We start from the raw sequence: 115,343 nt of genomic DNA, 5'->3' as shown, positions 1-115,343 counted from the left end.
TCTGGGGATTAAAATCAAACGCCAGGGTGATAACCTCGAAATCGATGCTCGCACCCCTGACGATTCACAAGCACCCTATGAGTTAGTCAGCCAGCTAAGAGCCAGCTTTTTTGTGATTGGTCCATTGCTGACACGATTGGGAGTGGCGAGAGTACCTCTACCAGGTGGTTGTGCTATAGGTGCCAGACCTGTTGACCTCCATGTCCGAGGCTTACAAGCCATGGGTGCCGAAGTGCAAATCGACCATGGTGTTGTCCACGCCTATGTGAGCGGTAGTGGTGGCAGAAAATTAAAAGGGGCAAAAATTTACCTAGACTTTCCCAGTGTCGGTGCGACAGAAACCCTAATCATGGCAGCGACCTTAGCTGAGGGAGAAACCACCATTGAAAATGCTGCCCAAGAGCCAGAAGTTGTAGATTTGGCTAATTTTTGTAGAGCCATGGGAGCCAAAATTCGTGGTGCTGGCACAAATACCATCATTATTTCCGGCGTCCCCAGCTTGCACTCAGTGGACTATTCAATCATTCCTGACCGAATAGAAACAGGAACATTTTTGGTGGCTGGGGCAATCACCAACTCGGAAATTACTCTTTCGCCAGTAGTGCCATACCATCTTACTGCTGTGATTGCTAAGCTGCGAGAGATTGGTACTCAGGTGATTGTCGAGGAACCTAACTGCTTACGCATTGTTCCTGATACCCTACGGGCAACAGATATTGAAACCTCTCCTTATCCGGGTTTCCCTACAGATATGCAGGCCCCGTTTATGGCCTTGTTAGCGCAGAGTGAAGGAGACTGCATTATCACTGAAACGGTGTTTGAAAATCGCCTACGTCACGTCGCCGAATTGAATCGTATGGGCGCAGATATTCGTGTTAAAGGCAATAATGCCGTAATTCGGGGAGTCCCTATTCTATCCGGTGCCCCTGTCTTAGCAACAGACTTACGGGCATCTGCGGCGCTAGTACTGGCAGGACTGGCAGCAGAGGGAAAAACAGCAATTCGCGGACTACATCATTTAGACAGGGGTTACGAAAATCTGGAAGCGAAACTACAGCAGTTGGGAGCAAAATTACAAAGAGTACAGGATGAGGAAGAAGTAGAGGAAACTGTCCAGGTTCAAGACCACGACCAAGTTTTACCTAAGTAATTTTCAGCGCTCCCCTCTTTTAGGCAAAAAAGATGTCTGCCGAGTAATGAGTACCGCTCACTTAGAGCGGTTGATTGTCTTCTCGGCCAGTATAAGTATATTTGTGCAGTGGAGCGCTTTAGTTACGGTTTAGACCTAGTTAAGCTAACTAGAAACCAGGATTTCTGAGAGAGCTTTTCTCACAGTTGGATATTGGTAGTCAAACTTGTAGCTTGTAGTCCTTTTAGGTATTACTTGCTGACCTTCTAAGACTACCTTGGCTCCTTCTCCCAGTAGGGTTTCTAAAGCAAAACTAGGAACCGGTAACCAAGAGGGGCGATGGAGAATTTCCCCAAGAGTTTGACACATTTCTGACATCAGAACCGGGTTCGGTGCTGTGGCATTAAGTACGCCCTCAATCTCTTGGCGAGTAAGGGCTTCAATAATCAAGTTTACCAGGTCATCCCGGTGAATCCAGGAGAACCATTGACGACCAGTGCCAATCGGACCACCGGCAAACAACTTGAATGGAGGTATCATTTTCGCTAGTGCGCCTCCATCCCCCAACACAATACCGAAACGTAGAATTACCAGCCTAACACCAGCATTTTTGACTTGCTCGGCTTCAGCTTCCCAGGTCTGACAAACTTCTGCAAGAAAATCATCACCAGCAGGACTGGTTTCATCAAAAGTGGCAGTTTCGCTAGTGCCGTAGTAACCAATAGCCGAAGCATTAACCAACACCCTTGGCTTAGGGTTAGCTTGAGTAATAGCTTCGACAATTTTTTGCGTACCCACCTGGCGACTTTCAAAAATTTCTTGCTTGCGTTCTGGTGTCCAGCGACTCTCTGCAATGGGAGCTCCCGCGAGATTGACGACACTATCGCAACCCGCGATCGCTTTTTGCCAGTCACCCGATTCTTTGGGAGAATAAGTCACAATCTCCACGTTGGGGAAGATACGAGCAGCCGTAGCCCGGTTACGAGTAAAAATCAGTGGCTGATGTCCTTGTGAGAGTAGTTTTTGCACAAGACGGCTACCAACAAATCCCGTTGCACCAGTAATTGCTACTTTCATCTTTAATCTTTGCTACTCCCTGTGGGTTTTTCTATTTTGCTGTCAGCTATACCCTTAGCTTCAGCATAGCTATTCATCTAAAAATGCCCCAAGAACGCTCCTGTGATAATCCTTGGCTTCGCTCTAGGACAAGCCTTTGACTTAACAGCGAGAGTCGTCAAAATAAAGCTCCCTCTCCCTGAGGATGAGGTTTGCTCAATTTAATTATCCCTGCCAGAGCCATAGCGCCATGCTTCGAGCCAACGATGGTAATAGTATTGTGGTACTACTGGCAGTGTTTTCAATGGTTCAGTTGTCAGTTGCCCCAAAGAAGACAAGCCAGTGTAGATACCTAAGTTGAAATAGTGAACCATCCAATCTAAAAGGGTTGTCAGCCCGACTTGAGGAATCACTGGTATCACAGTTCCAGGTTTAGTCAACGAAGTCAACAAAAGTGTTTTTGAAAGTCCAGAAAACTGTACAACGTCCTGTAAAAAGGGGCGTAGTACGTCATCCCCTAACTTTGCCATTGCCTCGAAGACAGCAGTCAGTAAATCATTGATTTGATTGGGGGCTAGCTGTTGTTGTCTACCTACGCTCATCGCTCGTTGAAACATCCAGGTAACAGCAATATTCGGCTGATAGGGTTGCAACTGTGCTAGAGATTTTTGTGTGAGAAGATCACAGGCGAGAGCTTCATGAGTTCCTTCCGTAAGACGCTTCAGGTGCCGCACCATTGAGCCAAATCCACCAAAGCTGACTGGCGATTGAGAGCCACTGCTATCGCCTACTGGTAAGATACGGTTCCAGGGCATTCTCAGGGGACTGTGGCGGTAAGAGGGAAAGAAGCCAAAGAGTACTCGCTGGAAATCAATTTGAGACAATTCCACACCCTGGTATTCTGGCAAGAGGCGTAGGTACTCCTCCAAGAAAAATTCTAAGCTGGGACGTTCTGGATGGGCGTCTAGGTAGGTAAAGAGATAAGTAGTTCTACCATCTCTAGCAGGAAAAGCCTCCCAGAAGTACTGGCATTGATTTTGTATTGGGGTGAAAGAAACAATGAGGTCACCCGCTTGATTGTGGGGATAGCCTTGAGCGCAACTACCGACTACGATACAGACACCTTCTGGTTTTTCTCCCTGTCGTGCTTGCCTAACAATCGGAGAAAAATGGCCCATGGCGTCAATGAGCAATCTTGTCTTGATTGAGCTGGTAGGTGGCAGCTTTGCAGATAAATTTGAGCCTTGGGTCTGCAACTCTACTGAAACACCGTTAGGATGGACAGTAGCCCCCTCGAAGGATGTTTTTTCTAGCAACTTGCCACCAGCTTGCAGAAATTTTGATTTGAGGGTGGAAAGAAGGAAAACTGGGTCAACACCAATATTGAGAACATCCTTGATCCAGAAATCCGACCCCTGGCAAAAGCTGACTCTACCGGGGTTATATTCAGTAGCGATCGCTTCCTGTAGTTCAGTTAGGGTGAGCAAATTTAGCTCTAAAAACACCTCTAACTCTTGGCGGGAAATATTCCATTCTTGGTCTCTACCCCGCAAGATGCCCCGCTCAATTAGTGCAACTTGCCAGCCTCGTGTTTGCAAAGCAGCACCGAGGAAAATGCCCAAGGTGCCACCGCAGATGATAACATCCCAATCAACGGTGCCTAAAGGCTCTTTGCTTTCTTTGACAACAAGGGGAACTGGTAATGTGTTTTCTTTGAAGGCTTGCCACATTTTATCTGCACTGCGCAGGCGGCCGAGGATATCACCCGGAAGTTGGGAGAGAATTTTTTCGGTTTGGGTCATCGACTTCTCTTGATGGTGAGATGCTCCCTTTCCATCCTAACTGGCTTACCTGGAACGTAGTTGTGTGATCGTTATCATTGAGTTATCAGGTTGTTACTTACTATAAAGCTTCTGGTACTGTGGAATTTGGGTTGATGAAACTGAGAGTGCTACTTGGGTTAACGGTAAGCTTAGCAATTTTTGGGGCTGGCTTTTTACCAGCTTGTGCGCAATCTCCATCGTCTGAGATTGCCCAACTGACAGACGTATCCTATGAGATTTGCGGCGAATCTAATACTTGGAGGCGTCCCACGGAGACAGAACAAATAAGAGAGCTTCAGACGATACCGCGTTATGGTGCTGACTTGACGAGAGAACCCCTTAAAAGTACGCTACAAACTTTTCGAGGGCAAAATATTTTCTCTTTTACTAGTTATGGTCTAAGTTCTCGTATTGAACCTATCTACTTTTCCGGTCTTTGGACAATCGAAGATACGCTCTTTGGTTGCTACGATTCGTCCTCTCGCGTTGCTCAAATTAATACTGGTGAGATAGCAGAAGTCTGGCTAATACTTCACAGAGTAGTAAACCTGAAGTGGCTGGATAATCACTATGTTTTGGTAGTTGAGCCGACACAGCAAGGTGTCCAATTTATTCAATTTTCCCGAAAAGAAAATCAACCTCTACTGCCACTAGAGGTTGTGACGGAAAATGGCAGGGAACTGGAAGTGATTGATGCCGGTTAATTCCTGGGCAGTTTTTTCGTGGCTAACTACCTAGGTTCTTATTTTAAAAGTTGCCAAGCTTTTGCAGAGGCTATCTAACTGCTGACTAGGGGGAGAATGATGCAAAATACGGTTCCTTTTTGGCAACTGGACTCAAAAGAAATATCTCCACCGTGAGCATCGATAATCGACTTAGCGATCGCTGTTCCTAGTCCAGTACCGCCTCGCTTGCCGTGAGTAACAAAAGGTTCAAAGAATTGCTCTTGAATTTCTTCTGGGATACCAGGCCCGTTATCAGTAATCTTGATTCTCCCCCATCTCCCGTTCGCTCCAACAGTAATCTCGACACGACCGCCAGGATGGTTGAAAGCCTCAACAGCGTTACTTACCAAATTTTGTACAACCCGCAGTAGTTTGTTTTCATCTGCATTGACCACTACATCTACTGCTTTGATAACCAGTTCAACCTGTGCTTCTTGAAGATAAATATGGTTGAGTTTTTCAAAACGTTCCAATACTTTAGCCAAGTTTACTGGCTTTTTACGTAAAACAGTATTGCCTCGAGAAAATTCTAACAGTTCCTCTGCCATTGCTGACATGCGCTGAGCTTGAGCCTGAATGAGTTCACACCACTCAACTGTTTCTAGATCTGGGTGCAGCTCTTTGACCATGCTGCTAGATAGATTAATACCGCTCAAAGGGCTTTTGAAATCATGAATGACTGTGTTGAGCATCTCTCCCACTAGCACCATTTTTTCTTTGTAAATCAACTGCTTCACGTATTGGTCTGTAGAGTCTCTGAGGCGTTGAGTCGTGTAGCCAAAAACTTTAAGTACAGTACTACCTTTGGCATTTAGTAAAATTTCCATCAGGCTTTGACGCTCAAGTTTAGCTAAGGTCGAACCCTCACAAACTATAGCTTGAGCACTACGCGGTTGCCCATCCAAAATGCCCAACTCCCCAAAATAAGCATTGGGTAAAGCCTGAGCTAGAGTCTGATATTGGTTATGAGCTATGTGTTTTTTAAACACCACTTTGCCAACTAAAATCAGATATAAAAAATCTGGTTTTTCACCTTCTTCAAAAAGAATTTTTTGATTAGGAAAATTCTCTGTGATGGCGATTTGACAAAGCTGTTCTGCTTGCTCCGCTTCAAAAAATGAAATAAATTGATGGTATTTCAGATCCATATAAGTACACCTGTATTTTAATCATACAGTTGCAGATAGGCGTACTTGATCTGCCGAACTGCTTCTTCTTTCATTACTTCTACAATATTCGCTAGTTTCCGGAAAGTGTTATAAATCCTGAGTTATTAGCAAATAACAAATAAGACTTAAAGTTTAGATTGACTGGTTGGTTTTCGCCAAAGCTGCCACTGCATTTTGCCCCCCAAACCCAAAACTGAAACAAAGCATATGCTCGAATTTCCCCGGACGCGGTGAATGCAAAAAATCTAGGCTGTACTCTGGGGTCTTTAGTCCTACACAAGGAGGTAGTAGCTGATACTTTAATGCTATCAAGCAAATAGCTGCACCTATGGCTCCAGAGGCTCCAAGTGTATGACCTGTTGCTCCTTTAGTAGAACTGACGGGTACACCTTGGGGAAATAGAGATTGAATTAGTTGAGCTTCATTTTGGTCATTTAGTTGAGTGCTGGTACCATGAGCGTGAATATAGTCAATTTCAGCCGAACAGAGGTGGCTGCGATGCAAACATTGCTTGACTGCTGTAGTTGCACTGCGCCTATCTGGAGCTAAAGCACTGAGGTGATAGGCATCACAGCTTAAGCCAAAACCCAACAACTGACCGTAAATTGGCACCCCTCGCCTCAAGGCATTCTCAGCCGACTCCAAGACTAACACAGCACCTCCCTCTCCTAATACTAAGCCTTCACGATGCTTGTCAAAAGGATAAGCACCAGTTTTTGCCAAAGCCCCCATTTTGTTGAAGCCAGTCAGAGTCAGCCGAGTGATTGGTGCTTCCAGAGCACCGGCAATAACTTGCTGACATTGACCAGTTTGAATCAATTCAAAACCTTGGGCAAGAGCCCAAATTCCTGTTGCACATGCTGCCATTGGTGCTAGAACGGGTCCTTGTGAACCAATCTGACGAGCCGCACAGAGCGCAGCACGATCTGGAAGAGTATCTAACCAACCTTCTAAGCTAATCTTAGACAATTTACAATCAGAAGCAGTAAGGAAGGAAGGTAGAGGTGAAGGATGAAGGTTTAAAGGCGTTGTATTTTTGTCTGTGTACCTCTGTTGGGCAAGTTTTTGCTTAGTTATACCTTCCCCTTCTCCCTCTGTGTCCCCATGCTCCTGTTTTCTCCGTTCTAGTGCCAAATGCTCCCAAGCTGCTTGACAGCCGCGACTTGACCCAATCACAACCCCACATTCGTGCATTGGTGTTGTTAGAGCGGCATCCTCTAGAGCATCTGCTACGACAAGCTGGGTAAGCTTGTCTAGGTAAGTTGCTGTCTTTCCCATCATTGCTATGGGTAGAGCAGGTAAATCGGGAAAAGGTTTATGCTCTCGGATCGCGGATTCACCATTAAGAAGACTCCTCCAGCTAGATTGGAGCTGACCTAAAGCCGAGATAAGACCGATGCCTGTAACTACTACCTCCACCACTTACCTACTCAGTCAATCGCTTTTATCCCTTGCCAGTTTGCTAACTATTTCTTCAGGTTTTCGATGCCTTGGGTCACCTCTGCTGACTCTATGCGATCGCCTTGCTGAATTTTGTCTACGACATCCATTCCTTCTGTAACATAGCCAAAGACAGCATAGTCACCATCCAAAAAAGGCTGTGCTGCCAGAGTAATATAAAACTGCGAAGAAGCTGAGTCGGGAGCTTGGGAGCGAGCCATGGCAACAGCACCTCGCTCGTGCCTTAATTCAGGAGGATTAGATACACCTGCTGTTTTCAGAGTTTTGCTATAGATTGGGGTTTTTGCTCCCTGGGGCTTAATTTCTAGAGGAATGTAGCGAGGTTGTGAGGTTTCTGGGTCAACAAAACTACCTGTTCCTAAACGCTCTACCGGAAAGTTAGGATTTTTGCTTTGGGGGTCACCACCCTGAGCTACAAAATCCGGTACTACCCTGTGAAACACCAGACCGTTGTAGAAATCTTGCTCAACAAGATCGACAAAATTTCCTGCTGTAATTGGGGCGTCTGTCCCATTAACTTCAATTGTTATTGGTGAGCCTTTAACTGTCAATACCACAGTCGCTTTTCCTTCAAGTCTAGGTAAATCGGTGACTTGTGGGGAGCCACTGGTATTCACAGGAGAAGATACTGTTTCCGTGGTTGAGGGGTCGCCAGAGGAGTCAAGGGAAGCTGCCTGTTGAGCAGCACCACATCCCCCCAGATTCAAGCCCATAATTACCAAAAGCAATAGTAACCAGTGCCGGATTGTTACCTGCATGTTTTAATTCAACCTTCTTGTAGCATCAGCTACTGAATTATCTTAAGCAGATATCAGGGCGCTCGACCAAATTAGTTACAAGCCTTCAAGGGGAACTTGCAGAAAACGAGCTAGCTCAGCTCCCTGATTTTCCAGTTCTGACAAGGACAATGGCTCTCCTACACGAGTTAGGGGAACTTCCCGACGGTCTTTTATTCTTAGATACAGCGCTCTACGAGGGTTGAGACCTTCTTTGATTTCCACTCGGATCGACTGAACATCTTTAAGGGGACAGCCAAACTCGATTTGACGATTTTTACCAGGAAAGCCCCAACGAAAAATTTTCATCATGGCTGTATCTTTGTTGAACTCGTTGTAGCCGCCTCCAACATCCCATAAAATAATCAACCATAGATAAAGGGCTAACAGCACACCAGCGACGCCATAGAAGCCCATCGCCGCCCCTTGGGGAATAAATATCAGTCCGGTGGTATCACCTATGGGGAGTAAATCTACCTTAAGGTAACTGGAAAGCGCTGCTAATAAAAAACCTGTACCTCCCAAAGAAACTACAATTGCCCACCAGTAGTTACTAAAACGGCGGGAGCCTAAAACAGTTTGGTGAATTACACTGCTCTCTCTTTGGGTTGTCGATGCTGTCATGGATAAATTCCTGCCCTCTCAATCTCAAGATTTAAAGTGACCTCTCCCAACGCCAAACCCTAAGGTTATGGTGTGCATTTTCCTTTGAATCCTGCTCTGGCAGAGGATATTTTCCGAGCTTTAATTGTATCTCTTCTGGTTCCTCCTCAAACCAACAAACGATTGACTTCAAGCAATCGTCACTCCAGATGACTAAAGCCGATCCGAGTATGACTTAGTGTGCTAGACCCTACTTCCAGCAGAGGGACTAAGGTGCTGATACCACTTCATCCTCCCCCAAAAAGATTACTGTTGCTCATTTTTTTAGGAAGCTTATTTTTTTAGGCAGTAAGCTCAATGCCCTTCCCTGGGGGATTTTGCTACGATAAGAGCCGCTGAAAAAATTCTGAGTGTGTATATGTCAATTTGTAAAATATCTGATATTAATTATTATTGTATGTAGGCATCGAAAGCCTTACCCTACTTGGAAAAGATCGGTATAAAATAGCCGAAGCATGATAGTTTAAGAAAAATTAAGCAACCACTAGCTGGTCATCCGGCAGGTGGTTGAGGGGTGCTTGACACATCCCTTGAGAATAGGCTCACTAGGGTGGTTGATTTCTCAAAAATTCCACAGCTTTTCAGCATGGAAAGTGTCAAAAAAGACGCGAGAGCGTCAACAATAGAATCCTTGAAGATAGTTAAGGTAAGAGGATTTGACACTATGACTATAGCTGTAGGACGCGCGCCCAGTAGCCGAGGATGGTTTGATGCCCTCGACGACTGGCTCAAGCGTGACCGTTTTGTTTTCGTCGGTTGGTCAGGTATACTGCTGTTCCCCTGCGCTTACCTGGCAATTGGCGGCTGGCTGACCGGCACCACCTTCGTGAGTTCTTGGTACACTCACGGATTAGCCTCATCCTACTTGGAAGGCTGCAACTTCCTAACCGTTGCCGTCTCAACCCCTCCCGACAGCTTGGGACACTCACTGCTGTTTTTGTGGGGACCAGAAGCCCAGGGAGACTTCACCCGCTGGTGCCAACTCGGTGGTCTGTGGGCCTTTGTTGCCCTCCACGGTGCCTTCGCACTGATCGGCTTCATGCTACGTCAGTTTGAAATCGCCCGCCTGGTAGGCATCCGCCCTTACAACGCCATTGCCTTCTCCGGCCCGATTGCGGTGTTTGTCAGCGTCTTCTTGATGTACCCCTTGGGTCAATCTAGCTGGTTCTTTGCTCCCAGCTTCGGAGTAGCGGCAATTTTCCGCTTCCTGCTGTTTTTGCAAGGCTTCCACAACTGGACACTCAACCCCTTCCACATGATGGGAGTTGCCGGAATTTTGGGAGGAGCGCTACTGTGCGCCATTCATGGTGCCACGGTGGAAAACACCCTGTTTGAAGACGGCGACAAAGCCAACACCTTCCGGGCGTTTAACCCGACCCAAGCCGAAGAAACCTACTCGATGGTAACTGCCAACCGTTTTTGGTCACAAATCTTCGGTATTGCCTTCTCCAACAAGCGCTGGTTGCACTTCTTCATGTTGTTTGTGCCAGTAACCGGCTTGTGGATGAGTTCGGTGGGCATCGTTGGTTTAGCGCTCAATTTGAGGGCTTACGACTTTGTCTCCCAGGAAATCCGTGCGGCGGAAGACCCAGAATTTGAGACCTTCTACACCAAGAACATTCTGCTCAATGAGGGCATCCGAGCTTGGATGGCACCTCAAGACCAACCCCATCAACGTTTTGAGTTCCCTGAGGAAGTTCTACCTCGCGGTAACGCTCTGTAAAAACTCTTCCAGGTGAATGTGGAAGACTCTACTTGGACATTCACCAAGATTACATCGTTAGTCTTTTTGAAAAGGTAATAGCTTGTGGTAACACTCTCTAGTAATGCAGTGGTTGCGGGTAATCGCGACCTAGAATCATCAGGCTTTGCCTGGTGGGCTGGCAACGCCCGCTTAATTAACCTTTCCGGTAAGTTGCTGGGGGCTCACGTTGCCCATGCTGGACTGATTGTCTTTTGGGCTGGAGCAATGACCTTGTTTGAGGTCGCTCACTTCGTGCCGGAGAAGCCCATCTACGAACAAGGCTTCATCCTGATTCCCCACCTTGCTACTCTTGGTTGGGGCGTTGGCCCTGGTGGCGAAATTATCGACACCTTCCCTTACTTCGTCGTCGGTGTACTGCACCTAATTTCCTCCGCTGTTCTTGGTCTAGGCGGTATTTACCACGCGGTTCGTGGTCCAGAAACCTTAGAAGACTACTCCGCCTTCTTCGGTTACGACTGGAAAGACAAGAACAAGATGACCACAATCATCGGCTTCCACCTAATTATCTTAGGTCTTGGAGCTTTTCTGCTGGTGATTAAGGCAATGTTCGTCGGTGGCGTATACGATACCTGGGCACCAGGCGGTGGTGATGTCCGTATCATTAATAACCCAACGCTGAACCCTCTGGTAATCTTCGGTTACCTACTGAGGTCTCCCTTCGGTGGCGAAGGCTGGATCGTCAGCGTCAACAACATGGAAGACATCATCGGTGGTCACATCTGGATTGGTCTGATCTGCATTTTTGGCGGCATCTGGCACATCCTCACCAAACCCTTTGGCTGGGCTCGTCGCGCTTTTATCTGGTCTGGAGAAGCCTATCTCTCCTACAGTCTGGGCGCTCTTTCCCTAATGGGCTTTATTGCCTCTTGCTACGTTTGGTTTAATAACACCGCTTACCCCAGCGAATTTTACGGCCCAACAAACGCCGAAGCTTCCCAAGCTCAATCTTTCGTCTTCTTGGCGCGTGACCAGAAACTGGGTGCTAACATCGCTTCTGCTCAAGGTCCTACAGGTCTAGGTAAATACCTGATGCGCTCTCCCACTGGCGAAATCATCTTCGGTGGTGAAACCATGCGCTTCTGGGATTTCCAAGGTCCTTGGTTGGAGCCTCTACGGGGACCCAATGGTCTTGACATCGACAAACTAAATAATGATATTCAGCCTTGGCAACTTCGCCGTGCAGCTGAATACATGACCCATGCTCCCAACGGTTCAATCAACTCGGTGGGTGGCATTATTACAGAGCCTAACGCCTTTAACTACGTTAACCCCCGTGCTTGGCTTTCCACTTCTCACTTTGTCTTAGGTTTCTTCTTCCTAATTGGTCACCTCTGGCACGCTGGTCGTGCTCGTGCGGCCGCTGCTGGATTTGAGAAAGGTATTGACCGTGAGACTGAGCCAGTTCTGTCTATGCCTAACCTTGACTAAGGTTGGATAGATGCAGTTTTGAACTAAAAGCTTAATATTTGGAAGGCTCCTGCATGTTAGCGGGAGCCTTTTTTTTGCCTGAAGTGCCGAAATTACCTCAACACTGATGCGACATCTGCTGCTCAGGCTTGATCTTCAGCTAAGTTTTGTAGTGCAGTTTCTAGGTCATTTGTCAGTTGTTGGGCACTTTTTTTAGCTGACTTGCTGCCATAGGAAGCTACGACTAAAGGAGACCCAATGTTAACTTTAACCTCAGACCCTCTGTGGGGTACTGGTTGGCTGTAACAAATGCTGATAGGTACAATTTTTAGCTCTATTCCAGGTTGACTTGATGCTACTTGCAAAGCAATACGAGCTATACCGGGTTTGAGAGGATTAACTTTACCATCCCGAAAGATATTACCTTCAGGGAACATGACCAGCGCTTCGCCACTGCGCAGAAGTTCGACACTATGACGTATACTGCCAATTTTGGGATGGTTAGTGTCCACAGGAAATCCTCCCATGTGCCTAATGAACCAGCCTTGTAGACCTTCGCATTCATTCGCTGTAACCATAAACCTCAAGTCGCGACCAGTGACTGGTTTCCCGGCAGCATAAGGAATTACCAACGCATCCCAACGAGAGCGATGAGTAGGAGCCAAAATTACTGGGCCAGTCCTAGGTATATTTTCTTGACCCGTCACTTGCAATTGGCGGAAGTAAAACGGCATGACAACACGACGCCCCAAAAAGTAGAGAATGGGTTTTAACCATTGGCTCACACTAGAAGTGAGCGAAGTTTCTCTTGCCGCAGTTGAGGTTTCCCTACTCTGCGTAGTCGGTTGTGTCTTTGCTTGGGTCTGTTCACGGGGGTCGAGCTGAATCATCGAGGATTAAGTATTGTGACTGCATCCTGGTCTCACTTATACCTTATGTTTTCTAGCGCTTTCTGTCTGCAATCTTAGGGACAGTTTCACTGGTGTCATGGTTGAGATTGGCTCAATAGCAATAGATACGTGGTCACCTACAGCGCTGTTTAAACCAGGATTGTAGCTGCACTCGGCAAGCAGACTCCATGATTCCAGCGAGGACCGGCAATCGATGATTAGAGCAAGCGCTCTCAGGGATATTGGCGACAGTACGAATTGCGCCAGTTTTTGGATCATCCGCTCCATAAACCAGCAGACCAAGCCGCGCCAGTACGATTGCACCGGCGCACATTGGGCAAGGTTCCAAGGTGACGTAAAGGGTGCAGTTATTGAGGTGCCAGTTTTGCAAAGCTTGACCAGCAGCTCTGATGGCAATAATTTCTGCATGGGCTGTAGGGTCTTTGTCGCGCTCTCGGCGATTTTCTCCTGCTGCTATCAATTTACCAACAGCATCAACAACCACTGCACCCACAGGCACCTCACCAGCATCACCCGCTGCTTGGGCAAGTTCTAAAGCGCTTCTCATCCATCGACGATGATTTAAATATACAGGGTCATTAATTGCCGGAGGCGGGATTTGCCAAGCCATGAAGTTTCAAGGGTCGTATCTGTTGATCGTACAGATTCGGTATAATCTGACCAGAGTTAACACTTGCCAAACTATAGCCATTTTGGGGCAGGTTTTTTAGGTCGAAAGTCTCGCCGCTACCCAGTTGCCAAATCTTATAGTCAGAAAAGGTTAGGGGTACTCCTGGCTCACATTCCTCTGGCTTGTGGTCACCCAGGACAAAGTAAGTCTTGCCCTCTCCTTGAACCTGAGCCAGACCTTTGCTGTCTACAACCACCGAAGTTCCCTCATCTATACCTATACCCAAAACACTGGCAGCTTGATCTTCTTTCAGCTTACGAGCAATGAACGTCATCAGGCGACCCATTCTGTGACTAGTGTCAAAGTGAGTGTCGATGATTACTGGTTCTAGGTATTGCCAATTGAAGAAGTTAGAAGTAAAGCTGATATCACTGTTATAGGGGTCGTTGAGGGCTTCACGAGATTTCACAGACCCATCACAAGCATTGTAAATAAAATTGCCTTGGATCATCGCGCCAGCACTAGTTCCGCCCACACCACCTCCCTTAGCCACAAGAGATTCTACGGCAGTTTCTAAACCTGTCCCTTGAAAATTTTTAATGTAGGTACACTGATCACCGCCAGCAAAGAAAATCACCTCAGCGTTTTTAATAGTAGCGACAACATCGGGTCGCTGGGCATCCTCACGGGTGGTGAGAATCAGGGTTTCTACAGAGTTAACTCCCCTCATTTGATAGATCGGTTCATTGTAACCATCTCCACCAGAAGAGCGGATTACGACAACATCTACCTCGGTCGGACAGTTAGTGCAATCCCTAACCTGGTCAATTATCGATTGGATGGCAGAGTCCACGTCAAAACCACCGCCGCCTAGATCATAAGAAGGGCCAGCTAGGGGGGGATTAACATTTGGGGCGTCACTGATTAAATAGCTTTTGATATTGGCATTAGCAGGAAATGCCAACCCGGCAATCAACAAAAATACTACTGCGCTGATTAATAAACGTCCTACCCTCATATTGGTAAGTTAAGTATTGATGATGTCTTTAGTTATAGTCAAACATTCTGATCAAATGACTAATGCTCTTTTAATTTTTTTTAACATTTCATTCTTTAAATACCGCTTCTGTAAAAGCCATTGCCTACTGGACTTTAATAAAACCAAGGCATTGCGATCAGAGTAACTAAATGAGAATCTTCTCCCAAGAAGAATTTCTAGGGTTCGGGGGCTGGTTGGCTCAGATAAGCGTCCAATTGTCCCTTAGTATCTAAGCTATGAAGGTCATCACAGCCACCTATATGTTGGTCATTAACAAAAATTTGTGGAACTGTGCGACGCCCGTTGGCACGTTTGGCCATTTTGTTTCTGGCTTCTTCATTGCCGTCTATTTTATATTCTGTGTAATTAACACCCTTCCACCAGAGTAAGAGTTTGGCTCTGATGCAGAAAGGGCAAGTTTGCCAGGTGTAGATTTCCACATTGGCTTGGCTCTGTTCTGGGTTACGTCCTAGGAGGGAATTGAGAAAATTAAGCATTTTTGAAAGCCGTCAATTTTTAGTAAATTTATCTTCTTGATCTAGATCTATAAGTTTAAAACAGTTTTTTCTATCTCAAGGCAAGATGTATTGAAAATATATTCTCTAATCTCCGAAATTACTCAAGAAGTTTTTTATCTCTGAAAACTGAGATTTTTTTAGTCAAAACACCATCGGCATTTTGCCCCAATTTGTTGATTATTAATCTTCTATCGTGACCTAAATCAGCATGACTTGCCAATGGACAATGATGGGAAATTAGTGACTTTTCCTCCTAAAGATGCACCATAATCAGTCAATCAGGAACTGATTTAAGTAAATTTGTCCTCAAATTTAGCGATCGCCATTAGGTGATTACCCCAAAATCAATTAACTGACCTGCCACTAGCTGATGCTTAGTAAGTCGGGACTACAACGGAAGTGTCAATTTCAGGAAGCAGAAGAGTTTCGCTAAACTGATTTCCTCGGTCGCATAAAAACTTAACACAAACGAGGGATACTTGATTTAGTGTGGATCCCAGCGTCTGATAGACTTTTACACTGGAGTGGGGATTAACACAATCAAGTTTAAATATTTACAGTTGAGAGGAAAAGCTTCGTGATTGAAACTGCCGTAGGCCTAGAAATTATTGAGGTAGTGGAACAAGCCGCAATTGCCTCAGCCAAATGGATGGGCAAAGGTGAGAAAAACATAGCCGACCAAGTGGCGGTAGAAGCCATGCGGGAGCGGATGAACAGAATTCACATGCGGGGTCGCATTGTCATCGGTGAAGGAGAACGAGATGATGCTCCTATGCTCTATATCGGCGAAGCAGTTGGTATTTGTACTCGTGAGGATGCCAAGGAATACTGTAACCCAGACGAATTGATCGAAATTGACATCGCTGTTGACCCTTGCGAAGGGACTAACCTAGTAGCGTACGGGCAACCAGGATCAATGGCTGTGCTGGCAATTTCCGAGAAAGGTGGTCTGTTTGCTGCTCCCGACTTTTACATGAAGAAGCTAGCAGCACCACCCCAAGCAAAGGGTCGTGTCGATATCAACAAGTCGGCGACAGAAAACCTGAAAATACTCTCTGAGTGCCTTGATCGCGCAATCGAGGAACTGGTAGTTGTTGTTATGAAACGCGATCGCCACAACGAACTAATCAAAGAGATCCGTGAAGCTGGTGCGAGAGTGCGATTGATTAGCGACGGTGATGTCTCAGCAGCGATCTCCTGTGCTTTTGCTGGTACTAATATCCACGCTTTAATGGGAATTGGTGCAGCACCAGAAGGCGTGATTTCGGCAGCAGCGATGCGCTGTTTAGGGGGACATTTTCAAGGTCAACTGATCTATGACCCTGCTGTTGTCAAAACTGGTCTGATTGGAGAGAGCAAAGAAAGCAATGTTGAGCGGCTCACAGAAATGGGTATTAAAGACCCCGATAAGGTCTATAATGACAGCGAGCTAGCCTCTGGTGAAACAGTATTGTTTGCTGCTTGTGGTATCACCCCAGGAACCCTAATGGAAGGCGTACGGCTATTTCATGGTGGGGCAAGGACTCAAAGCTTAGTAATTTCTTCTCAGTCAAAGACAGCTCGGTTTGTAGATACAATCCACATGTTGGATAATCCAAAATATATACAACTGTAGTTACACCAATTTGCTTTCGGTGTAACAACTGATTCGGCAAGCGAACCTTAGTTAATTGAAAATCAAAGTAGGGGCGATGGCTGCAAGATAAATGTTGCCATTGCGCCCTACTTGGTTCAAAAAAAACACTAGGATGGTTGTGGAAGCTAAGCTGAAAGCCGTTTGGCAGCAAAGAGCTTTGAAAAGAAAGTGATTCTTACCAATTGGTTAGTCGTAAAAAAAATGCTCAAGAGCTAGTCCAAAAAGTCCGGGCGATAACACATCTCGCTTTTGAGCAGACTGTAATCAAGAATGTCTTCCGGCAAAAAAATTATCCAAAATTTAAGAAGTAAGCTCACTTTTAAGGCTAAAATTTGCAGATTGGACAGGTTGTAACTGTGCCTAATTGTCTTAGCAAACTACGTGATAACTGACTGACAATAAAACAAAAATTGGGAGATAACATGAATATCGCAGTGGTAGGTCTAAGCCACAAGACAGCGCCAGTAGAGGTTAGGGAGAAACTGAGTATTCAAGAAGCCAAAATGGAAGGTGTGATAGCTCAGCTTTGTAGCTATCCCCACATCGAGGAAGTAGCAATACTGAGTACCTGTAATCGGCTGGAAATTTATATAGTTGCGACAGAAACTGAGCAAGGAATCCGAGAATTGAGCCAGTTTCTCTCAGAGAATAGCCAAATTCCCTTAGATCAGCTGCGGCAACATCTATTTATTTTGTTACATCAGGATGCAGTTATGCATCTTATGCGAGTTGCTGCTGGCCTCGATAGCCTAGTACTCGGAGAGGGGCAAATTTTGGCGCAGGTCAAAAACACTCACAAAATTGGTCAGCAACACAAAGGTATCGGACGCCTGCTCAACCGCCTCTTCAAACAGGCAATTACCGCAGGTAAGCGAGTGCGAACCGAAACTAGCATTGGTACAGGTGCTGTTTCTATCAGCTCAGCCGCCGTGGAGTTAGCTCAACTGAAAGTCCAGAGCCTAGCACCCTATCGCTTCACCATTATCGGTGCTGGTAAAATGTCGCGCTTACTAGTGCAACACCTTCTGGCAAAAGGGGCTGTTAATATTTCGATTTTAAACCGCTCCACTAGAAGATCTGAGGAATTAGCTAACCAGTTTGCTAATGCCCAGTTACAACTGCATTTGCTTTCTGACATGATGAGGGTGATTGGCACTTCTGATATTGTCTTTACCAGTACCTCTGCTACTGAACCCCTGTTGAACCGCTCGCAACTTGAAGCTATTCTCGAGCCCAGCCGGTCTTTAATGCTGTTTGATATTTCTGTGCCCCGTAATGTTGCTGCAGATGTTAACGATCTAGATAACGTACAAGCTTTTAATGTTGATGATTTAAAAGCTGTGGTTGCACAAAACCAAGAAAGCCGCCGTCAGATGGCCATGGAAGCCGAAGCTTTGTTGGAAGAAGAAGTAGAAGCTTTTGAGGTGTGGTGGCGATCGCTAGAAACAGTAAGTACTATTAGTTGCTTACGAGACAAGGTAGAAACCATCCGTGAGCAAGAGCTGGAAAAAGCTTTATCCCGTTTGGGAGCAGAATTTGCAGACAAGCATCAAGAAGTTATCGAAGCCTTAACACGAGGAATTGTCAACAAAATTCTTCACGATCCCATGGTTCAGTTAAGGGCCCAACAAGATATTGAAACCCGACGGCGAGCCATGCAATCTTTACAAATGCTCTTTAACTTAGATAAGGGTGAGCAATTTAGCTAGGCTATTTTGAGAGGTGAGAGGTGACGAAGAGTAACCCGTCTCGTCACCCCTTGGTGTAACCAGCCACTTTCTCCTCCAGGCATTTTGTGATTTTTTTTTACAAGAAAACACAAGAAAAGCATTGTTTTCGCCATCACAAAAACTTAATATGAAATTTGTATGGGGTTAACCCCTTGCGAAGCAAAGTGTTTAGAGCTGATTAGAGAAGAGATTTAACTATTGAGACAACTTTGCCCATGCTTGGAGCCTCTGTCGCCAGTGACGGAGGTTCTTTTCTTGGGAAAGCTGCTTCCATGGTTGCCAGTTTGCCACTCAGGCTTTGGCTTGCGTTTCCCATCACAGACTCCTCCCTAATGGTAATAGCTGTTTCCTGTAATTCTGTTTTACGATACGAGTGCATTAGCCATCGCAGCACTCATGTCTAGAAGGTTAGAAAAACAAATTTTTCGATTGATCACCTTACTACTGGGGCTTTGGCTAACCTGGGACTTTTTGTCTTACTTGGTAGCAGAAATTCTCTGGTTCAACGAAGTCGGCTATCTACCAGTATTCCGATTGCGTTTGCAAACCCAGATAGGTACTTGGACAGTCGTTTTCATCTTATCGGCTGGGTTTTTGCTGAGTAACCTATTCCTTGCCAACCGCCTCAAGTATCCTAAAGACATTTCTGCATCCTTAGAGACACGATCAAATGCCTCTTTACATAAGCCAGATTCGGCACTCCGCAGTCCAGGTGTTGGCGTTTTAGAATCAACAGTTTCGCAGGTTAAAACCAGACCCCAAGCCAACCCAAGCCATCATACCTGGGCAGCCTTTAACTTGCCGTCACTGTTGCCTTTAGTACTTTGCCTGTGTGTGCTGGTAGGGATAATGCTGTTGCACTACGGCGAAATGAGCCTAGAACTGTGGCATCCTGATTGGAACTTGCCGAACATAACGCCTACAGTACCACCCCCTCTGGGTTGGGCAACCCTGCAGCAACTATTATTCCAGCAGTTACCAGAACAAATTTGGCAATTAGGTTTTTTATTGCTAGTTGTTATCGCGCTGATGCTCAATCCTCAGTTTTGGTTAGCTGCGGCCGCAGTGTCTTTAAGCTTGGTGTGGTCGTTGATACTATCTGGACAATGGGGACGTATTCTGCGCTATTTTTATCCCACTGCCTTTAATGCCGAAGATCCACTGTTTGGTAATGATATTAGCTTTTATATATTTAGCTTTCCCCTGTGGCGGCTGTTAGATGTTTGGCTAGGTGGACTGTTTGTCTTTGGTTTACTAGCAGTACTACTGACTTATTTAGTGTCCGGAGATAGCCTCTCTCAGGGCAAATTTCCAGGACTTTCTCAAAACCAGCTGCGCCACTTGTACGGACTCACTGCTGCAGCCTTCTTCTCAATAGCCCTACGTTATTGGCTATCGCGCTACGAACTGCTCTATTCCCCTCGTGGCGTTGCCTACGGTGCCAGCTACACTGACGTACAATTTCAGTTACCAGTCAATACAGGTCTGAGTATTTTGGCTGTAGCGATCGCTATTTTCCTGCTATTGAGGATGATTTTCTGGTTAGGGAATTTCCAAGTAACCGGTAAAGCAGTAGTGGTGATCAGCGCGCTGTATTTCACGGTAGTAGTAGTTACCAGCGTTATTCTACCCGCCACAGTGCAGCGCTTGAGCGTGCAGCCCAATGAACTAGACAGAGAACAACCTTATATTGAACGCAGTATTGCCCTGACAAGAACAGCATTTGACCTCGATAGTATTGACGCGAGAATCTTTAACCCTGAAGGCAAACTTAGTAGGGCAGACTTGGATGAAAATATCCTCACGATCCGCAATATCCGTCTCTGGGATAGTCGTCCAATACTACAAACCAATCGCCAGCTACAAAGAATCAGACTTTACTACGAATTTCCCGATGCCGATATTGACCGCTATATTTTGCCCATAGAAACCCGTGGTATTTCTCCCTCTAGTCAACTGGGGGAAGGAAATGGAGGGAATTTCTCGATACCCGATTCTCCAGCTTTAATAAATAGGGAAAAGCAACAGGTGATTATTTCACCTAGGGAGTTACAGTACCAAGCTGTTCCTCAATCGGCTCAAACCTGGGTCAACAAACATCTAGTTTATACCCACGGCTATGGCTTTACCCTCAGTCCGGTGAACCGGGTGGGCGATGGGGGATTACCTAACTACTACGTTAAGGATATTGGCACGGGTGCAAATTCCGGTGTTGGGGGAGATTTATCCACCTCAAGCGAATTGATTGACGAGAGTATTCCCATCGGTACACCCCGAATTTATTACGGAGAACTGACGGATAACTATGTCATGACTCCGACGAAAGTTAGGGAATTAGACTATCCCAGTGGTCAAGATAACGTTTACAACACTTATGACGGCACTGGCGGCGTTACTCTTGGCTCAATTTGGCGAAGGCTTTTATTTGCTCAGTATCTCAAAGACTGGCAGATGCTATTTACCCGCAACTTTATTCCCCAAACTAAGGTGCTGTTGCGCCGTGATATCAACCAAAGGATTCGGGCAATTGCTCCTTTCTTACGCTACGACGGTGATCCTTACATCGTTACAGCCAATGCAGAAGAAGCTGAAGCTGGTGCTGCTCAGAACTATCTTTATTGGATTGTTGACGCTTACACTACCAGCGAAAGCTATCCCTATTCCGATCCCGGCGAATACGAATTTAACTATATCCGTAACTCTGTTAAAGTTGTCATCGATGCCTATAATGGCAATGTCAGTTTTTACGTCGCAGCTCCAGAAGACCCAATTATTCAAACTTGGGATAAGATTTTCCCTGGCATGTTCAAGCCTCTCTCAGATATGCCAGCAGAGCTGTTGAGACATATTCGCTATCCGGTAGACATATTTAGCATCCAATCGGAGCGTTTGCTAACTTATCACATGACTGACCCGAATGTATTTTACAATCGGGAAGACCAGTGGCGGATTCCCCAAGAGATTTATGGCACCGAACCACAATCGGTGAAACCATACTACCTGATCATGAAACTGCCAACTGCTGCATCAGAGGAGTTTATTTTGCTCCATCCCTTTACCCCTGTAGCACGTAACAACCTGATTGCTTGGTTGGCAGGTCGCTCAGATGGCATTAACTACGGCAAATTGCTACTCTACCAGTTTCCTAAGCAAGAACTGATTTACGGTCCAGAGCAGATTGAAGCTTTAATTAATCAAGATCCGGCAATATCAGAGCAAATTTCTCTATGGAATCGTCAAGGTTCACGAGCGGTTCAGGGTAATCTATTGGTAATTCCCATTGAGCGATCGCTACTCTATGTTGAACCGCTATACTTAGAAGCCGAACGTAATAGCCTACCGACATTAGTTAGGGTGATTGTAGTCTACGAAAACCGGATTGTTATGGCTCCAACTTTAGAGGAAGCGCTCAACGCCATCTTCGAGCCAGAGCCAACTTCGGCACCGACAATTATTAGACCACTAGATGAACTCCCTTTACCCTAACCCTGGTCAAATTTTTGAAAGTTTACACTTGCTCACAAAATTTTCCGATATTTTTAAACTTAAATTACAAATCCCTAAGAGTGTCAAAGAACCGTGATAACTTCTACTGGTGTTGGAAGACAACAAAAAGCCAGGGAAGGAGAACACTTTGAATTCGCATTCTACTCAAGCCCCGCAAGATCTTTTTCATGAAGATATTAGTGAGTACGTTGCTCAGCTTCAGCTTCACATGGCGTTGCAAGCTCGTAATTTAGTTCCCACACTGACTAAGGCTGTGGACTCTCGGGAGGAGTTACTACAACAAACCCAAGCGAACATAGAAAAGTTAGTCTCGCGGCAAGTAATCTAGAACAGCCAGAGAAGATTGAGAGGACAAAGAGACGCGGAGATACTCCAACATCTACGGAGAATTTACCACTACCAAGCTCCGCGTTAGGCCCTCTCAAGAAGCGTCGAGAGCGTCAGTTGCTCTTGGCTCTATATTTTGTTGTTGATCTTGATTTACCGCCATCACGGCTTCAGCGTATTGCAGCGCTCTTTGCCAAACTTGATAGCCGCGAGGTGTTAAGTGTATACCGTCAGTAGTTAAATCTTGCCGTAGCTGATCTTGATCGTCGGTAAATAAAGTATAGAGATTAAGATAGCCAGCCCCTTCTTGTTGAGCAATAATAGCAATCTGTTGATTAAGGTTGTGAACCCGCTGATTGGGAATTTCTGGTGAGCGTGTGGGTAGAATTGACTGTAAAATTATTTGAGATTGGGGGTGCTTCCGGCGCAAACGAAGCACTATCTGGCGCAAGTTATTGAGAATGATTTGGTCAGTTACGCCCTGACGCAAATCATTAGTACCAGCCATCACATAAATAGTACTGGGTCGAGTTTGCGAAAAGGCGGGTAACCTTTGCAGAATTTGACTAGTATTCTCCCCAGAAATTGCTTGATTAAGCCAAATTTGACCATGAGGAAGTCGCGCTGAGGGAAACCACATAGTCAGCGAATCTCCCACTAAAATAGCCAGCTTATTAGCACCCTGTCCAACACTTATTGCTCTAGCTTCTTCTTCCAGAAGATGTTTCCACTGTCCGTAGTTAGGTTTTTGTGATGGTAGTGCCTCAGAGAACACATCACTTGCCCAGGATGACTGAAAACTATTACTAGATAGGCGCGTATAAATTTTTCCGGCTTGCAGAGCAGCTAACCGTTGGTGATAGAACTGAGTTCCAGAGACTGGTGAAGGAAAAGCTAAATTGGGTTGGGAGAAAGTTTGCTGTTCGGCAGCTAATTCTATTAAGGCTGGTTCTGCTTTTGGTGTTAAATCCAAGGTTATCGCTTCTGAGCTATCCTGAGTTAGCTGCTTGGTTGTGTTAGAGGAGTAGGAACTAAATTCCGGGTAAAAGCCTAATTCAGGAAAAATTCCCACAGCAGGTAAGTCAATGCTGTCATTGGCAATAGGCTGCAACATACGAGCGGCAGATGCCGTCAATAAGTTAGAGAGATTATTAGGTAAATTTGGGGGTAGTCCTAAGGAAGGCGGGACTGAGGCCAGCCCGACTGTCCCCACTGTTAAGAGGCTTGTTGTCAACAAGTAAGAATCGGTCATTATACAAAGCCACAACGCTTTCTTTTTCTGTTGACAACAAGTGTTTCTAACCGTCAGGAAGTTTTTCGCTAAAGTAGAGACTACTTTCCTCTCAGAGAGCCTCTGCCCTTAAATTAAACATCACTTTTTATCTAAGGCCATCATTGTTTCCTTTTTTCTCGAAAGCTTCTGTTGAGATGAATTATTGAAGAATTAAAAAAATTTTAGCCAAAGTAGAGCTTGCTCAATTCCTCTAAAGAAACCTCATTTTCCGGTTTGGGATCAAGAAAATAGGGATGGATGGGTAGTAACTCATGCCGAGAGCAAGCTTTGGGAGAGGAGACAATCTGCTCAATCTGGTTCAGGTATTCTTGAGCAGTACTTTCCCAGGTATGATACTTGAGTACGTACTGCTGTGCAGACTGAGCAAAATTTTCCCACTTTTGAGGGTCACACAATAAGCTTTCTAAGCCCCGCCCTATGTCAGCAGGATCGTCTGGGTCAACTAGCACGCCGTATACTCCGTCATCGTTGCATAAGCTCTCAGTGATCCCGCCATTTTTCGTTACCACTAAGGGTAGACCAGCAGCCGCTGCTTCTAAGGGAGCTAGGCCGAAGGGTTCAAACAGCGAGGTTAGGGCGAACACCGAGCGACGTTGAGCTAGAAAGCGATAGGTTGCCGCTAAGGCTGGTTGATCCGGTACACTAAAAGCACTAATTTTTCCCCACAAATTGTTTTCTTCGACCACCTTGCGGATGGGAGCTAGCACCTGCTTTTCAGTCACCTCGTCTTTGGCTTGCTCCTTCAGGGGATTGTCTAGTCCGCCGGTAATCATCACCAGGTTGGCTCGTTCTTGGAGTTCCTGGCTATCAGCAAAGGCTTGCACTAGCCCGAGGAGATTCTTCTTGGGATCTAAGCGGCTCGATGCCAGGATAGTAGGTAAATCTCTCCGTGACTCAGTGATATCCCGTGCAAATCGCTCTAAAATGAGCTGGTAGGTGGCTTCTTCATTATGAGCCTTCACTTGAGCACTGAAGGTGGAGGGGTCTACTCCCGGTGGAATCGCGGCAAAACGAGCATCATCCTTTATCTCTACTGCCCCTCGATAAGCTCGATGAGCGTATTGGTAGAAGCGTTCTTGCTGTGTATTGGTGATGTTGATCGCTGAGCGATTCATGCTCAGCCGTTCTACTAAAATACGGTATCTGAAGTTGTAGTATTCATCGATTTCTGCTAGATTTTCTGGGCTGACTGCCAGTTTGTCCATCTTCTGCGCACCCAGAGAATGGGCGGAGAAGGTGAAAGGCAAGCCTGTTTTTTCCTCTAGCAGCAAACCGCAGAGTCCACCATCGCTGTAGTGGGCAGTCATGATATCTGGTAAGCTGCCCTCCCCTTGATAAAATTTCAGTAGATTAGGCACCCAGTCAATGACCAGATGGGGCCAGAGTAGTTCTTTGCGCAGAAATTCTTTGGGTCCTGCTGGTAGCCGGATGATGCGGACGTTGTCTACACCTGGATAAGCATCAAAGGGCTCAGCAAACTCTGGCCAGTCTGGATCGATAATTTGCCGAGTAATAATATCGACTTTGTGACCTTGTTGAGCGATCGCTAAAGCAACTTGTTTAACGTAGACTAGTTGACCGCCGAAATCAGGATGTTCGGTTATGTAACTATCGCCCGAATCAAAATTGCCCTGGGGGTTAAGAAATCCAATGTGCATCGTCGGATTATAATAATGTTCCGTTGTTTTCCTGGCTTTTCATAGAAAGCACTAAAACCATCTAATGGTCAGGTCTTTCCCGAAATCTGATTCTCAATCGTTCCGAATTAATGAAAATAGTTTTGAGGTAAGGCTTGGGAGTACTCACAGAAGCTAGACAGGGTAAGTACAAAGTCAGGTTATTGTCAGGTAGTTTACACTTTTTTGCCGATAAGGGAGCAAAACTGACTTCAAACTCAGAAGTAGATGCAAATCGCTGGAAAAATCCGAGATTATCTTCAGCATCAACGCCTTGGTCGCATCTTTGTTATAAATCTTCACTCTAAACTAACTTACCGTTGTTTGTCAGTCCCACTGCTTAACACCACAAGGGTTGTCCTAGAAAGGAAAAACGTAGCTGTTGCCGAAGTCAATCTGCGGCGAGTAAACTGTCGTCTGGGAGTACTAATCTAGTACATACACACAGTTTCTGAACTGACCCATTGGTATGAGATTAATTGGCTAGTTGACATACTCCCCGCGCTGAAGCGACGGGGATTATTTACGCTTCATTGACTAATGCTACCGAAGTAGTCTTACTCTGTCTGGACGTACATTTAGAGTCGTGCCGATGCCCCGTGCCGACTTTTTCTATATTTGCAGATGCGTTTTCGTCTCTATCATGTTCGCTGCCACAACCTAAACAGAGTATTGAACGCACCGATAAATCAATCTTGCCCCATTTATAGCCACAATCAGAGCAGGCTTGGCTAGTTGGTTCCCAACGGTTGATGGCTACAAACTTGCCTCCGTACTTTTCAGATTTTGCCTCAACCAAGACCCGGAATTCTCGCCAGCCTTGCTGACTAATTGCTCTAGAGAGTTTGCGGTTTTTGACCATTCCTGATACATTTAAATCTTCTAAGACGATAGTTTGGTTTTCACTAACGACCTTGGTAGACAATTTGTGCAGGAAGTCTTGGCGAGTGTCTGCAATTTGATTGTGCAGTTTTGCTATCTGAATTCTGGTCTTATGTCTTCTGTTTGAGTCTCTCTGTTGTCGCGCCAACTTCCGTTGAAATTTACGCATTTTACGGTCTAAACGTTTGTAGCAAGGACTGAAAGCTTTTTCACCGTTACTCATCACAGCCAAGGTTTTGATACCCAAATCAATGCCAATGCTTTGGTTTTTAGCATTAGCCTGAACAGGCTCTACTTCTACTACAAAACTTAAGAAGTAACGGTTGGCACAGTCCTTAATAAGGGTTACGGAACTAGGACTCGTAGGTAAATCCCTTGACCAGACAGGCTTGACAACACCTATCTTTGCAAGATAAACACCATCTTTCTTGATGGAGAAACCCCCAATCCTGAACCGTGCCGATTGGCTATTATTCCTCTTTTTGAACTTTGGATAACCAACCTTTCTACCTTTTCTCTTGCCTTTACAGGAATCGAAAAAGTTCTTGAAAGCTATCTCTAAATCAGCTACAGACTGTTGTAGCGGTATGTTCGACACCTCGCTTAACCAAGCTCTTTCCTCAGTCTTTTTCGCCTGAGTAATAACAATCTTTTGAAGTTCAGCCGACTTGGGCTTCTTTGCCCTTGCGGTACGCTCGCCCGCTAGACCTAACGGTCTCGCTTCGCTAACGCTAACACTAACAGATTGCTTACAGATTGCAAGCGCATCGTTATACACAACACGGACGCAACCGAACAACCGAGCTAGACTCTGCTGTTGTTGGTCTGTTGGGTAAAAACGATACTGGTATCTTGCTTTCATGCTCCGTGATAGGATTGGTCTGTGTTTGGATTATACATTGGTCTACAGGAAATGACTACTCAATTCCGGAGCGAAAGACATAGCGTTACAGACCTCAAGATTCACTTGGTCTGCGTGACTAAATATAGGGATGAGATTTTTAGTGGTGAACAGTTGAAATTAATCGAAGAAGTATTTCGCCACGTAGCAACACAGATGAACTTTCAAATTCTAGAAATCAGTGGTGAGAACGAACACGTACACGCATTGATTGAGTATCCACCAAAGCTCTCTGTATCGAAAATTGTGAATGCTCTAAAAGGTGTCTCAAGTCGTCGTTATGGACAGGCTGGCTTTAAAAAACCGCACGGCAAAACAGCTTTGTGGAGTCCCAGCTATTTTGCCGTGTCTGTTGGTGGCGCTCCTATTGAAGTGCTTATCCAGTACATCAAGAATCAAGAAAAGCCGTCCTGGAAGGACGGGGCTTGAATCCCATATTTTTGGTCAAATCATCCTCACTCTCTAATTGTTTAAAAATTAAGAACTGTAATAATTATCCATCGTAAGCGCTACAAAATCGTGATATTTGAGTCACTAGAGCACTTTTTTGGTAATTTAACCGTAAAATTGGCGACAAATAATTTACTGTTCAGTTAGAATTTAGGTAGGTTGGGAAACTGACCTTTTTCTCAAAATTGCCAATATTAAGAAGATCAATCGTATCTTCTTGATGTGTGACAGCAAGAGTCAATTAAACCAAATATAGAGTTTATAGGGGATTAACCATGAATAGTACACTGCCAGTTTTGAACTTAGGTGATACTGGTGAAGCTGTTAGATTATTACAGCAGCTTTTACTGAGTCTTTTCAACGCTGGTTTCATTGGCACCAAAGTTACTTTTAATGCAACCTATGATGTGTTAACAGAAGACGCGGTAACAGATTTTCAACAAGCGTACAACACAAAAAGGGGAACTAGCGAGTTAGCTGTGGACGGATTCGTTGGTAAGTTGACTTGGCGTGCTTTAGGGGATGCCTTATATAACAAGTACAATTGCTAATTAGTGCTTCGCTCCGGCTTGACAACTTCTTGCTAGTAACTAAATAGATCGGTATAAGGAAGGAAAGTTTTGGTGTGAGAAAGTGTATTCTGTTGAAGAATTTTATGCTTTTTCATACCAAATCTAATCTGCCTGTTTAACTAGTTGATAATGGACTTAATTTTTGGTAACTCGACAAACTAAAAAAGGAGGAGTAATATTCTCCTCCTCTTGAGCTTTAGTTTTGAAAGTAACTTCCTAAGATCACTCTTGAGATTAAGGAAGTTTTCTGGTTGTGTATGTAGGAAGAGTAAACTTTTTCAGAGATCTAGATTGGGAAACTAGCAACTTCCTACTCAGCTTGAATCCAAGCCTGGATCGTCTCAATAGAAAGATCGACAGCAGGATGATTAAATATTGCCCTCAAGGCTTCAATTCCACCTACTTGGAGGGCAGCGCGTAGGCGTTTTTTAAGAAGCAGATTGCTATTAATTTCTTGCTCAATAGTCTCTCCCACAACAATCTGTTTTTGGACTTGAGCTGTAGTGAGGTTTGTCCGCTTTAGTTGTTCGAGCAGTTGATGAACTGCAATCGCGGCTTCAGCGATATTGTTGGCTGGTCTTTTGTAGTAATCAATATCACTTGCTCTTTGAATTTCCTCAAAGTTTCCAGTAACACGGCCCTCAAATTCGGCACCACGGAGATTATAGGTAGGCATTTCTGAGATATGCATGAGAGTCTGAGCAAATCCATCTAAGTTATGTTTCAAAGGCTTGGTAAGCTTCTCCGGATCAGATAGAAGAGATTTGGCAGTGGCATAGTCGTAGGACTATGAAAACTTTCGCTTTGACAAAATACAACAATCTGGGTGTAAACAGAAGTGCGATGAGTTACAACAAAACCCTCCTAGCACCTCCTTCAAGTTCCCAAACCGTGATTGATTGCAGGAAAGTATTCGACACCAAGGTAGAAACAGTTGAGCGAAGGGAAGGCGAAATTACTCTCGAAGGGTACTGTATAACCTCACAAAGCCTTGACACAATGATTAAGAATTCTTGCCTGAGGGATTAACTTAATAATTTAGAGGCAAGATTTGAAACTGACAAGCTTGTCTATATTCAAGAATCAAGCTATTTTACTCACTCCCGTAAAACCTTGAGAGGTAACATCAGTAAAGACTCCAGAGTCTCACAACTTGCTAACTTACCTGTTTATTGTTACCTTCTCAAGAAGGGATTACACTGAACGGAGCTTTGGGCAAAACACTCAATCAAATAACTTCAACGTGTACCCTGCTTACCAACTTGCATTTCAAGGTCATCTCTTCGAGTTGGGTAGCATGCACCAGAATCGAAAAAGTGCGATTCCATTGGTCTGCGGCGCATTCTTCTGTTCACTCCCTACAACATTCTACCGCTATTTTCTAGAGAAGCTATTCGATGCAGCCTAAATAATTATTATCCTACTCTTTAAATTCTCCCTTAACCATAGGTCAGTTGCCATCGGTCTTTTGGCAGAAAGTGCCGCAAAGCCTCCTTTGTTGATAGAACCTGTAAAGAACTATATTGCCTAATTTTCAATCAACTTATGACCTTAATCATCACCAACGACGACGGGATAGACGCCCCCGGTATCCGGGCACTTCAGAAAGCTATCAACGGTGAAGGCGTAATTGTCGCACCTCAAGAGCAGTTATCGGGATGTGGTCATCAAGTAACTACTAGTCACCCGATTCAAGTCCACCGGCGCTCGGATAATGAATATGCGATCGCAGGCACCCCAGCTGATTGTACTCGTCTGGCAATAACACATTTACCTTATGATGTCAAGTATGTCCTTTCAGGAATCAATGCTGGTGGCAATCTCGGTGTTGATGTTTATATCTCTGGGACAGTTGCTGCTGTGCGGGAAGCTGCGATGCACGGTATTCCAGGAATTGCCATCTCCCACTGGATCAGAAGACCCTTAGTGATAGATTGGGATGTTGCCGCACGTTGGACGGCTGGTGTCTTAGCCGATTTACTTAATCGTCCGCTAACTCCTGCAAGTTTCTGGAACGTCAATTTGCCTCATCTAGAAGCTGGTTCCCCGGATCCAGAAATAGTCTTTTGTGAAGCGAGTACTCAACCTTTGCAAGTCAAGTACCGAGTGGAAGGCAATGAATATTACTATGAGGGAGAATATGCCAAGCGCGATCGCGCTCCCGGAACTGATGTTGATCTTTGCTTCTCCGGCAAGATTGCTGTTACTCAAATTCAACTGTAAAGAGAAAAGAGCGCTAATCATCTAGGAACTCCCCGCTATCGTGATACCGAATAGCGGGGGAGGAAATCAAGCAGAGGGTTGTATATCTTGATTTTTCAGGGGCGATTGACAGTAATTGTTGATGTCTTCAACTAACTGACTTTCGCCACTGGTAGCTGCTTGCAATGCTTGAATCGCCAATTCAGCCTCAGTGCGATCTTGGCGATTAAAAGCAACAACAAAATCACGAGCCGCCTTACCAGTATCCTGATACATTTTCACAAATTGCGATTGGTAACCTTGTAAAACTGGATCGGTGAGGTAAACTCTTTCGAGTTCGTGAGCATGATGATCCATGTAATTAGCTGCGATCAGCATTAACTCAGTCTCGGAAGCCTGTTTTCCACCATGGGCCTTGTTAGTGTCACTAACTGCATCATTAGCAATATTAATGATTTGATGGCATTGAAACAGTTTTGATTGATGATCTGGTTCAGCTGCTTGGGCAACAATCTGTAAACTGTAAGCAGGAATGCTCAGTAGCACTGTTGTTGACACCACTAGCCATTTATTCGTCATTATTGGAAGATTGGGCGACAAAGAATATTTTTCTGGAAATGTGTTTATTGTGGCACTAACTTTATAAAGTATTTATGTGCAACAGAAGAAAAATTTAAAAAATGCATGAATATTTCCAATTAGCAAGGTCTTAATAACTGACAAACAGCTATCAAGATAATTTTTACTGGAAAAGCTATTGACAAATCGCTGGTCTTTAATGGAGTCAGACAAGTATTGATTAACAATACTCGGATCTGTAATCTAGCTCTAGAGACAATACTCAGCACTTGATTAAACAATCACTCTTGTACAATGCCTAAAGGGTGAGTGGAACTAAAGGATATATATGCGGATTTTAATTATGGGTGGCACCCGGTTTATCGGGGTCTATCTCACGAAAATTCTCGTGGAACAAGGTCATGAAGTGGTGTTGTTCAATCGCGGCAATAAACCGATGACTGTGCAGGGGGTCAATCAAATTCATGGCGATCGGCAAAATGCCTCTCAACTCAAAGATAGATTATCACCAGAAAAGTTTGATGCCATCTTTGATAATAACGGTCGTGAACTCAGTGACACTCAGCCTTTAGTGGAGATTTTCCGAGATAGAGTGCAGCATTTTGTTTACATGAGTTCCGCCGGGGTGTATTTAAAGTCAGACCAAATGCCCCATCGAGAAGCTGATCCCGTGGATCCTAAAAGTCGCCACAAAGGTAAGCATGAAACGGAAGCTTACTTGAGGGCGCAGGCTGTTCCGTTTACAGCAATTCGACCTACTTACATCTATGGTCCTCATAACTATAACGATTTAGAAGCCTGGTTTTTTGACCGTATGGTGCGCGATCGCCCGATCCCCATTCCTGGCAATGGTATGCACATCACCCAGTTCGGACATTGTCAAGACTTAGCAATCGCCATGGCGGCAGTTTTGGGCAATCAGCAAGCAATAGGGCAAATTTATAACGTTTCAGGCGATCGCTACGTTACTTTTGATGGCATTGCTCGCGCTTGTGCTACTGCTGTTGGTAAATCGGCTGATCAGTTGCAGATTGTACACTACGACCCGAAAAAATTTGATTTTGGTAAACGCAAAGCCTTCCCGATGCGGATGCAGCACTTCTTTGCCGATGTTCACCAAGCAATGAACCAACTAAATTGGCAACCAAAATATGATCTTATTTCTGGGCTCAAAGACTCATTCCAAAATGATTACTTAGCATCTAATCGTCAGGAAGCCGAGGTAGATTTCTCTTTGGATGACGAGATATTGGCAGCAACTTGAGGCCAAACGTAAATTACACCAGAGATCAAAGTTAGGGCAACAGATGCCCAAAAGATAGCTAGAGAGGGACTTTTCCAAGCGTTGGGGGTTGGCGCAATTAAAAGAGCGATCGCAGCAATCTGACTCACGGTTTTCAGTTTACCCCAGATATTAGCTCCGCTAATGCCACTCTTGCCTGTCAAGTTAGGATTAACACGCCAACCAGCAATTGCTAACTCCCTCACCAAAATCAGAAAAACACCCCAAGCTGGTATTTGACCCAACTCAATCAAGGCTAGTAGTGGAGCCAGAACTAGGAGTTTATCAACTAATGGGTCAAGAAATTTGCCTAAATCTGTAACTTGGTTAAGTTTTCGAGCTAAATAACCGTCTAACCAATCTGTGCCAGCGGCAATCAAAAATATTACCAAGCAGATCCAGCGTCCCTGAATCGTTGGGTTATGCAAGCCGTATAAAATGAATGGCAAACCTAGTAGACGAGAAAAGGTAATCCAATTGGGTAGATTCATTGACTAGAGGAGTTGCGATGACAACGGAAAATTAAAATTGAGAGACTAATCAATTTTTAATTTTTCTTGCTTAATTGCCCACTCCCTAAAGGGATAGTTAATGGCTCCTGAAATTTTTGACGGGTTCTGGATAAGAGGATCTCTAAATACCAACGCATTCGTTCTTGCTGTTGACCATTTGGGCGATATAACTGATTAGCTTCCTGAGAAAATAGTGGCTTAGCGGTAAGTTCCGAATAATGCCGATTTTGCTTTGACTCTTGAGATAACCAAATGGATTCCTTGAGAGGCGGCACCAAGCCATCTGGTAGTTGACCTTCTAGCAAGCTAACCAAACGCTCGTAACAAGATTCTGTGTTCAGACCGCGACGCTCTAGTTGTTGCATAATTTCTTCAATGCTGTAAGCCGTAGGTTCCATCTTCCCTGGGGTTGCGCCGAAAGCCCGTAGAATTTCCGCCAGCAGAAAATAGTCGCTATACTGTTGCCGAGAGCGATTTAAAACTTGAGGATAGAAAGGTAAACTTGCCAGTCCAGCGGCAACCCAACTACCGGTGGGTGAATCAGCGTTCTGGATGATGCTAGCTTTAGGTAATTTTTGCTGTAGCCACTTCTCCAATCTTCCTAAAACAGCAGTACCACCAACACATAAGACTTGAGAAATTCTTTTGTCTGATATTCCGGTGATTACTATCAGGGCATTCAGTTCTCGATTGAGTTGCTGGATGAAAGGTAGGACAACATGAGATTCTACCTCTTTGCGTTTGACTCGTAACTGGTCAGTACCTAACTCAAGGGTGAATTCTTCTTGAGTTTGTAGTGTCAGCTTAAGCTGTTCACAAGCTTGGAGCAGCGCTTGCCCTAAGGAAGAACTTTGCAACAGTAATGCTAGGCGATCGCGTTTTTGCTGATCCGGTTGACCTGGTAGCGGCAATTGTAGCTCACGGCTGAGTGAGAGTCGTTGGCGCTGCTGCTCAGACAGTCGGGGATATAGCAACTGACAGAAGATATCTTGGTCTAGGGCGTTGCCTCCATAAGCCAAACTACTGAGGCTAAAGTCGCTGTGGGTTAAGTTTTGCAGATTATCAGGCAAATCGACCAAAGCCAGTTCTGTTGTAGTTGCACCAGCATTGATCACCAAAGTACCACCCCGCCGCAGAGTCAGAGCTGAAGGAATTGGAGACTGGAGAGGGGAGAGGGAGAATTCTTCTGAGGAAACGGAGTGATTTTGTGGTTGATTAGTCGGTAAATTTGCTGCATCAGTTGTTGGTCTCTGCTGAGCTGCTGCTGTTGGTTGCTGTATGCTGTGTATCCCCAGTCCCCAGTTCTGATTTGCGGCTCCTAAACCAGCCAAAACAGTGGCGATCGCATCCTCTAAAAAGAATACCTGCTCTGGACGCCTGACCAATTCAATTGCCAGCAAGGCTTCTCGTAAGTTGAGGCGGTAGGTATCCCCCCAAGATGCTGGAGAGCCAACAACCACTCCTTCAAGTTGCTCTAAGGCAAACCGAAGGGTTTCTAACTTCAGACCAACTGCTCCCAGCTTTAGTTCTGCATCGTGCAAGGCATTAGCGGGGGTAAGCGTTGCCAGTAATGCCTGCAAAGCTTGTTGCAACCAGTAAAGGGAAACTAACTCTCCAGTATGCACCTGCAATTTTGGTTCCCATTGATCGTGCTTGGGAAGATAGTAGGGAATGCCAAGATTTAAGTAGGGTTTAAAGTTTTTTAGGCAGATGCCCGAAGGGTCATTTTTCTGGGAGGCAGCCAAGAAACCCAGGGAAACGGGTGCTAAAGACATCGTACTGGTACAGACACGAAATCTGACTTTGGGGCGATTGGCGACTAGTGTTCTCTCCTTGCTAGATGCTGAGCGCGAACCCATTGCTAATGGCTCTTTACTATGAGCTAGTTCCGAGCAAATCAATGTCGGCAAACGGAAGAGTACCTCGCCAGAATTTTTAGCTGCTCCTGGTGAATTCAGAGTTGTTAATTGATCCCCAGTTATCCCTACTTCTTGTGACCAATAGATGGGGTATCTCTGACCAGTGGAGTAGTTCAACAGAACAGCCGAGATACCTGTAGTACCTAAGTCAATTCCTAAGTACCAAACAGCGTTATTGGTATCCACCTGTGGTTTTTGTGATTGTGCAGGCATTAACTATTTATCTGGTAGATGCTGATTTTGGATATATTAAGCCTTTTTCTTGACATTTGTGTTTTAAAGGCAAGCTATATCTGGACAACTGAAGATTTACGAATTCGCTTCTGAGTCTGAATTATAAGTTTTCTGGTCTGGTTGCTCTGAGTTTAAGGATTCAGCTTGAGGTAAGTCCTGCTCACCGTTAGATGGCTCTGACGGCTGTAGCTCCTGTTTTGAGCTGCTTGAGCCTTCTTGGAGCGACATTTCCGTAAAACTTTCGTCATCAAGAGCAATTTCTTCCTGTGGCGTGGTTAAATCTCCTCCCTCGGAGGGGTCTAGCTTTAGTATTTCTGAGGGGAATAAATCTGGCTCAAAATCTGACTCAACTGATTCGTGTGACATCGCGGCAAAATTGTCTGAGTTCTCTTCTTCCGTTGTTGCTCCGGTTAGTTCTCCGGAAGAAGACGAATCTGTTGAGGTTGCTTTTTGGGAACTATGCTCTTCATCCGACCAATCTAAGGGAGAGAATTCGTCATAGTCTTCCGCCAGTAACTCTTGTAAATAAGATTGCTGAGCCTGAGTTTCTGAGGGTTGAGGGGTAGATAGTTGGCTATGATGTCTCGGTAATTCCTCTGCTGTAAAACGCTGAGATTGAGGTTCTCCGAATCTATCGAGGTCTTCGGTAAGTTGCTGTAGTGTGTTTTGAGCAAACTGTATTTCTCTATTGGGCTTACTACCTAGCTGATCTTCTGGCAGCAAGTCTACCTCCGGTGGGACTATTTCATATTGCTCTTCCATCAAACTTTCTTGAAGTCCATTCTCTGAGATTGGGTACTGTATTCCTTGCTCGGTTGTCGTCGCTAGTGATTCGGCAACTGGCGCTGAAGTGCTGCCAGTTAAGCCCATTTCCTCAAATAAGTCTGTCAAAGCTGTAATCTTTTCAACCCCTTCAGGTTCTCTAGCAGTTTCGCTAGGGGATTGCCCGTTGGTTTTGGGTTCGTCTACTTGGTCAATTTTAGATAAGTCTGTATTTCTAGCTGAGGTAGGTTTTGAATCTGTTAACAACTCGGACTTAGTCAATTCTGCCACTGAATAATCGGGAAGCTGTTCAGGGTTAACCGAATCGTCTGATGCTGAGATTCCCGTCAACAAAACCTCTGCAACTGGAGAGGAGGGGAAATTTACTGAGTCTAAATTAGATACTTGCTCTTGAGTTAGTTCAGCAAGATTCGCTGTTTCCTCGATAGGTGCTGAGGTATCTAAGTCAGCTTCAACTGGAGCAGTTTCCCTAGAGTGAGTAAATTCTGATGCATCTAGATCTGCTGCATCCCTGAAAGACTCTTGACCGAAAAGACTCTCGTACAAGTCATCGATTTCTTGAGAGTTTTCTTCAGGAGTTTCTCTTCCTTGACTCTGTTCTAATTCAAGATTGAGATCTTGATTAAGATCTTCAAAATCTAGCCTTTCAAGGATTTCCCCTTCTGAGTTCGGGCTTTCTGGAAAACTGTCTTCTGCCGTTGGGTCAAATGGGGCTGTTGTCTCCTGTTCTTTTGTACCAAGGACGGTGTTTTCCAGTTCGGCAAAAAGTTGCTCCGTTGTTAGGATTGGTTCCTCTGTCGGGATGAAGGTTTCGTTTTCGGGGAAGGTGTCAGGTATTGTTGTTTGGCGATTAGCTATCGGATTGGTTGGAAGATCTAGGGCAAATGGTGGCAGTGAGGAGGGTGTTGAGGTTTCTTGTCCCAAATGCTGTGCCAGATGATCTACCAAGGCCTGGATCAGTATCTCCCCATGAGAACCCAAGCTATACATCTTGGCGATACCCTGGGATAAAGATTGCTGATAAGCTTCTAGATTACCTTGTAGGGTTTCAAAGATGAGCCTTTGGTTGGTGTCCAGGGTTCTCAAGAGTTGATCCGAGTGTGCTTGCATCTGCTGTAGCTGCTCTAGGCGCTCTTGTGGTGACATCACAGAGCTGCTGTTACCCGGATGAGTCGCTGGTGTGATCGCTCCCCTTGTGGCGTCGTTGCTCGCCAAATTAGCTTGCCAACTCAAGAAAAGTTCTTTTAGTTGTTGCTTCAAACTTTCAGCACAATGGCTGATTAATCTTTGGGAAAAGTCTGAAACAATCTGTTCTTGTACTCTTGGCAGTCGGGATGAAGACTCAATTGGCTGCCTTGTACTCTCTAATTGCTGAATTTCTTTGAGCAGAGCGTCTCTTTGTTGGCGTAAATCTGCCAATTCTGCCTGTAAGGGTTCTCTCAGTTCAGCGCGCAGAAAGTTAATTTCTTGAGTAACCTCTTGCACAATCTGTTGTGCTTCTGTTGATAGAGTTCTTGGCTCTAAGTTTTCTATCTCTAATGGTGGAGTTTTTAGAGAAGCCAAGAAGCTGCGTACTCTCTCCAGGATACGGCGATACTCCCCAAGATCAAGAGGTTTAGACCAAGGGAGGCGGGGGCCAGTCTTGGGGAGAATGGTGTCAATATCAGCAATGAGAGATTGAATATCCTGTTGAGAAGCCACTTTGGAACCCTTGACTAGAACAAGTGCAGCGATAAAGGAGTAAATGTGATTCCCCTGCCTTCAATGTTAAATTGCTAGAGCGTCTAAGCCCAATAATATTCCTAGATATTATTGTGAACACACCTGAATCTAATCCAGTTACTGGTGGAATATTGTCCGTATTTTTAGCAGAATATTCTAGTACCCAGACTCTAGCAAAGTATTGGTAGCAACCTATAGCCTAGGGATATAGGCAAAGAGTGCTAACGAGCAAACTATTGCCTAAAATTGTATTGAACCCCAAGAAGCAGCTTCACTTTTCATCTCTGTAGCTAACAAATGCCACAGAAGTGCGTCTAGCCGGGCGCTGTTTTCCCCGTGTTTAGTGGTATGCTCCAATACCCTGGCTATTTTACGAGTTGTCTACATTCAGCTACAATTATCTCACGTATTTGATACATTTAGGTCACGATTGCCTCAAGTTATACAAGGATTAATATTGTTAGCTATTGCAGGTATTGCCGATGTGGTGGAGTTTTTCAAGGCAGCAAACAAGGGCGAATTCTGCCATTCTGGCTTCTGGGGAAAACTTAGTGAGGTGTCCGTGACAGAAATATTTAGTTGTTTAGACTGTGGCTTTTCTCGGTGGAAAGGGGAAACAGCCAGCTTCCTCAACTTCTTATTGGACAGTTGATCATCTATCTGTCCACGGCGTTTACAATTTGCTTTGGCTTGATGGAAGATCGATACAGTTCACAAGAAATGAACTCTAATTTTAATGAGTTGATTTGGCAGTCTCCTTTATTTGCTGGCTTACCAGAAGCTACGGTGAAGCAAGCAACTTGTCATGTTGTCACCCGTAGCCACCCTAAAGATCGAGTAATTTTGCTGGAGAATGATTGGGGTGGTTCTGTGTACTTTATTTTGGAAGGTTGGGCAAAGATTCGCACCTACAACCTAGAGGGCAAAGAGGTAACTCTCAATATTTTGGGCAAAGGAGAAATCTTTGGTGAGATGGCGGCGCTGGACGAGGTTCCTCGTTCAACGGATGTGATTACCCTAACTCCAACAACAATTGGCAGTATACCAGCCCAAGATTTTGTCCAGTTAATTCATAACGAACCCCTGGCGGGTGTCCATTTGTGTCAACTGATGGCAAAGCGCTTGCGTCAAGTCAATCGACGCCTTCGTTTGCGCGAGTCAGATAGTATGTCGCGTGTTGCAGACACTTTGTTATTTTTGGCAGAGGGACAAGGCAAATTAAAACAACAGGGAACTGAGATTCCCAACTTAGCCCATAGAGAATTGAGTGCCCTCAGCGGATTGGCGCGGGAGACAGTAACAAGAGTACTTACCAAATTGGAGAAAAAAGGGCTGATTAAAAGGGACAATGACATCATGTTTATCCCTGACGTGCTGGCTTTGGAACGAAGTATTGCTTAGGCTTTGAATGCATAGCTTCAGCCACAATATAAGAGCGACTATCACCGAGCAATACTGCCCTGGGGAGTCTCGCTTCAGCATCTAACTGCACGGGCTGTTATGTTGAAGATCACTCCATATCTGACTAAATCTGCATGAGCGATTCTTTTGAGGAGACCCCAAATTCTCGTCGTGATCCTTCTGAGGAAACTAAAAATCAGCCGATAGAATCAGCATCTGAGCTAGATAGTAGCAATTCTGGTTCAGCTAATGAGGTTGATTCTAAAACTCAAGAGCCAATTTCAACCTCAGACAGTGACCAGTCTTTTCAGCCACAAGGGAGAAAGCTGCCGACTAGCCAAGCCGAACTCAGGGATAAATCCAATAGTTCTACCAACGAGTCTCTTCTCCCCAAAGGGGTAAAGCCAAAGCCGGAACCTCCCTTAGCGATGGTGGAAACAGCTTTTCTTGCCAGTACCGCTAGCTTAATTTATCTGATCAATTATTACTTTCCTATCGGGCCAGTGTTGCGGATGTTTTTCCCACTACCCATTGCCTTAGTTTACTTACGGTGGGGAAACCGGGCATCTTGGATGGCGGCACTAGTTTCGGGATTACTGCTATCAGTACTTATGGGACCAACCCGCAGCATCCTCTTTTTTGTACCCTATGCTCTCATTGGTGTGCAACTGGGAGCTTTATGGAAACGTCAAGCTGGCTGGGTACTCTCCATTACTACTGGCACCCTAATTGGTACATTGGGATTCTTTTTTAAGTATTGGTTGCTCTCAATTTTGGTGGGTGAAGACCTCTGGGTTTACGGGCTGAGTGTAATTACACAGTGGCTAGATTGGCTATTTGTAAAGCTAGGATTTTTGGTAGTACCGAACTTACTAATGATTCAGGCCCTCGCTCTACTGATGGTTATTGTTAACAACATAGTGTATTTATTTGTGGTGCACTTAGTAGCTTTACTGATGCTCGACCGCTTAGGTAACCCGATTCCCCGACCACCCCATTGGGTGCAAGTTTTACTAGATTACTAAGTTAATCCACCTTTAACTTGCATATTCTTCAAGCATGATTACGATCTCTACCCAGCTGAGACAAGGACACCAATGGTTGCAGCAGTATCAGGGATGCTCACCAGTATTCGCTTGCATTTTAGGATTTACCGCCACCGGTTTAATACCTGGCATTTCTGCTGCTGGTGCTCAGCCCAGTGATCGCCAATATACAGCGATCGCCGATGCGGAATTTTTGCTCAACGGCGTCGGTTCTCAGCCCCGATATCCTTTACCACCTTTACAAGTTGGGGTATCGCCTGTGATCATTTCCCGTGCAGTTCTTGAGGCGTTCAACCTTCCCATCTATCTTTTTAATGCTGGTTTACCTCAACCCCCAGCAGTACCAGCAATTGACTTAGGTGGTGTCCCAGCCGGGTGCCTCAGTTCCGGAAAAGCTCTGCCTCTTGAGACGGTGAGGCATTTGTTTGAGCAGGGCTTAAACTGGGGAGAACAGCTAGCTAGTGCGGCAGATGGTAGGTATCTAATTATCAGTGAGTGCGTTGTGGGGGGTACAACAACCGCCCTTAGTGTTCTCACAGGTCTAGGTATTGCCGCTACTGGCAAGGTTAATAGCTCTCACCCAAGCTGCAATCACGCTCAAAAGTGGCAAATTGTGCAAGCCGGATTACAACAGTCAGGATTGGGGATCGGTTCCCTCGTTGAACCCGACCAACAACCACTAAGTTCAATATCCGGATTAAGCCCTGCGACAACCCCAGGTAAATTTCCGGCTATGCCAGCACCTTTGCAACTTCTTCAAGAATCCCCCACCTCTGCCATTGACCCTTTAGAACTAGTAGCAGCAGTCGGCGACCCAATGCAAATTGCGGCGGCAGGTATGCTGATTGCTGCCAGTCGTAGCTGTGGTGTCTTGCTGGCAGGTGGCACGCAAATGTTAGCCGTTTATGCCTTAGCAAGGGCGTTGGTGTTAACTATGAAGCAGTGTTGCTCTGCTACTCAGGGAAAACGCCCTCCCTTCGACCCGAGTGAGAGTAAGACATTAATCCAGCCTGGTAATTCAGCAACCAAGTTACCACTAAACCTAGCTCAGAAGTACTCTCTAGAATGGCGACCAACACAAGTTGTTGTGGGAACGACTCGTTGGGTGGCTGAGGATCCTAGTGGTGATACGGTAGGATTAGCCCAGGCTGTGGGTAACGTGCCTTTATTGGCAACAGATTTAAGTTTTACCGCCTCTCGCTATCCACAACTAAGGGCCTACGAGCAGGGATTTGTCAAAGAAGGTGTTGGTGCTGGCGGATGTGCGATCGCAGCTCATCTTTACCAGAGCTGGGATCAATTTGAGTTACTTAGTGCTATTGAAACTTTGGTAGACCGATATTATCAAGATTGAGGCTAATTGCTATAAAGTTGCCCAGGTATTTGAGGAGTTTGCTGAGAATTTCTGAAGCATTACCTCCAGATTCTGAAAATCTTTAACAAAGGTGAATTGTCATCAAAAAGCAGCCTTGACTACGACTAGCTGCTAAGACTTCTATTAACACAATTACTTCCGTTAGTCTCCTATCTCGTGCCTAAGTGAGCGAAACGCCAAAGGGAGATCCGCTCACTGAAAGAAAGCCATCACCATAGTCTTTATTTGGCGCTGGTAGAGTTATCAATATCCATTGCACAAGTCACACAGTCTGTTCTTCTTCTAGTATCAAGTATGCTTCAGCTTTGTTTAGCAGGTGTTTAGCGATACCAAGTCTCAATACAGGGGAAAATTTTGTAGCAGTATTCTTACAAACCCTTGGCTAACTTTAGGAAAACTCCCTCTAAAAAGGTAGAGTTGCTCCTTTATTTCCAGATATCTAAGACTGTTCTGAGTACTTAATATATGAGGAAACTTAAGAGTGGATTCTCCGAGCTAGCAACTGTTCTTCCAAAGCAGCAATCCGATTGTAAGCCGCTGTAAGTTGGGCAGTAAGACGTTGGACTTGAATCTCAGGAGACAAGGAATTTTCCCCACTGTGATAAGAACCGTTAATTTCACTGTTGTTATCACTCAGGATGTCTTTATGTTCCATCACTGATTTCAAAAAGCTTTGGTTCTGATAATAGTGAGGCCTCGAGTTTGTAGCAGAGATACAGTGATCCGAGTTGGGAGAGGAAGTCTGTTCGCTGTGTGAGGCAACTTCTGAGATTTGGCGACTGAGTGGCTCAACTAATTGGTAGAGCGCATCGACTTTATGACTGAGAGCAACGATTTGCTGTTGAACTGCATCCATGGGATTTCTAGTTACCATAAATAACTTATTTCATTGTTATGCTAATCAATTTGAAGTGAAATTAACGTTGATTGCGGATTCATTTAACTATTTGAGCAAATGAGGAGATAAGCAAACCGTTAACTCGTCTGTTGTCTAGCCAATTAGACGTCATAGATTTAGTAATTGAGATTCTTTCTTAATCCTTGCTAAGAAAATGACTGGTCATGGGGTACTGCCAACTCAACTTAATGGTTCTCTTGAGAACACCTGGTGCACTTTGGTAGAAAGAACTCAGCAAACGACAAGATCTGTCTTCGTACCTTTTTCTTCTCCCTGATCTGGGATTAAAAACAAAGACACACTACTGAGAAAGATCATCTTTCCTAAGTAATGAATCGCAGTTTAACACTTAAATGTTTGTCAAGCATGCCTGTGTGTAGATATGCTAAGATTATCCTCTAGATTATTATCGCAAAAACCTTATGTAGGTTCTGGCAGCTCGTGCTGAGAATTTTCGGGTGAGTAATTACTCAGCTTTTGCCTCAAGAATTGATCAACTACCTAGTGGATCCTCTACACAAAGACTTTAGTTTTAAGGCACTCTACACCAAAAGGAAACCCCCTAAAAATCTCAATGAAGGCAGAATCTCCAAGTACTTGCAATATCTCTACTGTCCGTCTTTAGAACTGGGAGTATAGATCTCGATGATCAAACGAAGATCATTCCTCTTGGGTGCTAGCGCCCTAACTCTGGCTCAACTAGCTTCAGGCTGTAGCCCTGGTTCACAAGTATCCTTAAGGGTGCTGGTTTTGCAAGATTCGCTCCCAGTTCAACTATTGGATGAATTTCGTAAACAATCCAAGCAAAAGATCACACTCGATTTTGCTCCAGAAAAGCAATTACAAGATTTATTCTCAAGGCTGGAAATCTGGAAAGAGCAAGGGCACGAACCAGGTGTTAAGCCACGTTTCTCATTACCTTGGGCTAGATCTAAAACACCAGTGATTGCTGACTTAGTGACATTAGGAGACTACTGGTTAGCAAAGGCAATTAGAGAGCAACTAATTGAACCCTTGAATCCAGACAAACTTACCCAGTGGAAGCATCTACCGCCTCTCTGGAAAAATTTGGTGAAACGGAATTCAGAAGGTGAACTAAAACCAGACAAAGAGGGTGTTATCTGGGGTGCACCTTACCGTTGGGGTAGCACTGTGATTGCCTACCGTCGCGATCAATTTGAAGCTGAAGGCTGGAAACTCCCCTCAGACTGGAGTGATTTGTGGAATCCGGAGCTACGCAGGCGTATTTCTCTGCTAGATCAACCGCGAGAAGTCATCGGTTTGACTTTGAAAACACTGAAAGAATCCTATAATACTCAGGACTTAGATCAGGTAGCTTCTCTGGAAGAAAAGCTGCTGGCACTGCATAAACAAGTCAAATTCTACAGTTCTGATAATTATCTAGAACCCCTACTGTTGGGAGATACTTCAGTTGCTGTTGGTTGGTCTACTGACATTGCCCCCTTTTTACCCCATGATCGCCGTATTAGCGCCGTAGTTCCTCGCTCAGGAACGGCTCTCTGGGCAGATTTATGGGTGAAACCAGCAGAGGCTGCTAACTCCAGTGCTGCCGAGATCGAGCATCAATGGATCGATTTTTGCTGGAAGCCTCAGCAGGCTAGAGAAATTTCTTTATTGAGTATGGCAGCTTCGCCAATGTTCCCAGAATTCAATCCAGGGGAAATAGAGAGGCTGCTTGTACCAAGGGGAGACGTTCTTGAAAATAGTGAATTTCTTGAACCTTTGCCTCCGTCAACAGTTGAGCAGTACCAGCAACTTTGGCTTAAAATCCGCCATTGCACTAGCTATTCGCCAGGTACATGTAAATTATCTTGACCAAGAAGATTGGCAGATTCTAATTGTGCAGTCAGTTGGAGTTTGACTATAGTCACAGGTGTAGCTTGCTAGGGGTAGTCCCTCTTGATTGAATAGCCCAACATCGTACTGATAATCTCTAGCGACGGTGCCAAACTTATTGACGAAGCTATACCTTCCCAAATAATCCATCAGAGTCCAGAGTTGACGATTGACAAACAAATACAGCCTTTTTTGTTCTTTATTGGCTACCCAAGAGTTAATCAGTTTGCCATCAAATTGATTAAATTGCTCTTGTGCCCACCAAAAACTAGGGTCTGTTAGTCCTTTTTGGGAAATCTCCTGAGGTGTTACCAGAGCGTCTTCCTGGGGGGGTTCAGCCTGATCAATCGGGGGTTCTATCTCTGATATTTGTCTACAAGTATCTGCCGCCGATGGCTCTTGTGCCAATGCTAGTCGAGATACTAGAAGAAACAACACACTTGCCAACAGAACGGATCCTGATACCCATGGGGTAAATTTTGACCCAAGGCTCATATTTTTCAGCCTTGCCTACAGGTTAGTTATATTTTATCAATTTTGCTGGGAAATTCCTGAGAGCTTCTGGACAAGACAACCAGTAATAGTTCTTGGATTAGGCAAAACATGGTTCTTTGGCTAGAAGTTTTAATTCCAAAGCCGACGCTTGGGAGGGCCTTCCAGGCGCTTGTGGGTGTCACTCAGTAGTGCTGGAATATCTAACTGTTCAGGGCAACGAGGTAGGCACTCACCACAGCTAGTACAGCTATCACCCTTGATACCAGGAAACCAGTGACCAGCATTGCCGAACATGGCATAGCGGTATTTACTAAAATCAGTCATGTCGTAAGCAACAACCAGATTGCGCAGCCGCAAAACTTCTGGAATATTGATCTTTTCTGGGCAAGGCAGACAAGCGTAGCACTGGCTACAGTGGTCAGTTCCCAAGGCATCAATCGCTTGTGTCTCCAAACGATTTAGTGCCTGTACTTCCTGAGGTGTCAAAGGTTCATCGTGGTCAGCAACCCTTAGAGGTGCCTTTAGTTCTGTGGGATTAGCCGGCCCAACGCTAAGAGTGTTAATGCGGCGATCGCTCAACAAAAAGCGATAGTTAAGTTCCAGTGGGGAAAAGGGATGACAAAGCATCTCCAGCTTTGGGGGTGGGGTGTATAAACGTCCTCCCTTATCGGCTGGCGAGATAATGAAGATGCCCAGATCCTGTTTCTGGGCTAAGTCAATTGCTACGCTGTTACGCTGGAAGAAGTAATAGTAATGCAGGTTGACAAATTCAAATAAATCGCTGTTGATTGCCGCTAAAATTACATCCAACTGAGCGTGAGTAGAAAAACCAACGTGTTTGACACGACCATCAGCGATCGCTTCTGTTACAGCTTGCATACAGCCACTGGGGGACTCGATCCACGCGAGATGCTCCCAGCTATTAATGCCATGAATTGCTAAACAATCTAGATAGTCGAGCTGTAGGCGTTCTAGGGACTCCTCTATCCACTGACGCATTAACTCAGCACTGGGTGTTGGTGGTAGCTTGGTTGTAACGTATAGCTGCTCTCGTGGTATCGGTAACTCTGTTTTGAGGATATTACCCAGATATTGCTCACTTTTACCGTAACCCCTGGCAGTTTCCAGATGGTTGATGCCTTTGGCTATCCCCTGCAGCACTGTCTTTCTAGCATCTGACTCAGAAGTCAAGCAGCGCATAGTGCCTAGGGAAAATACCGAAAGTAACAGATTAGTTTTCCCAAATCTGCGGTAACGCATTTTTACTTATTGACTTCAGGTTCTCAGCCTTCAGCTTCCAATTCTTCGACTCAATATTTAGAGGTTACCAGATAAGATTGGTGCTACCTGGAGGGTCAAAATTCTGAAAAAACTCCATTTTTTGACACCATCTCTAGTATCACTTTCCTCTTTGAAAACTGGCTTCTGGTGAAGACCTTAGAGAATAGCTATTGGGAATTACCCCGATCAGCTAAAACCCAAAAGCTATGCTCTACAATCTCTATCCGGAAACTCTTTGTTGCAAAACCCAGTTGTTCGGGTGCTAGGCCTCGCCGCTTTTGTATCCCCGACTCTGAACGAAATCTTCGGGTCGGATGTTGGCGACAAACTCTTTGAAGGCACGCCTTTCTTCTTCATCTGCGTCTCGGTCAACTGGGATAGAGGCATCGGCCACTACTTCTTCCATCACCCAAATTGGGCTACCAGTACGCAAGGCGATTGCGATCGCATCACTGGGTCTGGCATCAATTCTTTTCTGAACTTCACCCTGACGAACCGACAGGATAGCGTAGAAAGTATTGTCCTGAAGCGAGTGAATAATAATTCGCTCCAGATTCATGTTCCATTCTTCGAGAAGGTTCACGAAGAGGTCATGGGTTAATGGTCGGGGTGGTTTTTGTTTTTCTAAAGCACTGATAATTGCTTTCGCCTGATCGTGTCCAATATAAATTGGTAATGCCCTACGGTCTAAGGCATCTTTGAGCAACACAATCGGGTTGCGCGTTACCGCGTCTAATGCAATTCCAGCAACTCTCATTTCAATCATCAGCTTAGCCTCTAGAACAGGATAGGCATCGGGGAATCCAAGCGAAAGCGGTAAACTACTAATATAAAGATTGCGACTAGAACTTGCCATGCAAGAGCCTTTCTAATCACTTTAATTGTTTAACCGTCAAATCAATCCTTGGGGAACCTGAGCAAGTCGGGATCAACAAGGCTATATTCTCCCAGTATGCCCCAGTCTCAGGAGGTTTAATCTGGGACTTTACGAAAAAAACATACACCAGTGCTGGATCTTTTGCTACCAGCCGCCCATTGCCAAGGCAAGAGGAGTTGAATAAAAACAGTGTTTACAGGACTAATTCAGGCTCTGGGAACGATTCAATCACTAGGAAACGACCGTTTTGACATATCCTGCTGCGCTGGTTCCTCAGATGAGATTTTACAGGATTTAGCGATTGGTGACAGCGTAGCAGTTGATGGCATCTGTTTGACGATAGAAGAAGTCTTACCCCAAGGTTTTGTGGCAACAGCTTCTGATGAGACTCTGCACCGCACAACCCTGGGACAGCGGCAAAATTCTGCTGCCTACGTCAATTTAGAAGCCTCTGTACGTGTTGGCAGTAAGCTAGGTGGTCACTTCGTCACTGGTCATATTGACGGCATTGGCTGTTTAAGTGAATCGTTACAAACCCCTAATTCTTGGGAGATGTACTTTCAAGCACCAGCATCTTTTGCTGACCTCTGGAAGCAGCAAGTTTCCCGCTATCTGATCCCCAAAGGCAGCATCGCCGTCAACGGCGTAAGCCTCACGATTGCCGATTGTGATTCTCAAGGCCAGTGGTTCAAAGTGGCAGTAATTCCCCACAGTTATTCCCAGACGAATCTGAGCCACTTACCAATTGGTAGCTGGGTAAATCTAGAGAGCGATATTTTGGGTAAGTATGTCGAGAAGTTGCTGGGTAATCAAGTAGCAACATCTGGCTCCCTAGATGAGATTTCCCCCTCATTTTTAGTTGAGCACGGCTATCTTTAAAAGTTGCAGGTTAATCTGCTCAAAGTCCAGAAAAATGGTCTGAATTCCTAAGCTTCTAACCTGCAACCTGTTAAGGTTATAGCCTTTAACCTCTAGCTCAAGATTCTGGTTGCGTATTGTTCTGCACCAGCTTGAGAGCTTCAATAAATTGAGCCATAGAATACTCTAAATGAGCTCCTGCATCGACCGCTACCCAGCCTTCAGAGGTGCGGTGACGCCATTCAAAGTGCAGATGGGGGCCGGTAGAGTTTCCGGTGCTGCCGACGCGACCAATTACAGTTCCTTGTTCTACCCACTCGCCTGGTTGGACAAAGACTTCTGAAAGATGTCCGTATAGACTTTCTTGCGTCTCTTGCTCATGGCGCAAGATGACTGCAAGACCATAACCACCTAAGAAGTTGGCAGTTTCTACCTTACCAGGAGCCACGGCAATAACCGCTGTACCCTGTGCAGCCGCCATATCGGTACCGCTATGGAAGTGGTAATAACCGAACATAGGATGCAACCGCCAACCAAAGCTAGAGGTGATAGAAGCTGGAATTACCAGAGGGAAGATAAAGCTAGGTTTTTGATCACCAAAAATCCCTAGTGGTCGGCGTGCGAACTGTAAATAAGCCAAATCCGCTGGCTTGAGTGTACCCCTGACAGAATAGGCTTTAGATTGAGAGCGAGCTGCCGTCAACTGTCTAGTAGGTCTAGCCTTTTTCAGTGCTCTTAGGGGAGCTGACTTGACTGAGGTTGGGGCTGATGCCTGGGCTTTCGTAAGCCGTGCCAAGGCAACCTGCCGAGGTTTGCTCGACGAGCCAGTTCTAGAGTTAGCCGTTTGGTGACTAGGTGCAGCCGAACCACAAACTCCACTGGCAAGTTGTCCATTGCTGGAGACGGTGCTACAGCCAGTTGAGCGTTCACTCAGTACTACAGTCGGTTTGCTGTTACGGGTATTATTGCCAGCAGCGTAATTGGTACGGTCGATGAAGTTGCCCCTGGGAGCAACTGGAGTTTTAGCCGTCTCCTGGATTTGATCAGGATTAAGAATAACTTTTGGAGGTTGTGCAATAGTCGAGGTACTAGGTGCAGATATATTGGGTGCTATCACTGGTTTTTTGCCAACAGCGTTTGAGGGAGGTGGCCCTGCTACACGCACTGGGATGTTAACAGAGGGCTTCTTGGCTGCTGGTGAGTGTACTGGGGCCGCAGCTGTGCGACTTCCGGGAGTACTGGCAGAGGGTTTCTTGGCTGCCGGGGAATGAACCGGGGCTGATACTACTGGTACTGCTGGGGCGGTTTTTTTTGCCACTGGAGGGGCTACTACTCGGGCTGGTAGAGGTACCGAGGTTTCGGGTACCACAAACGACTGTGGAGCAGCAGGGGGTTTGGGAGTGGCTAAGGGTGCTGTTGCTGTTGCCGAGGTTGTTGGTGGGGCTACTTTGTCTGTAGATGACTCAGTTTGTGCAACAACTATACCGTTGCTTAGGAAACTGAGACTGCAAATTGCCCCTACTCCCAGGAACAGCCGAGGATTTCGGTAAAAGATGCCTAAAAGGGTGCCACCAGACGAGGTTTCTTTTCTAATTTCTGACTCACTACTCATCACTCACCTTGATAGGGTTTTTTGGAAAGTCGAAGAATTTTGCTCAATAACAGTACTCAATCAATACCAAATTAACTTTGGTTAGGTCGTGGCAAGGATTACCATTAATAACCAAGATTGATTGTACCGGGCTTAAGAAAAATTTCCTTTAACGGAACGGGCGCTGATACTTGATCATCAGCGGAAGTTGCTTGTGAGTGCAAGCGCACTTGCAACTCCCCGGTAGGTTTAACACCTGTTATAACTCCAGGTTTTCCGTTCACACTGACCTGACGCCCCTGGCTATCTAGTAGCTTGAGGTAAGAAGGAAGCAAGATGCCTATTCCTTCTTCTGACCAATGTTGATATCCGGATATTAGTCCTTGTATAACAATTGCAGCTAATATTTCCAAGGAAAACACTGGTGAATATAATTTTTCGTTAAAAAAGGACTGCAAATTAATACCAGGTTCAGGCACTCGGTTGCAGAAGTTGATGCCAACACCAACGACTGCTTTGGTAATTTTACCTTGCCGCACACGGGTTTCGGTCAAGATACCCCCTAGTTTACGCCCACCCAAAAGAAGGTCATTAGGCCACTTCAACAGAACAGGAATGTTGTAAGCTCTTAAAGCTGTAGCGATTCCCCAAGCACTACACATAGTTAGCTGAGCGCTATTGGTAACCTGGAGATTGGGAGTTAGAGCCACAGACAAGTATAATCCACCAGGTTCTGATTGCCATTGCCGTCCCCACTGCCCTCGTCCCGCTGTTTGCTTTTCGGCAATGACGACACTTCCGGCTGTTGCACCCTGGTTAAGTAATGACCACAGAGTTTGGTTAGTCGAAGCAAGGGTTTCAAAGCAATGCAAAACCACTCCCTGGGGTGGTTCTCTACCAAGGAGTGGGGTTTGAAGAGGTAAGTTTTCTTTAACCGAGCGTTGAGCAGATTTAAACTTTTGGTGGTTAAATTTCACTACCCTGACTTAAGCTAACCGTTGACTTTCGTTAGCTTAGATCAATTCGTACAAATTATTTACCTGGATTCGACGTCTAGCTAGAGGTCTTGATTTTGGCTGCTTCCTGAGAAGTTCTATTTCTACCGGTGGCGTCAAACTCTGTATGAGACCACTGCAACTGAGTTCTCTAGACGGTAATTTATCAAATCTGAAATGTTACTCAAACCTTCTTAAATTCAGTTGAATAGAAAAACTAAAAAGCAAAAGTACTACGACCACTTCCGCGGGTATCATCATCATCTAGCGTAGTTGCTTTTTTCAATACTTCTGAGAACATCACAATTTTGACAGATACCTCAGATAGCCCACTAATTAAGCTAGCAGAAATACTAGATAGTGCTGATTTGCGCAAAAAAAAATTCCTAGCCATTTTTTACTCCTTATTAGTTGTTTTTAGCCAATAAACCTTTATTTACCTAGGCAGGCAAAATTAGTGACAAAGGTCAGCTAAGTCATCTTTAAAATCTGATAACAATAGCAACTCTTTGTACTGCTAATGACTGATATCACTATCAATCTTGCTGGAAATATGTCAGATAAGTAAATGCAAATCCCTTTCCACCTAGAATTTAATTGCTGTTCAATCTCCAGGCAGTTTTATTCCTTTAATAAATACTTTAATCATTTTTTTTTAGTATGGCTAGGCAGTTAACAAAAGCTTCACACAACTAACCTCTAGATCAACATAATAGCAAAGCCAACAAATTACCTCTTTTAAAGAAACTAGTTATAAGGGCTGTTGAACTAAACCAGTCTTTCCCTAGAGGAGTAGGAGTTCACGAAAAGTCGGCATAGAGCATATCAATAATGGTTTTAAACTATTGAACTCCAGATTATGGAAGAATAATATTTGACCAGAGTTTATTAAAAACTTATCAGTCGTATGTCAAATTAAAAGATATCTATATAGATAGATGTAAAACTTGTTAATCAATGTTGGGGTCAGAAGGCAAAAATCTAATTCCCAACAAAGCGAAATATCGCTATTAAAACTAGTGGGAAGAGTTTTACTCAACAAGTTATTGAGTATCTTGATGATTGGTGCTGAGTGCTAGTTTTCTCTAAACCCTTTTGATCAGGCTAGAAAGTACAGTTCAAGAGCGATCGGGAAAAATTCAGCTACCCTGGATCTGTCAGGCACCGATAAGAATCAAAAAACGAGAAAGGGACTTTTATGCACACTTGGCACTGGCAAACCTGGGAAGAACTACCTTATTTGACCTGTAGCCTGCTCAAGCCTTGGAATCACGGCTTTTTCACTCAACAGTTTTCCCCCCGCACTCCTTGCCAAATTGTTACAGCGCTTCAAGCTAATGCCCAGGCATATCAAATCAGGCAAGTGCACGGCAACACAGTACTAACGCCATCAGAGATCAACAACGCTGCCAGTACGGCACAAGAAATTAAGCAGTCCCTAGAAAGAGCAGCCGCCGATGGTATCTTGACAGAGCAGCCTCAGCAGGCAGTATGGGTTTGTAGTGCTGACTGTACACCTGTACTGATTGCGGACGAGGAGACGGGACAGGTAGCAGCAGTGCATGCAGGTTGGCGGGGTACTGCCTCCCGGATTGTACCGAATGCGATCGCCAGATTTCTTGAGTATGGCAGCAGTATCCAGAACTTGCGCATTGCCATGGGACCTGCAATCACGGGCGAAGTTTATCAAGTATCAGAGACAGTAGCTGCCCAAGTTGGGGCTAGCATCGTATCCGCAGATCAAGCTGATTCAACAGAATCCATTATTAATTTATTGCAGCAGTTACCCCACTCACCTATCCTTAATGATCCACAACCAGGACATGTGCGTTTAGACGTGAGGCGTGTGAATAGTTTACAACTCGAACAACTAGGCATTCATTCAGAACAAGTAGCGATCGCGCCTCACTGCACTTACCAAGAACCCAAGCTTTTCTTTTCCTACCGCCGCAATAAGCTTAAAAAAGTTCAGTGGTCAGGTATTGTCAGTAACTAAAGGTGATGATGGCGGTGCAAGCGATCAGCACGTGGTGTTACAGAGGTTCAAAAATTGAACCCATAAAGAGAACCGTTCCAGTTTGATTATCCAGAATTGCACAGAAAAAAGGACGATTAACCACCATTTGGAAAGGTTCTTCTGGCATCTGAAGAGATGTTGACCTAACACCACCTAAATAGGCAACAGCAGCGGCTTCGGTGCCTTCTTCATTCACTTCTACGAAAGTTTTGTGTTTGACTTCATTGATGGCAACTTCCGCAGCAGTCATCCCAGAAAAATCTGCTTCTCGATTAAAAACAATCCCCATTCCTAGTGCCGCTAAAGCGTTATTTAGTTGAATTTCGTAATCAAATTTAAACCGAGGTAGCTTAATTGAACCATCTCGCTTACGAAACTGGCTCATCCACTGCTGCCAGTTTTCCGTATTTAATTGCTCTTGAAAATCTTCGAGAGTTGTATTTTCCTGAGGCAAAAAGACATACAAACTTAGCTTTCTTTGACCGTAGGGCAAACTCACTGCCTGAAAAGTTTCATTTTCATAGTAATGATACTTACTAGACTGAGACATCATCGGGTGTTGCTTCTGACTACCATCTGATAAATAGAAAGCAAGTTCAGTTGTTTGATTTTTATCGAATTCTTCACTCCAGTTACCTTTGAAGTAAATGGCATTAATTAAAAAAAGGATGTCATTGGGCTGAATTTCTTCAACAATTTCTTCAATTTTACCGGATGTATTTTCTTTAACCCAATTATTAATTACATTTGGGGCATCGGGTCTAGAAAAGTCAAGCTCTGTTACCTGAGCTTGATAAAATTGCTGGTTTGCTTGCAAAAATTTAGTCTTAAAAGTAATACCTTGCTTCGCCCAAAGGGAGTTAGCGATCGCTAGTTGAATATTAGGATCAGCATTTTCTAAAGTGACTTTTAAAGCTTGATTGGCTTGGTTAATCTCTTGGAGACTCATCCCTTGTAGTTCTAAAGCTTGCGCCATCGCCTGCTGGGTTTCGCCACTAGCACCGTTGTAGATCATGGAAAGAGCGATACCCACACTGCTAGGCGAGAGAAATATATTTTTGCCGCTCTCTTGTTGGAGAATCTCTTGGAATAGCTTAAAACCGAATTTTGTGTTGGCTTCAATAAAGCCAGGAGCCACTGAAGGGTTAGCTGAATCGATATTTGATTGTAAATTCCTAAGTTTTTGAGCGCTAAAAAGAGGCTCAACAGGGTTACTCTTATATGTTGTAAATACCTCTAAAAAAACTGTCAAAATAATGCTCGCTGCTACTACGATAGATAATCGAATGAGCATTCTCATTGTGCGTCTTTCCTTGTCAGTGTGCTTTGATTAAAATGACTACTTATGGTCACAAGTGTTCCGAAATGTAAAGACTTAGTAACCTTGTGTAGTCAATTTAAGGTTGCATTGGGATGGAAAACATAGCTAATAATTGAGCGATTGCTATAGTTTAAGTAATTTAATTAAAGATGTAAGACTACTAATAGTATATTAAATTAGACCAATCATTCAGTTCTTGAAAATGGGCAATAAAAAACTGTTGTCAGGCTTGGTGTTATTTGTATTATCTGTCTCACTGGTAGTTACGCTCAATATTTATCCATCTCTAAGCAACGCCCTTCCCACAAATCAGGCTAGCGAGTCAATTTTAAACAAACTTTTTCAGGATACTGAGGGAGCCTTTGTTCTCAAAGACCTGAAGGATAATCAGTACATTAGATACAATAAAGCGCGCTGTAGTCAAAGGTTTAGTCCCTACTCTACCTTCAAAATTCCTAACTCTTTAATTGCTCTAGAAACTGGTGTTATTAAAGACGAAAATATTGTAACTCCTTACGACTCCGAAAAGCATCCTCCCGAACGGTGGTGGCCTAGGGAGTGGCAAAGTGACCATAGTCTACGTTCTGCAATCAAATACTCAGTAGTTTGGTTTTATCAAGAGATTGCCAAACAAGTCGGTAAAGAAAAGTATCAAAAATATATGGAGCAATTCCAATACGGCAACGAAGATGTTTCTGGCCCAATTGACCAATTTTGGTTGAATAACTCTTTGCAAATATCTCCCAACGAACAGATTGATTTTTTAACGAGATTTTACAACAATGAACTATCGCTATCCAACCGCACAACTGATATTGTTAAAGACATTCTAGTTTTAGAAAAAACAGACACTTACAAGTTGAGTGGCAAGACCGGTTTAGGTAGTGCGGCGAATGGCAAGTCGGTTGGTTGGTTAGTCGGTTATTTAGAAAGAGAAGACAATGTTTACTTCTTTGCTACTAACCTAGAGGATTCCTCTTCAGAAGCTTTGATGGGTAAAAGAAAGGAGCTAACTAAGCAAATTTTGGCAGAATTAGGACTTTTGCAGTAAATTACTGTTCTTAGTTAGTTTTGCCCCTTTTAAACATTAAGCAGCTACAACTTACTCTGGCACCGTCCACCAAGCTAGAGCATAAGATTGAGCAGCCTCATTGATTTTTTGGCGATACTGAACGCGGATTTTGTAGCGACCAGCTTCGGGGATTTGGCAGAAAACATGTTCTACACTATCAACGTCACTGCTCGAGGAGCAAACGCTTTTACTAGTATCATTTTCTGCCACTGGCATCAGGTAAAGGTCAAGGTTATTTAAACCGTGATCGCGAAAACTTTCCCCAAGGTCATAAAGCTCATTTTTGTTAGTATCTTGCAACTCTACTAAGCGATCCCAAGTGAGGGTAAGAGCAACAAAACTGCCTTCCTTGAGAGGTTTCTCTAATATATAGTCCTCAACAGATGACTCGTTAACTGAACTATAATCCCAACCCATCGGCGGTACACCATTAGCAGAGGGACTCCACTGACCAGGGCTAAATTGTTGGTAAGCTCTAAAGGCATTGAGATGCCCAGTACCCATTTGAATATCTAGTGGTATCTTGGGGTCTTGATAGGCATCAGAATCAAGCCAGCTGCGGTTATCTTTTCCCAAGGTAGTGCGGCTCATGCCTAAGAGCAAACCCTCGTCAGTATCTTGAATTTTGTCTGCTGAATTAAGCAATACCGCTTTCATGACTTCATGGCGTCGGGAATCTTTACTCCAGTTGGGCTGCGAGGAGTGCAGTTGGCGATCGCCAAATTCCTGAAGCAGTGCTACGGAACCTGTAACGTGAGGAGCAGCAAAGCTAGTACCACTGACTTCTACTGATTTACCCTCTAGATTGTAGACAGAGATTTTGCTACCAGGAGCCACTAAGTTAATGGCACGACGAGGGCCAACATTGATTTCCCGTTTAATCAGACGCCTTCCAGGGCCTTCTGGGATATCGCTTAGATTAGCGAAGTCTACCTTGCTAAATATTCCTTGTCGTTTGGTCGTGTAGGCAGTGGTTATACCGTTATAGTGGTCTGTGGGAATGGGAATGCCGCCTTCACCCTGATTACCAGCAATCACGTAAAGAACATCGTGAAATCTGGCTGACCAATCAATACACTGCGTTAGCAGAGCATTACCATCTAAGATTGCCTCAATTCTGTTATCCCGCTGTAGAGATTCGCCAAAGCTAAAGTTAATTGCTCGGACATCTCCGCTATTTTGTTGGGCTACATGCTGGGCTGATAGGCACTCTTCTGCTTGCCCACTCTTTAATGGTGAACCAACGGCGGAGGAATAGAGTCTGGCTCCTGGTGCCACTCCTGGTAGGCTTTTATCGCTACTAACCATAACCCCGGCTACCATGGCTGCATGGGTATCCACGTTATCATCGGCTTTCGCGGGAGAATCACGATAAAAAACCCGATACAGAGGCAATGTAGGGTTCCAGGAAACAGCTTTGTCGAGACCAAAAAATCCTGGTCTGCCGATTTCTACTTGACCAATGCCAATTTTACGACCGGTTAAATTGTAGGGTTTGTCCTGTAGTCTCTGAGCGCTAATTCCTTCTTCTCCGATGGAAGCTGGTGAAGCTAGCGCAGGAAGTGTTAGACAACTAGCACTCAAGCCCCCAATTATCAATACCAGTCTTTTAAGAATCTGTTGGTGAGCCAAGGAAGCTTCTCCTTCTCCTCATCATCGGTTTATTAATTCAAGGTCAGAGGGCAAAATCTCTGGGTTGACACACTACCCTAACGATTGATTCCCATCAATCGGGGAAAGATTAGTGCCTTGCTTAGCAAATTTAGGGGATTGCTAAAGATTTTGTTAAGATGATAACTAGAAAGAGGATACAGGAGAGTATCACCAATTATGACCAAAACGCAATCTCAGAAACCCATCGTCGTTGCTCCTTCTATATTATCAGCCGATTTTAGCCGATTGGGGGAGCAAGTAAAGGCGGTGGATGCCGCTGGTGCTGATTGGATACATGTAGATGTCATGGACGGTCGCTTTGTTCCCAACATCACCATTGGTCCTCTGATTGTTGAAGCACTTCGTCCTGTTACCACAAAACCTCTGGATGTCCATTTGATGATTGTGGAACCAGAAAAGTATGTAGAGGACTTTGCTAAGGCAGGAGCTGATATCATCTCAGTGCATGCTGAACATAACGCTTCGCCCCACTTGCATCGCACTCTCTCCCAAATTAAAGAACTGGGCAAGCAAGCTGGCGTTGTACTTAATCCTTCAACACCTTTGGAGTTGATTGAGTATGTCTTAGAGCTATGCGATTTGGTGCTGATTATGAGCGTCAATCCTGGCTTTGGAGGCCAAAGTTTTATCCCCGGTGTGATTCCCAAAATTCGCAAACTTCGTCAGATGTGTGATGATCGCGGTCTTGATCCCTGGATTGAAGTTGATGGCGGACTCAAAGGCAGCAACAGTTGGCAGGTTTTAGAGGCAGGGGCGAATGCAATTGTTTCTGGTTCAGGTGTCTTTAAAGCCAAAGACTATGCAGAAGCTATTGAAAGTATTCGCAATAGCAAGCGTCCTGATAGGGAATTAGCTACGGTTTAAAACCACTGCTTTAAATTTAGATAATTAAACAATAACCCACTTGAATAACCACCTCCCTTGTCAGGTATTTATTTGAGTGGGTTTATTTCGTTTGGGTAAAAATCCCACAGCAGTCTCAGTTTTACTAATAGAACTGCTTTGATGAGAATTTTGCCCAAAAAAATTTCCTATTGCCTCATTGACAGACAGATGGCTTCAATTCACGAGACTCTTGCTTCACCTGTCCACTAATTGCCGCTTGCTGCAATCTCATGAAGGCACATAAATCTTCTCCGCCATACTTGGTTTTTTGTAAAAGCTGCCGTAGTTTTTCTTCAGCTTCAATAGTCAGATAGCCGGTTAAAAGTGCCTCTTGGGCAATTTCGCGGATTAAAACCATAAATCAGCACCTCTGATTACAGCAGTACTTTACCTTTCTTCGGTGACTATCTAAGCTGCTTGACAACTCTCACAGCTAATTCAAAGAATATCGCGTGAGATTCTTGAGCTAATCACCGGCTTTTTTAGTTGTCCCTACTCAGGTCTTACACAATTATGTCCTAGCTTAAGCCTAGTTTCACTTATTAACTACAATTAGCTTAAGGCTAGATCTCCAAGGATTTTTTCTATTTCAACAGAGCTTAGGGTGTGTCCCACTTTACCTGCATCACCACTAATTTGTATTATTTCGATAAAAATCCCTGACTAGTAAGCTTAGTGGGACAATACAAACTTTATGAGTTGTGATTAATCCAAATAACCCATTAAGTCCTCATCATCAATTTCATTGGAGGCAATTGGTCGGTTGCCTACCAAATTTTCTCCCTCGATAAACTTAAGAGCACTAGATGTGATGGGGCGATTCCCAGAAATAGTGAGCGTGTCCGAGATTGTAATGTTGCTAGAGGCAATGGGCCGCTTACCCATCCAGGAGACAGTTTCTCGAAATTGAACTTTGCTGGCAGAAATTGGGCGGTTTCCAGGGAGAGGCATGGGTAGCGCCCTCTGAGTGGTGACTAGTTGTGAAGTTGGTTGCAATTTGCTTGGAGTTGCCATAATAATCAGTTAGAATTTGCTATCTTTAGTGGTGTTTAAACCCTGCTTTTGCTCAGTCTCGGTCTCATCTACTTTCGCCGTCTTTTCTGACTTTGCCAGTAGAGTTGTTTCCTGCTTGTAATTGTCCCACTTTGGCATTACGGCTAAGAGACGTCACCGAATATCTTGAATGATTAACTCAGTTTGCTCATAATTGCTTGCCTATCTCCTAAGAAAGCAATTATTCTTAGTTTGCGACTTGCGTTCTTCTTTGTTTTTGAGTAGAAAGGTACAATTGGCTTAATCAATAATACCATTGCAGTAAAAAAAATACATATAAAAGTTGAGTTTTGTGAAGGCTAGTAGCAACACTCAAGACTATCTTGTCTGTGCTTTTGTAGTCAGCTTCAAGGTACATCACCAACCTAGAGTACAGAGAGCAAACTTTACCAACAAAAAAACCAGGGACTGTGGGTAATTCAATTGAGGAGTAACCAAACCACCTCAATTGTTGATTAATTGTTGATTAGTAGAGCTAAGTAAAAATAATTCATAGATCATTTGATTTGCTACTTTTACGGATTAGTGCGTTAAGAGTAGAGGATTTAAGTAAACCTACGGTTGATAACTGGTAGGTTACTTCTGTCACGCTGTATAAGCGAAGGCAATAATCAACAAGTCTCATGTGTCGTAAATGATTCAGATAGAACCGATGGAACAGTGGCAAAATGAATTACACGATTGGAATACCGCAGTGGCGCAATTAATGGAACAAAACAGTTACAGGTGTTGTGTCCATACCCTCAGAGGGCATTCAGATGTAGTTTATTCTGTAGCGATCAGCCCAGATGGACAAACTCTGGCTAGTGGTAGTGCCGATCACACGATCAAGCTGTGGAATCTTACTACTGGAGAACTCCTCGATACCCTAATTGGTCATTCTGACTTTGTTGTTGCTGTCACCATTAGCCCAGATGGAAAGACTTTGGCTAGTTGCAGTGATGACGGAACAATCAAAATCTGGAGTCTCACCACGGGAAAGGTTATATCTACCCTCACAGGTCATTCTGACTTTGTGAATGCTGTTACCATCAGCCCAGATGGGCAGATTCTTGCCAGTGGCAGTAATGACGAAACCATTAAGTTATGGAACCTTAACACTCTTCAGGTTCTGGATACTTTCACAGGGCATTTTGACTACGTAGTCGCCCTTGCCATCAGCCCAGATGGGCAAATTCTGATCAGTGGTAGTAATGACAAAACTATCAAGCTGCGGAACCTCAGCACTGGTCAGGAAATCCAAACCCTCTCAGGAAACTTATCCTACATTAATGCAGTTGCAGTTAGTTCAGATGGAAAAACTCTTGCCAGTGGCGGTGCTGACGGAACTATCCAACTCTGGAATCCAGGTACTGGAACGCTTCTAGGCAACCTCACTGGTCACGCCGGCGATGTTCAATCCCTCGCCCTTAGTCCAGATGGACAAACTCTTGTCAGTGGAGGTGGGGACTACACGATTAGGTTGTGGAATCTACTCAATGGTCAAGAAATTCAAACTCTTGGAGGTCATTTAGGCGCTGTTTATTCCGTCGCCATTAGCTTGGACGGCAAAACTCTTGCTAGTGGTAGTAAAGACAACACGATTAAAATTTGGCAGATGCACTCTTGAGTCAGAGGTTTTGGTTACAGTATCATTTAACTTGAATTCGCTTAGCTCAAGTAGAGTAGTTTGGCTGTAATGCTTAGTTAGAAAAGCAGATTATTGGACAACTTCTGTTTTTCCTAATTGCTCTAACTTGCGATCTCATCCGTAAGTCACTTAACCTTAAAGCCCTGATTCCGCATGAGAAAATGTAGTACCTTGTTGTCGAAGTGAAACTAAGCAGAAATACTCCATCCGAGAGCTTATATTCCCAGGAAAAAGCCCCATTCTTCAACCCCCGCTAGAGGTGGAGAAGTAGCATAATCAGTCACTAGCATGACTTCAGGTACGAGTGGAACACGTCATTCGCCGCTTCAAGATTTTCCTTGATCTTTTCCGGTCATTATCGCAACCGCAGAAAAAGGTTTGGCTTGCGTTTAAATCTGATTGCTGGCTTGCCCAACTACGAACTAGCACATGCTTCCTGATTTATGCAGGAGGTCTATTGAGTTACTAAGGAAAGAATTGCCGTACAGTAAATTGACAGTAAATAGCTAAAATTGAAAAGCTAACAGCATCGCAATCGCAGCTCATCAATAATGACCAATGACGACTGGCTAGAAATCGGTAGAATTGTCTCCCCCCAAGGTCTTAAAGGGGAATTGCGGGTTTATCCCAATTCTGACTTTCCGGAACGGTTTGAAAAACCAGGACAGCGTTGGTTACAACGACCGGGTGAAACGGAACCCCAATCTGTAGAATTAGTGAGTGGGCGTTATGTCCCGGGAAAAGCATTATACATAGTGCGACTAGCGGGGGTAGAAAACCGTGATCAAGCAGAAGCGTTGCGAGATTCTCTGCTATTGGTGCCAGAAAGTGACCGCCCCATGCTAGGAGAAGATGAGTATCATGTAAGGGATTTAATTGATCTAGAGGTTTTTGATCAGCTTACAGGTGAAGCTGTTGGAACTGTAGTGAGTATCATTCCAGCAGGTAACACTCTTTTGGAGGTAAAACTGCATCAGCAACCCGCACCAGCGCCAGCCAAGCCGGAAGCTCCGACTCCCAACAGAATTAGTAAACAACGCAAATTTAAGCGCCAGAAAACAGCGAAACCATTAACAGTACTGATTCCTTTTGTTAAAGAAATTGCGCCAGTTGTAGATCTCCAAGGTGGTCGAATCGAAATTACACCGCCTCCTGGTTTACTAGAAATCGAAATCAACGACAATTAATACTGAATTATTTACTAAATTAGTGGCAATAAAATTTGAAATTCTGTACCAATTGATGGCTCTGACAGCATGAGCAGTTGACCTCCGTGTTTTTGCGTAACTATCTGGTGACTAATTGCTAGACCTAAGCCTGTTCCCTTACCCACAGGCTTAGTAGTAAAGAAGTTTTCAAAAATACGCTGTTGAATCTCTGGTGGTATCCCAGGGCCATTATCAGCAATCCGTACCGACACCCAATCGACTTCAGACTTTGAGACAATTTCAGTTTTAATCTCGATACGAGGTTGCCATGTTTTTGAGCCACCTACTTGCTCACTTGCCCTGTCTTCTAGGGCGTCAATGGCATTACTGATAATGTTCATAAACACTTGAGACAGTTGACCTGAATAACAAGGGACTTGTGGTAAATAACTATAATTCTTAACAACTTCAATACCACACTTGAGTTTGTTATTCAAAATTATCAAAATACTCTCAAGACACTCATGAATATCCGTTGGCTGAAGATGTGCTTCACTGAGGTGAGAGAAGTTTTGCAAACCACCAATAATTTTAGTTAGTCTCTCTGACCCCATTTTCATACTTTTGATGATTTTGGGTAAGTCTTCCCGCATAAAATCTAGATCGTACTCTTCTTTAAGAGTGGTCACTTTTTCAGGGGTTTGAGTAACTTCAACTTCGTAAACTGATAACATTTGCATGATTTGTTGGCAGTAATCTGCCAAAAATCCCAAGTTACCAGTGATACAGGCAACTGGATTTTTAATTTCGTGGGCAACACTAGCAACCATTTTTCCCAGACTAGCCATTTTTTCTGTTTGCATCATCTGAGCTTGAGTTTGCTCATTGAGTAGCTGGGTTGTTAGCTGCTGAATGTGTGACTGAGCAACTAATAACTGATGGGCATCTAGCAAGCGGTAAATTCCTGACTCCATTTCTACCACAATTGGTTCGTAGAGTAATTTAGGGGAACGCTGTAGGGAACACAAGGCAGCTTCTACAATCTGCGTTTTGCCACTAAGCTTTAAAACTTCTGCTCCGACAAAGCTATATAAAGAGAAAAGAGGACGCCGGGAAAATAGTTCTACCCCGTAAGGGCGGCTCATTTGCTCTAGGAATCGACGCCGCGAAATCATACCAGCAAACTTACCTTTGTCGGTAAGAATAACTCCGGGTAGCAACTGATTTACCTGAAATGTCTGAGCGACATCTTTACCCAAACAAGATGATTCCACTTGAACATCGTATAGTGACAGTTCTTCTAACCTTGAGTTGACACTAAGATTCAGCTTATTAGATTGGGTAGTCAAGGATAAGGCTTTTTTTTCTTGCTGCACGGTAAGCATCATAAGAGCAAAACTATTTGCACATCATCTGTATATTAACTAGCAAAAAACAACTTAACATTAATTTTCTTTGTTTTATTTTAAGCCCAGCATATGATAAGTTTATTGTGTATTTTTTATTGTTCAAAAGTAAATAAATGGTTAATTAAAGGTTAATCATTGGTAGTTTGCCTTCGATAGGTTACGCTGCTCAAAATACTTGAGATCAACTTAACTAATTAATCGTCGGTATGTAACAACATTTATCCTCCGAAAATATAACTAATCAACAGCTAATTATCTTTTCTACAACTCACTTGTCCTAAACAGGTAGTGACTAAGGTTCTGAATCAGGCAAATATGCCAAAGATGATGACTGCTAGTGGATAATGTAACTACACTTTGCTTACCCAGGCTTAACAATTAATCGACCTCTAGCAAAAGTATTTTACTGATACCTTGAGCAGCGAAGCGGTAGCAACTTTTCCCTTCAGGGCGCTTTCTCGCCTTTGGCTGTGATGGCTTTACTAAACACGAACTAGGGTCTACTGTTGGCATCAATTCTTGTCCGCTTTTCCCCGTATACCCTACAGTTATCCCTTCGCTGTGATCGTTTGTCCTTAGGCTATCCCTTCGCTGTCCCTTCGTTGCCCTCGAAGGTAAGGCTTCGCTTTCCGGGTAGCGTCTCCTTTGAAAAGAGGACAAGGCTCAGCAAACCAGACTTCTACAAAATGGTTATTCCCTGAACTCACTTACGGGAAATTAACCAAAAGATAAAAAACTCCCCATCGCTCAAGAAACCTTGTTGTGTTGGTTAAACAAGATTTAGCTACCAGCATCGATTATAATCTTCACGATGTAAATCGCCTCACCAAGGTGGGCATCAGGTTTTCTAGGGATAAGACGTCACGGAGGAGAGAACCCCCACAAAAACAAGTGAAAATATAACTACTGAAAATGATCTAGAGTAACCCTATAAACAACTATTTTAAATCATCCGTTTCAAAGGATGTACTTGTCGTATTAAGGGGTACTACTATCCTGACCAAGAAGATCTTACTGACTGAATCATTCAGGTAAAAATACCCACTCAAAAGCAGAATGCATGAATCAACTGAACACCGCCTTCACCCTTTTCTTAAGTTTGCTTGTCGAGGCAATGCCTTTTTTGCTAATGGGGGTTTTGCTCTCAGGCTTGTTGCTATTTTTCGTTGATGAGCGCAAGCTGATAGCTGCCATGCCTCGAAACCCCCTGCTAGGAGCAATCGTCGGTAGTTGTGGAGGCTTTCTTTTCCCTGTCTGTGAGTGTGGCAATATCCCAGTAGCGCGGCGTCTACTACTCCAGGGAGCACCAACACCCGTAGCAATTGGGTTGTTACTGGCAGCACCCACGGTTAATCCCATTGTAATTTGGGCAACCTGGGTGGCGTTTCGAGACCAGCCAGAAATCGTGGTGTTGCGAGTGTTGTTTTCCCTAAGTATAGCGGTTTTTATCGCCTGCTTATTCAGTACTCAAGCAGACTTGCGTCCCCTACTACAACCGTCGGTGACTCGCTCTCGGTTAATCAAGTCAGAGAGTCCTGTAGGTTCCCTTTGGCAGTCTAAACCCGCACAACCAGAGCGTAAACCAGCACTCTTACAATCTGGTTCATTTCTGCTGGGCCAACCGGAAGGACCTTTACGGATGGATGCTAGTTCCTTGCAGGGTTCAGTGGCTACCGGCAAGATCAGTCAACCCTTGCCAGATAAACTGCGTTTGTTCTTAGAGAATACAATTCAAGAGTTGCGAGAGTTAGGAGGTGTCTTAGTTATAGGAAGTGCGATCGCAGCAGTAATTCAAGTTGGTGTACCACGTGAAATCATCGTTAGCCTTGGTCAAGGACCAGTAACTTCTATCCTGGCGATGATGCTGCTAGCGGCAGTAGTATCAATTTGTTCCACTGTAGATTCTTTCTTTGCTCTGGCTTTTTCTTCCGTTTTTACCAGCGGTTCTTTGTTAGCCTTTTTGGTGTTCGGACCGATGATCGATGTTAAAGCGATCGGTTTGATGTTATCTGTATTCAAGCCAAGGGCAATAATTTACTTGTTTGCCCTCGTAGGACAATTGACCTTGTTGTTGACTTTAATCATTAACTTATATTTTAGTTAGCTGAATCGTTGATTAGTTGTGAGGCGTTGACCAAACACTCTAAGGACTTTTAATTATTAGTGACCAAAGCTTATGAGTTCCACTCGCAACAGAGGACGGCTGAGGCGTCAACAGCCCTCCTTTGAAAACCTGATCTTTCCTATGTTAGACATCTTAGCCCTAGCTGCCTGGGGCACTGTAATACTGAAATATTGGCTCGGTGGCAAACTAAATTTACTAATTCACCCCAATTACTTTGCCTTAGTTGTTGTCACAGCCTTAGTACTGTTGATGTTTGCCGCTTGGAGAGTTTATTTGTTGTGGAGTCAGGTGCAGCAAAGGGTATCGAGTGAAGCACCTGTACCCGTAGTGCAACATATCAGTCTATTTCCCCCTGGCTGGAGTAGTGCTTTGCTACTAACTGCGGCAGTTTTGGGATTGCTGGTAACGCCGAGGGTGTTTACTAGCCAGACAGCACTTGACCGGGGAGTCACTGAAGCCGCACTCAGCTCAAGATCGCAACCCCAAGCCTTTCGTGGTGCTAGCGCCCCCCAAGAGCGTACGCTGATTGAATGGGTAAGGACACTCAATGTTTATCCCGAACCAGACGCTTATACGGGTCAAAAAGTTAGGGTTAATGGTTTTGTTGTTCACTCACCCAACTTACCGTCACAATATCTATTAGTTTCTCGCTTTATCATTACCTGCTGTGCTGCCGATGCTTATCCAGTCGGTTTACCAGTAAAACTTGATGTTAACCGCGATGCTTATCCCCCTGATACCTGGGTAGAAATTGAGGGTCAGATGATTACCGAGAACTTAGATAACAAACGCCAGTTGACCATTGATGCTAGTTCTATTCAGAAAATTCCTGAACCAGAAAATCCTTACTACTACTAGTGCTTGCCATCTATGGCGGCAGTCTTGAGGGAAATTTTTTGACGAAAGCTGGTAAACAGTCCGCTAGACTGAACTCAAGAGATAGGCAAAAAATCAATAGTAGCCGCCGCGCTAGAACAGATGGAATTCCTCTTAGGGCGTCAAAACTTATATAACGAAATACGTAAGCCAGACACCCAAATCGATCTGGCTGCATCGGCACTTTATATTGCCCAAGAAGAGTACCCCGAATTGGAAGTAGATGCCTACCTCAGTGCCCTGGACGTGATGGCGGCTGAGGTAGAAGAACGCTTGCCCCCAGAACGATATCCCCTGCGGCTAATCAAGAGTCTTAATCATTACTTATACAATGAACTAGGTTACAGCGGTAACGCCAGTAATTACTACGACCCTCGAAATAGTTTCCTCAATGAGGTGATTGAGCGGCGAACTGGTATTCCCATTACTCTCTCCCTCGTTTACCTAGAAATTGCTCGACGCCTTGATTTCCCGATGGTGGGTATTAATCTGCCAGGGCATTTCCTAATTCGCCCAGAGTTTCAGGAAGCAGGGATTTTCGTTGATGCCTTCCATCAGGGTGATATTTTATTTGAACAAGATTGTGAGGCGCGACTGAGTCAGATTTATGGGCATCCCGTGCGGCTACAAGCAGGTTTCACAGCTTCAGTGAGTTCTAGACAACTGCTGGCACGGATGCTGACTAATCTCAAATTAATTTACTTAAAGCTCAACGACTTACCCAAAGCCCTGGCAGCAGTAGAACGAATTTTGCTCTTATTTCCTGAAGTCCCTACAGAATTGCGGGATCGAGGACTTCTTTACTACCAACTGGGAGATTCTTGGACAGCATCCCAAGATCTGAAAATGTACTTGGCAATGCTTCCTTTAGCGGAAGATGCCCAGATAATTAGCCGCTTGCTAGAGCAACTCAGTAAGGATTAATCGATAATGGTCGAGACTGGCTGGCTATTGAGTAATCGTCGATGAGCATTAAGTAGAAGTCCCATAATAATTCTCCTCCGCTACTCGTTTAAGTCGTCTGAGTTGTGCTTTCATATCCTCCTGCGTGAAGTTGGCAGCGAAGGTGTTGAAACCCCAGCTAACTAGAGGGTTGGGAATTATAAACTGAAAACGGTTGAGTAGACTGGTGCCATTATTATTGGGGCGACACTCCCAGCGATCGCGTCCCTGGAAAAAGCCCTTAAACTCCCAAACCACTAAACCAGGTTCTCGTTCTGCCACCACAGTCTGGAGAGTGGGTTGCAGCAGAGGAATGTTAATCACAAAACGAGAGCGACTCCCGACGCTGGTACTCCATTTGCCTATAGGTTCACAGCGCAACACAGGATTGAGCCAACGGTGCATCAAAGTCTGGTCAGTGATGCAGCGCTCGACAACGGTAGCGCTGGCTTTAATCTGGATTGATTGTTCAAAAACTTGAGTGTTTGACATTTACTGCGGTCTACGCAATGAGGTGACTAAATACTGCCAGAAGAGATGAGAAACCAAGGGTTAACTATATATGTATATTTTCTGCCCAAACTTTGATTTAAACACTTAACAGCATAACTGTGATTGCTTATTGGGACTTAGACAGATTTCAAGCCCAAACAAAGCCCAAAGCAGCTTTGTGAGCAAAGAATACGTCCCGATTGTGGTTCAACCACTCCATAAAACGGAAAGACATCGCTGTCCGAAACGCCTCTAATGCTTCAGTAAAGGTGTTTAAAGGTTTCGATGCCCAACGCCGTCTTAATCCTCCGGTTAAAGTGTGCCATAAAATAAATGTATAGGCACAAAACACAAGCATGAAATGTCTTATCAGGCTTCTATAATCTCTGACTTGATATTCAGATAAACCCAACCAGCCTTTGGCTTCCCGATAGAAAACTTCTACCCAATTTCTTTGAGAGTAGGTAGTTACTATCCAATCGGCTGTGGCTTTTGTTGATTCAACATTGGTAATAAAATAGTCAACATCACTAGCTTGGTCGAAGGTTGAGGCATTCATGACGATAGCAATTGTTCTCTTTCCTTCAAGCTGTGAGAGTTCAACTTCTACAGGAGCCACCCAAACGGTTTTCAGTTTATCTAGATTGATTTGAACAGGGGTAAAATCTTTTGGCGACAAGGATTCGGCTAACTTATCTAGGCGAATCTCTTCTCGTTGACTTATCCCTATTTCAATTATCACCTTACGGTTTTTGGCTAATCCTCCTATATACTTGAGTTTCCTTTTTTCCAGTTCCAGCAAAAACGTTGTGTTATTTCCATACCCAGCATCAATTAATACGATACCCGGTCGATATCCTCTGTTCATGCTGCGGTCAATTAATGCTAAGCCTAACTCCGGCTTTTTCTGGAATTCAATATCTTTTTTTCCTTCAGCTAAAGAACTAGCGTGTTGAGATAACTCTATATCTAACGGTAGGCTTTTTTTCCCATCATATAGATGAGTTGTTACCACTACTATTCCGTTGTCTGTCTTCCCGATTTCTCCAATGTACTGTCGTCCTACTCCCGCCGTGAAATTGCCACTTTTCCTATGTCCTGAGTCATCTACAATTAACGTGAATCCTCTACTTATTCGGGTTGGGCTACACTGATTCATCACCAGTAGACGCCGCTCATTTACCTGTTGAGCATTCCAGGGGGCTTCCGTTAAAAAATGATGTAATCGGTGGTAAGTCACTCCCACCGCGTTATCCGCCATTTGAGACAGGTTTTTTCCTTCACTTTCCCCTAATAATCCCCCAATATAGTTCCTAAACTCCCTTTTTTGCGCTTGATGTCTCCAGACATCATCAAAGCGTTTGCACCATCTATCGAAGCAAGGAGGCATGGCGGCGGGGGTTGTCTCTTTCCTGTCTTACACTCTAATGTCAAATGGCTGCCATGCCTAAATTATACCTTTATTAACTCTTTATTTTCGTTTAAGTCCCGTTATTTACTCTGCCAAAAAATAGACACTAGGCGACAAATCTAGGGTACAAAAGAGAGGCGAAGACAGAAAAAGATGAATTTTTGTACCTGATTGTTCTATCAAAGTGGAGCTGATCAGCAATTTGCGGTTTAATGTTGTCCATAAATATCTCGGACTTGATCGGACATGCTCTGCATTTGTTGTGACGAAAGCGCCGATTGAATGAGAGGATAAACATCATCTCGTGACCGCAGCCCGGTAGCCACAAGTTTCCTGTGGTTGCCTGCGGGATGTGAGGAAAACGGAAGAAGGATGAATATGTATAAAACTTGGGAAGGGATTGTCCAAATTTTAGGAGTGGGCGTGCCGCTCCCAGCGCGCCTAATTTTAGCGCAGGAAACAACGACAACTACCACTGAGGTATTGAGCGGAACAGATGCCATTTTCGCCAATCTCGGTACATCTTTTGTCAGTTTGATAAATGCGATCATTATCCTGCTGGTCGGCATTATCGTTGCTTGGATTGCCTCTGGTTTAGTCAAGGGATTACTCAGTCGCACCGATATCGACAACAAAATTGCCGCCTGGGTAACTGGTGGTCAGCCGGGAGTAGAGTCTCCCCCCATTGAGAAATGGATATCCGGTATAGTTTTCTGGATTGTGATGATCTTGACTGCTGTGGCAGTTCTAGATTCTCTCAATCTCAATACTGTTTCCGCACCTCTCAATAGTTTTCTGGAACAAATCCTTGGCTACTTGCCTCAGCTGGCTGGCGCAGCGATTCTTTTGGGAATTGCTTGGTTAGTTGCCACCGTCGTCAAACTAGTAGTAACGCGGGCTTTGAGGGCGTTAAACTTAGACGAACGTTTCAGTCGGCAAGTAGAAGAGAGACCAGAAAGAGCTGGGGAAGCTACTCCACCAACAACTAGTGGGTTTTCGCTTGCAGAAACAATTAGCAACGTAGCCTACTGGTTCATCTTTCTACTATTTCTGCCATCCATCTTAAGCACCCTCGAATTGGAGGGAACCCTGCTACCAGTGCAGCAGATGCTCAATGATATTCTGGCAATCTTGCCGAATATTTTGGCAGCAATAGTAATCGCTGCCGTTGGTTGGCTGGTTGCTCAAGTAGTACGCCGTATCGTCACTAATCTTTTGGTAGCAGTAGGTACTGACCAGTTTGGGGCGCGGTTTGGTCTGAATCAAGCAACTGGAACTCAGTCGCTATCCTGGATTCTGGGGACAATTGTCTATGTACTGATTTTGATTCCTGTGGGGATCGCTGCCTTAAATGCGCTGAACATTGCGGCAATCTCAGTACCTGCCACCGCGATGCTACAGCAGATTCTTAATGCTCTTCCCAAAATCTTCACAGCCGCTGTGATTTTGGTTATTGCTTATGTCTTAGGAAAATTTGCTAGTGAGCTGGTCGCTAATATCCTGACTGGTTTCGGCTTCAACAACATTTTCCAATGGATGGGCGTCTCCTCAGCTCGCGTTAGCCGCAGGACACCAGTTCCCCCACCTACTGAAACATCATCAGAAGGACTCAACCCACCACCGCCCTCGACTGGTCCAGAAACAACTTTACAGTCTTCTGTTCCCACAAGAACACCCTCAGAAATTGTGGGAATTATTGTGTTGGTCGGGATCATGCTGTTTGCCATTATAGCCGCAGTTGAAATCTTGGAGATTGCTGCTCTGACTGCTATTGTTAGTGGTCTGCTGCTGATCTTTGGTCAGATTCTGGCGGGGTTGATTGTTTTTGCAGTTGGCTTGTACCTAGCCAATCTTTCCTTTAACTTGATTACCAGTTCTGGTTCTCGCCAATCGAGAATTCTGGGAAATGCTGCTCGAATTGCGATCATCGCCTTTTCCCTGGCGCTGGGTCTGCAACAAATGGGCATTGCCAGCGATATTGTTAACTTAGCCTTTGGGCTTCTTTTAGGAGCAATTGCCGTAGCGATCGCTCTTGCCTTTGGTTTAGGTGGTCGTGATGTTGCTGCTGGTCAAGTACGTGAGTGGCTCTCATCTTTCAAAGGAAACAAACCTACTGATATCTAACGTCAGCTTCTTCTAGCAATCTGATTCCAGAGTTGCTCACAAGGACAAGGGAGAGATGGGGGAGATAAGCGTTAATTAATCTCTTTTTTGTCTCCCTTGTCTATAGTTCTGTTCAAATACCAACAACCTAAACCTGTGAGCCACTTTTTCCTGAGATCAGTCGTTTCCTCAATTCTCCTTTAATGCGATTGAGAATTGAAGTTTCATCAAGTGAAGAGAGAATACGACTCACCACAGCTTTTGGTCCATCGGGTCCCCAAGATGCCCCAGAAGCCAAATAAGTTTTTGTTATTTGTCCAATTCCATAGGAAGAAACACCTGCTACACCAGCTTGAGTTATCGCAACAGAAAGATAAGGAGCTAAAGACACCCCACTAGTTGCTGGTGCAGCCAGGGTTAAAAGACCCTTGAGTGAACTGAGTCCTAAATTAGCAAAGAGTTCGCTAGCGGTAATACCCCCCATAGTGATGGCAATTTTTTGCAACAACCCCACAGCTCCCTGCTGAGTCATGGGGATACCGTACAGACGTGATAGGCTCAAAATCATCACCACATCAATTACGCTGCTCGTGAAGATGTCTACGACAGTAACAGGGTTGAGTGCGATCGCAACTGCTTTGGTGATCACGGCTTTCCAAATGATTTCGTTGGCACTCTCCTCCCTAATTGCCATTTTTCTGCTTACCAGTTGCTCATTGAGGTCACTGGCGTAAAGCATTGTATTAATCGCCACTAGCGATTTACCTTCCCGATGCAAAATCTCTAGTATCTTTAGCTGCAAGTCTTGAATCTGTGGTTTTCCGGGGCTGCGCTTGATCCCCATGCTGCCATCGACACGTCGCACGGCTACAGCTTCTAGTGGCGAGGCAGCAACCATGACAATTTCTGCTGGGGTGAGTAATTCTTTAACCCTTTCATCGCGAATTTTACGGTAAATTGCCTGTCGATCAGCATCAGGATACTGGTCAATCTTATTGAATACCAATAACATTGGTTTACCGCTGGCTCTTAACTGAGAAAGAGCTTCATACTCTACCTTAGTCATGTCACCAGCGATGATGAATAGCAGTAAGTCTGCCTGTTTAGCTACTGAGATTGCTAAGAACTCGCGAGTTTCCCCATCTACTTCGTCAATTCCAGGAGTGTCAATTAACTGAATCTGGGAATTACCAACACTGGGTAGGGCAACTCGCTGGATATCCTGATTCGTACCCGCCAAAGTTTCGGTACTCAACTGCCAGTTAGCTGTTTGAGAGTTACGAGTTACTCCATGCAGTGCACCTGTTTCAAACACAGACTGACCCAATAAAGCATTGAGTACGGAAGACTTACCCCGTCCTACCATGCCAAAGGCGGCAATCTGGATACAGGTATGTTCTAGTTTGTTGAGTAATTCCCTCAAGTCCTCAATTTCTGACCCTAGGCCAGCTTGTTCTCGAGGCGTCAGGTCGAGACGGGTCACTATATCCCTGAGTGCGTCTTGCGCCTGTTTGTAGTTTAGTTCGCTCTGAATCTCCTCAAAGCCCGAAATCGCCCTGTCTAATTCGTGAGCCAAACTATCGGAATTGAAGGAGTCAGGCTCAGGTAATGAATGTTTCACAATCGCACCTCCTGCCACTGCGCTAGGTAGCTGAACAGCCGCAAATACTACGTGGTTAATACTCTGATCCTAGTTGCCACCATTTGAAGATCGGCACGAGGGAAGAGGAAGTAAAATGCTATGGCAGTTTTTATGGGGAGGAAATACAGTAATCTTGGTCTCCAGACTAATCGACCTCGGCTTTAATCTGCCAACCATGGTAGTGTGAGCGTCTCGCTCACACGGGCAAGATGCCCGCACTACGGTTGCTAAACTTCCGCCATCCTGTACTAGAGAAAACTATTTGAGCTTTAATCAGTGACACTTTGCTTGATACTCTACTACTAAGAAACTCGAAAAATCTGCACTATTGACTTTTGATTTGGTCAAAGGTTTTACAAAGCTACTTGAACAAGCAAGTAATAATCTTCTATCAGTAGTCTCAAGTCCTTGAGGCATTAAGCCTAAGAGTGCATTAGCTTTTGTGATCAAGCAATTGCTTTGGGCAGAGTATTAACAGAAGATCATCAAAGATTAAGAATCAAGCATAACTGATGCTTTACTGTTTTTCTAGTAAAAGCACACCGGATTTTTACAAAACCCAGAAAAGATTATCCAGAATTAAGACAACATTTGCCGAAATTTACTACGTATAAAACTGAGGAGCAATTTTCTGCTCAGTAAATAGAAATCATCAAAAACAATGAGTACTAAATTACTAATTTTAGCTTTTAATTTGCCAATTTTTTTCCTAGGAGCTGGTCAAATTTTCTTGGATAACCACACTATCCCCAAACCGCGCCGCTTATCCTTTGAGAAAATAACTCCCCTAACTAGTCAAACAAAGCTTGAGGAGCAGCCGTATTTATCACCTTCGCTGGCTAACCGTAGAGGTAAAGAAAATGAATGTCGCCATGTAGGAATATGTGAGAGATAACTAGGATTTTTAGAGTAAGATAAACTATCGACAAGTCGAAAACTCTGGTCTGATAGTAGACCTACAGGCAGCATAGGTTTCAAGCCTGATAATGACTACTTATGAAACTAGATTTACCAAGATTTTATAAAGCTTCTAATCCTAGTAAACCTCTGATTATGGGTCAGAAAAAAGACCAGCAGTACTACGTTGATTTTTCTTCCGTTAGAGGGAGCAAAATAATTGAGTCATTGCAGCGGACGATCACACTTCTTTCACCAGATGAGCCTACTTGCCAGTTGTTTACCGGTCATATAGGATGTGGTAAATCAACGGAATTACTCAGACTAAAATTGGAGCTTGAACAGGAAAAGTTTCATGTTGTATATTTTGAGTCCTCTCAAGACCTCGACATGGCGGATGTTGATATTACTGATATTTTACTGAGTGTAGCTGCTCAAGTCAGCGAAAATCTTGAAGCAACTAACATCAAGCTTAAGTCTTCTTACTTTGCTAAACTCTTTATCGAAGTTGCCAATTTCTTACAAACGCCAATAGAAATTAATTACGATGCAGAATTATCAATTAATCTGGGCAAAATTACTGCCAAAACCAAGGAGAGTCCTAAACTCCGGCGGCAGTTAAGAGAGTACTTAGAGCCTCGTACTAGTGGAATTTTAGAATCCCTTAACCAAGAACTTCTAGCACCTGCGATCACGGAATTAAAGCAGCGTGGTAAAGCGGGACTGGTGGTAATTGTTGATAACCTAGACCGGGTAGATATTCGTCCCCTACCCTCTGGGCGATCGCAACCAGAATATTTATTTATTGACCGGGGTGAACAGTTAAGGAAACTTAATTGCCATGTCGTCTACACGATACCCTTAGCATTAATTTTTTCTAATGATGGTGAAACCCTAAAAAATCGTCTAGGCGGTGGACTAACTCCCAAAATTTTGCAAATGATACCAGTGCGGCGGCGCAATGGAGAGGAGTTTTCCGAGGGTATGGAACTGCTGCGACAGCTAATACTCTTAAGAGCTTTTCCTGATCGAACAAGCAATGAACGCCTGGAACTCATCACAGAAGTTTTTGAAACAACCGAAACTTTAGATCGCCTTTGCCGAATTAGTGGCGGTCACGTGCGGAACCTGCTAGGGTTATTGTTTGATTGTCTTAGGCAGCAAAACCCGCCCATCTCTCGTGATTGTTTAGACAGTGTGATTCGAGAACGCCGGGATTACTTAGCTTCATCAATCACCGACGATGAGTGGAACTTGCTCTTTCATGTGGCGCAGCAGCAAACTCTAAGAGGAGATATCCAGTACCAAATCCTGTTGCGCAGTATGTTTGTTTTTGAATACCGTGATCTTGAGGGCAATTGGTTTGGTATCAATCCGGCGTTAGAAGAGACGCAGCAATTTAAATCATGGTTGAACTACAGCCACCAGTAGATATCGCACTATACAACGAGGGTTCATTAAAAGCTCTCCATCGCGCCCTGGCACTTTCGCAAGGTGAATTTTCTTTAGTATTAGTGCGGTGCAATTATAAACTGCTGCAACAGCAAATTTTGCAAGAGCTGCAAAAACTATCTCAAGACAAATACACAATTCGAGAGCTAGAGCTACCCCCCACGGCAAAAACTCTGTTTACAACTATTCAAAATTATGAACACCATAAGCCGTGCCTGAGCAATAAACCTCACCCTGCCTTAATCATTTTAGGTTTAGAGTCTGTGGTTGCTCTCGATGAGCTACTGAATTCCACCAATCAAGTGCGGGATGAGTTTCGTAAGCGGATGCCTTTTCCCTTGGTTTTGTGGGTCAATGATCAGGTGCTGCAAAAGCTGGTAAGGTTCGCACCAGATTTCGCTAGTTGGGCCGCCACACCGATTAGGTTTGAAATCACCACCAGTGATTTGAAAGATTTCCTCTGCCAGAAGGTAGAGACAGTATTTAATACTCTGCTACATCCTGATGCTAGTAGAGAACTTGCTTACAACATCTGCGGTCACCATTCCATCATCAATTTGGCTACGAGTGGTAAACATCGTGTTGAACTTGATTATGCCCTCAGAGATTTATTGGATCGTGGTGTCAAGTTGGATGAACAACAAGATGCTAGTCTGCAATTTGTTTTGGGTTTAGATGATTATGGCAAAGAGCGCTTTAATGCAGCTAAAAACCGTTATCGTCAAAGTTTAAACTTTTGGCAACAAAACCACAATTTAGAGCGACAGGGATTGGTTTTGTTTCATTTGGGCTTGTGTTATTGCCGCCAAGCCGATCAGTATCGTAGTCAAAGACACCGCTATTGGGAGGAAGCCGCGCCCTATCTCAACGACTGTATTGCTGTATTATTCAAGGCTGAGCGTCAAGACTTGGTCGCTCGATTTATCAGTACCCTGGCAGAAATATTACAATACCTAAAATCTTGGTCATTACTGAAAACTACTGCTCAAAAATCCCTGGCTTTACACCAAACCTACGGTACGCAGGCGCAGTTAGCTGAAGATTACGGCTTTCTTGCTGAACTCGCTTGGGAGCGATGTCAATGGACACAAGTTATTCAATTAGCAGAGAAAGCCCTATTGATCTTAGTGGTTGCTGGTGAAGATCAGCCCCCAGAGGCTTGTTTATATCCTTCACTACTAGCCCAAATTTATCGATTATTTTTAGTGAAGGCCCAGCGACAACTAGCTCGGTTGTCAGAAGCTGACAAGCACTTGGAAAAAGCTAGCCAGCAGTTGGCCCAAGCTCTAGAGTCAAGTGATTACTGTTACTATCCTCAGCGCTATCTACACTTATTGGAAACCTTACAGAAGCTCTACTTTGAGGAAAGTCGCTACTTAGAGGCTTTTCGGGTTAAGCAAAAACAGCGTGCGGTTGAGCAAGTATATGGCTTCCGGGCTTTTATTGGTGCCAGTCGCCTACAGCCACAGCGACCCATGATCAATCCGATGTTAGCACCAGTTGATCCACAAGGAATTGTCGCTCAGGAAATAGCTGCTTCCGGGCGTCAAGAAGACGTGAACCGTTTGATTGAGAGGATAACACGCCCCGATTATAAGCTGACTGTAATTCACGGTGATTCCGGGGTGGGTAAAAGTTCTATTATTGCTGCGGGCTTGTTACCTGCCCTAAAACAGAGAAGTCTAGGCGATCGCACTATCTTACCAGTACTACTAGGAGTTTATACTAATTGGCCTAAGCAATTAGATAAATCTTTGACGGAAGCACTCGGAGAAATATCTGAGCTTGCCGCTACTAGTAGCCAGGATCGGTCTCAAGAAGATGTCTACGAGCAGCCAACTAAACTGATAAAAAATCCTCGACAACAAGAGGTTTTAATTCAAGCCTCCAAACTGCAAACTCCAGACTCTTTACTAGAAAGAATACGCCAGAATAGTGAACACAACTTATTGACTGTTTTAATTTTCGATCAGTTTGAAGAATTTTTCTTGGTTTATACTGAGCAAGCAGAAAAAACACCCTTTTACTACTTTATTCGGGACTGCTTAAATTTGCCTTTTGTGAAGGTGTTCTTCTTGATTCGTGAAGATTCCTTGCATCACTTACTAGAAATGGAGGAGGTAGATTTAGAAGTTATTGATAATAATATTCTTGATAAAAAAATTCGTTATCCTTTAGGAGACTTTTCTTTAAAAGACGCCAAGCTGGTAGTTCAGAGATTAACTAACCGCGCTCAGTTTTACTGGGAACCAGTCTTAATTGATGAATTAGTCAAAGATTTAGCTGGCAAGCTAGGAAAAGTTCGCCCGATTGAGTTGCAAGTAGTAGGAGCACAACTCCAAGCCGAAAATATTACTACTCTGGAGCAATATCGGCAGCGCGGCCCTGTAGAAAAATTAGCAGAGCGCTTTTTAGAAAAAGTTATTAAAGACTGCGGGCCGGAAAATGAAAAGTCGGCTCTGTTAATTTTGTACTTGCTTACCGACGAAAACAACAACCGTCCCCTCAAAACCAGTGCTGATTTAGCCAGAGAATCAGGTATAGAGTCTACAAAATTAAATCTCATCTTAGAGATTTTGGAAAAATCAGGTTTAGTATTTCTCCTGCCAGGATTTCCTGTTAACCGCTATCAATTAATTCATGATTATTTAGTAGATTTTATCCGCCAGAAACAGCAAGTTGATCTCCAAGAAGAATTAGAGGATCTACGCCAGAAAAATCAGCAAAGTCAAGATACAATTGACCAACTACTTCGAGAAAAAGAACTACAAGTAAGACTAACTCAAGCAACTGCTAAACAAAAGAGTATTGAAGATAAACTTAATCGAGTTTTGCTCCAAGGAACAGCCCTAGCAGTAATTTCCCTGGTTTTTGCGGCACTGGGATTGCGAGCGTTAATTGGTGAAAATAATGCTCAGCTTAATGCCCTGAGTGCTTCTTCTGAGGCACTGGTGGCCTCCAATAGAGAGTTTGATGCACTACTGCAAATTTTGAGTGCCGACGAGAAATTGCAATATCCGTTAGGGGAGACAATTGATACTAGGGCACGGGTAGTAACCACCTTACAAGAAGCAGTTTATGGCATTAGAGAACTTAACCGCTTGGAAGGGCATACTGATTGGGTTAATAGTGTAGCTTTTAGTCCCGATGGTCAGAAAATTGCCAGCGCAAGTGAAGATCGAACTGTCATACTTTGGAAAGCTGACGGCACTTTTGACAAAAATCTAGTGGGTCATAGCGAGGGAGTTTATAGCGTTAGTTTTAGCCCTGACGGCAAGATAATTGCTAGCGCCAGTAAAGACGCTACGATTAAACTCTGGAGTCTTGAAGGCACTCTACTCAAAACCCTAGCTGGTCACAGTAAGCGCGTTCATAGTATTAGTTTTAGTCCCGACGGTAATACCCTTGCCAGTGGTAGCGAAGACAAAACCATCAAACTCTGGAATGTCGATGGGACTCTACTGAAAACCCTCAGAGGGCATCAGGATCGGGTTTTGGGGGTGAGTTTTAGTCCCGACTCCCAATTGCTTGCCTCAGTAAGTAGAGACAAAACTATCAAACTCTGGAGTAAGGATGGTCTAGAACTCAATAGCTGGCAAGCTCATAACGATGTAGTCACTAGTGTTAGTTTTAGCCCCGATAGTCAAACAATTGCTACTACCAGTGCGGACAAAACTATCAAAATTTGGCAGACGGATGGCAAGTTAGTCCGAACTCTCCAGGGGCATAATGATGCAGTGATTAGCGTTAGTTTTAGCCCCGATGGTCAGAAGCTTGCCAGTGGCAGTCTTGATAATACAGTAAAACTCTGGAGCCGGGATGGAGAAGAACTGGAAACTTTTAAAGGACACGGTAACTCTGTCTATAGTGTGAGTTTTAGCCCTGACGGCGAAACCATTGCCAGCGCCAGCCAGGACTATACAGTAAAACTCTGGGCTAGTGATGGAGGTATGCTCAAGCCAGTTGAGGGACACACTGAGGCAGTCAGTGGTGTGAGTTTTAGCCCCCGCGACCAAACCATTGCCACCGCTAGTTGGGATGGGAAAATTAAACTCTGGAGTAAGACTGGCCAGCCCAAAAACGACTTCCTAGCCCATAGTGATTGGGTTACTGGCATCAGCTTCAGTCCGGATGGTCAGTTGATTGCTTCTGCTAGTAAAGATAAAACTATTAAAGTATGGAATAGAGACGGTACTTTGCTCCATACTTTGTCTGGTCATGGTGGTACAGTATGGGGCGTTAGTTTCAGTCCTGATGGTCAGTTAATTGCTTCTGCCAGTGAAGATAAAACTATCAAACTCTGGAGCAAAGATGGCAAGTTGCTTGATACCTGGAGAGAACATAATGGAGGGGTTAATTGGGTCAGTTTTAGCCCCGACTCTCAGCTGATTGCTGCTGCTATTAGTGATGGTACGGTGATCCTCAGAAGGAGAAATGGCAAATACTACACTCCTCGCTTGAAGGGGCATAATGGAGGGGTTAATTGGGTGAGCTTCAGTCCAGATGGCGAGCTGATTGCTTCTGCCAGTAGCGATGGCACCGTGAATCTGTGGAGTAAAGACGGTAGTTTTATCAATACTTTGGAGGGTCACAAAGACACTGTTTTTAGTGTGAGTTTCTCTCCAGATGGTAAGTTGCTCGCCTCTGCTAGTAAAGACAAAACCGTAATACTCTGGAATATGGATTTAGATAATCTTGTAGAGCGGGGTTGTAGTTGGCTGCATGACTATTTGAAGAATCACCCTGAACAGCGCCGTGATAGTGCCTGCGACAAGTTAGGAGCGATGACTTACAGTCATGGGAACTGGAGTTAGATTCCTGACTCCCATTAATTCGTAAACTCCTACTGTTTTCCGAATAACTTCTTGAACATCAAACTCCCGTAGAACCTTCTTTCGACCAACAGTTCCCATTGTCTGACAAAGTTCTGGGTTTTCGAGAAGTACTTCAATGGCATCAGCCAACTGTGCAGCGTCTTTAACCGGGACTAAAAAGCCATTTTTGCCATGTTCGATTACGTCTCGACAGCCAGGAACGTCTGTTGCTACCAGTGGTTTACCCATCGCGGCAGCTTCTAGCAAAATACGAGGAACACCTTCTCCACCATGGGAAGGAAGTACAACAACCATTGACGGGGCAATAAGATTTTCAATATCATCCACATGTCCCAACAGGTCAACAATTTCTTGGTTGCGCCAATTTTCGAGAGTACTCTGGGAGATTGAAGAGGGATTACCGGGATCTGGGGCACCGACTATCTGGAACGTGGCATTAACCCCTCTGTCTTTCAAAATGCGTGCTGCTTCGACGTATTCGGAAACTCCTTTCTCAGTGGTGAGGCGGGAGGCAAACACTACTATGGGAGCTGATGCTGTGGCTAAGGGAACATCTAACTGATTAGAGCATGGAGAAAAGCGTTTCAAGTCAATACCAGAGCTCTTGATCAAAATAGTGCGGTCTACTTCTACAAGTTTTAGCTCCCTAAGAGTTCGTAAGTCATCTAAATTTAGCAAGACAACCCGTACCCTTTTGGCTGTCAAAGCCAGCTTGTAAAAGGGTTTAATTAGAAGTTGTAAAACTTTTGCTTTGCGCTCTTGACTTGAAAAAATATAACCTAATCCTTCAATAGAATTGACAACTGCTCTGACGTTACATAGCTGAGCAGCAAAGGTGCCGTAAAGAACACACTTAATCGTAAAGTGATGGACAACAGAGGGTTTTTCTTGAAGATAGATACTTGTTAAGTGAACGACAGTAAATAATTCTAATAAAGGGTTAACACTGCGTCGGTTTAACTGTAGTTTAATCCAGCGGAAACCTTCTGCTTGTAGTTTCTCTACATAGCTGTCCCAAGGAGAAACTAAGACAACATCAATTCCTTGTAATTTGAGAAATTTGGCTAATGGTAGGCGGAAGTTATACAGATACCAACCAGTGTTAGCAACAAACAAAATTTTGTGTTGTTGTTGATTGTTGACTCGACTTATTTTGCTTTCGATAGTCTCACCCAATAAGGTCGCCCATCTGTCGCCAAAATGCTTAACTCTGTTAGCATTAGTTGTAATTTGCTTTGAAAGATGCTCTGAAAATCGCATGATTTCCTTGAAAGTTGCTACCATTTTTATGCGCTTGTGAGTGTGCAGATAGATAGTTCCCAATGTAACTTGGCAGTAAAGTTTATCACTTGTTATGTCACGTATTAAGCTTTAAGAGGAAGAGTAATTCTTGAGGCAATACTTCTCTATCCCAGGCTTGCTGCTGATGATTGGTTGCCAAACAGCTTAATTAAAGTCTTTTTTGTAATAGTCTTTTTGCCTTCTGTACCTCTGATTCTTGGTCGTAGTAACTGCGATAGTAATTGTAATTGTATGAGCTGTAATTTTGGTTTTTAAAGCTATTAGCAATCACACCCAAAAGGGTGACCCTAGAACTTTTTAATTCGTCTGTTGTTTGTCTTAGTAGGTGTCGGTCTGTTTTGTTGAGTCTGACTACTAAAACTACTCCATTTGTATAGGGAGCTAAAATCTTACTGTCGGCAAAACCAAGGGAAGGAGGCGTGTCATAGATAACCAAATCAAAAACTGATTGCAATTGCTCCATTAAAAGTTGCATTCGCTTCGAGTAAAGAAGCCTCGTTGGATCTGGTGAGGGTTGTCCTGCGGTCAAAACGTAGAGATTATTCGACGAAGGTACTCTCTGAATTGCGTCTTTAAGCTTCAGACCAGTAGCAATAACATTACTCAGTCCTTGGGTGTTAGGTAAACCCAACAGACGATGAACCTGAGGACGCCGTAAATCGGCATCCACCAAAAGTACTCGCTGTTCCATCGCTGCAGCTGCCTCCGCCAAGTGCATGGCAACGGTAGATTTACCATCTGAGGGTCCTGGTGAGGTAACTACTAAAGAGTTGATTGGTGTATCAGAACCCAGAAAGCGGATATTGGTATGCAAAGAACGAAATGCTTCTAAGAAGGGAGAGGCAAAATACCACTGATACTTGCGACCATTAGCCGGAGTAGTTGCTTTATTGCTGCTTAGCTTGCCATTTGTGAACTCGATTGTCTCTAATTCTGTTTTCGGTTGAGATTGCTTGAGTGCCTTGTCGAAGGGAATTACGCCCAAAAGCGGCAGTCGGGTAGATTGCTTGAGTTCTTCCGGGGAACGGAACACGTTATCTAGTTTCTCTGTGAGTAAAGCAGCTCCTAGTCCCAAAAATAAGCCAGCAGCTGTCCCCAAAATCAAATTCTTTACGGGATTAGGAAAGATGGGTACTTCAGGCACTTTTGGTTTGGAGAGAAGCTTCCAGGGTAAAGTTTTCTGGGCTGCATCAATCTGGAGAGTTTCCCTAGCGGCTAAAAAGCGATTTAAACTGTCTGTGGCTACTTTAAGTTCCCTTTGTAGATCATCATATTTACGGGCAATGAAGGGCATTTTCCCGACTTGCTGATTTAGAAGACTCGCCGCCTGCGCTAGTGCCGACTGTTGTACCTCTAAAACTCGAATGCGGTTGGTGGCATCAACAAATTGCTGAGTTAGTTCTAAGCGCAAATCACTAGGAGAGGTGAGAGAGTCGGAGTTAATCACGCTTTCCGATAGATTACCCCCCAGCACTTTTTGTGCTTCCTGACGCAATAAAGGGAGCAAATTTTGTCTTTGCTCTTGTAGGGCTTCAATGGCGGGACTCCCATCTAGAAAGCGGGCTGATTCGAGGGCTAAACTGATTTCGACTTTTTGCAACTGGTTGAGTAACTGCTGGTAACGAGGCGCTTCACTCAGATAGGTTGCTGTAATTGCTTGATTGGGTTGTAGACCTAATTGTTCCTGTAGCTTGCTATAGAGGGTAAGGGTGTTATTTAACTGCACCCTCGTGTCCAATTGCTGTTGCTGAAGCGTTTGTACTCGCTCTGAGAGTTGTTTGGCTTGGGCTTCAGGTTCTAGTAGTGCGTACTGCTGCCTAAAGTTTTGCAGTTGTTCGGCTAATTTATCAACCCTCTGCTGCAATTCTGGCAACTGGTTTTCTACAAACTTAATTCCTTGGGAGAGGTCACGCTGTCTTTCTTGAAAGCTGTACCTCAGATAGATTTTAGCCAGTTCAAATAAGAGAAACTGAATTTTTTGTGGGTCTGTATCCTGGTAGTATACTTCCAGTATTTTTGTGCCGTTGAGTCGCCTGATCGTGAGTTTGTTCTCGGCAATTAGAGAATCATAGGTAACTTCAGGATACTTAAGCGCCAGCTGTTTGATGAATGGCTCAAGGACTTCGGGTGAGCGGAGAACTTCAATTTGCGTTTCATAATCTAGACTAGAGTTCTGGAAGCTGGAATTACCTATACCCGGTACTTCGCTCAATTGATTGAGTTGGTTGGGAGTAGCTACTGGTTCTACTAAAAGTTGAAACTTTGCTTCGTACCGGGGCTCTTGATGAAAAGTCCACCAACCTACGGCAGAAGTCACGGCGATTGTCACTCCGAAAATCACCGGAATCCGACGTCGTAGCACACTCAAGAGCCAACGCAGATCGAGATCTTCCTCTTTCTCTGGCAAGGGATGCTCATAAGCGGATCCTAGGGAATTCCCGTGCTTCCCATTTCCGTTGGGTGATACAAAAAGATAAGACTGTTCATGTTCCATCTTGCATCCCTTTAAAGGTTTTGTGGGTTAACTCAGGTTCCATTGGCAAGCCAGTGTTTTTTCCAACCTTTACTATTTAAGCGGCATTCCGCTCAAATCTACACTCTTTTCCCTCAGAGCAGGTATATCCGTAGTATTGCTTTCCGGCATCAAGAAATGTCAGTGAATTTGTTGGTCGCTCTTAATGGTCAGCTCTGGGTAATTTTTGCCTCCGCATTCAGCACCCTTTACCGTCGCATCAGTAATTTGGCAAGAATAGCTCAAAGATCTACTGTGTGTGAATCACATGCTGTTTAAACGAGACTTTTAATTATAAGAATAATCATAAATCTGGTAATCTTAGTACCAAATTATCAATAAAAGAATATCATTGAGCTGGTAAATCGGTAACTCAACATAGGTAAGGGTAAGGGTCATAGGTCTGCGAAAGCCAGATTTTAGTCAATATCGAGTTGCTACTCTCAAGTTTGGACGGTGCATTTCACTACAACAGACTAAGTTTTCCGGAGCTAAGAAGGTGTTTAAGAAGTATTCGCTCCCCCTCCGCAAGGCAGGAAGATGAGAACCACAAAACACCAACCATCCAGGAAGGTATTTTGATGGATTGTCAATCTGTCAAAATTGTGTAAGTTTGAGGTTCAGTGAGAATAGGTGTGGTGAGGAGATAAGGCGATGAGACTAGGGAAAGATAGAAGTACTCTTAAGCCAGCCAGTAGGAAGCTTTGGGCTAAGGCATACATCTCAATAAGTGCTATTTTCGGCTCGACATTTCTCCTGGTAGCTACCAGTTTGACCAACACTATCAATGTTGCCACGGCAGCAGGCGATGCCCAAAATTCAGAAAATAATTACAACTCCCCTGGTGCTTCACCACTTTTAAGAGCAATTCTGGGAGCCGATGCTTTAAACTCTCCTAATTCAACGGCTGAGTCCACAACAGGAGTTCCTGGTTCTTCGCCAGCAGTTCCCAACAATAATGCTGCTGTAGATACTCAAAATCCGGGCAACAACAGCCAGTATCCAGGAGAATCGAGGCTTCTGAGAGCCATACTCTCAACTCCCGATAATTCTACTGCCACAGAGTCAAATACTCAAACGGCTCAAGCTGTAACTTTCCCTGATATCCAAGGTCACTGGGCACAACGCTTTATCGAAACACTGGCGGCAAGAAATATAATTTTGGGGTTTCCCGACGGCACATTCCGCCCCAATGCACCAGTGAGGCGTGTTGAGTTTGCGGCACTCATCCGTAAGGCTTTTGCTCAAGACCCGATTCGTTCCGGCATGGATTTTGTTGATGTGCCTCCCAGCTACTGGGGTAACGCGGCTATTCAAGAAGCTTATCGAATGGGTTTCTTAGAAGGTTACCCGAATCGAGTTTTCCAGCCGGGGCAAAATATTCCTCGCGTTCAGGTGTTGGTTTCCTTGGCAAGTGGACTCGATTTAGTGGCACAAGGTCAAACCGAGTCAATTCTCAATAGCTTGTTTCGGGATGCGACTAATATTCCTGGCTATGCCCGTAATAGTGTGGCAGCAGCTACAGAAGAAGGTATTGTGGTTAACTACCCCAATGTGGCTTTACTTAATCCTAATCAGGTAGCAACTAGAGCAGACGTAGCCGCGTTTATCTATCAGGCTTTAGTAGAACAAGGGAAATTGCCGCCGCTAGACCCAGGCAATATAGCTACTCGCTACATTGTTAACTACCAGCCGCCAGTAGCTCAACCACCAAAACAAGATGTAGAAGCGCTACGACGGCAGTTCCGTTTACCGATGCCGCCAGTAGCTGAAAAAATTCGACGAGTAATCGGCGGTGGTTCCAGCATTGCTACACCCACAGCCTTTGGTGCTGATCAAAATACCCTGTTTGCTGGGCTTAGCTTTCAAGAGAGAACTCGCAATACTGATGACTCCGATGGTGCGATCGCCTTGGGTTTTGGTGTTGGTGATGCCCGTAGGACAGTTGGCTTGGAAACTACGGTTTCAATTTACGACTTGATCGATGATACCTTTGAAGATGGCGGCATTAGCTTTAAGTTACACCGTTTGATCGATGATCAGTTAGCGGTGGCAATTGGGGTAGAAAATTTAATTACTTGGGGAAATCCAGATCCTACCTACAGCAGTGTTTACGGCGTCGTCAGTAAAGTGTTTCCCCTGCGAACCAATTCAGCCACCTTCACTCCCTCAATCACAACTTCTGTCGGTGTAGGGGGCGGTCGTTTTCGCTCAGAAGATAATAATACTGAAGATGGTGATGATGATAATGTCAATGTCTTTGGCAGTGTCGGTGTAAGAATCGCTCAACCACTATCCCTGAAAGCTGAATGGACGGGTCAAGATTTGAACTTGGGTGCTTCTATTTACCCAATTCCTAATGTCCCCCTAGTTATTACCCCAGCTGTGGCTGATGTGACTGGCAACGCTGGTGATGATCCTCGGTTTATTCTGGGCATCGGTTATGGCGTCCAGTTCTAAGTTTAAGTAGTCTTTCGCCAATCTGTAGGTTATGAATATCAAACATCCGCCTTTGCCGCTCAGTCTGAGTGTTACACTGGGGTCCTTCCTCTTACTTTTTGGGACATCACTACCAGCCCAAGCTCAGTTATCGGATATTACTGGGGCAATTATCACAACTAGCGACATCGTTGATGGATTCCCACCATCGGTAGACCAAAGAACTATACTAGTTTTCACGAATGACAATATTGCTATTGCAGTTAATCAAGCAGCTAACTCAGTTAACGCGCAGCTAGCAGCCAGAAATTTTCCTGTAGTCGTTCCTAATCGTCCGATTGGTAGCATCTCACCAACGGTGCAACAGGCTTTGGAAAGTGTGTTGACTGAAACTAGCAATGTTGAGGCTAGTACTGGTAGGTTAGTCGGCGGTTTAGCTAGAGGCTGTGTCGGTGTAGATACGGTACAAGTTCGGGATTTAGTGTCGAGTTTACAAGGACTAACTACTGGCGGCGAGGTGGATGCGGCAAGCTTAGATGCTGCTGTTGAGGCTTACAATCAGTTGATCAACGATAGTAATCAGGAGTGTTTGGCTAATCCGCCAGAGGAACTGCTAGCAATTCAATCGTTATTAGTGGCGTTACTCAATGGTGCTTTGACAGCGGCGAGATAAAATTTTGGCAACTCTAAAAGCTACTTTTTTTAGAGATGACCCAAAACTAATGTACGCGAAACCATAACTTGCCATAAATTTGCAGAGTCTCCCCTGCTGATGCCTCCTTCTTCATTAAATTTGGTATTCAGGGTATTTTCTATATCCAGCCAAAACTTAGAAAAGTCTTCTTGTCTTGCGGGAGAAATATATTTCTGCAACCCTTTAAGGGAACTCAGATTACTGTAAAACTGATCTAATGTTTTAAAACCAATACTTTTAACTAGATCATCCACTTCAGCTTGATAAACTCGCTGCTGAAATCCGCCAACAATGCCTATTTGGGCAAGAGGCATCGCCAACAAGTTATGTAGCCATTCTTTGATTTGGGACAGCCAAAGATCTGGCCGATTAAGGTCAAGAAAATTCCGAAAGTGACCATCGTCGTAATTTAAGTAAAATATTCCCTGATCTGCTAGATGTTTCTTAGCCGTCTGTAGATATAAAGTACGATTATATACATGCTCAAAAACACTAAAACTAACAACAAAATCAGCTTTAAATTTCATTTCATGTAACTCAGTTCCTGTAAACAACTCAGCATTGAAGCTTTTTAGCCTTTCTCTAGCTATCTCAATGCTTTTCTTTCCTGGTTCATAAGCTACTAACCTAATATGGGGATAATCAGAAAGGATTCTCGGCCAGTCTCCAGCTTTGCCACAGCCATAATCGAAAATGACGGTTTTCTGGTTATCTTGAACTTGATTGAGTATTTCGTAAATCACTTTAGTTTTTGCAGCATTTCCTAGCCAATATAAATTGGTCATTATCTTAAGTTATTTGTCCTTGTTAAGTACATTGGTATACTCTAAAAGCGTTTGTTCAATCATTGATTGAACAGTAAAAATTTCTTTAACTCGTTGTCTACCCTTAGTTCCCAAGCTAGTCTGTCTTAAACTTTCTTCAAAAAACTTGAAGCCTTCTGCTAATAAGAGAGGTTGTCCAGGAGGAACTAATAATCCTGTTACTTTATCTTCGACTACTTCTGGAATAGCGCTGACGCATGTTGATACAACTGGCTTAGCTGCTGCCATGGCTTCTAATAAGACTAAACCCAAACCCTCATAAATAGAAGTGAGAGTAAATAGATCTAATGCATTCATTACCACTGGAATATCTTCCCGAAAACCAGCCCATATTACATCCTGTTGAATTCCCAGTTGTAAAGCTTGCTGTTTTAAGTCTACTTCTAATATTCCAGTACCAACTATTACTAGCTTTGTCGGCTTTGCTGCTTGTTGAGAGTAAATTTTAAAGCCTTCCAACAGGACATGCAGGGCTTTTTGGGGAACTAAACGGCAAACTGTGCCGATCAAATAGGTATCATCTGATATAGACCAAGTAGATCGTAATTTTTTGATAGCTTGATGTTCAACTTTTTCATAGGGAGACGTATCAATTCCATAGGGGATAGTTACAACTTTATGAGGAGAACAACCCAAATTTTGTAGGCAGGTGTTATTTTTAACTGCATCAGAAATTGCAATTATTCGCTGTGATCGCTGAGCAACCCAGCTTCCCAGCCAACGTTGTCCAATGCCTTGGTAAAAAGGTTCATCATTATGTTTGGAAATGACTAGTGGTATCTTTTTGCTTACCCCTAGTAATGCCAGAACGGTGTACATTTCTGCTGGTGGCAAATGAGCATGCACGATATCTGGAGAAAATTCCTTTATTTGCTGTCTCAATAAGAAAACAGGATGGAAATCTCCGTAGTATTTAAGTTTTAGAGGTATAACTTTACTACCAATTTTTTCAAGATATCGTTTCCAGTAAAAATTTTCTTTTAAGCAGGCAACTTCGACAAAATGACCTAACTGTATTTGACCTTTAACAATTTCTACTAGATGATTTTCGGCTCCTCCACGAATAAGAGCGGTAATAACATGAAGTATTTTCATAAAATCTATAAAGGCAGACTAAAAATATCAGCTATTTGCTTATATAATAACTGTGCCTCCTCTCTTGAAATTATCAATCACTGCGCATAATGAAGATGCAATAAATATAAAAATATAAAAATTAGAATGTCCATTAGACAAAGGATGAAAGATACTTTCAAATACAACATGACCGAAGGAATAAGAGCCAATAGCGACGATTAAATATTTGTGGGTATAGGGTATATTTAGTGAAGAAAAATCTTGTATATAATTTAAAGTTAAAAATAAAATACGAACATACAAAATCAAACTCAATATCCCGCCACCAGTAAATAGCTCAACATAAGCATTATGACCGCCATGAAAATGATAAGTGTGTAAAATCCTAGTTAAATCATCATTTACGTAGCCTAAACTTCTTTCTGCATAAAGAGTATTCATTCCTCTCCCAAAAAGGATATTAAAGGGATTTTGAAGAATTACAGATATCATACCTTGCCAGATTTTTATAAAAAAGAAAGTGTTATTGTTTTCTGTAGAAAAATAACCAATTATTCCTGATACATTATAAATGCTTCTAGCCACTATAGAAGTAGGATGAACTGTTATTAATAGCAAAAAAGTACCTATAAAAAGTATTACAAAAGTATAAATAATTAGTAATAAATCAAAACGGCTGCCACGAGAACCACCATGCCGAAAAATCTTATTGAGATAAAATATTATGAAAATTCCTGAAAACAAAAAGCCGACAAATGGGGTTCTACTTCCACTAATTACGAAATAAGAAAACAAAAAAATTGAAGTAAAAAAGTATACTAATCTGTATCTTTTAGAAAATAGTGAACTAAACGCAGTTGTACAAATAGCAATTGGTATAAAAAAAGCTGTTCCATTAAGTGATAAAAAACTGCTAATTCTGGCTCCTTCATTTTCACCAAATCTGGCAAATAAAGTGGATAAAAATACATCCATAATTGCCAAAATCACTGTGTAATTTAAAATAGATTTATTGTTAAACTTCTTAATATTGAAGGAATTTAAGTAAACTAATACTCCGAAAGCAATAGTTGACAAATATCGAAGTTCGAGAGGGAGTGTCAGTTTGATTAAATCCGGACTTTTTCCTTGGATATGTAAAATACTTAGTGGTATTCCTACTACTATTATTAGAAATAAATTCCTACAAAATTTGCCAATAAAAATTGATTTTGTGGAACAATAAAAACTTTGATAATAATAAAAAATGAATGTTGTAAAAGCAACCCAAATTACAATTAAATCGCCTACTACTAAATTAAAGCCTGCTACGGCAAATACTTCTATAGTTCTTAGAGGTGCTATGATAACTAAAAATAGTAAAAATAGATTGGATTTAATCAACATGCCTGTAACTCAAAAATACTTGAGCAAATAAATTGTTAATATATTGATTTACTTTGAAAAATGCAGTTCCTCAAGAAAATTAATAATTCTATTGGCACGTAGTTTCCAGGTATATTTTTGAACATCTATGTAAGCCTGTTCAGCAATTCGATTGGCAATTTGTTTGTTCTCTAGTAAAGTCCGAATATTCTTAGCAATCGCTTCCGAATCACCAGCTTCTGCCATTAACGCATTCTCTCCATCCCGCAGCACTTCCATAATAGATGGTAAACGAGAAGCAATAATCGGTCGCTTGGTACTCATATACTCAAAAAGTTTCAGAGGAGATATGTAATAGGCATAAAATTCATTCCAGGGGTGAGGCATTAAAAGGATATCACTCGCTTTCAGGTAATAAGGTACTTTTTGAATTGGCTGTTTCTCCAAGAAAACAAATCGCTCCCTTGGCAAACCGAGGGCAATAATAATCTGCTCATACTTAGGTACATTATCTAAAGGGCCGCCAATAAAATAAAAATAAAGTTCCGGAAAATCTTTGAGTAGATACTTGGCAGACTGAATAATTTCTGGTAGCCCCTTTTCACAACCCATGGTATGAAACTTTCCTACATAAGCAGCTATTTTTATTTGAGAATCTATCTGCAAATGTTCTCTTGCTTCTTTCTGGCTTAATTCAATATTAAATAATTCCAAATCTACTGCATCGGGCAACACAATAATTTTTTTTTCAAGAAAGCCTAACTGTACAAACTGTTCCTGAATAAAATTAGTTAGAACAACAACTAACTGTAAAGCACGATGTCCAGGAAGTAACCTGAGGAGCCACTTCTGGGCTCGTTTGGGGACAAGATGAGCTTCGTAAACTGTTGGTAGCCCTAGGTATACTAGACAAAAAGCAATGCCGCTATCGCGGGTATAGTACAAGTCTGCCTTTTGTTTCCTGGCTTTCAATGCTGCGTAAAATCCCCAAAGTAAGGCGTGAGTGAAGAAAATACCTGTAAATAGCTTTTCTGGTATCCAGAGACTCAGCGGCACAACGTCCCAATTAGGCAATGTTTTGACTTCAAAAACTGGCGGCACGTTGTAGTAGCTAAAAATGCTTATCTCCTTTAGCTCAGCATCAGATTGATATCTTTCAGGGTGTAGAAGAAGAACTTCTACACCCTGATTAGCAAATGCCTCACACATCTTGCAGATTTGATATCCGTGCGCTTTCTCCGTTGGTAAGCGAGCGTTGGCAATATAAACAAGTTGCTTGGGGCTCATGATTTAGTAAGGGAAATTATTGTTATTTTTTATTAGCAGCCAACAGCAAGTGAGAACCAATTCCTATCTGAAGATTTTTAGGCAACCAAGGCATTTTTTCTTTCCAGTCAGTTGCTAGCTCTTGAAGAGAGTATCCTGACAAGTCGAGCAGCTTTAAGATGGAAGCAGGTGTTAAAAAGCAGATATGTGTAGGATCACCTAAATCTTCTTTTTTCAGAAGAGCATAGCTCAAAATTCTTGAAACGGAATAGGGATTAGGAACATCAAAAATAAATATACCACTGTCTTGTAAAACTCGATGTACTTCACAAAGTACGAAATAGGGATTTTTTACATGTTCTAGAACCTGTCCCATGTAAACAGTATCAAAAAACTTAGGCTCAAAGGGTATCCCTTCTTCTATATTGGCCGTAGTTTGATTGTTAAAAGCTGTTTGGCTGTCTGCTAGTGGCTCGAATAAGTCTAGTCCATAAACAATACTATCTGCGGCAACAGTAGACTGAAATTTAGCATGAAAACTATTAGAAATTCCTGTACCTCTAATACCACCAATGTTACCAATATCAAGTATTTTGCCTTTTTTGTAATGCTTAATTAAAAATTCATAGCGACCAGGATAGATTTCCTGGGAAAACATATTTTTAGTTAATTTCATATAAAATCATGTCATTTATAAGCACTTAAGTTTAAGAGAACTACTTTTGGGCTACTGTCAGAAAACGAGCCGCAAGTAGTGTCGGCCAGGCTTTTTTGAGTATAAGTCTGATATCCCTAAGAAGAGGCATTTTATAGTATTCTTTCAATGTCTCTGCAAAAAGCTCTGGCTCTACCTTCACCGCCGAAAATCCAGCTTGTTGGAATGTTTGTTTCAGGTTACTTTGGTTAAACATTGTTTTGTGTCCCAGGTTGTATAGTCTGGGGATATCGTGACCTGTACTATCATCGTTGTTAAAGTGGGAAATTCTGCCCAGCAAAAACTCTAAACGGTAATTAAGATAAACAAAATTTGGCACTGTGGCAATACATTTACCGTTAGCTTGTAGGAGAGGATAAACTTTGTCCTTTAACACTACTAAAGGATCTATCAAATGTTCTAAGACATCGGTCATAATCACGACATCAAACGGTGCATATTCTTGGAGAATCTCTATAGAATCACTCTCAATGTCGAGCTTAAATGTCTGGAAACCCAGGTTATTTAAAACTGTCAGTGCCGTATCTGAAACATCTATGCCAACCACTTCATTCCCTTGATCTACTAGTGGCAACATGCATTTACCTGTACCACAGCCTATATCTAGGACTTTTTGCCCATAACCGACCATTTCGGCAATTGAAACGCCAAATTTGTTATCTAGTGTCGGCTGTCCTTTTCCCTTGTCTAGATAGGCAGTCCACGATTCTTCATAAATTTTTTCAATCGTTTTACGAGGCATGGTTGATTAATCTCCCGTCAATAGCTTCTAGCTGCTCAAAATAAAGTTTAATAGCTATTTTCTGCTGTTCGTCGATATTTTTATTGTCTTCCACAATATTGAGCAATTCTTCTTCAGAAAAACCTGAAATAAACCTTGGTTTATTTCCAAAAATTTTCCTATATAGCTTTTCTGTTTTAACGATTCCATACATAGCTTTCATTACCGAGCCATTAGTAGAACCTTGGCGATAGTGTTTCGCTTCTAGTAAGGCTTGTTTTACATACTCTTTGCCATATTTCTTTAAGAGGATTGTGGGAGCGCTCAAACCATCGAAGCCTGTGACCGTGTTATTTTCAGATAAAGTAATAACCTTATAACCAAGGAGCAGTAATTTTTCATTAGCATAATCTGCTGTATCATATCCTGGTTGGACTTTAACATCGGGTGGGAAAACTTTAAACTGAGAAATTTGATTTTTGGGAGACTGAAATTTTAAGTTATTGTCTAAAAAACATTGTTTTTGAAAAAGAAGAGCATAGGAACCCATTGGCAAAAACTCTTCTTCGCCAATTTTGAATTTCCACCAAGAACGTGGAGATAAAGAAACTGCTGCATTCTGAGGATTATCCAAGTATTTTAAATAGCTAATCACTTCTGTGTTGACAATATATTTATCATCATCGCAGATAAAAATAACTTCAGAAATAATATTTTTTTTGATAATTAAATCGAGCTTTAAACCGTGATAACAATTAATAAAAGGAATTAACTGACACCCATCAAATTTTGAATGCTCCATGCTACCCGACGAGTCAATGATCAGGAAATCGCAATTATATTGACCAAGGAACTTGAGAGCAAAATGCAACCAAAGTCTTGCGTAATCCTCAGAAATTGAACAAGTCATAATTAGGGGTTTAGTAGAACTACCTGCCTTAATTAAACCCGAAACTGCTTTGAGGCTTGGTAACAGTATTCTTGGCATACTATACTGCCAGTTAAACCATTTTAGTGATTTAGGTACTGCTATCCATAATGGCTCAGTCATGGAGCGTCTATCCTGATTAAATTACCTGATTAAGTGACAGACTATTCCTAGCTCTTATTCAGATCTGCTGAAAGGAATAAGTGAATAAATAAGATTGAGCAAATATTATCTTACTTTATGTCTTAGCTGCTTACCTCCTGCAATTCATAAATAAGACGATTACAAAGTTTATCTAGGCTATGTTCTCTGACTACAGTACGTCGTAACTCTTTTCCTAGTTTTTGGCGCTCAATGGCTGACATTGATGTTAGTATTAAGAGGCGATCGCTTAATTGTTTTGCATCCCTCTCAATTACCCATGTCTTAGCTAAATTTTCACCCAGGACTTTAGTAAAAGCGGCATTGGTTATTACTGGTATTTCACAACTCATTGCCTCTAGTACTGCCTTATCCACTGAACCCGTTTCCGACATACTTACAAAACAATTAGCCTTTTGATAGAAGGATACTACCCCTCCAAAGGGAATGCTTCCTGTGAAAAATACTATATTTTGTAACCTATACTGCTCAACTAGTCTTTTTAATTTAGCTTCATAAGTCTTATCTTTTTCTTTTAAAGGGCCGCCAACAATATTCAGACAAAAAGCTATGTCTGGCTTTTTTTTTCGCAACCAAGCAACTGCTTCAATTAATATCTCAACTTTTTTGATCGGAGAAAGACGACCAACTGTTATAGTTGTGAACAATTGATCGGATAAATTTCTCTGTTTGGATGGTATAAATTTAGTGATATCAATACCATGACCAATAACTCGGACTTTACTGCTGGAAATTCGGAAACTTTCTGGAGAAGCTGTAACTACCCGCTTAACTACCAAAGTAGCTAAACGCAGCATTAGAGTTACTGATTTGTGAGTGTACCAGAGAACCATAGGAATATTTCGCAAGCGAAGCAAGGGAGCAGCCATAACTGCGAATAAAGGCATCATATGGGCAAAACAGGCATCGTAGCGCTCAGTTGCTAGTAATTGGTTAAGGACACGGTAAAATTCCACTGCTCGTCGTGGCTCACTATAGCCCTTTTCTTTTCCCACAGAGTAGACTCGGACATTATCAGGAACTTCAATCCGTCCCACTCGCATGGTAATAACATCAATGCGCTTTACCTGTTCTGAGAGTGCCACGATCCATTGAGTAGTAAATCCTAGAATAGGATCATCAGCGTCAGTTGCTAGATTAAAAAGCAAAAGGTACATGGCGAGTCTTACTTTTTGGCAACAACCTCGTAATGGGATACCAAGAAACCTGATTCAGCAAAAGTAGCAAGGTATCTTTCAGTCATTTTTTTATTGAAATTTCTAATGGCTGAACCGAAAGGTAAATTGATTTGGGCAATACTACGGGGTATTACTGTTAAATTGCGTGCTACTAATTTAACTTCTTGAAATCTAGAAAGTAATTTTTTAACCTGTTCTTTCCTATATACACGAACCGGTCCATTTGCTCGAGGCTTAAATTTTTCGTAGACAAAGTTTTGTATACCCTCTAAGTTATAAATACTGGGAAAAGAACTGACAAGGATAATTTGACCACCCGGCTTAAGGACACGGTACATCTCGTTGATAATTTCCCTAGCTTCGGCGTGAGGCAGATGAAGTAGAACAGCACAACTGATGATACAGTCAAAGTAATCTGACTTTACAGGAATATTGGCTAAGTTGCCTTGATATAAAGCGACTCTATTGATAATATTTTCATCTTCTCGCACCAAGGTTAGAAATTTATTGAGCATTACCGGAGAAGCATCTACCCCCAGTAAATAAAGTTCAGGATTGCGTTTTAATAAAGGAATTGCTAACCGACCATAACCACATCCCGCATCCAGAATATTGGCACAATTACCATTAATATATTCATTAATCCAATCAGGGAACTTGGCAAAATAGTCTTGTGAGGTTGTAGCCGCTGCCGCTTTAATCGGATTAGTCTCTGCCGCTTTTGACCAGGTGATGTTTGCTCGTTTGTCAACATCTTCTGATAAGCTATAGTGAATACCCTTTCTCTGGATGACCTCTCCTGTAAAACAATTTCCTAATCTGTTCATCAAGGTTTTCTCCTAATCCTTGCTTTTATTTGAGAGAGAATTTTGATGACGAGCAACTTGACTCGAATTACTACCGCAGTCTAAATTTAGACAAGCTATACGGCTGCATTAATTAAATAGAAGAACTCTCAAAGCTAGACTCCCGTTTTTTCAGCAAATCCTGGGCAGATTCAAAAATTTCTTGATAACCTTGCACATAAACTTGAGTTGAAAAGAAACTCTTGGCAAAGACATGAGCTTGATAGCCTATTTTTTGTGCCTCCTCTGGATTTTCTAAGAACCAACGCATCTTCTTTGCCAACAGTCTGTCGTTGCTAGGTGGAACCAGAAATCCATTGACACCATCGTGTATCATATCCGGAATACCACCAACGCGACTGGCAATTACAGGTTTTCCTGCTGCCATTGCTTCTATCACCACCCTTCCTAATCCTTCAGAAAGAGAAGGCAGAACAAAAACAGTTGCTTGTCCCATCAGTGCTGCTAGTTCTTTTTGAGAGATTTCTGGCACAAATTTAGTCTGATTGCTTAAGTCGAGTTCCCTTACCTGTACTCGCAACTCGTTAGCATAGCTTTGATTTTCCTCTCTGCCAACAATGACAAGTCGCGCCTGCGGAAAATCCTGAGAAATACTAGCGAAGCCGTTGATCAGGTGATGGACTCCTTTACGCGGTATTAATACACCTGTATAGATAATTTGTTGCGATGCCGAGGTGTTAGTTTGATTACCTACTTGAAGAAATACTTCTATATCCGTCCACGCCACAAATTTGAAAATCTGCTTGCTGGGATTCCACTTTTGTAACTGCTGCTGTGTAGAATTAGAGACGGCTCGTAGTAAGTCGGCGTGAGTGAGAGTAAAACGAGCAGCTTGGTTCATCAAGAAGCGATAAAAATTAGGAATCAGAAGACGGCGCTGCCAAAATAAATCCTCTTCAAAATCTACATGATTTTCTACAACCAAGACAACTTTTTGTCCCCAGTAACCTGCAATTTTTTTCGCCCAAGTAGCCGCAACTCCTTCGTAAGGGCTTTGGGCAACTAATACTTGCACCCTGTGCCGCCAAATCAGCCACAGGGCGATAATAGGTGCAATGACGAACATCTCGACGTAGCGCAGGATGGGAGAGGGGAGTTGGGGTAACAAGTAGAAGTGAGCATGTTCTGTAAACTGGCGCGGTAGTATGTTGGAGGAAAAGCCAATGACGAATAGTTCACCTAGTTTGTTTAATGCCCGAAATTTCTTCTGGCTGGTTGTATCGAGTGGTTGAGAGTAACGAGCACCACCAATCCAGCAACACTTGATGCTAGTGCGATCGCTTATACTCTCATTATTCGTTGCTCCTGATTCATCCTTGGCTTTCATCACTTACCATTGACCTACAATTACTGATCAATCAAGAGGGATTTATGAGCAATGCAGTAGTATCCCCAAGTTATTATAGGAGATATCTGGCTATCTTTTTTGATAGAACCAAACTCTGGAAATGAGCGAGGATGTACGTAAAAAATCAATCGAGATAATAAGTAAAGCACTGCCTTAAAAGGTTTAGATAATCCAGTTTGAATGATGATTCTTTCTAGTAAAACTGCCACAGTTTCAAACGTATCACCAGCGGCTTTAATTTTAACTTCAGTGAACTCCTTGAGAATTTCTTGCAACCCCATAATTGTAAAACGATAGTAATCGTTAGGCACCTCATGAAGTGGGAAAATAAAGGGTGTGGTAAGAATTAGCTTTCCTCCAGGCTTGAGTACTCGATAGATCTCTGATATAGCACTTCTGGTATCGGCAACGTGTTCTAGCACTTCTGTACAGAGAACAATATCAAACTCGTTATCCAAGAAAGGTAAATCACAGACTGAAGCAATTACATCAACTTCTTGCCCTGCTACTATATCTACGCCAATTGAGTTAGGAAACCACTTCTTGTAAGGTCGATAATTACTACAACCGATGTCTAAACATTTATCCTTGCTAGCATGAGCAGCAATAAACTGCTCAAGTCTCACTCTCGTTAACTTCTTCATGATTTGCCAGCAATGATAATCATCTTTTGTCCCAGGTGGTGTCCCAACCAACTAGTGTGTAACTTGTTCTCCTTAGGTAAAAATCTCTGAAACGCTATATTTCTGGCAGATAAATGAACTACTTGTAAGCCTGAGTCCACAACCATTTTTTTCAATTTGAGAGCATTGAAAAAATAAACATGGGTTGGGTCATCAGAGAAGCTGTCTCGATAACCAAGAAGCCAATACCAGATATCGTAAACTCGTTTGATGGGATAATTAGGGGTTTGAATTAAGACAAAACCTCCTGGTTTACAGACACGATATAGTTCTTTAATAGCTAAATTAGGCTTTTCTAAGTGCTCTACAACTTCCAAGCTATAAACTAGGTCAAAATGGTCATCAGGAAGCGGTAATTGGTATAAACTCGCCTCAATGAAGGTTACCTGAGGAAATTTTTCCTTGCCGTAATTTAACCCCGGCGTGCCTAAATCAACTCCTACTGTCTCTTGCACACCGGCTACGGTGGCTAAGCGTCCTATGTGTATACCAGTTCCGCAACCAGCATCTAAGACACAACCATGGGCATAGGAGCTAAGTAATTGCAAATCTGTAGCAGCAGCACCTTTTTTTGAGACAAGTTGCGCCGTGTAATCATCCCAATTGGCTTTTTTTTTCATTGTCAAGCTTTTTAGTATTTAATTCCCAGCTATTTTGAGTCTCTTGTGTTAAATTTATTTCTTGATAAGCAGCCGGAATACCCATAGCAATTGTCCTGGGTGGGATATCTTTTGTGACCACTGCCCCAGCTGCAACCACTGCCCCTTCACCAATTCTTACTCCTGCTAAAATGATTGCCCCTGAAGCTATCCATACTCCATCATCAATAACAATTCGTTTAGCACTATGTTGATAGGGAATTTTGTCAAACTGTAGATAACCTGATTCGATAATTGCGTAGGGGGATATTCTCACATTATTGCCAATTTGCACACCACCTCTGCCGCCAATAATTACACCATGATTGATCGTTGTGTCGTCACCAATAATAATATTTTCTGGGTAGTACAGTGTCGGCCAGCCGTATACCTTGACTCTTTTGCCTAGTTTGCCAACTAATGCTAGCATTACGGGGTATTTAAGTTGCAAGCTTATTCGACTAAAAGCTGCAAAGCTTTTACGAACTACTTTTTTAATTAATCTCAAGAATAAACTATTTTTATCTTGAATCATCTGTTGCTGATTTAAGGACGCCCAGTCGACTGACAATTAGTTGTATTGCCATAAAAATCTGAAAAACTGTTAGACCCAGACTTTGTAGGACGCTCATACCCACATAACCATAATTAACTGTTACTGGAATACTTAAGACAACAAAAACAAAAGCATAAATGCCGATGCCCAGACTCCAAGTTTTAATCTGGTCGATCGTGAAGTATAAAGGACGCAACCAGAAGCATGCCAGCCAAGTAGCAGAACCAATGAGCAACAGTTGTGTCGCGGCAATGGCAGGACGATAATCTTCGCCTAACAATAGTGGCAAAAAGAAGGGTACAAGCACTACCGTAGCCGACACAGCTAATCCTAGAGGGAGTCCTACTTGCAATGCTAATCGCTGTACTTTTTGTCGGAGAGCATGTTTTCCTCCTAAGCCCCACAGCCGTGATATTTCTGGATAGGTAACAGATTGTAGAGGCCCCGCCATATAGCTGACCATACTCACTAGCTTTTTGGCAAGGCTGTAATAACCAACTTCTAAAGGGTTACGGAAATAACCTATTAATAAGACGTCCATTTGCTTAGGCAGCATCCCCAGCAAGGTACTCAAATTGTTGTAGCCAAGGAAGCGAAAAATTTCTCCGCGCTGAGGTTTGAGAACTTGCCATTTCCCCTGAGATAGTATTGACCCCCAACTGCGCCGTGTTTCTATCTGACCAATAAATCCATAAACCAATCCTGTTGCTACCATAGCGATCGCATTTCCCCAGACTACGCCTGACACCTGCCAACCGCCTAAAACGAGACACAGTACCAGAATAACCCGCAAACCCGTTGTCAGAAATTCAATCCAAGCCATTAAGTAAAACTTGCCTAAGGTAGAGAGGATGGCACGGGAAGTGCCGACTAACCCTCTAGGAATGAAGGCTAAAGCATAGACAATAATCAATCCTACAGCTTCTGGTTGATGTGCCACCTCTCTAGCTGCCCAATTAGCACTAATCAACACCGTGCCAAAGGCTAAGAAAGCGATCGCTAAATCGATGACATATCCCAATTTGCACATCGCTAAAGCTCGTTGTTGCTCACCTTGGGCATGGAACTCGCTCAAATATTTTACCGATGCCTGAGAGGAATAAGCATCAAAAAAAGTGTAAACCAAACCAGGGTAACTCATTACCAAAGCTGTTACCCCGTAAAGTTCCGGCCCCAGCCAACGGGCAACTAAGATACCTTGGGCAAAACTCAGGAGTGCTCCTACAAAGTTGGCAATGGTTAACACTCCCACGTCTCGGACAAATTTTCTGCCGATTAGTTTAGCCTTGAAATTCTTCAATAATTTCCGTAGTGGGAGCACTAGCTTAGTCAGTCTCCTAAACTTGCGGGCTTTGATAAAACGAGCTAACCAAACAGATTAACAGATTTTAATTTACTTCTTCGCATAAAAATTAAATCCACTGACTTGCTTGTTGCTTAAGAAAGAGTCACACCAGTACAAATAGTTTTGTAATTTGTTTAAACCACCAGGCAAAAAATTCAGTAGCGTCGTCAAATTCCCTCTTACTGGCACTATTTCCAGGCTCTCAAATTCCTGCAAAAGATAACGCACTCCATCTTCCGTAAAGCGATAGTAATCTTGATAGTGTCCAGGCTTGGCGTGATAACTATACAAAAAAGGTACGTAACCAAATAGTACAGCCTCGTCTTTTAAAATACGAAAAATTTCTTTAACAGCTAAGAACGGATTATATACATGCTCTAATACTGCACAACAAATAGCTCCCTCATAGGTGGCGTCAGCAATCATATGAAGATTGCAAATATCAGCAACAATATCTGGTTTTGTCGAGGAATCATAATCACAAGTTACATATTGTTTTTCTGCAAATAGTTTGCTATCTTGCCGTGCAGAACCTCCAAAATCTATAACTAAATCACAACTACTTCTCATTTCTAGCAGCTTTTCGGATCTAAACTTATCCCAGACCTGCATTTATTCAACTCCTTCTCAATGCAAAAATACTGGTGTTAAGTGGAAGTTTTTCCGCTGAAGTCATCGCTAACAAACTGTTCTTTGCTAGCGACTTGCTCAAACTTAGAAAATTTAATTCTGAATGTGTAGAGTATTCTTTACAGAGTTTAAGTTTACATTCTAAAACAATCTTTCGTAGAGATTTTCTGGTAAATCCATTAATATGTTCTAGCGGTTGAAACGGCCCTTTTGCCAGAACTGGACTATTTGGTCTTGCATGAGGAACCGAGATGCTACATCCTCCACCTAGTCTGAGAATTCTTACTAATTTAGTAAGTAGTTGTTTGGGTTCAGGAACATGCTCTAGTACTTGGTTTAAGATGATCAAATCAAAGAAATCATCAGGGAAGTCTTCGATATGTTGCGCTAGTTTCAACCCCTTCTCTTGAGCGAAGTTAATTTTTTCTTGAGAAGATTCAATTAGATAAGCCTCACAGCCCAGAGCCAAAGCACATAGAGCCGAAGTTCCCCAGCCTCCACCAAAATCTAAAACTTTTGGCTGACCAGTATTTGCTTGAACAGCATCTAGCTGCCTAGCAACTACTTGAGTCAGTCCCATCCTCTCTCTAACTGATTTTTTTGCCTGCTTAGCATAACTTTTTTCAGGACTAATCCACTCATTGTATAGCCGGCTTAAGTTAGCCTGGTTCAACACATTCTGATGCCAATAAAAATCACATTTTCGGCATTTATTTATTCTAAAATCAGCCCCAGGGAAAATTGTATTATCAACCCGGCTATCATAGTAATTATTTATAAAATTTAAAACATCCGGTGAATCATAAAGGTTAATGTAGAAGGGTTTTTCATCAGCTATTACACCACAAATTGGACAATGAAGATAACTATCAAAATGTACGTTACTCATCCCGCAATCCTTTGAGCGAGCCGTTGAATAGCTTATTACTTGTAATCTGCCAATAATTTGGCACTTTCTGCCAACATCTGTCCAAAACTAAACTGTTCGCAGGAATACCGAGCGCCCTCAGTAAGGCGCTGACGTTCTGAAGCAGATGTGAGTAACTTTAAAAGAGCTTCATAAAGTGCCTGATCATCCAACGGAGCAATTAATAACCCATTCTCGCCATCAAGCACTACCTCCGGCGTCCCTCCCACTGCTGTGGCTACTACAGGTAACCCCAAACTTATTGCCTCTAAAACAACATGAGGTAAACCTTCATAACTAGAGTTGAGCACAAAAATGTCACAAGCTGCCATTAAAGCTAATGTTTCCTCCTGGCTCAGTTGTCCAGCAAAATAAACTCGCTCAGCAAGATTGAGCTCTTGTGTTATTCCCTCCAAATGCGATCGCTCAGAACCATCGCCAACTACCACCAAACCAACATCATCCCATCGGCTTAACACTGCGAGCAAACGATCTACATGCTTCCAAGGAACTAACCTACCCACGCTCACTAATTTAACCCTTGTCTTTAAAGGCACTTGAGCAGGGAGTATACTTTTGGGCAGTTCCAAGGCATTGTAGATGACCACTAACTTCTCCTGGGGAACTCCCCATCCTTGAACCCATTGAGCCAGGTACTGACTAGGAACAATAACCTGATCCGCCTGCCGAGTCCACCAAGAACGCAACCACTTGAGGGCCTCTATCCTAATCCCATAGCGTTGCTTTTGGAAATCCTCAAAATTATCCTTGATCCAACCCAGATGAGTCGCTCGCTCCCAACTCAAGTCTCCTACTACTTTTTGTACCATCGGCTTGCGTAACCACAAATTAGCTAATGCCGCCTCCATTGTCAGCCCATTAACAAACAAAACATCAGCATCTCGACCTAGCTGCATAATCAACATAACAGTGCGCAGCCAGCGCCGTGCTTTGAATATCTGTCTTGGCAAGCGCACTATCCGGAAAGGATATATTTGATCATCATGCTCTAGGCGATCGCTGAGCGTCACCACTGTCGCGGAGTGACCCAGTGCCACCAATCCGGTCGATATTTGTGGTACATAGGTAGCCGGGCCCCCAATATCAGGTGGAAAAATGCCACTGATGATTAATATTTTCCTCAATTCATCGGATCTGCTGTTAATTGGCATGTTTTCCGGCTTAAAGCTTACTCATTGACTCCTAACACCTAACCTTGAAGACAGATCTGAGTTCAATAATCTTACAGAAATAGTTCCAATTAACAACCCATCCTCAGGCCAACTTTGTCGCAGAACTAGTCAAAACATCCCTTACTTGGTCATGGGTCAAATTGGGATTAGCACTCAACATCAAAGCCACAACGCCAGCCACATGGGGATTTGACATAGACGTTCCACCCCGATATTCATAAGTGTTACCGGGTGTTGTCGAATACACACTAACTCCCGGTGCCACTACATAACGCATGCTGCTGTTTAAACCAGCCCGATTAGAAAAATTAGCAATATGGTCATTGTCATCGACAGCGCCAACGGATAAACCGTATTGAGTAGAATAGTTTGCTGGTTTACCAGGGTTTGAGCCACCACTATTGCCAGCAGCGCTTACAGTAATCACGTTATTAGCCGCGGCATAGGCAAGAGCATCTCGTAGCTCGACCGAATCATCCCATCCCAAACTCAGGTTAATTACCTTAGCACCGTTGTCAACAGCGTAACGAATTGCACTAGCTAAATTGCCACTATTGACAAAGAAACCGTCAGTAACCTCTCCCATCCTAATGGCCATAATTTTGGCATCATAAGCTACGCCAGTTATGCCGAAACCATTGTTCATTGCCGCAATAGTACCAGCCACGTGGGTGCCATGACCTTGGTCAGGGCTATAGTTACCGGGCATAACATTGTTGTTATTTTCGCTTTCAGCAAAGTTCCAGCCGTTGAGATCATCCACATAACCATTGGCATCATCATCAATGCCGTTGCCGGGAACTTCGCCAGGGTTCACCCAGATATTATTTACCAAGTCTGTGTGAGTAATATCCACCCCCGTATCAATCACGGCAACTGTGACTCCTTGACCAGTAAAGCCTCTAGCCCAGGCTTCAGGAGCCTTCACCTGATCGTTGTGCCAGTCGAGACCTCCCCCATCAGGAATCTCGGCAAATGTCGGTTCTCCAATTGCCGTCGCTACTGCTGTCGCTGCATTCACCAAACCATAGCCGGAAATGCTATTAAAATTGGGATTGATGGGCAGAATTTGGTTAGTTACACTGTACTGGCCAGTCGCGTTCCGATCAAAAGAAGTCACCCGCACCAGGTAATTAACGCCCTCTTCTACCGCGAAGGCAAGTTGGGAATTATAAATGAAACCCCCGTCGTCATCAGCTTCTAAGAGCTGACCCGTATTAGCATCCAGCAGTTGCAGATAGGTGTCAAACTCCGATGAATCGACATTAACCTGTACCTGCTCACCGACCGCCAGATCACTCAAGTAATAGTCATCATAGAAACTACCAGAACGCAGATAGTTATTGGGGTCGCCATTAACTAAGGTGCCAGCTACGCTCTGGTTTTTGTTCAGAGGTTGACCAGCCGTAGCAGCTTTCCCATTAATAGCCGAGTAATCTGTGTCTATTGGAGCCGGAAAGTTTAGCTGGTAAGTCTCACCCAAACTCCCACTATTGTCAAAGTCTAGAGGCTCCCCAAGCCTTGCTTCCAGTAATTGCTGATTAATATCACTCTCAGATGAGTTTAGCTGGCTCGCTGCCTCCCCAGAAGCAAGCACACCTGTTAATAAATAGTCATCCTGCCAATTTATGGTAGGGGCAGTTGCTTCGAGGGACTCCAATACAGGATGGCAAAGCTCGTCAGTAGTGATGTCACCAGTACCACCAGGATCACTCTGGGGTTGCTTTAGACAGTAGCCTAGTTCCGACTGGTCTAATAACGGTAGCCATCCTGGCGGTTGAGTTGGTAAAGAGCCGATTTCTGAAAATTTCGGAGTACTAAACATTGCTGTGCTTAGAGGCAAAATAAGGATTGAGATGCACTTAAAGTCCGGATGATTAACCTCCAGCTTCTCAGGAGCAGATTCTCATTTATGGCTTATATGAAACATTAGCGAAAAAATTGTGGAGTGTGGGTCTATGCTTGCCCCCCTGTTCACTGGAGACGCTACCCAGGAAATACCTGACAGCGGGCAGCAGTTTTTGGGATACTTACTATCTGTCGAGAGCAATCGCTCAGGATGGTAAACTCCCAACATCTTGGGTAAGTTTGAGGACAATTGATAGTTATAGGGTGTCCAATTAGCATTATTTCCGCTGAAGGAGCGATCGCTCTATGAATGAATTGAATCAACAACTGTATCAATTGGTAGACCTAGCTTGTAGTCATCCAGTAGGAAGTGTCGAGCGTCAAAAAAACTTAACCAAGATTATTCGGTTAGTCAACCGTAAGCTTTGGAAAGAAAATGCGCCCTACTATCAAGACGCTTTGCAACAGACATGGATCTATTTCTGTCAGAATCTCTGCGAAGCAAAAACAGGCCAAGCCTATGACTCTAACCGCAGCACGGTTATCACCTGGCTAAATTTCTACCTGAAGCGGCGACTGCAAGATTTCTACATAGACAACCAAAAAAAGCAAGCTAGGAGACTCACAAAAAAGATTCCCACAAGTAATTCCTCTCAAGAAATCCTTGACCCTATTGACAATCTCCCTGCTAACCCTGACATACCTCCCCTGCTAGAAGAAGTCTTAAAATGGCTTAAAACCGACCCAGGTGGTGAATTGCGTCGTACTCACATCAGTAATCATCCAGAGGTAAATTGCCAAGTTTTAATCGAGCGGCGCTTACCTCCAGAAACTAGCTGGAAAGATCTGGAAAAAGAGTTTAATTTACCAATTTCGACATTGAGCAGTTTTTATCAGCGCCAATGTTTGCCTCGCTTGCGTAAATTTGGTGAGTCGGAGGGATATCTATAGTATAGGTTCTTCAGGTTACGCTCTACTCCTTAGGCAAAAGCTCTAAAAGAAGCCCTCTAGCGGTTGAAGTGGGATGTTCTCAACGCAATCAGCGTAGCTGGTGCCTTAGGTAATTGCCATAGATCAGCCAGGGGATTCACCAATCAACAACAAGCGAGAATAAATCTATGACCTCCTACAGCAACCAACTCCCAGAATTTGCCCTCACCTTGCCAATTACCCAGATGGCAAACACCAGAGCACAGCGCTTTGCTAGTGAACAGCCTACACCGGAAAAAGTGGAGCAAGTTCGCGTAAATACCCTAGCGGTATGTGTAGTAAATGACTACTTACAAATGATGGGCATTCCCACAAATCTATCAGGGGGGGATAGTTGGAACCCAGTGATGCGCATGTTTGCCGATGTCGCTGATCTGGAACTGCCAGGAGTAGGTCGTTTAGAATGTCGTCCCTATACAGGGGATCAATCAACTTGTCATATACCGCCAGAAGTTTGGTCAGATCGAATTGGCTATTTAGTGGTAGAGATAGATGAATCTGCTTTCGAGGCAACAGTTTGGGGATTTGTTCCCAGCGTAGCCACAGAGGAGCTTTCTGTTAACCAATTGCAACCCGTTGAAGATTTGATTGCTCACTACCATCAACTGATTGAACCTGTGGCAGAGGAGACTCCTGCTGTGTCTCAGAGGACAAAAGTCAACCTGAGTCAGTGGCTGACTGATGTTTTTGAAACAGGCTGGCAAACAGTAGAAACTTTGCTTAATTCAGGAGAACCAGAGCTAGCTTTTAGCTTCAGAAGCCCTGTCAGTTCGGTAGAAATTGAAGAAGATCAGCAAGAAGCGACTCTTGTCAGACGCGCCAAATTAGTAGACTTAGGTATGCTGCTTGCCGGTCATCCTGTCGCTCTGATTGTGGAATTAAGACCAGAATCGGAACAAAAAAGAGAGATTATAATACAAGTACACCCTACTGGCAATCAAGTATACTTGCCTTCGCTACTTAAACTTACTGTCCTTGATGAATCTGGATTAATTTTCCTGGAAACTCAAGCAAGAAGCGCTGATAATTACATTCAATTGCAGTTTAGTGGTCTAGTCGGAGAACAATTCAGCGTCGAAGTTGCTCTCGGTGATGCCAGCATTACAGAAGATTTTGCGGTTTAACAAGTATTGAGTCAACACCAAGGCTTTTGTGTTTCTTCTCTCGCCGGTGTGGGTAATCTAGTTGAGGTTGTCATTTTCTCATTTTCTAGCAAAGCTCCTGGAGTACATAGACGCTAATGCTATCGAGCGATGTATTCAATTCCTCTTGCTAGAACCTTGGCAGGTAAAATAGGACAGAGCTAACATCATCTGAGTATTCTCAAGTTCACACTAACAGCCCTCCAGCCCAGATTACCTCCTGAATCCCTTAGTGGTGAACATTCTTGCTTTCACCCTGGTGTATAACAAGGAAACCCTCCACTATCAATTGCATAATCCCCTGGATAGGGGAAATAACATTGCCAGTAGAGGATTGATCCACCAAATCATCTCTTCGGAAGTGCAATGCCGTTAACTTCATCTGGAGCCGTTTTTGTGGGTAAACTAGTAGTCCTCAAGCTAGGGGATGGTAGCTTTGAGCAGGGATTTCCTGCAACCTTACAGATTGGAGACGAGAAACACCACCCTTCGCTGGAAATTACAGGCAAGCTACCACCCGCCCCAGATATTCCCCAACACTACAGTAAATGGGCTAACGCTTATCGTGGCTTAGGAATGCGCTACAGACTAGAAGCCAAGGCGGGGTTTGTCACTAACGTTTCTAAAGTTGAGAATTGCTCTACAGGTGCTCAAGCATTAAGCGTTCGCCTCAACGCTTGGCTGCGTACTGAGTCGTTTTATCCCCTCAGAGAGAAATTACTAGAGCAATTGATGCCGTCTGATGAAGTGCGCATCATCATTCAAACTGAGAATATTTTATTGCGGCGACTACCCTGGCATCTCTGGGATATCTGCGATCGCTATCCCAAGGCGGAAATTGCTTTAAGTGCGCCTATTTACGAACGGGTGGAACCAACAACACAGACTAAAACCAAGGTAAAAATCTTAGCTATCTTGGGCAATAGCACTGGTATTGATACCCAGGCAGATCGGTTATTACTAGAACACTTACCCGACGCCCAAATTAGCTTTCTTGTAGAACCGCAGCGTCAAGAACTCACAGAAGAACTTTGGCGGCAAGGTTGGGATATCCTATTTTTTGCTGGGCATAGTTCTAGTCATCACAATGGTGAAACTGGTCGAATTTATATCAATCAAACGGATAGCTTGACCATTGACCAGTTAAAGTATGCCTTAAAAAAAGCAGTTGAACGTGGTCTGAAAATTGCCATTTTTAACTCTTGTGATGGTCTAGGATTGGCAAGGAATTTAGCAGATTTAAACATCCCGCAAATCATTGTGATGCGGGAACCAGTACCTGATCGAGTTTCGCAGGAATTTTTGAAGTATTTCTTAGAAGCTTTTGCTAGTGGTGAGTCTTTCTACTTGGCAGTGCGGGAAGCCAGAGAAAAATTGCAAGGCTTGGAAGATCAATTTCCTTGTGCTACTTGGTTACCGATGATTTGCCAGAACCCCGCTATTGCTCCGCCAACTTGGCATGATTTGGGTGGTAAACACAGAAGTAACACAACTGAGGTTCCTATCTTTGATTCCCCGATAGAGATTGAGCCAAGAAAGCCTCAAATCCTCAGGGGTAAACGTGGTCTGTTAGGAGTGTTTTGTCTGAGTTTGGTTGCTACCTTTTTGCTCATGGCAGTGCGGCAGTTGGGTATGCTTCAATCCCTAGAGTTACAGGCTTTTGACCATCTAATGCGCACTAGGAAAGCCGAGGCGAATGATTCCCGTCTTTTAGTGGTCAAAATCACCGAAGCCGATATTCAGGCTCAAGATAAAGAGTCAAGACGTGGGGCATCGCTCTCAGATGCATCACTGGCAAAACTTTTGCAGCTTTTGGAGTCATATCAACCACGGGCAATTGGCTTAGATGTCTTCCGTGATTTCCCCGTAGCTGCAGAATATCCGGAGTTGGCAAAGCTTTTGCAAACTAGCGATCGCCTTATTGCCGTGTGTAAAGTTAGCAATCCCAATAATGATGATCCTGGCGTCTCATCTCCTCCAGAAGTCCCCAAGGAAAACTTGGGCTTTGCTGATGTTGTCCCGGATCCAGATAGTGTGATCCGTCGCCATCTCTTGGCGATGACTCCACCTCCTGTCTCTCCTTGTACTGCCTCCTACGCCCTTAGTAGTCAGTTGGCCTTCCGCTACTTGGCGGCAGAGGGGATTTTGCCCAAATTCACCTCTAAGGGAGAATTGCAGCTAGGTAAGACAATTTTTGAACGCTTGTCAGCAAATACGGGCGGCTATCAAAATATTGATGCCGCAGGTTACCAAATAATGCTTAATTATCGCTCTGGGCGTTCTCCAGAAAATTTTGCCCCACAAGTCACTCTCAGTGAAGTCCTTGAAGGTAAGCTTAATCCTAACGCAGTCAAAGACCGAATTGTCGTGGTTGGAGTTACTGCGATCAGAGGTAAAGATTATTTTTTTACACCCAACAGTAAAAGTATTAAAGGTGACGAGTTTTACCATAAAATGCCAGGGGTAGTGATTCACGCCCAGATGGTCAGCCAAATAATCAGCGCTGTATTGGACGAACGACCGCTATTGTGGGTTTGGCCAGAGTGGGGTGAAGCGCTATGGATCTGGGGTTGGTCAATGACAGGAGGAATAATTTTTTGGCGTTTTCAGTCATGGCAACGCACAGGGTTGGTAGTGGTTGCGCTAGGGAGCTTATACGGTTTTTGTGCTGGTCTCATAACACAAGGTGGTTGGATCCCACTAGTTCCTGCTGTGCTGGTTTTGCTATTTACAGGTAGTAGCGTAGTCACCTACATCGCGTTTCAGAGCCAACGACAGAAATCTAAATTTTTCTTTTAGTCATGAATTACCTCAAGTCACCCCAATTACAAAAAACCTTCGGAATTCTTCTAGCACTGCTAGGGATATGTTATCTCGAACCTCTACCGAGAAGTGACCTCCAACTCCCGGTGCAATCTGCTGTGGCGGGAGTATCAATGGTGACACCTCACCAGCTTCGCGGTCGGGAAGCCTCTGTTTTGTTGAGTGGAAGCAGTCTCTTGGCAAAGACTGGTAACTATCCTTTTCCTTTCCCGTTATTAGCTCAGAACCCACCACCTCCTCCTGATAGCGGCTCACCATCTCAACAAAGACCAGCAGCCGGCAGCTACTTTAAACCACCAAAATTACAACTAGACTCCTGGGGAACTGGTCAACGCCAGGGCTCGGCAAGCCGTGGTCAATACAAGTTACTTACTGCCTTGGTGCCTGTTGTTAAAGACACTTCAGATGAGGGTCAAAGGGAATCAGTATTTGGCTTAACAGCCGCTGAGCGTCCCATTTTCTGGTTCTATGTTCCTGAGCCACTCACACCCACGAGGAGTTTTGAGTTTGTACTCGAAGATAAGCAGGGTAATCAAGTCTACAAAACCTCTTTTATGAGATCTGGAGACTTTTCCGGTGTAATCGGTATTGAGCTGCCACCTACAGTAGAACCACTAGAAGTAGGCAAAATGTATCATTGGGAGTTCAAACTTTATTTAAACCGCAATCTGCCCATTGCCGTTGACGGCGTAGTGCAGCGGGTGGCACTACAGTCGGCAGTGGCAAGTAAGCTAGAGCAAGCAACGGCTCTGCAGAAGCCCGATATCTATGCTGAGAATGGTATTTGGTACGATGCTCTGACTTCTTTAGCTGAGCTACGTTGTCAAAATCCAGAAGATTCTCAGCTACTAGCCAAGTGGACTAAGTTGTTGCAGGATGTTGACTTGGCAGCGATCGCACAGGAGCCAATTATTCAGTGTTCTGACCCGGCAAAGTGACCCCTTAATCAAGAGAACATCTTTGCCGCAGTGCCTGTTGTAGCAATACTTGGTACTGCTGCTCATCAATTGTGTAAGCGCCAAAGCGATCCAAGTGGGGGTTTGCCATCTGGGCATCGAATAGTACGAATCCCTCAGATCGCAACCGCTCAACTAGCTTGACCATTGCCACTTTTGAGCCTTCGGGGATGTGGTAAAACATTGATTCACCAATGAACGCTCCGCCGATAACAATCCCTAAAATTCCTCCGGCTAACTGGTTACCCTGCCAAGTTTCAAAGCTATAGGCAAAACCGGCTTGATAAAGCTCCCAGTAAATCTTTTGCAGTTTAGGGGAAATCCAGGTAGTTTCTCGGTTAGCACAACCAGTTACAACACCTCGGAAATCACGGTTAATGTCGGTACTGAAACGCTCCTGATTCAGTACCCGACTTAGGGATTTTGGATAACGAAAGCGCTCATCTAGAGGGATGAGAGCCCGCTTACGGCTAGAATACCAACCTAAATTGCCGCTTTCATCTGCCATCAGGAAGTAGCCTTGAGCATACCCCTGGATAATTACAGGAATGTCAAACTCCATCAATAAAACTTCGGAGTTGTTCTTGTATCTTAATGTATGAAGACAAGTAGACTTTCGTTACTGATACGCTTGCTTAATTAGCAAATTGAGTCTTAATTGCTACCTAGTCAACTCCCAGACAAGCTCTCTCACATTTAAAATGATCTCAAGACTGCTGTCACATTCTCTTGCCCCATGCCTAAACCGATTCCACCAATTACGCTCCCACCTGCCCAGAATCCTCAGCAGGAAGGTGAGTGGTTGCGAGAAGCTCTTGTCAGATGGCTTGATCAAGAGTTTCTCCCAGAGCCAGCTAATCAGCAGATTGCTAACAGAGCATCTCAAATCTTCGTCCGCCAGCGGATGGAAGGGGAGAATGACGTGGGAGCGTTAGTAGTGGCGATTGTTTGCGAGATGCAGTCTTTCGATTTTCGAGAGAGTTTTTACAGTGAGTTTGCGATCGCTAATGCTGTCAGCGACCTACTCTTGCAAAGTCTTGGTATTGACCGTTGCTGTGGACAATAGGGTAAGGAGGAGGTTGTTTTCTTTTCTCTTCCTCTCAAGCACAGACTGATCAGAAGCCTAGAACAAGTTGCTTTCTTTGCCACCTGCAACCTGCTCTCCTCTGAGTTACCAGCTAGATTTTACAACCCCTGGCAGCAGTCCCTGGTGCGCCCACTCTCTGAGTACGTTGCGAGATAGTCCAAAGTCACGGTAGTAGCCACGAGGCCGACCTGTAACCCAACAACGGTTACGCACACGGGTGGGAGCACTGTTGCGTGGCAACTGTTGCAGTTTGCGATGAACCTCTAGTTTTTCAAATTGAGATGGAGCGTTTTCAAACTCTTCTTTAAGAGCGGCTCGTTTCTCAGCGTACTTCTCCACTAGCTTTTTGCGCCTTTTCTCGCGCTCAATCATTGATTTTTTTGCCATGAATCCACTAAGTTTTCCTAAATAAACTCTAACCGAAACTCCTGCCGATAAATCGGGGGATTTGATCGGGAATTGAGATCAACATACAGCCTTTTATATTATCAATAATTTTAGAAGTGATCTCACCTGCTGCTTCCTCTTCCTTCACTGCTCTGGTATTAGTTGAGAAACAAATCAGCACTAGGGCAGATCTCAGCCAAGTTACAGGCAAAACACTCTGGCTTGCGTGCCTTGCAAATCTCCCTACCATGGTAAATAAGCCGAATGGAAAAGTTTTCCCACTCTGGTAAGGGTAAAAGTGGCATCAGATCTCTCTCAATGCGGATCGGATCCGTATTTTCTGTCAGACCTAGACGCTGACTCAATCGCTTGACGTGGGTATCAACAGTAACCCCAGCATTGATGCCATAGGCATGGGCAAGTACTACATTTGCCGTTTTGCGAGCTACTCCTGGCAATTTCAGCAAATTTTCCATGCGTTTCGGTACTTTACCTCCGAACTCAGTCATAATCATTCGGCAGGCAGCTTGAATGTTCTTCGCTTTGTTGCGATAGAAACCAGTAGAACGCACCAGTTCTTCCAAAACTTCCAGTTCAGCGCTGGCAAGAGCTGCCGCATCAGGGAATCGACGAAACAACTCCGGCGTTACCTTATTTACCCGTTGGTCGGTACATTGAGCCGAGAGGATAGTTGCCACAAGTAACTGTACAGGCGTTTCGTAGTTCAGTGTGCAGGGGGCTTCTGGATAAAGTCGCTTGAGGCGAACTAAAATCTCTAGCGCTTGCTGCTTTTGGGCAGACTGCTTACTGGTAGTACTCATGATGTGCCAGTTTACTGCAAAAGGTTTTGCACCCAAACTAGATTGGCTGTATCTCGCACAATTAAGAAAATCCCTAAACCCAGCAACAGGACTAGTCCTGTTTGCATAATGTTTTGCTGGATTTCCGTGGGCAAAGGCTTACCTCGAACACCTTCAATTACCAAAAATGCCAACTGACCTCCATCAAGGGCTGGTAGAGGCAAAATATTAATAATTGCCAAGTTGATGCTGATTAGGGCCGCAAACTGAAAAAGACTTGCTGCATCCGAACGGGCAATATCTGCACCAATTTCGACAATTTTTACAGGGCCAGCTACTTGACCAGCTGTCTCGCCGAAGTTACTGATTAGTTGCCCGAAACCCTGAACTGTCAAGAGGGCAATACGCTGATATTCTTCTGCGGCGACGCCCAATATTTGGACAAAACTATCGGCACGCTCACGGACTAATTCTCCGTTAGGAGCGAGCTGCACGCCAATTTTGCCTTTTTGATCTGCTCCTGGCTCAGGGGTTAATTTAATCAACAGCGGTTGCCCGTCTCGTTTGACCTCCAGTTCTATCGGCTTATTGGCAGAATTCTGAATGGCTTTTTTCAAGGAATCAGTTGCTTTCAAACCTTTCCCCAGCTCTTGACCGTTCACCGAGAGGATGACATCTTTTGGTTTAATACCTGCCTCAGATGCTACTGCACTGCTTTCTGCAACAACTTGAGGAATGAGAACACCTGGTTGGTTAAAGCCTGGGATACCTACCGTTCCCACCTGAGCCACTAGTAGGAAGTAAGCAAAAACTAAGTTGGCAATGACACCAGCACTAATAACAATCGCCCGGTCTAAAATTGGTCGATTACGTAGCAAATTGGGGTCTTCGGGAGGAATATCACTATCAGGGTCATCATCAGGAAAACCAACAAATCCCCCTAAGGGAAAGGCTCGCACAGCATACTCTGTTTCTGGTCCCTGATATTTCCAGATTACTGGACCAAAGCCAAGAGAAAAGCGATTTGCGTAGATTCCTTGGAGCCGAGCTGCCATGAAATGACCCAGCTCATGCACTACAATCAAAACCGCTAGAACTGCGATCGCCGCCAAAATTGACATAGATAGAGATATTTAATGTTAAGGATACTCAGATGTTCTCATTGTAAGGTGTGATGTCCGACACCTGCCTATCTCCAAGGAGTCACACTAGGAAACTCCCAAGAGTAAAATTGTCACCTTTAACCTAACCTTATCTGGGAATACTGTGCCAATAACCTTTAAATCTCACAAAACTTCCCTTCCCAGATAAGGCTGCAAAACCTCCGGTACTCGGATGGTGCCATCTGGTTGCTGATAATTCTCTAGAATTGCCGCCATTGTCCTGCCCACAGCTAATCCAGAGCCATTGAGAGTATGAACAAACTGAGTACCTTTTTTGCCAGTCTCTTTGAAGCGGATGCTACCACGTCGCGCTTGGAAGTCGGTGCAATTTGAGCAACTAGAAATTTCACGGTAAGCCCCAGAAGAGGGCAGCCAAACTTCCAAATCGTAGCACTTAGCTGCGGCAAAACCTAAATCCCCTGTACAAAGTTCTAAAGTACGGTAGGGTAATTTCAAAGCTTCTAAGATTGCCTGGGCATCTTTAACCAATTGCTGATGCTCTGCCTCGGAGTTATTCGGATGAACTATTTTTACTAGTTCAACCTTATTGAACTGGTGCAAGCGAATCAGCCCCCTAGTATCTCGCCCGTAGCTACCCGCTTCGCGACGAAAGCAGGGCGTATAAGCACAGTGATAAATCGGTAGCTGAGAGGCTTGCAGAATTTCCTCTCGGTAAAGATTTGTTAAAGGGACTTCGGCAGTAGGGGAGAGCCACAAATCATCGGCGTCGCACTTGAAGCTTTCCTCGGCAAACTTTGGTAGTTGACTTGTAGCCGTCAAGGACTGACTATTGATCAACACTGGCGGCATTATTTCCAAATAGCCGGCGGCAATTTGTCGGTCGAGCATGAAACTAATCAGTGCTCTTTCCAAGGCAGCACCAGCACCAATTAAGGTAACAAATCGGCTTTGAGCAACTTTAACTGCCCGCTCGAAGTTGAGAATACCTAGCTTTTCGCCAATTTCCCAATGGGGCAGAATTTCGACGCTAGCTTGAGGCAGATATTCATCACCCCAGCGATTGACTTCCACATTCTCCAGCTCACTTTTCCCAAGAGGCGTTACAGCACTAGGCAAATTTGGTAGTGAGAGCAAGAGTGCTTCTAGTTGCACTCTCAGGTCTTTTTCCTGGGGTTCGAGTTGACTTAGAGTCGCTTTGAGTTGATTGCCTTCTTCCCGAAGTTCTTGAATTTCTGATTCCTGAGCATTAATGCCAGCTTTAATTTTCTGGCCAACGAGTTTACCAATTTCGTTACTACGAGCCTGTAACTGAGTACGCAAAGTCTCTAGTTCCCTCTGACGCTGGTTGAGGGACAAAATGGGCTGTAGGTCATATTTACCGGAACCACGCCGGTCTAGTAGCTCTTGAATCCCTTCTGGGTTGTCTCGGATTTGCTTTATGTCAAGCACGGATTTTCCTTAAACTTGGCGAGATAGCTTACGACACTAGCAATCTTGGTCACGGTGACCAAGGTAGGTGGCTGAGTTTCTCATTAGACATTAATTTTAGACATTAAGTCTAGAGGCAATTAGTCATTAGTGCTAATCGCTCACAATATTACTGAGAGCGCAATCAATTTAATCAATTAACTCAATCTGCCATATTTCCTTCTCGTAGTGCAATTAGCTAGAGCAGAGTTTTTTTGTGGAAGTCAGTTTTGTCAGTTCTAGTTTGACCTGGGAGTGGAAGTTTAGTTTTGTTATACCCATGAGATATTTATCGATTCACTCGATTAAACAGCCAAATCGAGGCAGCAATTCCCACAAAATGAGCTGTGATGCTGTTGATGTTAGCCTGCACAACCAATAGGTCTAACGGCTGCACTCTCTGAGCAGCATCGAAAATAACTCCTTGCTGAGACAAAGATGTGCCTATGATG

General features: G+C 43.8%; 99 protein-coding genes and 1 pseudogene (2 of these 100 running past the window's edge). 39 read left to right on the top strand and 61 right to left on the bottom strand.

From position 1 onward, the window contains the following. A protein-coding gene (gene murA / locus ACT7WV_RS15945) for a UDP-N-acetylglucosamine 1-carboxyvinyltransferase (protein WP_445105669.1) crosses the window boundary here: on the top strand, nucleotides 1-1,150 show its 3' portion. 242 nt of this gene lie to the left of the window's left edge; only the last 1,150 of its 1,392 coding nucleotides appear in the window; the start codon falls outside the window, past its left edge; it ends in the stop codon at nucleotides 1,148-1,150. A 144-nt stretch (nucleotides 1,151-1,294) separates the two neighbouring features. Here murA and thyD read toward each other — a convergent pair whose 3' ends face one another. Together thyD and ACT7WV_RS15935 are read right to left on the bottom strand one after the other, a co-directional pair. Next, nucleotides 1,295-2,206 carry a thylakoid membrane protein ThyD gene (gene thyD / locus ACT7WV_RS15940; protein ID WP_445103819.1) on the bottom strand — a complete coding sequence of 304 codons (912 nt, stop codon included), beginning with the start codon at nucleotides 2,204-2,206 and terminating at the stop codon, nucleotides 1,295-1,297. 200 nt (nucleotides 2,207-2,406) lie between these two features. Continuing rightward, on the bottom strand, nucleotides 2,407-3,987 hold the full coding sequence (locus tag ACT7WV_RS15935) for an FAD-dependent monooxygenase family protein (RefSeq protein WP_445103818.1): 1,581 nt from the start codon (nucleotides 3,985-3,987) through the stop codon (nucleotides 2,407-2,409). 134 nt (nucleotides 3,988-4,121) lie between these two features. On the opposite strand from ACT7WV_RS15935, the gene ACT7WV_RS15930 reads away from it, so the two are divergent. After that, entirely contained in the window at nucleotides 4,122-4,712 is a 591-nt protein-coding gene (locus ACT7WV_RS15930) for a hypothetical protein (RefSeq protein ID WP_445103817.1), read from the top strand. A 74-nt stretch (nucleotides 4,713-4,786) separates the two neighbouring features. Here ACT7WV_RS15930 and ACT7WV_RS15925 read toward each other — a convergent pair whose 3' ends face one another. The 4 genes from ACT7WV_RS15925 to ACT7WV_RS15910 all read right to left on the bottom strand — a co-directional run bounded on the left by ACT7WV_RS15925 (nucleotide 4,787) and on the right by ACT7WV_RS15910 (nucleotide 8,763). Then, nucleotides 4,787-5,881: an ATP-binding protein gene (locus tag ACT7WV_RS15925; protein ID WP_445103816.1), complete on the bottom strand. Its 1,095-nt coding sequence runs from the start codon at nucleotides 5,879-5,881 to the stop codon at nucleotides 4,787-4,789. A gap of 153 nt (nucleotides 5,882-6,034) precedes the next feature. Then, entirely contained in the window at nucleotides 6,035-7,324 is a 1,290-nt protein-coding gene (locus tag ACT7WV_RS15920; protein ID WP_463424176.1) for a beta-ketoacyl-ACP synthase, read from the bottom strand. A gap of 44 nt (nucleotides 7,325-7,368) precedes the next feature. Beyond that, nucleotides 7,369-8,121 carry a peptidylprolyl isomerase gene (locus tag ACT7WV_RS15915; protein ID WP_445103814.1) on the bottom strand — a complete coding sequence of 251 codons (753 nt, stop codon included), beginning with the start codon at nucleotides 8,119-8,121 and terminating at the stop codon, nucleotides 7,369-7,371. A gap of 75 nt (nucleotides 8,122-8,196) precedes the next feature. After that, complete coding sequence (locus tag ACT7WV_RS15910; protein ID WP_445103813.1) at nucleotides 8,197-8,763, bottom strand: photosystem I assembly protein Ycf4; 567 nt, start codon at nucleotides 8,761-8,763, stop codon at nucleotides 8,197-8,199. A 703-nt stretch (nucleotides 8,764-9,466) separates the two neighbouring features. Here ACT7WV_RS15910 and psbD point away from each other — a divergent pair. Further along, the gene (gene psbD, locus ACT7WV_RS15905) at nucleotides 9,467-10,525 is read left to right on the top strand and encodes a photosystem II D2 protein (photosystem q(a) protein) (protein ID WP_445103812.1); all 1,059 of its coding nucleotides are present in this window, start codon (nucleotides 9,467-9,469) and stop codon (nucleotides 10,523-10,525) included. An 84-nt stretch (nucleotides 10,526-10,609) separates the two neighbouring features. Continuing rightward, nucleotides 10,610-11,995 carry a photosystem II reaction center protein CP43 gene (gene psbC / locus ACT7WV_RS15900; RefSeq protein ID WP_445103811.1) on the top strand — a complete coding sequence of 462 codons (1,386 nt, stop codon included), beginning with the start codon at nucleotides 10,610-10,612 and terminating at the stop codon, nucleotides 11,993-11,995. A gap of 122 nt (nucleotides 11,996-12,117) precedes the next feature. Here psbC and ACT7WV_RS15895 read toward each other — a convergent pair whose 3' ends face one another. The 4 genes from ACT7WV_RS15895 to grxC form a co-directional block, all read right to left on the bottom strand. Then, on the bottom strand, nucleotides 12,118-12,864 hold the full coding sequence (locus tag ACT7WV_RS15895) for a lysophospholipid acyltransferase family protein (protein WP_445103810.1): 747 nt from the start codon (nucleotides 12,862-12,864) through the stop codon (nucleotides 12,118-12,120). Between the two features lie 133 nt (nucleotides 12,865-12,997). Further along, the gene (gene tadA / locus ACT7WV_RS15890) at nucleotides 12,998-13,495 is read right to left on the bottom strand and encodes a tRNA adenosine(34) deaminase TadA (protein WP_445103809.1); all 498 of its coding nucleotides are present in this window, start codon (nucleotides 13,493-13,495) and stop codon (nucleotides 12,998-13,000) included. After that, complete coding sequence (locus tag ACT7WV_RS15885; protein ID WP_445103808.1) at nucleotides 13,464-14,513, bottom strand: cyanophycinase; 1,050 nt, start codon at nucleotides 14,511-14,513, stop codon at nucleotides 13,464-13,466. Before ACT7WV_RS15885 ends, tadA begins: the two co-directional genes overlap by 32 nt. 197 nt (nucleotides 14,514-14,710) lie before the next feature. After that, nucleotides 14,711-15,031: a glutaredoxin 3 gene (gene grxC, locus ACT7WV_RS15880; protein ID WP_445103807.1), complete on the bottom strand. Its 321-nt coding sequence runs from the start codon at nucleotides 15,029-15,031 to the stop codon at nucleotides 14,711-14,713. A gap of 601 nt (nucleotides 15,032-15,632) precedes the next feature. Between grxC and glpX the strand changes: the two genes are divergently transcribed. Together glpX and ACT7WV_RS15870 are read left to right on the top strand one after the other, a co-directional pair. Next, a complete protein-coding gene (gene glpX / locus ACT7WV_RS15875; protein ID WP_445105668.1) occupies nucleotides 15,633-16,667 on the top strand; it encodes a class II fructose-bisphosphatase in 1,035 nt (344 codons plus the stop codon). Nucleotides 16,668-17,110: 443 nt separating this feature from the next. Continuing rightward, nucleotides 17,111-18,397 (top strand): glutamyl-tRNA reductase, encoded by a 1,287-nt coding sequence (locus ACT7WV_RS15870; RefSeq protein ID WP_445103806.1) that lies wholly within the window; start codon nucleotides 17,111-17,113, stop codon nucleotides 18,395-18,397. A gap of 199 nt (nucleotides 18,398-18,596) precedes the next feature. Here the strand turns inward: ACT7WV_RS15870 and ACT7WV_RS15865 are convergent, their stop codons facing one another. After that, nucleotides 18,597-18,734: a hypothetical protein gene (locus ACT7WV_RS15865; RefSeq protein ID WP_445103805.1), complete on the bottom strand. Its 138-nt coding sequence runs from the start codon at nucleotides 18,732-18,734 to the stop codon at nucleotides 18,597-18,599. Nucleotides 18,735-18,814: 80 nt separating this feature from the next. Here ACT7WV_RS15865 and ACT7WV_RS15860 point away from each other — a divergent pair, with 80 nt between their 5' ends. Together ACT7WV_RS15860 and ACT7WV_RS15855 are read left to right on the top strand one after the other, a co-directional pair. Further along, entirely contained in the window at nucleotides 18,815-21,904 is a 3,090-nt protein-coding gene (locus tag ACT7WV_RS15860) for a UPF0182 family protein (RefSeq protein ID WP_445103804.1), read from the top strand. 148 nt (nucleotides 21,905-22,052) lie between these two features. Continuing rightward, nucleotides 22,053-22,253 (top strand): hypothetical protein, encoded by a 201-nt coding sequence (locus ACT7WV_RS15855; RefSeq protein WP_445103803.1) that lies wholly within the window; start codon nucleotides 22,053-22,055, stop codon nucleotides 22,251-22,253. A gap of 93 nt (nucleotides 22,254-22,346) precedes the next feature. Here the strand turns inward: ACT7WV_RS15855 and ACT7WV_RS15850 are convergent, their stop codons facing one another. Together ACT7WV_RS15850 and ACT7WV_RS15845 are read right to left on the bottom strand one after the other, a co-directional pair. After that, a complete protein-coding gene (locus ACT7WV_RS15850; protein ID WP_445103802.1) occupies nucleotides 22,347-23,504 on the bottom strand; it encodes a GDSL-type esterase/lipase family protein in 1,158 nt (385 codons plus the stop codon). 203 nt (nucleotides 23,505-23,707) lie between these two features. Further along, nucleotides 23,708-25,204 carry a glycosyltransferase gene (locus ACT7WV_RS15845; protein WP_445103801.1) on the bottom strand — a complete coding sequence of 499 codons (1,497 nt, stop codon included), beginning with the start codon at nucleotides 25,202-25,204 and terminating at the stop codon, nucleotides 23,708-23,710. 246 nt (nucleotides 25,205-25,450) lie between these two features. Here ACT7WV_RS15845 and ACT7WV_RS15840 point away from each other — a divergent pair, with 246 nt between their 5' ends. Continuing rightward, nucleotides 25,451-25,657: a hypothetical protein gene (locus tag ACT7WV_RS15840; protein ID WP_445103800.1), complete on the top strand. Its 207-nt coding sequence runs from the start codon at nucleotides 25,451-25,453 to the stop codon at nucleotides 25,655-25,657. Nucleotides 25,658-25,745: 88 nt separating this feature from the next. Here ACT7WV_RS15840 and ACT7WV_RS15835 read toward each other — a convergent pair whose 3' ends face one another. Continuing rightward, entirely contained in the window at nucleotides 25,746-26,966 is a 1,221-nt protein-coding gene (locus tag ACT7WV_RS15835; RefSeq protein WP_445102270.1) for an RNA-guided endonuclease InsQ/TnpB family protein, read from the bottom strand. 51 nt (nucleotides 26,967-27,017) lie between these two features. Here ACT7WV_RS15835 and tnpA point away from each other — a divergent pair, with 51 nt between their 5' ends. Both tnpA and ACT7WV_RS15825 read left to right on the top strand, forming a co-directional pair. Further along, nucleotides 27,018-27,434, top strand: a complete 417-nt coding sequence (gene tnpA, locus ACT7WV_RS15830; RefSeq protein WP_445105625.1) for an IS200/IS605 family transposase — start codon at nucleotides 27,018-27,020, stop codon at nucleotides 27,432-27,434. 296 nt (nucleotides 27,435-27,730) lie between these two features. Next, nucleotides 27,731-28,006, top strand: coding sequence for a peptidoglycan-binding domain-containing protein (locus tag ACT7WV_RS15825; protein ID WP_445103799.1), 276 nt, complete (start codon nucleotides 27,731-27,733; stop codon nucleotides 28,004-28,006). Between the two features lie 331 nt (nucleotides 28,007-28,337). Here the strand turns inward: ACT7WV_RS15825 and ACT7WV_RS15820 are convergent, their stop codons facing one another. Then, nucleotides 28,338-28,754 carry a hypothetical protein gene (locus ACT7WV_RS15820; RefSeq protein WP_445103798.1) on the bottom strand — a complete coding sequence of 139 codons (417 nt, stop codon included), beginning with the start codon at nucleotides 28,752-28,754 and terminating at the stop codon, nucleotides 28,338-28,340. A gap of 818 nt (nucleotides 28,755-29,572) precedes the next feature. Here ACT7WV_RS15820 and surE point away from each other — a divergent pair. After that, nucleotides 29,573-30,250: a 5'/3'-nucleotidase SurE gene (gene surE / locus ACT7WV_RS15815; protein WP_445103797.1), complete on the top strand. Its 678-nt coding sequence runs from the start codon at nucleotides 29,573-29,575 to the stop codon at nucleotides 30,248-30,250. Nucleotides 30,251-30,316: 66 nt separating this feature from the next. Here the strand turns inward: surE and ACT7WV_RS15810 are convergent, their stop codons facing one another. Then, on the bottom strand, nucleotides 30,317-30,808 hold the full coding sequence (locus ACT7WV_RS15810) for a hypothetical protein (RefSeq protein ID WP_445103796.1): 492 nt from the start codon (nucleotides 30,806-30,808) through the stop codon (nucleotides 30,317-30,319). 328 nt (nucleotides 30,809-31,136) lie between these two features. Here ACT7WV_RS15810 and ACT7WV_RS15805 point away from each other — a divergent pair, with 328 nt between their 5' ends. Then, the gene (locus ACT7WV_RS15805) at nucleotides 31,137-32,072 is read left to right on the top strand and encodes an NAD-dependent epimerase/dehydratase family protein (RefSeq protein ID WP_445103795.1); all 936 of its coding nucleotides are present in this window, start codon (nucleotides 31,137-31,139) and stop codon (nucleotides 32,070-32,072) included. Here the strand turns inward: ACT7WV_RS15805 and pgsA are convergent. The 3 genes from pgsA to ACT7WV_RS15790 form a co-directional block, all read right to left on the bottom strand. Next, nucleotides 32,018-32,581: a CDP-diacylglycerol--glycerol-3-phosphate 3-phosphatidyltransferase gene (pgsA, locus tag ACT7WV_RS15800; protein WP_445103794.1), complete on the bottom strand. Its 564-nt coding sequence runs from the start codon at nucleotides 32,579-32,581 to the stop codon at nucleotides 32,018-32,020. The two genes, ACT7WV_RS15805 and pgsA, sit on opposite strands and share 55 nt — an antisense overlap. A gap of 56 nt (nucleotides 32,582-32,637) precedes the next feature. Beyond that, nucleotides 32,638-34,734 carry a hypothetical protein gene (locus ACT7WV_RS15795; protein ID WP_445103793.1) on the bottom strand — a complete coding sequence of 699 codons (2,097 nt, stop codon included), beginning with the start codon at nucleotides 34,732-34,734 and terminating at the stop codon, nucleotides 32,638-32,640. A 96-nt stretch (nucleotides 34,735-34,830) separates the two neighbouring features. Beyond that, nucleotides 34,831-37,239, bottom strand: a complete 2,409-nt coding sequence (locus tag ACT7WV_RS15790) for a hypothetical protein (RefSeq protein ID WP_445103792.1) — start codon at nucleotides 37,237-37,239, stop codon at nucleotides 34,831-34,833. Nucleotides 37,240-37,603: 364 nt separating this feature from the next. Here ACT7WV_RS15790 and ACT7WV_RS15785 point away from each other — a divergent pair, with 364 nt between their 5' ends. From ACT7WV_RS15785 to ACT7WV_RS15770, 4 genes are all read left to right on the top strand, one after another. Beyond that, a complete protein-coding gene (locus ACT7WV_RS15785; protein ID WP_445103791.1) occupies nucleotides 37,604-37,912 on the top strand; it encodes a hypothetical protein in 309 nt (102 codons plus the stop codon). Between the two features lie 41 nt (nucleotides 37,913-37,953). Beyond that, a complete protein-coding gene (locus ACT7WV_RS15780) occupies nucleotides 37,954-38,661 on the top strand; it encodes a Crp/Fnr family transcriptional regulator (protein WP_445103790.1) in 708 nt (235 codons plus the stop codon). 134 nt (nucleotides 38,662-38,795) lie between these two features. Then, nucleotides 38,796-39,686, top strand: a complete 891-nt coding sequence (locus ACT7WV_RS15775; protein WP_463424175.1) for a DUF2232 domain-containing protein — start codon at nucleotides 38,796-38,798, stop codon at nucleotides 39,684-39,686. A 34-nt stretch (nucleotides 39,687-39,720) separates the two neighbouring features. Next, on the top strand, nucleotides 39,721-41,061 hold the full coding sequence (locus ACT7WV_RS15770) for a nicotinate-nucleotide--dimethylbenzimidazole phosphoribosyltransferase (protein WP_445103789.1): 1,341 nt from the start codon (nucleotides 39,721-39,723) through the stop codon (nucleotides 41,059-41,061). Between the two features lie 496 nt (nucleotides 41,062-41,557). Here ACT7WV_RS15770 and ACT7WV_RS15765 read toward each other — a convergent pair whose 3' ends face one another. After that, nucleotides 41,558-41,956: a hypothetical protein gene (locus ACT7WV_RS15765; protein ID WP_445103788.1), complete on the bottom strand. Its 399-nt coding sequence runs from the start codon at nucleotides 41,954-41,956 to the stop codon at nucleotides 41,558-41,560. A 669-nt stretch (nucleotides 41,957-42,625) separates the two neighbouring features. Between ACT7WV_RS15765 and ACT7WV_RS15760 the strand changes: the two genes are divergently transcribed. Then, nucleotides 42,626-43,816 carry an extracellular solute-binding protein gene (locus tag ACT7WV_RS15760; RefSeq protein WP_445103787.1) on the top strand — a complete coding sequence of 397 codons (1,191 nt, stop codon included), beginning with the start codon at nucleotides 42,626-42,628 and terminating at the stop codon, nucleotides 43,814-43,816. On the opposite strand, the gene ACT7WV_RS15755 is transcribed toward ACT7WV_RS15760, so the two are convergent. The 3 genes from ACT7WV_RS15755 to ACT7WV_RS15745 form a co-directional block, all read right to left on the bottom strand. Beyond that, nucleotides 43,808-44,332: a hypothetical protein gene (locus ACT7WV_RS15755; protein WP_445103786.1), complete on the bottom strand. Its 525-nt coding sequence runs from the start codon at nucleotides 44,330-44,332 to the stop codon at nucleotides 43,808-43,810. The two genes, ACT7WV_RS15760 and ACT7WV_RS15755, sit on opposite strands and share 9 nt — an antisense overlap. A 129-nt stretch (nucleotides 44,333-44,461) precedes the next feature. Beyond that, nucleotides 44,462-45,592 (bottom strand): aldo/keto reductase, encoded by a 1,131-nt coding sequence (locus tag ACT7WV_RS15750; protein ID WP_445103785.1) that lies wholly within the window; start codon nucleotides 45,590-45,592, stop codon nucleotides 44,462-44,464. A 283-nt stretch (nucleotides 45,593-45,875) separates the two neighbouring features. Beyond that, a complete protein-coding gene (locus tag ACT7WV_RS15745) occupies nucleotides 45,876-46,379 on the bottom strand; it encodes a bifunctional nuclease family protein (RefSeq protein WP_445105666.1) in 504 nt (167 codons plus the stop codon). A 300-nt stretch (nucleotides 46,380-46,679) separates the two neighbouring features. On the opposite strand from ACT7WV_RS15745, the gene ribE reads away from it, so the two are divergent. Beyond that, nucleotides 46,680-47,369: a riboflavin synthase gene (ribE, locus tag ACT7WV_RS15740; RefSeq protein ID WP_445103784.1), complete on the top strand. Its 690-nt coding sequence runs from the start codon at nucleotides 46,680-46,682 to the stop codon at nucleotides 47,367-47,369. A gap of 97 nt (nucleotides 47,370-47,466) precedes the next feature. Here ribE and ACT7WV_RS15735 read toward each other — a convergent pair whose 3' ends face one another. From ACT7WV_RS15735 to ACT7WV_RS15725, 3 genes are all read right to left on the bottom strand, one after another. After that, entirely contained in the window at nucleotides 47,467-48,960 is a 1,494-nt protein-coding gene (locus tag ACT7WV_RS15735; RefSeq protein WP_445103783.1) for a M23 family metallopeptidase, read from the bottom strand. 104 nt (nucleotides 48,961-49,064) lie between these two features. Continuing rightward, nucleotides 49,065-49,916 carry a biotin--[acetyl-CoA-carboxylase] ligase gene (locus ACT7WV_RS15730; RefSeq protein WP_445103782.1) on the bottom strand — a complete coding sequence of 284 codons (852 nt, stop codon included), beginning with the start codon at nucleotides 49,914-49,916 and terminating at the stop codon, nucleotides 49,065-49,067. Nucleotides 49,917-50,151: 235 nt separating this feature from the next. After that, nucleotides 50,152-50,328 carry a hypothetical protein gene (locus ACT7WV_RS15725; RefSeq protein WP_445103781.1) on the bottom strand — a complete coding sequence of 59 codons (177 nt, stop codon included), beginning with the start codon at nucleotides 50,326-50,328 and terminating at the stop codon, nucleotides 50,152-50,154. Between the two features lie 804 nt (nucleotides 50,329-51,132). On the opposite strand from ACT7WV_RS15725, the gene pgeF reads away from it, so the two are divergent. Beyond that, a complete protein-coding gene (gene pgeF / locus ACT7WV_RS15720) occupies nucleotides 51,133-51,930 on the top strand; it encodes a peptidoglycan editing factor PgeF (protein ID WP_445103780.1) in 798 nt (265 codons plus the stop codon). 37 nt (nucleotides 51,931-51,967) lie between these two features. Here the strand turns inward: pgeF and ACT7WV_RS15715 are convergent, their stop codons facing one another. Beyond that, complete coding sequence (locus tag ACT7WV_RS15715) at nucleotides 51,968-53,251, bottom strand: serpin family protein (RefSeq protein ID WP_445103779.1); 1,284 nt, start codon at nucleotides 53,249-53,251, stop codon at nucleotides 51,968-51,970. 223 nt (nucleotides 53,252-53,474) lie between these two features. Here ACT7WV_RS15715 and blaOXA point away from each other — a divergent pair, with 223 nt between their 5' ends. After that, nucleotides 53,475-54,323: a class D beta-lactamase gene (blaOXA, locus tag ACT7WV_RS15710; protein ID WP_445103778.1), complete on the top strand. Its 849-nt coding sequence runs from the start codon at nucleotides 53,475-53,477 to the stop codon at nucleotides 54,321-54,323. A gap of 51 nt (nucleotides 54,324-54,374) precedes the next feature. On the opposite strand, the gene ACT7WV_RS15705 is transcribed toward blaOXA, so the two are convergent. Continuing rightward, complete coding sequence (locus ACT7WV_RS15705) at nucleotides 54,375-55,976, bottom strand: S8 family serine peptidase (RefSeq protein ID WP_445103777.1); 1,602 nt, start codon at nucleotides 55,974-55,976, stop codon at nucleotides 54,375-54,377. 198 nt (nucleotides 55,977-56,174) lie between these two features. On the opposite strand from ACT7WV_RS15705, the gene rpe reads away from it, so the two are divergent. Further along, on the top strand, nucleotides 56,175-56,882 hold the full coding sequence (rpe, locus tag ACT7WV_RS15700) for a ribulose-phosphate 3-epimerase (protein ID WP_445103776.1): 708 nt from the start codon (nucleotides 56,175-56,177) through the stop codon (nucleotides 56,880-56,882). 175 nt (nucleotides 56,883-57,057) lie between these two features. On the opposite strand, the gene ACT7WV_RS15695 is transcribed toward rpe, so the two are convergent. The 3 genes from ACT7WV_RS15695 to ACT7WV_RS15685 form a co-directional block, all read right to left on the bottom strand. Then, nucleotides 57,058-57,261: a hypothetical protein gene (locus tag ACT7WV_RS15695; RefSeq protein ID WP_445103775.1), complete on the bottom strand. Its 204-nt coding sequence runs from the start codon at nucleotides 57,259-57,261 to the stop codon at nucleotides 57,058-57,060. A gap of 347 nt (nucleotides 57,262-57,608) precedes the next feature. Continuing rightward, nucleotides 57,609-57,917: a hypothetical protein gene (locus tag ACT7WV_RS15690; protein ID WP_445103774.1), complete on the bottom strand. Its 309-nt coding sequence runs from the start codon at nucleotides 57,915-57,917 to the stop codon at nucleotides 57,609-57,611. Nucleotides 57,918-57,926: 9 nt separating this feature from the next. Then, nucleotides 57,927-58,055, bottom strand: coding sequence for a hypothetical protein (locus ACT7WV_RS15685; protein ID WP_445103773.1), 129 nt, complete (start codon nucleotides 58,053-58,055; stop codon nucleotides 57,927-57,929). A 535-nt stretch (nucleotides 58,056-58,590) separates the two neighbouring features. On the opposite strand from ACT7WV_RS15685, the gene ACT7WV_RS15680 reads away from it, so the two are divergent. The 3 genes and pseudogenes from ACT7WV_RS15680 to rimM all read left to right on the top strand — a co-directional run bounded on the left by ACT7WV_RS15680 (nucleotide 58,591) and on the right by rimM (nucleotide 60,773). After that, nucleotides 58,591-59,565 carry a WD40 repeat domain-containing protein gene (locus ACT7WV_RS15680; protein ID WP_445103772.1) on the top strand — a complete coding sequence of 325 codons (975 nt, stop codon included), beginning with the start codon at nucleotides 58,591-58,593 and terminating at the stop codon, nucleotides 59,563-59,565. Between the two features lie 362 nt (nucleotides 59,566-59,927). Next, nucleotides 59,928-60,026: pseudogene (locus ACT7WV_RS15675) on the top strand (IS5 family transposase); the annotation flags it as partial. 111 nt (nucleotides 60,027-60,137) lie between these two features. Further along, on the top strand, nucleotides 60,138-60,773 hold the full coding sequence (rimM, locus tag ACT7WV_RS15670) for a ribosome maturation factor RimM (protein WP_445103771.1): 636 nt from the start codon (nucleotides 60,138-60,140) through the stop codon (nucleotides 60,771-60,773). Between the two features lie 14 nt (nucleotides 60,774-60,787). Here the strand turns inward: rimM and ACT7WV_RS15665 are convergent, their stop codons facing one another. After that, nucleotides 60,788-62,122, bottom strand: coding sequence for an ATP-binding protein (locus ACT7WV_RS15665; protein ID WP_445103770.1), 1,335 nt, complete (start codon nucleotides 62,120-62,122; stop codon nucleotides 60,788-60,790). A gap of 1,081 nt (nucleotides 62,123-63,203) precedes the next feature. On the opposite strand from ACT7WV_RS15665, the gene ACT7WV_RS15660 reads away from it, so the two are divergent. The 3 genes from ACT7WV_RS15660 to ACT7WV_RS15650 all read left to right on the top strand — a co-directional run bounded on the left by ACT7WV_RS15660 (nucleotide 63,204) and on the right by ACT7WV_RS15650 (nucleotide 66,068). After that, nucleotides 63,204-64,247 carry a permease gene (locus ACT7WV_RS15660; protein ID WP_445103769.1) on the top strand — a complete coding sequence of 348 codons (1,044 nt, stop codon included), beginning with the start codon at nucleotides 63,204-63,206 and terminating at the stop codon, nucleotides 64,245-64,247. A 72-nt stretch (nucleotides 64,248-64,319) separates the two neighbouring features. Then, nucleotides 64,320-65,126, top strand: coding sequence for a TIGR03943 family putative permease subunit (locus tag ACT7WV_RS15655; RefSeq protein ID WP_445103768.1), 807 nt, complete (start codon nucleotides 64,320-64,322; stop codon nucleotides 65,124-65,126). Nucleotides 65,127-65,246: 120 nt separating this feature from the next. After that, entirely contained in the window at nucleotides 65,247-66,068 is an 822-nt protein-coding gene (locus ACT7WV_RS15650; RefSeq protein WP_445103767.1) for a SirB1 family protein, read from the top strand. A gap of 48 nt (nucleotides 66,069-66,116) precedes the next feature. Here ACT7WV_RS15650 and ACT7WV_RS15645 read toward each other — a convergent pair whose 3' ends face one another. Together ACT7WV_RS15645 and ACT7WV_RS15640 are read right to left on the bottom strand one after the other, a co-directional pair. Further along, nucleotides 66,117-66,578 (bottom strand): SRPBCC family protein, encoded by a 462-nt coding sequence (locus ACT7WV_RS15645; protein WP_445103766.1) that lies wholly within the window; start codon nucleotides 66,576-66,578, stop codon nucleotides 66,117-66,119. 148 nt (nucleotides 66,579-66,726) lie between these two features. Then, nucleotides 66,727-67,968 (bottom strand): IS701 family transposase, encoded by a 1,242-nt coding sequence (locus ACT7WV_RS15640; protein ID WP_445101212.1) that lies wholly within the window; start codon nucleotides 67,966-67,968, stop codon nucleotides 66,727-66,729. A 399-nt stretch (nucleotides 67,969-68,367) separates the two neighbouring features. Between ACT7WV_RS15640 and ACT7WV_RS15635 the strand changes: the two genes are divergently transcribed. Further along, on the top strand, nucleotides 68,368-70,113 hold the full coding sequence (locus ACT7WV_RS15635; RefSeq protein WP_445105665.1) for a mechanosensitive ion channel: 1,746 nt from the start codon (nucleotides 68,368-68,370) through the stop codon (nucleotides 70,111-70,113). A 127-nt stretch (nucleotides 70,114-70,240) separates the two neighbouring features. Here the strand turns inward: ACT7WV_RS15635 and ACT7WV_RS15630 are convergent, their stop codons facing one another. Further along, complete coding sequence (locus ACT7WV_RS15630; protein WP_445103765.1) at nucleotides 70,241-71,713, bottom strand: GTP-binding protein; 1,473 nt, start codon at nucleotides 71,711-71,713, stop codon at nucleotides 70,241-70,243. A gap of 682 nt (nucleotides 71,714-72,395) precedes the next feature. On the opposite strand from ACT7WV_RS15630, the gene ACT7WV_RS15625 reads away from it, so the two are divergent. The 3 genes from ACT7WV_RS15625 (at nucleotide 72,396) to ACT7WV_RS15615 (ending at nucleotide 78,897) form a co-directional block, all read left to right on the top strand. Beyond that, the gene (locus ACT7WV_RS15625; protein WP_445103764.1) at nucleotides 72,396-72,629 is read left to right on the top strand and encodes a hypothetical protein; all 234 of its coding nucleotides are present in this window, start codon (nucleotides 72,396-72,398) and stop codon (nucleotides 72,627-72,629) included. Nucleotides 72,630-72,730: 101 nt separating this feature from the next. Next, nucleotides 72,731-74,062 carry a P-loop NTPase fold protein gene (locus ACT7WV_RS15620; protein WP_445103763.1) on the top strand — a complete coding sequence of 444 codons (1,332 nt, stop codon included), beginning with the start codon at nucleotides 72,731-72,733 and terminating at the stop codon, nucleotides 74,060-74,062. After that, complete coding sequence (locus ACT7WV_RS15615; RefSeq protein WP_445103762.1) at nucleotides 74,038-78,897, top strand: WD40 domain-containing protein; 4,860 nt, start codon at nucleotides 74,038-74,040, stop codon at nucleotides 78,895-78,897. The genes ACT7WV_RS15620 and ACT7WV_RS15615 overlap by 25 nt, the downstream gene beginning before the upstream one ends. Here the strand turns inward: ACT7WV_RS15615 and ACT7WV_RS15610 are convergent. Together ACT7WV_RS15610 and ACT7WV_RS15605 are read right to left on the bottom strand one after the other, a co-directional pair. Further along, complete coding sequence (locus ACT7WV_RS15610) at nucleotides 78,859-80,202, bottom strand: glycosyltransferase family 4 protein (RefSeq protein WP_445103761.1); 1,344 nt, start codon at nucleotides 80,200-80,202, stop codon at nucleotides 78,859-78,861. The two genes, ACT7WV_RS15615 and ACT7WV_RS15610, sit on opposite strands and share 39 nt — an antisense overlap. Before the next feature lie 166 nt (nucleotides 80,203-80,368). After that, complete coding sequence (locus ACT7WV_RS15605) at nucleotides 80,369-82,714, bottom strand: GumC family protein (protein WP_445103760.1); 2,346 nt, start codon at nucleotides 82,712-82,714, stop codon at nucleotides 80,369-80,371. 672 nt (nucleotides 82,715-83,386) lie between these two features. Here ACT7WV_RS15605 and ACT7WV_RS15600 point away from each other — a divergent pair. Together ACT7WV_RS15600 and ACT7WV_RS15595 are read left to right on the top strand one after the other, a co-directional pair. Then, a complete protein-coding gene (locus tag ACT7WV_RS15600) occupies nucleotides 83,387-85,192 on the top strand; it encodes an S-layer homology domain-containing protein (RefSeq protein ID WP_445103759.1) in 1,806 nt (601 codons plus the stop codon). Between the two features lie 31 nt (nucleotides 85,193-85,223). After that, nucleotides 85,224-85,844 carry a hypothetical protein gene (locus ACT7WV_RS15595; protein ID WP_445103758.1) on the top strand — a complete coding sequence of 207 codons (621 nt, stop codon included), beginning with the start codon at nucleotides 85,224-85,226 and terminating at the stop codon, nucleotides 85,842-85,844. A 29-nt stretch (nucleotides 85,845-85,873) separates the two neighbouring features. On the opposite strand, the gene ACT7WV_RS15590 is transcribed toward ACT7WV_RS15595, so the two are convergent. From ACT7WV_RS15590 to ACT7WV_RS15505, 18 genes are all read right to left on the bottom strand, one after another. Further along, nucleotides 85,874-86,650, bottom strand: coding sequence for a class I SAM-dependent methyltransferase (locus tag ACT7WV_RS15590; RefSeq protein WP_445103757.1), 777 nt, complete (start codon nucleotides 86,648-86,650; stop codon nucleotides 85,874-85,876). A 9-nt stretch (nucleotides 86,651-86,659) separates the two neighbouring features. Continuing rightward, a complete protein-coding gene (locus ACT7WV_RS15585) occupies nucleotides 86,660-87,784 on the bottom strand; it encodes a glycosyltransferase (protein WP_445103756.1) in 1,125 nt (374 codons plus the stop codon). Between the two features lie 39 nt (nucleotides 87,785-87,823). Beyond that, complete coding sequence (locus ACT7WV_RS15580) at nucleotides 87,824-89,152, bottom strand: hypothetical protein (RefSeq protein ID WP_445103755.1); 1,329 nt, start codon at nucleotides 89,150-89,152, stop codon at nucleotides 87,824-87,826. 48 nt (nucleotides 89,153-89,200) lie between these two features. Further along, nucleotides 89,201-90,418, bottom strand: a complete 1,218-nt coding sequence (locus tag ACT7WV_RS15575; protein WP_445103754.1) for a glycosyltransferase — start codon at nucleotides 90,416-90,418, stop codon at nucleotides 89,201-89,203. A 22-nt stretch (nucleotides 90,419-90,440) separates the two neighbouring features. Next, entirely contained in the window at nucleotides 90,441-91,073 is a 633-nt protein-coding gene (locus ACT7WV_RS15570) for a class I SAM-dependent methyltransferase (RefSeq protein WP_445103753.1), read from the bottom strand. Between the two features lie 40 nt (nucleotides 91,074-91,113). Next, nucleotides 91,114-91,854 carry a class I SAM-dependent methyltransferase gene (locus ACT7WV_RS15565; protein ID WP_445103752.1) on the bottom strand — a complete coding sequence of 247 codons (741 nt, stop codon included), beginning with the start codon at nucleotides 91,852-91,854 and terminating at the stop codon, nucleotides 91,114-91,116. Beyond that, the gene (locus ACT7WV_RS15560; protein WP_445103751.1) at nucleotides 91,844-92,884 is read right to left on the bottom strand and encodes a hypothetical protein; all 1,041 of its coding nucleotides are present in this window, start codon (nucleotides 92,882-92,884) and stop codon (nucleotides 91,844-91,846) included. Before ACT7WV_RS15560 ends, ACT7WV_RS15565 begins: the two co-directional genes overlap by 11 nt. A gap of 122 nt (nucleotides 92,885-93,006) precedes the next feature. Then, nucleotides 93,007-94,080 (bottom strand): glycosyltransferase family 4 protein, encoded by a 1,074-nt coding sequence (locus ACT7WV_RS15555; protein WP_445103750.1) that lies wholly within the window; start codon nucleotides 94,078-94,080, stop codon nucleotides 93,007-93,009. 8 nt (nucleotides 94,081-94,088) lie between these two features. Continuing rightward, entirely contained in the window at nucleotides 94,089-94,928 is an 840-nt protein-coding gene (locus ACT7WV_RS15550) for a class I SAM-dependent methyltransferase (protein WP_445103749.1), read from the bottom strand. Between the two features lie 112 nt (nucleotides 94,929-95,040). Further along, complete coding sequence (locus ACT7WV_RS15545) at nucleotides 95,041-96,294, bottom strand: glycosyltransferase family 4 protein (protein WP_445105664.1); 1,254 nt, start codon at nucleotides 96,292-96,294, stop codon at nucleotides 95,041-95,043. Nucleotides 96,295-96,314: 20 nt separating this feature from the next. After that, a complete protein-coding gene (locus tag ACT7WV_RS15540; RefSeq protein WP_445103748.1) occupies nucleotides 96,315-96,959 on the bottom strand; it encodes a class I SAM-dependent methyltransferase in 645 nt (214 codons plus the stop codon). After that, the gene (locus tag ACT7WV_RS15535; RefSeq protein WP_445103747.1) at nucleotides 96,956-97,618 is read right to left on the bottom strand and encodes a class I SAM-dependent methyltransferase; all 663 of its coding nucleotides are present in this window, start codon (nucleotides 97,616-97,618) and stop codon (nucleotides 96,956-96,958) included. Before ACT7WV_RS15535 ends, ACT7WV_RS15540 begins: the two co-directional genes overlap by 4 nt. Further along, entirely contained in the window at nucleotides 97,593-98,171 is a 579-nt protein-coding gene (locus ACT7WV_RS15530) for an acyltransferase (protein WP_445103746.1), read from the bottom strand. The genes ACT7WV_RS15535 and ACT7WV_RS15530 overlap by 26 nt, the downstream gene beginning before the upstream one ends. Then, entirely contained in the window at nucleotides 98,158-99,492 is a 1,335-nt protein-coding gene (locus ACT7WV_RS15525) for a lipopolysaccharide biosynthesis protein (protein ID WP_445103745.1), read from the bottom strand. Before ACT7WV_RS15525 ends, ACT7WV_RS15530 begins: the two co-directional genes overlap by 14 nt. A 93-nt stretch (nucleotides 99,493-99,585) precedes the next feature. Continuing rightward, on the bottom strand, nucleotides 99,586-100,149 hold the full coding sequence (locus ACT7WV_RS15520; protein WP_445103744.1) for a methyltransferase domain-containing protein: 564 nt from the start codon (nucleotides 100,147-100,149) through the stop codon (nucleotides 99,586-99,588). Between the two features lie 4 nt (nucleotides 100,150-100,153). Continuing rightward, nucleotides 100,154-101,056, bottom strand: a complete 903-nt coding sequence (locus ACT7WV_RS15515; RefSeq protein WP_445103743.1) for a class I SAM-dependent methyltransferase — start codon at nucleotides 101,054-101,056, stop codon at nucleotides 100,154-100,156. Between the two features lie 35 nt (nucleotides 101,057-101,091). Continuing rightward, nucleotides 101,092-102,246, bottom strand: coding sequence for a glycosyltransferase family 4 protein (locus ACT7WV_RS15510; protein ID WP_445103742.1), 1,155 nt, complete (start codon nucleotides 102,244-102,246; stop codon nucleotides 101,092-101,094). A 103-nt stretch (nucleotides 102,247-102,349) separates the two neighbouring features. Next, nucleotides 102,350-104,092 carry a S8 family peptidase gene (locus ACT7WV_RS15505; protein ID WP_445103741.1) on the bottom strand — a complete coding sequence of 581 codons (1,743 nt, stop codon included), beginning with the start codon at nucleotides 104,090-104,092 and terminating at the stop codon, nucleotides 102,350-102,352. 329 nt (nucleotides 104,093-104,421) lie between these two features. On the opposite strand from ACT7WV_RS15505, the gene ACT7WV_RS15500 reads away from it, so the two are divergent. The 4 genes from ACT7WV_RS15500 (at nucleotide 104,422) to ACT7WV_RS15485 (ending at nucleotide 110,008) form a co-directional block, all read left to right on the top strand. Continuing rightward, nucleotides 104,422-105,066 (top strand): sigma-70 family RNA polymerase sigma factor, encoded by a 645-nt coding sequence (locus ACT7WV_RS15500; protein WP_445103740.1) that lies wholly within the window; start codon nucleotides 104,422-104,424, stop codon nucleotides 105,064-105,066. 167 nt (nucleotides 105,067-105,233) lie between these two features. Further along, complete coding sequence (locus ACT7WV_RS15495) at nucleotides 105,234-106,229, top strand: DUF1822 family protein (RefSeq protein WP_445103739.1); 996 nt, start codon at nucleotides 105,234-105,236, stop codon at nucleotides 106,227-106,229. A gap of 384 nt (nucleotides 106,230-106,613) precedes the next feature. After that, complete coding sequence (locus tag ACT7WV_RS15490; RefSeq protein WP_445103738.1) at nucleotides 106,614-109,046, top strand: CHASE2 domain-containing protein; 2,433 nt, start codon at nucleotides 106,614-106,616, stop codon at nucleotides 109,044-109,046. A gap of 2 nt (nucleotides 109,047-109,048) precedes the next feature. Then, the gene (locus tag ACT7WV_RS15485; RefSeq protein ID WP_445103737.1) at nucleotides 109,049-110,008 is read left to right on the top strand and encodes a DUF928 domain-containing protein; all 960 of its coding nucleotides are present in this window, start codon (nucleotides 109,049-109,051) and stop codon (nucleotides 110,006-110,008) included. A gap of 4 nt (nucleotides 110,009-110,012) precedes the next feature. Here ACT7WV_RS15485 and aat read toward each other — a convergent pair whose 3' ends face one another. Next, nucleotides 110,013-110,588, bottom strand: a complete 576-nt coding sequence (gene aat / locus ACT7WV_RS15480; RefSeq protein WP_445103736.1) for a leucyl/phenylalanyl-tRNA--protein transferase — start codon at nucleotides 110,586-110,588, stop codon at nucleotides 110,013-110,015. A gap of 174 nt (nucleotides 110,589-110,762) precedes the next feature. Between aat and ACT7WV_RS15475 the strand changes: the two genes are divergently transcribed. Further along, entirely contained in the window at nucleotides 110,763-111,092 is a 330-nt protein-coding gene (locus tag ACT7WV_RS15475) for a hypothetical protein (protein ID WP_445103735.1), read from the top strand. Nucleotides 111,093-111,197: 105 nt separating this feature from the next. Here ACT7WV_RS15475 and rpsN read toward each other — a convergent pair whose 3' ends face one another. From rpsN to ACT7WV_RS15450, 5 genes are all read right to left on the bottom strand, one after another. Next, nucleotides 111,198-111,500, bottom strand: coding sequence for a 30S ribosomal protein S14 (gene rpsN, locus ACT7WV_RS15470; RefSeq protein ID WP_445103734.1), 303 nt, complete (start codon nucleotides 111,498-111,500; stop codon nucleotides 111,198-111,200). Nucleotides 111,501-111,658: 158 nt separating this feature from the next. Continuing rightward, the gene (gene nth, locus ACT7WV_RS15465) at nucleotides 111,659-112,321 is read right to left on the bottom strand and encodes an endonuclease III (RefSeq protein ID WP_445103733.1); all 663 of its coding nucleotides are present in this window, start codon (nucleotides 112,319-112,321) and stop codon (nucleotides 111,659-111,661) included. 11 nt (nucleotides 112,322-112,332) lie between these two features. After that, the gene (gene rseP, locus ACT7WV_RS15460) at nucleotides 112,333-113,421 is read right to left on the bottom strand and encodes an RIP metalloprotease RseP (protein WP_445103732.1); all 1,089 of its coding nucleotides are present in this window, start codon (nucleotides 113,419-113,421) and stop codon (nucleotides 112,333-112,335) included. A gap of 165 nt (nucleotides 113,422-113,586) precedes the next feature. Next, a complete protein-coding gene (gene serS, locus ACT7WV_RS15455; protein ID WP_445103731.1) occupies nucleotides 113,587-114,873 on the bottom strand; it encodes a serine--tRNA ligase in 1,287 nt (428 codons plus the stop codon). Nucleotides 114,874-115,180: 307 nt separating this feature from the next. Further along, nucleotides 115,181-115,343: the final stretch of a DUF3611 family protein gene (locus ACT7WV_RS15450; RefSeq protein WP_445103730.1), read on the bottom strand. The gene runs 404 nt beyond the window's last position; the window shows 163 of its 567 coding nt (coding positions 405-567); its start codon lies beyond the right edge, outside the window — the gene reads right to left on this strand; it ends in the stop codon at nucleotides 115,181-115,183.

The organism is Symploca atlantica LB2515 (genome assembly GCF_052546295.1).
Note: the sequence above shows the minus strand (reverse complement) of the source record. Positions and strands in the feature narration are given on the sequence as shown.

Bases quoted from the DNA above. Each gene is read 5' to 3' on its own strand.
- thyD (WP_445103819.1), bottom strand. From the start codon at position 2,206: ATGAAAGTAGCAATTACTGGTGCAACGGGATTTGTTGGTAGCCGTCTT.
- ACT7WV_RS15935 (WP_445103818.1), bottom strand. From the start codon at position 3,987: ATGACCCAAACCGAAAAAATTCTCTCCCAACTTCCGGGTGATATCCTC.
- ACT7WV_RS15930 (WP_445103817.1), top strand. From the start codon at position 4,122: ATGAAACTGAGAGTGCTACTTGGGTTAACGGTAAGCTTAGCAATTTTT.
- ACT7WV_RS15925 (WP_445103816.1), bottom strand. From the start codon at position 5,881: ATGGATCTGAAATACCATCAATTTATTTCATTTTTTGAAGCGGAGCAA.
- ACT7WV_RS15915 (WP_445103814.1), bottom strand. From the start codon at position 8,121: ATGCAGGTAACAATCCGGCACTGGTTACTATTGCTTTTGGTAATTATG.
- ACT7WV_RS15910 (WP_445103813.1), bottom strand. From the start codon at position 8,763: ATGACAGCATCGACAACCCAAAGAGAGAGCAGTGTAATTCACCAAACT.
- psbD (WP_445103812.1), top strand. From the start codon at position 9,467: ATGACTATAGCTGTAGGACGCGCGCCCAGTAGCCGAGGATGGTTTGAT.
- ACT7WV_RS15895 (WP_445103810.1), bottom strand. From the start codon at position 12,864: ATGATTCAGCTCGACCCCCGTGAACAGACCCAAGCAAAGACACAACCG.
- tadA (WP_445103809.1), bottom strand. From the start codon at position 13,495: ATGGCTTGGCAAATCCCGCCTCCGGCAATTAATGACCCTGTATATTTA.
- ACT7WV_RS15885 (WP_445103808.1), bottom strand. From the start codon at position 14,513: ATGAGGGTAGGACGTTTATTAATCAGCGCAGTAGTATTTTTGTTGATT.
- grxC (WP_445103807.1), bottom strand. From the start codon at position 15,031: ATGCTTAATTTTCTCAATTCCCTCCTAGGACGTAACCCAGAACAGAGC.
- ACT7WV_RS15870 (WP_445103806.1), top strand. From the start codon at position 17,111: ATGAATATCGCAGTGGTAGGTCTAAGCCACAAGACAGCGCCAGTAGAG.
- ACT7WV_RS15865 (WP_445103805.1), bottom strand. From the start codon at position 18,734: ATGGGAAACGCAAGCCAAAGCCTGAGTGGCAAACTGGCAACCATGGAA.
- ACT7WV_RS15860 (WP_445103804.1), top strand. From the start codon at position 18,815: ATGTCTAGAAGGTTAGAAAAACAAATTTTTCGATTGATCACCTTACTA.
- ACT7WV_RS15850 (WP_445103802.1), bottom strand. From the start codon at position 23,504: ATGACCGATTCTTACTTGTTGACAACAAGCCTCTTAACAGTGGGGACA.
- ACT7WV_RS15845 (WP_445103801.1), bottom strand. From the start codon at position 25,204: ATGCACATTGGATTTCTTAACCCCCAGGGCAATTTTGATTCGGGCGAT.
- ACT7WV_RS15840 (WP_445103800.1), top strand. From the start codon at position 25,451: ATGCAAATCGCTGGAAAAATCCGAGATTATCTTCAGCATCAACGCCTT.
- ACT7WV_RS15835 (WP_445102270.1), bottom strand. From the start codon at position 26,966: ATGAAAGCAAGATACCAGTATCGTTTTTACCCAACAGACCAACAACAG.
- tnpA (WP_445105625.1), top strand. From the start codon at position 27,018: ATGACTACTCAATTCCGGAGCGAAAGACATAGCGTTACAGACCTCAAG.
- ACT7WV_RS15825 (WP_445103799.1), top strand. From the start codon at position 27,731: ATGAATAGTACACTGCCAGTTTTGAACTTAGGTGATACTGGTGAAGCT.
- surE (WP_445103797.1), top strand. From the start codon at position 29,573: ATGACCTTAATCATCACCAACGACGACGGGATAGACGCCCCCGGTATC.
- ACT7WV_RS15810 (WP_445103796.1), bottom strand. From the start codon at position 30,808: ATGACGAATAAATGGCTAGTGGTGTCAACAACAGTGCTACTGAGCATT.
- ACT7WV_RS15805 (WP_445103795.1), top strand. From the start codon at position 31,137: ATGCGGATTTTAATTATGGGTGGCACCCGGTTTATCGGGGTCTATCTC.
- pgsA (WP_445103794.1), bottom strand. From the start codon at position 32,581: ATGAATCTACCCAATTGGATTACCTTTTCTCGTCTACTAGGTTTGCCA.
- ACT7WV_RS15795 (WP_445103793.1), bottom strand. From the start codon at position 34,734: ATGCCTGCACAATCACAAAAACCACAGGTGGATACCAATAACGCTGTT.
- ACT7WV_RS15780 (WP_445103790.1), top strand. From the start codon at position 37,954: ATGGAAGATCGATACAGTTCACAAGAAATGAACTCTAATTTTAATGAG.
- ACT7WV_RS15775 (WP_463424175.1), top strand. From the start codon at position 38,796: ATGAGCGATTCTTTTGAGGAGACCCCAAATTCTCGTCGTGATCCTTCT.
- ACT7WV_RS15770 (WP_445103789.1), top strand. From the start codon at position 39,721: ATGATTACGATCTCTACCCAGCTGAGACAAGGACACCAATGGTTGCAG.
- ACT7WV_RS15765 (WP_445103788.1), bottom strand. From the start codon at position 41,956: ATGGTAACTAGAAATCCCATGGATGCAGTTCAACAGCAAATCGTTGCT.
- ACT7WV_RS15760 (WP_445103787.1), top strand. From the start codon at position 42,626: ATGATCAAACGAAGATCATTCCTCTTGGGTGCTAGCGCCCTAACTCTG.
- ACT7WV_RS15755 (WP_445103786.1), bottom strand. From the start codon at position 44,332: ATGAGCCTTGGGTCAAAATTTACCCCATGGGTATCAGGATCCGTTCTG.
- ACT7WV_RS15750 (WP_445103785.1), bottom strand. From the start codon at position 45,592: ATGCGTTACCGCAGATTTGGGAAAACTAATCTGTTACTTTCGGTATTT.
- ACT7WV_RS15745 (WP_445105666.1), bottom strand. From the start codon at position 46,379: ATGATTGAAATGAGAGTTGCTGGAATTGCATTAGACGCGGTAACGCGC.
- ACT7WV_RS15735 (WP_445103783.1), bottom strand. From the start codon at position 48,960: ATGAGTAGTGAGTCAGAAATTAGAAAAGAAACCTCGTCTGGTGGCACC.
- ACT7WV_RS15725 (WP_445103781.1), bottom strand. From the start codon at position 50,328: ATGGCTAGGAATTTTTTTTTGCGCAAATCAGCACTATCTAGTATTTCT.
- pgeF (WP_445103780.1), top strand. From the start codon at position 51,133: ATGCACACTTGGCACTGGCAAACCTGGGAAGAACTACCTTATTTGACC.
- ACT7WV_RS15715 (WP_445103779.1), bottom strand. From the start codon at position 53,251: ATGAGAATGCTCATTCGATTATCTATCGTAGTAGCAGCGAGCATTATT.
- blaOXA (WP_445103778.1), top strand. From the start codon at position 53,475: ATGGGCAATAAAAAACTGTTGTCAGGCTTGGTGTTATTTGTATTATCT.
- rpe (WP_445103776.1), top strand. From the start codon at position 56,175: ATGACCAAAACGCAATCTCAGAAACCCATCGTCGTTGCTCCTTCTATA.
- ACT7WV_RS15695 (WP_445103775.1), bottom strand. From the start codon at position 57,261: ATGGTTTTAATCCGCGAAATTGCCCAAGAGGCACTTTTAACCGGCTAT.
- ACT7WV_RS15690 (WP_445103774.1), bottom strand. From the start codon at position 57,917: ATGGCAACTCCAAGCAAATTGCAACCAACTTCACAACTAGTCACCACT.
- ACT7WV_RS15685 (WP_445103773.1), bottom strand. From the start codon at position 58,055: ATGCCAAAGTGGGACAATTACAAGCAGGAAACAACTCTACTGGCAAAG.
- ACT7WV_RS15680 (WP_445103772.1), top strand. From the start codon at position 58,591: ATGATTCAGATAGAACCGATGGAACAGTGGCAAAATGAATTACACGAT.
- rimM (WP_445103771.1), top strand. From the start codon at position 60,138: ATGACCAATGACGACTGGCTAGAAATCGGTAGAATTGTCTCCCCCCAA.
- ACT7WV_RS15665 (WP_445103770.1), bottom strand. From the start codon at position 62,122: ATGATGCTTACCGTGCAGCAAGAAAAAAAAGCCTTATCCTTGACTACC.
- ACT7WV_RS15660 (WP_445103769.1), top strand. From the start codon at position 63,204: ATGAATCAACTGAACACCGCCTTCACCCTTTTCTTAAGTTTGCTTGTC.
- ACT7WV_RS15655 (WP_445103768.1), top strand. From the start codon at position 64,320: ATGAGTTCCACTCGCAACAGAGGACGGCTGAGGCGTCAACAGCCCTCC.
- ACT7WV_RS15650 (WP_445103767.1), top strand. From the start codon at position 65,247: ATGGAATTCCTCTTAGGGCGTCAAAACTTATATAACGAAATACGTAAG.
- ACT7WV_RS15645 (WP_445103766.1), bottom strand. From the start codon at position 66,578: ATGTCAAACACTCAAGTTTTTGAACAATCAATCCAGATTAAAGCCAGC.
- ACT7WV_RS15640 (WP_445101212.1), bottom strand. From the start codon at position 67,968: ATGCCTCCTTGCTTCGATAGATGGTGCAAACGCTTTGATGATGTCTGG.
- ACT7WV_RS15635 (WP_445105665.1), top strand. From the start codon at position 68,368: ATGTATAAAACTTGGGAAGGGATTGTCCAAATTTTAGGAGTGGGCGTG.
- ACT7WV_RS15625 (WP_445103764.1), top strand. From the start codon at position 72,396: ATGAGTACTAAATTACTAATTTTAGCTTTTAATTTGCCAATTTTTTTC.
- ACT7WV_RS15620 (WP_445103763.1), top strand. From the start codon at position 72,731: ATGAAACTAGATTTACCAAGATTTTATAAAGCTTCTAATCCTAGTAAA.
- ACT7WV_RS15615 (WP_445103762.1), top strand. From the start codon at position 74,038: ATGGTTGAACTACAGCCACCAGTAGATATCGCACTATACAACGAGGGT.
- ACT7WV_RS15610 (WP_445103761.1), bottom strand. From the start codon at position 80,202: ATGGTAGCAACTTTCAAGGAAATCATGCGATTTTCAGAGCATCTTTCA.
- ACT7WV_RS15605 (WP_445103760.1), bottom strand. From the start codon at position 82,714: ATGGAACATGAACAGTCTTATCTTTTTGTATCACCCAACGGAAATGGG.
- ACT7WV_RS15600 (WP_445103759.1), top strand. From the start codon at position 83,387: ATGAGACTAGGGAAAGATAGAAGTACTCTTAAGCCAGCCAGTAGGAAG.
- ACT7WV_RS15595 (WP_445103758.1), top strand. From the start codon at position 85,224: ATGAATATCAAACATCCGCCTTTGCCGCTCAGTCTGAGTGTTACACTG.
- ACT7WV_RS15590 (WP_445103757.1), bottom strand. From the start codon at position 86,650: ATGACCAATTTATATTGGCTAGGAAATGCTGCAAAAACTAAAGTGATT.
- ACT7WV_RS15585 (WP_445103756.1), bottom strand. From the start codon at position 87,784: ATGAAAATACTTCATGTTATTACCGCTCTTATTCGTGGAGGAGCCGAA.
- ACT7WV_RS15580 (WP_445103755.1), bottom strand. From the start codon at position 89,152: ATGTTGATTAAATCCAATCTATTTTTACTATTTTTAGTTATCATAGCA.
- ACT7WV_RS15575 (WP_445103754.1), bottom strand. From the start codon at position 90,418: ATGAGCCCCAAGCAACTTGTTTATATTGCCAACGCTCGCTTACCAACG.
- ACT7WV_RS15570 (WP_445103753.1), bottom strand. From the start codon at position 91,073: ATGAAATTAACTAAAAATATGTTTTCCCAGGAAATCTATCCTGGTCGC.
- ACT7WV_RS15565 (WP_445103752.1), bottom strand. From the start codon at position 91,854: ATGCCTCGTAAAACGATTGAAAAAATTTATGAAGAATCGTGGACTGCC.
- ACT7WV_RS15560 (WP_445103751.1), bottom strand. From the start codon at position 92,884: ATGACTGAGCCATTATGGATAGCAGTACCTAAATCACTAAAATGGTTT.
- ACT7WV_RS15555 (WP_445103750.1), bottom strand. From the start codon at position 94,080: ATGTACCTTTTGCTTTTTAATCTAGCAACTGACGCTGATGATCCTATT.
- ACT7WV_RS15550 (WP_445103749.1), bottom strand. From the start codon at position 94,928: ATGAACAGATTAGGAAATTGTTTTACAGGAGAGGTCATCCAGAGAAAG.
- ACT7WV_RS15545 (WP_445105664.1), bottom strand. From the start codon at position 96,294: ATGAAAGCCAAGGATGAATCAGGAGCAACGAATAATGAGAGTATAAGC.
- ACT7WV_RS15540 (WP_445103748.1), bottom strand. From the start codon at position 96,959: ATGAAGAAGTTAACGAGAGTGAGACTTGAGCAGTTTATTGCTGCTCAT.
- ACT7WV_RS15535 (WP_445103747.1), bottom strand. From the start codon at position 97,618: ATGAAAAAAAAAGCCAATTGGGATGATTACACGGCGCAACTTGTCTCA.
- ACT7WV_RS15530 (WP_445103746.1), bottom strand. From the start codon at position 98,171: ATGATTCAAGATAAAAATAGTTTATTCTTGAGATTAATTAAAAAAGTA.
- ACT7WV_RS15520 (WP_445103744.1), bottom strand. From the start codon at position 100,149: ATGCAGGTCTGGGATAAGTTTAGATCCGAAAAGCTGCTAGAAATGAGA.
- ACT7WV_RS15515 (WP_445103743.1), bottom strand. From the start codon at position 101,056: ATGAGTAACGTACATTTTGATAGTTATCTTCATTGTCCAATTTGTGGT.
- ACT7WV_RS15510 (WP_445103742.1), bottom strand. From the start codon at position 102,246: ATGCCAATTAACAGCAGATCCGATGAATTGAGGAAAATATTAATCATC.
- ACT7WV_RS15505 (WP_445103741.1), bottom strand. From the start codon at position 104,092: ATGTTTAGTACTCCGAAATTTTCAGAAATCGGCTCTTTACCAACTCAA.
- ACT7WV_RS15500 (WP_445103740.1), top strand. From the start codon at position 104,422: ATGAATGAATTGAATCAACAACTGTATCAATTGGTAGACCTAGCTTGT.
- ACT7WV_RS15495 (WP_445103739.1), top strand. From the start codon at position 105,234: ATGACCTCCTACAGCAACCAACTCCCAGAATTTGCCCTCACCTTGCCA.
- ACT7WV_RS15490 (WP_445103738.1), top strand. From the start codon at position 106,614: ATGCCGTTAACTTCATCTGGAGCCGTTTTTGTGGGTAAACTAGTAGTC.
- ACT7WV_RS15485 (WP_445103737.1), top strand. From the start codon at position 109,049: ATGAATTACCTCAAGTCACCCCAATTACAAAAAACCTTCGGAATTCTT.
- aat (WP_445103736.1), bottom strand. From the start codon at position 110,588: ATGGAGTTTGACATTCCTGTAATTATCCAGGGGTATGCTCAAGGCTAC.
- ACT7WV_RS15475 (WP_445103735.1), top strand. From the start codon at position 110,763: ATGCCTAAACCGATTCCACCAATTACGCTCCCACCTGCCCAGAATCCT.
- rpsN (WP_445103734.1), bottom strand. From the start codon at position 111,500: ATGGCAAAAAAATCAATGATTGAGCGCGAGAAAAGGCGCAAAAAGCTA.
- nth (WP_445103733.1), bottom strand. From the start codon at position 112,321: ATGAGTACTACCAGTAAGCAGTCTGCCCAAAAGCAGCAAGCGCTAGAG.
- rseP (WP_445103732.1), bottom strand. From the start codon at position 113,421: ATGTCAATTTTGGCGGCGATCGCAGTTCTAGCGGTTTTGATTGTAGTG.